Raw genomic sequence first — 115343 nt, 5'->3', positions numbered from 1 at the left:
AAATAATTATTAATGCAATAACGATTGCTTCTGTCCATTCATTGAGAAAAGCTGAAAAAATGCTAGCTCCAAGCAAAATTAAAATCATAGGATCAAATATTTGGTCCTTTAGCATTTGCCAAATAGTTTTTGGAGGAGCAGAGGCTAAGCTATTAGAGCCATATTTTTTAAGTCGGTTTTGACTTTCTTGAGTCGATAACCCTCTTTTAGTAGTCTTTAATCTTTGTAAAATTTCAGTACTGCTTGCCATATAGGCCGGAGGGCGTTTATTGTTTTCCATAGGTGAAATATCACTCCTTAGTTCTGTTTATTTTTTGTTATAAATAATATAACTTAATTAGTGACACGGTGTCAATAAATGGCAAATCAATTTAAAAAATCTTAAGCAAAAAACATGACTTTTCAATGAGAAAGGAATATAGTCAACTTAACAAATTATAATTAACTGACTTTAAAGAGGAATAATTATGAAAAAAGTAAAAAATATTATCATCGGTTTTGGTAAGGGTGGAAAAACCCTAGCTAAATTCTTGGCTCAAAAGGGTGAAGAAGTATTAGTTATTGAAAAGTCGAATAAGATGTATGGCGGAACCTGCATTAATATTGCATGTTTGCCATCAAAGCGTATGATTATTGAAGCTGCAAATGGCATTGATTTTGTTGATGCTGTAAAGGGCAAAAATGAAATGACTTCATTTTTACGTGATAAAAATTATCATATGCTTGCTGATGAAAAAACAGTTACTGTACTTGATGGTGTAGCAAAGTTTACTGGCAATCATACAATTGAAGTTACTTTGCCAAGTGGAGATAGTCAAGAATATCAGGGTGAGCGAATTTTTATCAATACTGGTTCAACACCGATAATGTTACCAATTCTAGGGCTTAAGGAAAGTAAGTTTTTGCTTGATTCTACTGCGGCTATGGAGCAAAAATCTTTGCCAAAAGAACTAGTCATTATTGGTGCAGGTTATATTGGACTTGAGTTTGCATCAATGTTTGCAAAATATGGTTCAAAAGTTACAGTTTTAGATCGTAATCATGACTTTATTAAGCGTGAAGATGATGATATTGCTCAAATGGTCAAAAAGGACATGGAAGACTTAGGAGTTAAGTTTGAATTAGGGGTTAATATCGAAAAAGTAGTTGACCATGAAGATTTTGCTGAAGTTATTTATAACAAAGATGGCAACGAATTAGTTGCAAAAGGTCAACGGATTTTAGCAGCCACTGGAAGAAAACCAAACATAGAAAGTTTAGGCTTGTCAAATACTGATATTGAATTAACGGATCGTGGAGCTATCAAGGTTGATAAATATCTTAAAACCAACGTTCCTAATGTTTGGGCAATTGGAGATGTGAAAGGCGGCTTACAGTTTACCTATATTTCTCTTGATGACTTTAGAATTATTAAGAGTCAGTTATTTGGTAATGGCCAATATACTTTAGAAAGTCGTAATATTGTACCATATAGCGTATTTCTTGACCCAGCACTCTCACAAGTAGGGTTGAATGAAAAGCAGGCAAAAACTAAAGGGATTGAATATAAACTATTTAAATTGCCTGTTGCAGCGATTCCTAAAGCTCGGGTAGCTAAAGATACGCGAGGACTATTTAAGGCATTAGTAAATCCAGAAAATGACCAAATTTTAGGTGCAACTCTTTATGGTATTGAATCATATGAATTAATTAATATGATTTCTTTAGCAATGAAAGCTAAATTGCCATATACAATTTTACGTGATCAAATTTATACTCATCCAACAATGAGTGAAAGTTTTAATGACTTATTTAAGTAATATATTAAAAAAGCGTTTTCGTTATGAAGACGCTTTTTTGTATAATAAACCTAGAAAGAAGGTTTTAAAATGAGGACAGGAGATCAATTTACTGATTGGGCTAGCGAACTTCAAAGCTTAGCTCAAGCTGGACTTCACTATGGGCATGATGTTTTTGATAAAGAAAGATATAAACGAGTTCGTGAAATTGCAATTGAGATGATGATTGCGAAGACTGGCTTGCCAAAAGAGCAGGTGAAGACTTTATTTGCAGGGGATGAAGGTTATCAAACACCAAAAATTGATACTCGGGCAGCGATTTTTAAAGATAATAAAATTTTAATGGTTAGAGAAAAGAAAACCCAGGAATGGTCTCTACCAGGAGGATGGAATGATTATGATCTCTCTCCAGCAGAAAATGTTGTTAAAGAAGCCCGCGAAGAATCTGGCAGAATCGTTAAACCAATAAGATTAATAGCTGTGCAAGATCGTAATAAGCATAATAAACCAATGTTAGCAACTAATATAATGAAATGCTTTTTCTTATGTAAGGAAATTGATGGAAAATTTGAGTCTAATGATGAAACAGATGCGTGTGATTATTTTGCAATAAATAATTTGCCAAAATTATCGCAAGGAAGAAATACTAAAGAGCAAATTAGTATGTGCTTTGAAGCTCTTAATGATTCCAATTGGAAAACTAAATTTGAATAAAGTAAAATTTTTGTGTTATTTATAGTTATTATAAGCAAATATATATTTATGGATTATTTTAAAAAATATGCTTGCTTTTACATTGAAAACGGTTTAATATAATAACAGGAAGAGGGGTCTCCTTTCTTCCTCTTCTTACAAACTCCAAGCACTTTCCTGTTTTATTTCTATCTCTACAGGAACAGTAGCATCATTTTATAACTCCAGAAAAAAACGCTGACTTTTCTAGTCGGCGTTTTTTGTGTGTTTTCCCCTTGTATCAAGGGATTGGGCGGTTTTTATTTTTGGAATTTAGTCCAATGCTTTCCGTTAATTTTTGTGTTTTTCCAAAATTTTTGTCCCCAAATTGTCCCCGATGAAGCAACTCAAAAGAGATATAATTTCTTAGTAGAAAATTATGACAAACGTGGTTTTCCTAAATCGTTTAAAGAATTTAAGAAAGTAATGTATAATAATGGTACAGAAAATAAAACGCTGAAAGCTTATATCAAAGCTAGAGAAAAAGGCACAGGTGAATCAGTTGTATCTTTTTACGATTATGTTGATGCTATGAAGCAACTTGATAAGGAAGTAATTGGTATAAATACAGTAGATAATCAAGATATTATTAGTTATTCAAATCACTTAATAGATAGAATTTTTGGCGTTAGAGAAGACCCTGATGGTCATAAACGTATAGGTGTTTCAATTGATGAAATCAAAGAAATGCTAAAACAGGGTAAAACCAAGTATTTAAAAATTTCAACAAAATATATAATTAATGAAGGCTATGTTGTCTTAAATAAGCAGGGTAATCTTGTTACTGTAGTACCTAGAAAGGAAACAAAAAGATGAGAAGTCTAGTTTTTTCTAACAAAGATTTTCAATTTATTGAAGAAAAATATAGTGATCTTTATAATATTTTGCTTCCTAAAATTTTGCATGAGAATGGAAAATTATTTTATCCAATGTATTCAAATCAAGATTACGATTATGTCTTTGATATTTTTGGAGATTATATTGGAGATTCTTTAGATTCAAAGGGGGAATTATCGTCTGATGGCTTGAAGCTAGAAAGAATATGGGATTATGCTGATGGAGCTGAAGAATGGCACTAGTAAACTAAGCTAGTGCTATTTTTATAAAAATAAGGAATCGAAGACCTTGAAGAAAATTCAAAAATGAACAAGGTAAATGAAATTATTAGTAAAGCACCTGATTGGATTGAATTATTAGCTCAATTTATGCACTAACAATCCAATCTTGACCCAAGTAAGTCGTAAAACTGCTTATTTTTTATACCCTTATTTGAAAGGCGAACTCGTAAGAACGTGTGAAAGGAATTGTAATAATAAAACGAAATCAATTAAAAGAGTTAGGTCTGACAAATGAACAGATTAATCAAAAAAATAATATGAACTCAGCCTTAATAAAAAATCTGAAGTTCATATTATTAATTTCTGATATAACTTTTTTGTGCCTATTGCACAAAAGTTGCACAACAAGTAAAATTTTACCTTTTAAAATTCATTAAACTGCTTGATTTACTTGCTACCAGGGCGCTTTTTCTTTTCAACTTTTTTACCCATAGTCATGTTGTCGTTATAGCCCCATACCCATACGGCGATGAAAGCTACAATAATTGATACTGCACTTGAAATAAGGAATGCGTAAAAACTATTTAATTGAGTCGGATGTTGTGGATTGAAGAAACTTGAGAATCCAATAAGACCACCAGTAAACCCATACATAGTTCCATGCATGAGCCCTGTTACAAGGCCACCAAAGGCGGAACCGATACAACCTGATGCAAATACTTTCTTAAATCTTAAGTTAATACCGTAAATAGCTGGTTCAGTAACTCCGCAAAAAGCACTAATTGCAGCTGCAATACCTAATTCTTTCATGTCAGCTTTCTTTGATTTGATAGCTACTGCCAAAACTGCCGCACCTTGGGCTACCATGGTTGAACAAACAATTGCGTTTAATGCACTTTGACCACTACCAGCAATTTGTTGAGCAATAAGTGGTACCACACCCCAGTGAAGACCAAAGATAACAAGAAGTTGGTAGAATGCACCAATAACAAGACCGCCAACCCAGCCAGATGAAGATACAAGCCAGTTAATAAAGACAGCAATTCCGTTAGCTGCACCTTGAATTACTGGACCTGTAATGACTAAAGTAATTGCAGAAACCGCTAAAATTGTAATAAGTGGTGTAAAAATCATTTGTAAATATGCTGGCAATACCTTTTTAAGCCATTGTTCACATTTTGCTGCAAGCCATGCTGCTAAAATCATAGGGAAAATAGAATAGCTATAGTTTAAAAATTGGAAATTCCAACTTCCAATACTGAACATATTCTTAGTAGCTTGTCCCCATGTGATAATTTGCGGATAAGTAAGGAACCCACCAATAACTGCTGCAATCATCGGATCACTATTGAGGCGTTTAGCAGCACTGAACCCTACTAAAACAGGCAGGAAGAAGAAGGCTGCATCAGCCATAGCGCTAACTGTAATATAAATTGGACTTTTAATATTTAATAAAGCACCAAGTTGTGGCAATGTTAATAAAGCTAATAGTCCTTTAATAATACCAGAAGCAGCAATTACTCCAATTACAGGACTCATAGAACCAGTAATGAAACCAATTAAATTACCAAAAGCTTTTGAAATAGGATTTCGATTATCATTTTCTGGTGCTGGAGCCGAATCTGGATCTAAATTTGGCAATTGTTTCATTACTGCATCAAAGACGTTAGTTACTTCATTACCAATTACAACTTGATATTGACCACCTGCATGCATTACATCTAAAATTCCACGTTGATTCTTTAAAGCTTCATCATTAGCCTTAGCTTCATCTTTTAAATAGAAGCGCAATCTAGTAATACAGTGAATTAAGTTGTTAATATTATCTTTACCGCCAACATTTTTAATAATAAAAGTTGCAAGTTCATCATAAGACAACTTTTTATCAGAAGTATCTTCTGTATCTTCACCCTTAAGATATGCATGAGCTACCACTTCACGAGCTTTAGTTACTCCTTCAGTTAAGTCAATTCCTGAAATTTTATCAAAAGAGTTAGTAATCAAAGTCATGATAGTTGTATCTAAGCCTTTATTTTTAATAAAGTCAATATCCATATTAGCAATATCTTGACCAGGTTTAATTGTTTGTCCGTTTTCTACTAAAACGCTGAATGGTTCACCTTTAAGACTAACTGTGTCAACACCCATATGAACTAAAACTTCAAGCCCATCTTCTGTGGTTATTCCAATTGCATGTTTAGTGTCTGCAATCATGGAAACTGTTCCACCAACTGGAGCTACCACTCTATTATTACTTGGTGTTAAGCCAAATCCTTCTCCCATAGCGCCTTTACTAAAAATAGGATCGCTAGTATTTTCTAAAGCAACTACAATCCCATCAGCTGGAGCAAGTAGTGCTACTTCTTTACTCTGCATATTTATTCCCTCTCTTCGTTAAGCGTTTTCATATAATTCATTTATTATAATAAACATGTCTAGACATGTTGTCAACAATTATTTTAAAAACGTTTACAATGCTGAATAAATAATAAAAATATTTTTCTTTACATATCCATACATGATGGATATAATAAATCTGAAATCAAGTTAGAAAGGAATAATTATGACTCAATCAAAATCTGATCTTATTGCACAAGATATTGCTTCTAAGATTCGCTTCAAGCAGTATTCTCCTGGTGAATATTTACCTAGTGAAAGTCAGCTGACTACTTTATATGGTTCATCTAGAGAAACCGTTAGGAAAGCATTAGAGCAGTTAACTTCTTTAGGTATGATTCAAAAAATAAAAGGAAAAGGCTCAATAGTTTTAGATTTGGAAAAATATTCTTTTCCTTTATCAGGAATTACGAGTTTTTCTGAACTTAATAAATCTTTAGCCATGAATGCGAAAACGCAAGTTCTTAAATTAGAAAAAATGAAAGATTTGCCAGTTTTATTTAAAAAGAAGTTTCCGACTCAAGAAAAGCAGTCTGGAATTTATGTAGAACGTTTGCGCCTGATTGATAATCAACCCCAAGTTTTGGATTGCGATTATTTATTTACGCCTCCAATTGAGAAGTTGCCAAAAGAAGCTGCAGAAAGTTCTATTTATGAATATTTAGAAAATAAATTAGGATTGGAGATTTCTTACGCAACTAAGGAAATCACTGTTGAAAAAGTTAATGCAGAATTGCAAGATAAGTTGAAGATTCCTGATGATGTTGCAGTGTTAGTGGCTAGTCATAATTTCTTAAATGATACAACATTGTTCCAATTAACTTTATCATTTCATAATCCAGCTAAATTTAAGTTTGTGGATTTTGCTAGAAGACAGAAAATTCAATTATAAGGAGAAAGAAAATGAATGATTTAGGCAAAAAAGTAATTTATCAAATTTACCCCAAGTCATTTTATGATTCAAATGGTGATGGAGTGGGAGATATTCCAGGAATCATTGAAAAAATAGACTACATCAAGAAGTTAAATGTTGATATGATATGGTTTAATCCGTTTTTTGTATCGCCACAAAAGGATAATGGATATGATATAGCTAATTACTATGAAATTGATCCGCGTTTTGGAACAATGGCTGATTTTGAATTATTAGTTAAAAAATTAAAAGAAATCAATGTTGGTGTGATGTTAGATATGGTGTTTAATCATTGTTCTACTGACAATATTTGGTTTAAAAAAGCATTAGCTGGCGATGAAAAATACCGTAAGTTTTTCTATTTAAGAAAGGCTAAACCAGATGGTAGTTTGCCAACTAATTGGCAAAGCAAGTTTGGTGGATCAGCATGGGCTAAGTTTGGTGATACAGATTATTATTACTTGCATTTGTATGATCCTAGTCAAGCTGACCTTGATTGGCATAATCCAGAAGTACGAAAAGAAGTCTTTAAAGTAGTCAATTTTTGGCGTAAAAAAGGAGTTAAAGGTTTTAGATTTGATGTTATTAACGTCACTGGTAAAGATGAGAAACTTATTGATTCAACTGACCCAGTGCAAGAAAAGAGCCTTTATACTGATACTCCAATTGTGCATCAATATTTAAAAGAAATGAATCAAGCAACTTTTGGTCAAGATCCTGATAGCGTGACAGTTGGTGAAATGTCTTCAACTACCATTCCTAACTCAATTGAGTATTCTAATCCGAAAGAACATGAATTATCTATGGTCTTTACTTTCCATCACTTAAAAGTTGATTATAAAGATGGAGAAAAATGGTCAAAAATGCCATTTGATTTTATGAAACTTAAAGAGTTATTTACTGAATGGCAAGAAAAGATGGATAAAGGTGGCGGCTGGAATGCATTATTTTGGAATAATCATGATCAGCCTTGGGCGCTAAATCGTTTTGGAAATACTGAGCAGTATCGTGAAAAATCGGCAGAAATGCTTGCAACTGCTACTCATTTAATGCGTGGTACTCCTTATATTTATATGGGTGAAGAAATTGGAATGATTGATCCTAATTATTCTTCAATTCATGACTATGTTGATATTGAAAGTAAAAATGCTTTTGAAGAATTAACTCATAAAGGGATGAGTGAGCAAGCAGCTTTTGAAATAATTAAAACTAAATCTCGTGATAATTCTAGAGTTCCAATGCATTGGAATAATAAATCAAATGCAGGCTTCAGCAGTGTAAAACCATGGCTTAAACCAACTGATGAAGAAAGAATCAATGTTGAAAAAGAATTAACAAGTGGAGAAATTTTTAATTATTATCAAAAGTTGATCAAGCTTCGTAAAAGTGAAAAACTGATTTCTGATGGACATATTAAGATGTTTTTGAAAGAAGATAAGCAAATATTTGCTTATGAAAGATATTTAGAAGATTCTAGTGAAAAAATATTAGTATTTACTAATTTTTATGGGGAAAATGCTACGGCAGAATTACCTGAGAATTATAGAAATAAGAGTTGTGAAACAATTTTAAGCAATTATGATCTTAAATTAAAATCATTATCAAACCAAATTTATCTTCGCCCATATGAAACTATAGTAATAAAAATAAAATAAAAAACAAAAAAAGTAGCATGATATAAATTAATATGAATTGAAAATTCATACTAAATGGCTTTATAATCATGCTACTTTTTTTATTTATAAGTTTAAAAAATGTAAATATAGTATACGATTTCTTACACAAGTATTGGTAATATGAGTGCTTTTGCTAATAGTTTGCGAATGAAAGTGGTACCATAAAAGTGTCGAACAAGATAATTATTGCTCCAAGGAATATAATAATAGGAGGGTGAAACATGGTTTCAAAAAATAATTATGCTAAAAGAATGGAAGAAACTTCTGATCGCCAATCACATTTTGGTATTCGTAAATTGACAATTGGAGCTGTTTCTGTTCTTTTAGGTACAACTTTATGGATGAGCACAAGTGCCAATGTTACCCATGCTGATACAAAGGATGAAAGTGATAAAGCTGTTGATGAAAATCACAGTCAAAAATTAGATTCAACTGTCCCTAAAAAGGCTGTTGTGGAAGTAAATAAAGAAGCAACTAATAACCAAACAAATAAGACTGAAGCTAATAATAAGACTGCTCAAAACATAACAACTCAAAGTAAACAAGATAATTCTAAACAAAATACTACTCAAAATCAAGTCAATCAAAAAGTAAGCAAAATATTCAAACTGCTCAAACTGCATCTAATACTGATTCTGCTACAAAAGTAGAAAATAATAAGACTACTCAAACTACTAAGTCTGCTTCTACTCAAAATACGCAAAAAACAAATACTGCTTTGCAAATTCAAAAGCAAAAAGCTGCTAAAGCAGAACAAAGTACTAATAATCAAACTAATTTGAATCAAACTTCTGATAACAAATTAGCTAAAAGTGCTGCTGTTGATGCTTTAAAAACTGCTAATAAACAACAAGTGGCAAATACTGATAAGACTCAATCAGCTAAAACTGATGCCAAATCTGAAACCGATATTTCTAAAACTGGTTTAAGCGGTGTAACAGAAAAAAATGACCTTACACCCGAGGAACTAACTAAGATTGAGGCTACTATTGCTAAAATTGATCAAGCAAATAAACAAACTGACTTATCTAAATATAGTGCTGCACAATTAAAGAAGCTGCTCAATGCATCATTTGTTGATAACAATTCAAGTAATACTAATAGTGCAAGCGATACGCCGGTAGATTTGGATACTTTTACACCGGATTTTACTTATACACAAGATTCAACTTATATATATAATGGACAACTAGTGTATGAAAAAACTCGTGATGCTCGTACAAATTCTAACTTTATATATACTACAGATATTGATGATCCTGGAAAGACACTATATTTTTATAGAAATGGTAAATTCGTAACTAAGTTAACTGAAGCTGATGCACATACACATAGGTATTACGCTATTTCTAGAGGAAATGTTTATCCTCATAGTGCTTTTGAAGGCGGACAATTTGATGAAACAAAAGCTTCAAAAACTGTTGATGGGTATGTCTATAATAGATATAGATTTACAGATAAAGTAAATAATAAAACTTATTATTCAGGTGAAGTAATTACAAACGGTCAAGTTGGTAAATTTGATACTTTTTTTGTTGATGGAGAAAATATTCCTATACCACTTCAGGCTGATAATAAACCAGGTGTAGCTGCCATAATTAAAACCATGACAAATCAAACAGTTACATATGTCAATGCTGATACTGGTGAAATTATGAAGCAATTTACTTCAAAGGATATTTATTCGAATTCTAAGTATGATTTAACCAATGCAGCACCAAATAAAGTCACTTTCGATGGTAAAACTTATGAGCGAGTAATTCCTAAAGATGTTAAAGCTACTGGTAAAGATTTATATAACCAGACATATACTTCATCTAACATCTCTGATGCGGCAATAAATAAAGTCATTATGACTAATAACGGTATAGAAATTAAAGCTGGAGATGTTTGGGATGAACCATTAACAGGTGTTGTTGCTAATGACCGTAAAGGTGATTTGACTTTCGCAGAAAATTCATATCAATTTCCACTAGTTTATATTTCTCAGCAAACTGATAATAAGGGTACTGTAGATATGAACTCTTATGTTTTATTAAGTGCTGATTCTTATACGGAAGATGGAGCTATTATACAAAGACCAATTTTAATGAAGGGAGGAACTGTACCCGGAGCAGCACCAAATATGGATGGTCTGAGCGGATTGGATTTGCCACCAAAAACATTCTTTGGTGGTGGATACGGAGTAGATAATGAACATCATACTGCAAGTGCTGTCGGAATCAATACATCTAAGAATGGGTATCGAGATTTTGTATTCTTCTATCGTACTAAGTCTACTCCTCCAACTCCAACTGATACTTATCATGCAGAAACTGAATCAAAAGTTATTCACCGTACTATTAACTATTATGATAAAGTTACTGGTCAACCAATTCCAGCTGATGTAATAAAGAAAGCCGGATCTAATGTTACTAATCCAACCTTAGGTGATGTAACTTTTACAAGAAGTAAAGTATATGATCAAGATAATAAGTTTGTAGGATATGGTACCGTTGTAGATGGAAAGTATGTTCCAACAACTACAACCTATGCTGATGGCTGGACTACACAATCTAATACTTTAAATGAAGTTATTTCACCAAACTTAACTTCTCAATACTACACTGCTCCAACTGGTGGTCTTAACGCTACTGCTTCAAGTACTGAAAATGGTTCTGAAGTCCCAGCATGGTCAGTTCAACCAACTGATAGCGACCGTGTTTACAATATTTATTATGGTCACCAAACTGAACCAATTAATAATACTGAAACTGTTAAGCGTATTTTCCACTATATCTTTACTGACTCAGATGTAGAAGGAAAGCCTGGCAATGGCAGTGATAAGACTTATTCTAAAGCTCCTCAAACTGTTACTTTTAAAGAAACTGGAACTAAGGATTTATTAACTGGACAAGAAAATGTAACTTGGACACCAGAAAGTGGTACTTTGGCTCAATTTATTCCTCAAGAAATTCCTGGTTATAAGCTTAAGTATGTTTATAACGATGGTGAATCATCCCCAGTTAAAGATGGGGCAGTCGAAATCACTGTAACACCAAATTCTCAAAATCACTCTGCAACCTTTATCTATGATCCAGATCCAACTATTCAAAAAGCACGTGTAACTATTGTAGATATGGATGAGCATAATAAAGAGCTTACTCACTTCACTAACTATAATGGAGAAGCTGGTGAGCCAATTAAATTTACTGTAAACAATTCTACTATTGATGGTTCACAACAAGCCCTTACTTCATACTTAAATTCTGGATATGTATTTGTAAAAGCGGTTGAAGGCAATGTAATTCAAGATGCAACAAGCGCAGATCAAATTACAGGGACAAGTATTTCAAGTGGTAGTGGTAAGGATGTCACAGTTTCTTACGGAGACTTCTGGGATAAGCCAGAAATTCAGTACTTCACTATTTATTTGAAGCATGGCACAAGTAAACATGTTGAAAAAGGTACTACCACCTCAACAGTTCACTACTTAGTTGAAGGAAATGCTGAAAACAAGCCAAAGGCACCCGAAGATAATGTTCAAACTGTCGATTGGACCAAGACAGATACAACTGACTTAGTAACTGGTGAAACTACTTATGGAGATTGGACAACTGACACTAAACAATATAAGGATGTTCCAACACCTGCTATTCCAGATTACACTCCATCACTTGACAATGTTCCTGGTGAAAAGACTGAATATGGTAAAAACCCATACACTATTGTAACTTATACACCAAATACTCCATCTGAAGTAACTGCTCAAAAGGCTACTATTGAGGTAATTGATAAAACTGAAAACAAGGTTTTAGGTACCTTTAATAATGACGATGGTGTTGCAGGGACTCAAATTACTTTCCAAGGATTAGATCCTACAGTTCAAGCTTACATTAATAGTGGATACGTATTTAATAGTGCCTTTAATGTTACAGATGGTGAACCAGGTACTTCTATTCAAGATGGTAAGGATAGTTGGAAGTTGCCAGACTTTGATGATATCAAAGACAATGTTCAAAAGTTTAAGATTTACTTAGTCCACGGTACAAAAGAAGAAAAAATTCCATCTACTGCTCAAGTTCACTATATTATGTCAGATGGTACTAAAGCTCCTGCCGATAGTCCTAAGCAAACCATTACCTTCACTAATACTGTTGATGCTGTAACTGGTGAAGTTAAGAGTTCTGTTCCTGATAAGACTAGTTTTACCCCAGTAAATTCTCCAAAAGTTTCTGGATATACTCCAAGCCAAGAAACAGTAACCTTCTCCGCACCAGTTGCTGGACAAGATCAATTAGTAAATGTTATTTATACTCCAGAATCTCAAGCACTCCAACATGCAAATTTGAAGATTGTTGATAAGACAGAAAACAAAGTTTTGGTTTCTGGTTTGACTGATCAAGGGGATGCAGGAACCCAAATTGTCTTTCCAAGTGAACAAAGTATTGTAGAAACTTTCCTTAATAATGGGTATAAGTTTGATAGTGCAATTGATGACAATGACAATACTTCTATTGGATCAAGTGCTGACAATATTAAGTTCCCAGTATTTGATAATGACGCAAGTAAAAGTCAAAATTTCACTATTTACTTAGTTCATGATACTGCACCAGTAAATCCAGATAATCCAGGTGCTGGTTATACTAAATCTGACCTTCAAAAGACAGTAACTCGGACCATTAATTATGTAGATGAAAATGGCACTAAGATTGCAGATTCAAATAATTCAACAGTAGTCTTTGTAGGGCAAGGAATTAGAGATAAAGTAACTAATAAACTTGTAAATGTAGATAAAGATGGCAATATTATTAATGAAGATGGTAAGTTAACTTGGACTTATACAATTGATGGTGGTTCAGCTAAGGATGGCAATAGTTATAGCTTCCCAGCTACTCAAAAGCGTCCAACCATTGAATATAACAATATTACTTATAACTACAATCATGTTGACAATGCAACGTATGATGGAGGAGACGGTAGTGTTAAAGCATATACTGTTACTGCACCAGATGATGTAAATAACTTGACTATTAATGTAGTTTATAATCCAGTGCAAGAAGGAACTACTTATCACTATAGTAAGAATCCTGAAGAAAAGACAGTAACTCGGACTATTAACTATTATGATAAAGTTACAGGAGAACGAATCCCTGCTAACTTAATTAAGGATAATCCAGTAATTCAAAATGCTACAATTACTCGCCAAATCGTATTAGATAATAAAGGTAATGTTGTTGGCTATGGTAGTATTTCTGAAGATGGGAAGACCTTTACTCCAAATGATAGTTGGACAACTGATGATAAGTCTTGGAGTGAAGTTGTTTCACCAGATTTGACAAAATATGGTTACACAGCTCCTGATATTAAAGATGTTGAGCATGTTACTGTTGATTCATCCACTAAGGATCAAACTATTAATGTTTACTATGGTCATGAAACAATCCCAGTAACACCAAATAATCCACAAAATCCAAATACTCCAATTAACCCAGATGATCCAGATGGCCCTAAGTATCCAGATGGTTTAACTAAACAAGACCTTGAAGAAACTGTTAGTCGTACAATTCATTATGTTGGAGTTAATAGCGATGGTACAACCACTCCAGTTGATGGTGCTCCTGATGGTAAGAGTGACTATGTCCAAACAGTAACCTTTACTAAACATGCAATTGTGGATAAAGTAACCGGTAAGATTTTAGGTTATGACACAAATGACGATGGTAAGGTTGATATTGAAGACTCAAGTCGTGCATGGATTCCATATAGCACTGAATTTAAAGCAGTTGATTCTAAAGCTCCATCCAGTGTTCTTGATAAGGAAGGCAAGCCATTTAACTCAGTCGATATACCAGTTGTTCCTGCAACTAGTGTATTGCCAACGAGCAAGTTTAATGACATTACAGTAACTTATCGTAATACTGGTACTACTCCTACAACAACTTATAAGGGAACTAAAGAAGAAAAAGAAGTAGTTCGTAATATTACTTATATGGATAGTGTAACTAATACTGCTATTCCAGAAAATTTGGCAAAACCACAAACCCAAACTGTAACTCTTACTAGATACAGAATCAATGATAGTAATGGTAACTTTATTGGATATGGAACTGTCTCTGAAAATGGTGAAACCTATACTATTGACCCTAATAATCCAGCTGGTTGGACTACAGGTAGCTGGTCAGAAGTAACCTCACCAGATTTGGAAAATTATGGTTACACAGCTCCTGATATTAAGGTTGTGCCAGAAGTGACTGTAACTGGAACAACTGAAAATAGTAAAGTAGTAGTTTACTATGGTCATCAAACTATTCCAGTTGAACCAAATGATCCGAAGACACCAAACGATCCAATTAATCCGCAAGATCCTGATGGACCAAAATATCCAGATGGCGTTGATAAGAATCAATTGAATAAGACTATTACACGTACCATCAATTACGTTAATACTGAAGGAGATAAGGTTAACGGGGCACCAGATGGTAAAGATACTTATAAGCAAGAAGCAACCTTTACTCGCACTGCAATTGTAGATAAAGTAACAGGAAAGTTACTTGGCTATGATACAAATAATGATGGCAAAGTTGATCTTGGTGTAAATGAAGGGGATCGCGCATGGAGTCCTGTTTCATCTACCTTTGATGCAGTAAAATCAAAAGATCCAAGTGAGATTGGTTATAGTTCAGTAAATATGCCTACAGTGGGTGCAGAAGTTGTAACTCCAGCAGATAGTAATAGTGTGGTAACTGTTGTATATTCAAAGGGTGAAACTCCTCCAACTCCAACTCAAGAAAACCAAGTAGCTCAATTTACGATTATTGATAGAAATGATCCAAAGAACTTAGTTACTTTGAATACCTATGATGCAAATGGTAAAGCAGATACTCCAATTACCTTTAGTGGTTCTGAAGCTTATGTAAACCAGTTGCTTACTATGGGATATAAGTTAGATGGATTTATTTCAGATAATGGTCAAGAAAGTAATCCAACCAATTATAATGAAATCAAATTTGGTAATTATGATAATGATAGTAAGGTTGAACAAAAGTTTATCTTATATGTAGTACATATTACAACAACTGTAACACCAGATAAGCCGGGACATCCAGGTGACCCAGTAAATCCAGATAATCCAGACGGGCCAAAATATCCAGCTGGAACTTCTGAAAGTGATGTAGTAGAAAATGCTACACAAACTATTACTTATCATTATAGTGATAATTCTAAGCCTGATACCACTAAAGTAATGACTAAAGACAAAGCCTTTACTAGAACAATTACTTTTGATAATGTAACAGGTAAAATCATTACTACAACTGATTGGACACCAACAAGCACAACGTTTGAAAAGGTACCAACTCCTGTAGTTCAAGGTTATCATGCAAATAAGAAGGAAGCTGGCGGATTAACTGCAACTCCTCAAGATCCAAATGTAAAAGATGAGGTTATTTACTATCCAAATGGTAAAATTGTTCCAGTAGATCCAGAAGGTAAACATATTCCAGGAACTGATACTCCAACCTTCCCAACTGATCCAAACGATCCAACTAAGGTAGATACCGGAATTGTACCTAACGTTCCTGATACTTGGACTCCAGAAAATCCAAATGAAAAACCTGGTGATTCGATTAATCCAAATCCAGAAGATCCATCTAAGAATGTAGAAGTTCCGTTCAAACCAGTAACTCCAACTCCTACAACAGATGAAGGTTCAATTACTGTTACTGTTTATGATGTAACTGACAATAAAGACTTGCCAGAATATGGAAAATCAAGCGGTAATGAAGAAGTAGGAACTAAGTTTACGTACGATAAGGCAGCTACGATTACTGATCTTGAAAATAAGGGTTATAGAGTAATTAACCCAACTATTACTATTCCGTCTGAAATAGTCAAAGGCAATCAAACTGTAACAATTTATGTAGAACATGAAACTGTTCCAGTAAATCCTACTAATCCAGGCAAACCAGGTGAGCCAATCAATCCAAATGACCCAGATGGACCAAAGTGGCCAGATAATACTGGTAAAGATAGTTTGACCAAGACTATTACTCGTACTATTGATTATGTTGATAATACTGGTAAGACAGTTGCAGCACCAGTTGTACAAACAGTTAAGTTTACTGAAAGTGGTGTCTTAGACAAAGTAACTGGTAAATGGATCACACCTTTGACTTGGGATAAGACTAGCGAAGAAGTTCCACTTCAAGTTTCACCAACTGTAAAGGGTTATCATGTCGTAAGTGTAAGCCAAGATGCGGATGGTAATAATGTTGGAGCAGCTACTATTAAAAATACTGATAGCAGTTATAAGGTAATTGTAACTTATGCACCAAATGGAACGACTATTGAAAATAAGCAAACTATTCCATCAAGTCAAATAGTTAAATTTGTTGATGAAAGTGGAAAAAAATTTATCAACAAAATAAACAGACTTCTACTTTCACTTATAGTGGTGATACAGTTGATGAAACTACAGGAGAAGTCATTTCACAAGGTAAGTGGAATGAACAAACCCATACTTATGATACAGTTGCTGTACCAGTAATTGATGGCTATGTAGCAGTTAGCGGCTATATTAATAATGATGGCAAGTTTGTAGCTGGTGGATTAACTGCAACTCATGAAAATCCAAATGTTGTAGCGACTGTTGTTTATGCTAAAATTGGTAAAATCGTCCCAGTAGATCCAAGCGGAAAAGAAATTCCTGATGCACCAACACCTAGCTACAAGAATGATCCAAATGATCCAACTAAGGTAGTTCCAAACGAGCCAGTTCCAACAATTCCAGGTTACACTCCAAAAGTACCAACAGTAACTCCAGATAATCCAACTAAAGATACTCCAGTTCCATATACTCCAAGTGTAAATGAACAAGGTCAAGTAATCGTTGTTGTACACGATAACACAACAAATACTGACATTCCAAAGTACGGTTATGATTCTGGTGAACAAAAAGTCGGCGATAAAGTCGATTATGATAAACCAAAAGTTATTACTGATCTTGAGAATCAAGGTTATAAGGTAATTAACCCAGATGTGACTATCCCGACTGAAATTAGCAAAGGTACACAGAAGATAACAATCTATGTAGAACATGATTTAGTACCAGTAACTCCAGAAAACCCAGGCAAACCAGGTGAACCAATTAATCCAAATGATCCAGATGGACCAAAGTGGCCAGATAATACTGGTAAAGATGCTTTGACTAAGACTGGTACTCAAATAATCCATTATGAAGGTGCCGGTAGTCAAACTCCTAAGGATAATGTAGAAACTACCGAGTTTACCCATGATATGATAATTGATAAGGTAACAGGTAAGATTATTAAAGACAATGGTTGGACTCCAAGTGATCATAAGTTTAATACAGTAACGACTCCAGTAATTGAAGGGTACCATGCAGATAAAGAAATTGCTGGTGGTATGACAGTAACTCCAGACAAGCTTAAGGTTGAAGAAACTGTAACTTACGAACCAAATGGACATATTGTTCCAGTTGATCCAGAAGGAAATAAGATTCCAAACGCACCAACTCCACAATATCCAACTAACCCAGACAATCCTACTAAGGTAACTCCAAATGAACCAGTTCCATCCATTCCAGGTTATACTCCAGAAGTGCCAACGGTAACACCAAAGGACCCTGGCAAAGATACTCCAGTTATCTACACTCCAATTCCAGCAGATAAGGGTCAAGTAATCGTTGTTGTTCACGACAATACAACAAATACTGATATTCCAAAGTACGGTTATGACTCTGGTGAACAAAAAGTCGGCGATAAAGTTGATTATGATAAGACTAAGGTTATTACTGATCTTGAGAACCAAGGTTATAAGGTAATCAATCCAGATGTTACTATCCCAGCTGAAATTAGCAAAGGTTCACAAAAGGTAACAATTTATGTAGAACATGACTTAGTCCCAGTGGATCCAGAGAACCCAGGCAAACCAGGTGAGCCAATTAATCCAAATGACCCAGATGGACCAAAGTGGCCGGAAGATACAAATGACAAAGATTTGAGTAAAGATGTTACTAGAACAATTACTTTCGTAAACAATGAAGGTAAAGAAGTTCATAGCCCAGTTGAACAAACTGTTCACTTTACCGCTCATGGTGTACTTGACAAGGTAACAGGTAAGTGGACTACTCCACTTACTTGGAGCCCAGCTCAAACTATTAACGCTCAGAGTGTACCAGTTGTTCAAAATTATCACGTAACTAATATTACTCAAGATGGTAGTGATGGTAATACTGAGGTAAAGTCTGTAACTCTTACTCATGATGATACAAGTTATAAAGTGGTAGTTACTTACGAACCAAATGGACACATTGTTCCAGTTGATCCAGAAGGAAATAAGATTCCAAACGCACCAACTCCACAATATCCAACTAACCCAGACAATCCTACTAAGGTAACTCCAAATGAACCAGTTCCATCCATTCCAGGTTATACTCCAGAAGTGCCAACGGTAACACCAAAGGACCCTGGCAAAGATACTCCAGTTATCTACACTCCAATTCCAGCAGATAAGGGTCAAGTAATCGTTGTTGTTCACGACAATACAACAAATACTGATATTCCAAAGTACGGTTATGACTCTGGTGAACAAAAAGTCGGCGATAAAGTTGATTATGATAAGACTAAGGTTATTACTGATCTTGAGAACCAAGGTTATAAGGTAATCAATCCAGATGTGACTATCCCACCTGAAATTAGCAAGGGTTCACAAAAGGTAACGATTTATGTAGAACATGACTTAGTCCCAGTGGATCCAGAGAACCCAGGCAAACCGGGTGAGCCAATTAATCCAAATGACCCAGATGGACCAAAATGGCCAGATAATACTGGTAAAGATGCTTTGACTAAGACCGGTACTCAAACAGTCACATATGAAGGTGCTGGTAATCAAACTCCTAAGCAAAGTGTAACCACTATTACATTTGATCATCATTTAGTAGTTGATAAGGTCACTGGCAAAGTAGTTAAAGATGATGGATGGACTCCAGCTTCTCAAACTTATCAGAAGATTACTTCTCCAACAGTTTCAGGATATACTCCAAACAAGAGTGTAGTAGGTGGAGACACAGTAACGGCTAGTGATTCTGATATCAATCGTCATTACACGGTTACTTACACTAAGAATGAAACTCCAGTAACTCCAGTTACACCAACTGATACTATAACTACGGTGGTTGGTAAACAAACAATTACATTTCTAGATGGTGACAATAATGATGCCCCATTAATGGATCCAAATGTTCAAACACATACATTCACTATTACTAATGGTGTACCTGATCAGAATAGCTACACCTTTGGTAAAATTACTGTTCCAGTAATTAAGGGTTATGTTGCAGAAATTAAAACTGCTGGCGGAAAGACAGTAACTCCACAAAACCCTGATGCAAATGTTGTAGTTGTTTATCATAAGATTGGTAAGATTGTGCCTGTAGATCCAGATCATAATCCAATTCCAGGTGCTGAAACTCCAGAATATAAGAATGATCCTAATGATCCAACTAAAGTTGAACCTGATGAAAATGTTCCAATCATTGACGGTTACACTCCAAGTCAAAATACAGTAACTCCAACTGATCCAACTAAGGATACTGAAGTTGTATACACTAAGAAGACTACGCCAGTGGAACCAGATGAACCTAGTGAGCCAGATGAGCCTAGTGAACCAACTAAGCCGAAGAAACATCATGAAAATAATAAGCCAAAGCCATCGAAACCAAAGAATAATTACAATTATAATAATGCACCTCATGGTCAAAATGGCTATTGGAACAATAACATTGGTCCGCATTCTCAAAACGGTTATTGGAATAATGGTGTTGCTCCACATGGTCAAACAGTAAATGGCTGGAGCAATAATATTGGACCACATGGTGAACATGTAGATGCAAATGGCAATATTGTTTCAGCAAATGGTACCGTTATTGGCTATGTCGATAAAAACGGCAATCCACATTACACTAAGCAACTTCCACAAACAGGTTCTAATAATAAGCAAAGTGAAGTAGATGCAGCTATTGGTGCAGCAGCTGCAGGACTTAGCATGATTGGACTTGCAGGTGTGAAGAAACGCAAAAAGAGATGAAGAGAAAAGTAAGAAATAAAATTATATAATTAATAAGAAGACAAGTTATCTAAAATCAATATAATTGATTAGTTGATGACTTGTCTTTTTTGTTTCACATTATTATTAATTTAATCACTATGTAAAGAAACTAGCATTTAATTGGTATGAATACTTTTATTGTTTCATGTTTTTTAATATGGTAAAGTGTTATGATTAAAGTATAAAAATTAAGGAAAATAGGATTTTGGAGGCTGAATATGGTTTCAAAAAATAATCATATTAAAAGAATGGAAGAAGCTGCAGAGCGTCAATCCCATTTTGGGATTAGAAAGCTTACAGTCGGAGCTGCTTCCGTTTTATTAGGAACATCTTTATGGATGGGTGCAAATTCTGCCACTGTTCATGCTGATACAAGTAACAATGAAGACAAAGATATTACTGATGAAAGTCATAGTCAAAAAGTAGATTCATCAGTAGATACTTCTGTTGCTAAAAAAGCAGTAGTTCAAGTTCAAAGCAGTAGTCAAGATGCTACTTTTGATGCTGCTAATGTAAATCAAAACATTGATGTTGGAGTAGATACTACAGAGAAAAATACTGATAATAAAAAAGTAAACGAAAAAAGTAATAGTGTTGAAGATAATAAAAATACTACAACATTAAATGATAGCCAAGAAAGTATTAATACAGATACTGAAAAAAGTAATAGGTCTGTATCAAAAAATACTGAAAACAATGAAGTAAATCAAAATACTCAAGCTGCACTTGAGATTCAAAAACAAAAAGCAAAAACTGTTGAACAACAAAACCAAAGTAATATACAAATTACTAAGGATGGAACTTCTACAACTAAAGCTGCATTACCAGAAGATGCTCTTTCATCTAAAGGCACAGCGGGTAATATAGCTAAAAAGAATATAAATTCAGATAAAAATATAGTAACAGATAAGCAGATAGATATTTCTAAAACTGGATTAGAAGGAAAAACTGAAAAAGCTAGTTTATCGACTGCTGAAACTAATTTGCTTAAAACTACTATAAATGATTTAAATGATAAAGATAATCAAATTGATGTTCAAAAGTTAAGTCAAAAGCAAGTTTCTCAATTACTTAAAGCATCATTAGCTGTTCAAACTAGTGCTAATGATGATAATCCAAGTATTACTTATACTGATCCAACTTATAAATATGCTGTTCCAAGTGGCGCTCCCGCTACTATTTCAGGGAAAAATGTAGCAAAAGATTTAATTACATTTGCTCAATTCCAAACTAAACACGGTGGAATTGTCACTTTTTGGACAGATCGTAATAATCCAGGGGACAATGTTTATTACTATGTTAAAGATAAAAACGCAGCTGGAGTAATACATGGTACTGGTGATGGCTATAAAGGAATGCTTGATAGTCACTTTATGGACGAAGGTACGATTGTTAATTATCGTATAACCGATCCTAATAGTGTCAATCAGAGTTCTGCTGGCTTAGTAGGTAATTTAGCTACTGAACTTTATGAAAAAGACTTATACTCAGATGATGGAGAGGGTGCAATTTGGGCTACTCATACTCCAATTAAAGTAACTCAGCATATTCGTTATCTTGATATAGATACTGGTGAGGAAGTTCACCCTGAATATAGTCAAACAGGTCTTTCTTCACAACACTATAATATTGAAAATGCTGTCCTTGATATTCCTGATTACACATATGTTTCTCCTGAAGAGGCATTGAGTAAATATGCTAACTCTTCAGTAGTGCAACAAAACAAAGATGAAATTAATACTCCATATTCTGGTAGATTAAGTAGTACAGTTGTTGGTAAATACCAAATTGGGGTATTGATGACTGATTATCTTTATGGAAAAACTATTACTACCGTAGAGCGTAAATATATTGATAAAAAAGGAAATCAATATGTAAAGGTTTATTATGGTACTCCAACTAATCCTAAACAAGAACTAGTAGGGCAAAAAACTTTAATGGTAGGTGAAGATTATCATGTAAATGATAAGAACCATACTGCCATTACTAACGGTAGTTCACCTGCAAATGATAATTTAGTTATTTTATATAAGAAGAATACGCCTAAACATGTTATTACCTCTCAAACAACTATGAAGACTGTTAATGAAACAGTTAACTACAAATATGAGGGAAATGATGGTAGCGGTCATACTCCAGGTGAAACTGCATCTCCAACTTACCGTACTAGCTTAACTTTTAATGGTACTGCTTACTTAGATGAGACTACTGGCAAGTACGTAACTGGTCCAGATAGTACAACTGAAGTTACTAATCAAAGTGACCCATATACTTGGGTTCTTAAAGGAACTAATAGCGATAATGGTACTTTTAATTCAGTGACTTCTCCCGCAATTGATAATTTTACAATTACCCGTGTTGAAGATTCTTCATACAATGATGGTAATGGGAATGTAAAAGAAGTACCAAATATAAATCATAATTCGAATGATGTAGAAGTAACTGTTTGGTATAAAACCACCAAACCAACCACTCCAACTTACAAGGCTACTACTGAAGAAAAATCAGTTACTCGTACTATTAACTACTACGACAAGGTAACTGGACAACGTATACCTCAAAGTGTAATTGATAAGAGTGATGTTCAGGTTTCTAATCCAGTGACTGAAACTGCTACCTTTACTCGTAGTACTATTACTGATAACAACGGTAAGTTTATTGGTTATGGTACTGTAAATTCTGATGGTACAAGCTACCGCCTTAACAACAACGGTGATATTGGTGAAGGATGGGTTGCTAAAGATGGAACTACTGGATTTTTAATCAAAAACTCTCCAGATCTAACTGCCCAACATTACACTGCTCCAACTGGTGGATTGAATGCGACAGCTGAAACCCCAGATAATGGTAGCCGAGTAGCGAGCTGGAACATTTCTCCAGAAGACCTTGGCACAAGTCGTGTATACAACATCTACTACGGTCACGAAACTCAACCGATCCACAAGACTGAAACAGTAGAACGTAATTTCCACTACATCTTTACTGATTCAGATGTAGAAGGCAAGCCGGGCAATGGTTCTACTCAGACTTACTCTAAAGCACCTCAAACTGTGACCTTCAAAGGTGATGGAACTAAGGATCTTTTGACTGGTGAAGAATCAATCACTTGGACTCCAGAAAGTGACACACTTGAACACTTTACACCAGAAGAGATCCCAGGCTACAAGCTCAAGTATGTATATAACGATGGTAAGTCATCTCCAGTAAGTGATGGCGCAGTTGAGATCAAGGTAGATCCAACTTCTAAGGATCACTCTGCAACCTTTATCTATGATCCTGACCAAAACCTTCAAAAGGCTAAGGTAACTATCGTAGATATTACAGATAAAGACAACCCACAACCAGCCAAGACTTTGACTTACTTTACTAACTACAATGGTGAAAGCGACAAGTCGATCATCTTTACTGTTAAGGGTGCGCCATCAGAAGACGCAGATGGTTCAAAGCAGGCATTGCAATCCTACCTTAACTCAGGATATGAATTTGTTAAGGCAGTAGAAGGTACTCCAATTCAAGACCTTAAGAATGTAAGTGACATCACCGGCACTGACATTGGAGGAGCCTCAAGTATTGACTATGGCAAGTTCAACACTGATACTAGCGATGTTCAAAACTTTACTATTTACTTAGCTCACAAGTTTGATACTAATACTGAAAAGGGTACCACAACTTCTACAGTTCACTACATCGTTGAAGGCAACAAGCCAGATAAGCCAGCGGCACCTAAAGATGATGTTCAAACCGTCAACTGGACTAAGACTGACAAGACTGACTTGGTAACTGGTACAGTTACACGCGGAGACTGGACAACAGAAACACCAAACTACAAAGATGTTCCAACTCCAGAACTTGCAGGCTATACTGAATCAACCAAGAACGTTCCAGGTGAAAAGACTGAATACGGCAAGAATCCATACACAGTTGTAACTTATTCACCAGTTGATACTCCAGTAACCCCACAAAAGGCTACAGTTGAAGTGATCGACAAGACCAACAACAAGGTACTTGGCAGCTTTGAAAATCCTCATGGAACAAGCGGTGCTAAGATCAGCTTTGATGGTTTGACCCCAACAGTTCAAGCCTACCTTAATAACGGTTACAAGTATGTCAACGCTGAAGATACTACTAATGGTACCAAGGAGATCACTTATAATCCTGCTGATGGCAGCGGCTTCCCAGAGTTTGATGATATTGACAACAATACTCAAAGCTTCAAGATCTATCTTGACCATAATGAAAAGACTGAAAAAGTTCCATCAACTGCTAAAGTCCACTACATTATGTCAGATGGTACTAAAGCTCCTGATGATAGCCCAACTCAAACTATCACCTTTACTAATGTATTTGATGCTGTAACTGGTGAAGTAAAGAGCTCAACTCCAGATAAGGATAGTTTCACTGATGTTAAATCACCAGATGTCAAAGGTTATACTCCAAATCAAACCAATGTAAGTTTTGCTAAGCCTGTTGCTGGTCAAAACCAAGTAATCAATGTTATCTACACTCCTCAAGCTCCAGATATACAACATGCAAGTTTGAAGATCGTTGATAAGACTGCTAACAAGACTTTGATCGATGGTTTGACAGCTGATGGCAACAGCGGCACCCAGATCTCCTTCCCAAGTGAGAAGAGTTTGGTAGATACCTTTATCAATGCTGGATATAAGTTTGATAGTGCTGTAAATGATGCCGACAATAGCTCAATCGGTGATTCTCAAGACAGCATCAAGTTCCCAGAATTTGATAATGATGCTTCAAAGAGCCAAGACTTCACTATTTACTTAGTTCATGATACAGCTCCAGTAGATCCTGAACACCCAGGTGCAGGATATGCCAAGAGCGACCTTGATAAGACAGTAACTAGAACGATCAACTACCTTGATGAACAAGGAAACAAGATCGCAGATTCTAAGACAGAAACTGTTGAGTTCAAGGGTAGCGGCATCGTTGACAAGGTAACTAACAAGTTTGTCAAGTCTGCAACTGATCTGACTCCGCTTGAAGATCAATCAAAGGGTATTACTTGGACTAAGACAGTTGATGGCAAGACTTCTGACGGCAACAGCTATGAATTCGCTTCAACTCAAGAGCGTCCAAACATTGAATTCAATAGTAATGACTACATCTTTAACCATGTAGATAAGAAGGAATATGATGGCGGCAGCGGAAGCGTTAAGAAATATGAAGTATCAGTTCCAGATAATGCAAATGATTTAACAGTTAATGTGATCTACAGCTTAAAGCCTGCAGATACTACTTACCACTACGCAGCTACTCCAGAAGAAAAGACTGTCACTAGAACGATCAACTACTATGACAAGCAAACTGGAGAAAAGATCCCAGCAGACTTGATCAAGGATAATCCAACTACCCAAACTGCGAAGATCACTCGTCAGGTAGTTTTAGACAATAATAACAAGATAGTTGGTCATGGAACTATTTCTGAAGATGGCAAGACATTTACTCCAAGTGATGATTGGACAACTGATGACAAGTCATGGGCAGAAGTTAAGTCACCAGACCTATCAAGTCACGGTTATACTGCTCCTGACAAGGAAAAGGTCGCTCATGAGACAGTTGATGGCAATACTAAGGATCAAACGATCAATGTTTACTATGATCATACTTATGTTCCAGTAACTCCAGATGATCCTAAAAAGCCAACTGATCCAGTCAATCCAGATGACCCACAAGGTCCTAAATATCCAGAAGGTTTGACTAAAGAAGACCTTGAAAAGACTGTAACTCGCAATATCCACTATGTAGGTGTAAATGATGATGGTACAACTACTGCAGTAAATGGTGCTCCAGATGGCAAGAGTGACTATACTCAAAGTGTAACTTTCACTAAGCATGCGATCGTTGATAAGGTAACTGGCAAGATCGTGGGTTATGATACTGATAACGATGGCAAGGCAGATACTCAAGATGCAACTCGTGCTTGGATGCCAAACAGCGCAAGCTTTGACCAAGTTGATTCACAAACTCCAGCCAGTGTTCAAGATAAGGATGGCAAGAAGTTTGACAGTGTAGATATACCAACAGTTTCATCAACTAGTGTCTTGCCAGACAGCAAGTTCCAAGATATTACTGTAACTTACCGTCATACTCCACAAACACCAGTAACTACTTACAAGGCAACTGACGAAACCAAGGATGTAACTCGGACCATCACTTACAAAGACAGTGTGACAGGTCAGGATATCCCAAGCAGTTTGGCTGAGCCACAGACACAAAAGGTAACTCTTCACCGTGATCGCATTACTGATAATAACGGCAACTTTGTAGGCTACGGAAAAGTCAGTGCAGACGGCAAGACTTACACTGTTGATTCTAAGAACCCAGAAGGCTGGAACACTGGTGATTGGGCTGAAGTTAAGTCTCCTGATTTATCAAGTCATGGCTACACTGCTCCAGATAAAGAAAAGGTCGATCATGTTACTGTAACTGGAGATACTCAAGATGCCAATGTAGTTGTTTACTACGGCCATCAAACTATCCCAGTTAAACCAGATGATCCTAAGAAGCCAACTGATCCAGTCAACCCAAGTGATCCAGACGGTCCTAAGTATCCAGACGGAGTTGATGAAACTAGTTTGAATAAGACTGTTACTAGAACTATCAACTATGTAGATGATGAGGGTAACAAGGTCAATGGTGCACCAGATGGTACAAGTCAAGAAGTAGAACATGTCAACTTCACTCGTACTGCAATCGTTGATAAGGTAACAGGAGACCTTCTTGGTTATGATACTAATGGCGATGGCAAGGCTGATACACAAGATGGTGATCGTGCTTGGAATCCAGTTTCAGGCAGCTTTAAAGAAGTAGCTTCTAAAGATCCTAAGGAAGTAGGCTACGATACAGTTGATAAGACCAGTGTTGCTGGACAAACTGTTGCTCCAAGTGATAAAGACATGACTGTCACGGTAGTTTACTCCAAGACCCCAGCTCCAACTCCTGCAGAAGATACAACAGGAAGCATCAAGTATATCGATGATACAACTGGTCAAACATTGAAGTCAGATAGCTTCAAGGGCAAAGTTGGAGAAAAGATCAGCTACACTAGCCAGGATAAGATCACCGATTATGAAAACATGGGTTATAAGCTTGTATCTAATAACTTTACTGATGGCAAAGAAGTTTATAACGAAGATGCTTCAAAGAATAACTTCGAAGTTCATCTGGTACATGATACGGTTCCAGTTAACCCAGATAACCCAGGAGAGCCAGACAAGCCGATCAACCCTAATGATCCAAGAGATCCAAAGGATCAGCCTAAGTATCCAAGCGGCAGTAGTGAAGATGACCTTCAAAAGACCATCACTCGTACTGTGCACTATGAAGGAGCAGATCAATACACTCCAAACGATGTCAAGCAGCCAGTCAACTTTACAGCTAAAGGCGTTCTTGACAAGGTAACTGGCAAGTGGACAACACCGCTTACTTGGTCAAGTGATCAAACAGTAGCTGCAGTTACAACACCGCAGATCCCAGGCTATCATGTTAAGAGTGTCGATAAGGATTCAACTGATGGCAAGAATGTTAATGCTTCAACTATCAAGCATGGCGATAATGACTACACAGTAACTGTAGTTTATGAAAAGGATCCAACCCCAACTGCAGAAACAACAACAGGTAAGGTTGTATATCATGATGATACAACTAACAAGGATCTTAGATCTGATGACTTAAGCGGCGAAGTTGGTACAAACATCACTTACACCAGCCAAGACAAGATCAATAACTTTGTCAACCAGGGTTACGTATTTGTCTCAAGTGATTATACTGATGGTACTGAAATCTTTGATAAAGATGCTTCAAAGAACAACTTCATTATCCACTTGAAGCATGGTACAACTCCGGTAGATCCTAATAATCCAGGAGAGCCAGACAAGCCGATCAACCCTAACGATCCAAGAGATCCAAAGGATCAGCCTAAGTATCCAAATGGTACTAGTGAAGATGACCTTCAAAAGACCATCACTCGTACTATTCACTACCAAGGCGCTGGTGAATACACACCAGAAGATGTCAAGCAGCCAGTCAACTTCACAGCTAAAGGCGTTCTTGATAAGGTAACTGGCAAGTGGACAACTCCGCTCACTTGGTCAGAAGATCAAGAATTTAGTTCAAAGAACAGTCCTAAGATTCCTGGCTACCATGTAGTAAGTGTTGATAAGGATTCAACTGACAACACTAATGTAGATTCAGCTAAAACTTCACATGATGGTTCAGACTACACCGTAAATGTAACTTATGCACCGGATGAAAAGGCAGAGCAAGGTTCATTGATCGTTAAGTTCCACGATGATACTGACGGTGTTGACATTCAAGGTGTGGGTACTAATACTGGTGATGTAGAAACTGGCACTAAGGTAACTTACAATTCAGATACTGATTTGCATAGCCTTGAAGAGCGTGGTTATGAATATGTATCAACAGATGGGACTATCCCAGCTGAGATCACAAAGGGCAATACAGTTGTCACGATCCACGTCAAGCACACAACTCGTCCAGTAACACCAGACAAGCCAGTTGACCCAGATCACCCAGTAGATCCAAATCATCCAGATAATCCATCTAACAAGAACCCTCAACCAGGACTTGCCAAGACTGATCTGGAAAAGACTCTTACTCGTAACATCAAGTACATCTTCACAGATGGCACTAAGCCAGATGCACATGGTCTAGCTGATCAAACACAAACAGTCAACTTCCATGGTGAAGGGACGATCGACCTTGTAACAGGAAACTTGGTAACTATTGATAAAGATGGCAACATCACTGGCAAGGGCTCAATTGTTTGGACAAGCGATAATGATAAGATGGCAGAAGTAGCAGCTCACAAGGTTGATGGCTACTACATCTCAGGTACTATCAATGCAAATGATGATGGTAGTGTAAATGGTTTAACTGTTAACCCAACTGATACAGTTCAAGATGCAACTATTATCTACACTCCTAATGCAAAGCCTGCTCCAACTGACCAATTAGCTCATCTGACTATTATTGATAGAAATGATGCCGCAAACCCTATCACTATGAATACTTACAATAATAGTGGTAAGGAAAATACTGCAATTTCATTCAACGGTTCACAAGATTATGTTCAAGATTTGATCAAGCGTGGATACATCCTTGATGGCTTTAAGGCAGGTAATGGTGCAGAAACTAAACTAAATTCATTTAACGATGTAACATTTGGTAATTTTGATAATGATCCTAATACTGACCAAGCCTTCACATTGTACTTAGTACACGGTACAACTACTGTAACTCCAGATAAGCCAGGTCACCCAGGGGATCCAGTAGATCCTACTAATCCAAGCGGACCTAAGTATCCATCAGGCACTGATGAACACAGTGTAAAGCGTGTTGGTACTCAAACTGTCCACTATGTAGGAGCTGGTGATAAGACTCCTGAGGATGCAGTTCAAACTACTACATTTACTAGAACTATTACATTTGATAATGTAACTGGCAAGATCGTTGAAGATTCTGGCTGGAATGAAAACAGTCACAAGTTTGATGAAGAAACTACTCCAGTCGTTCAAAACTACCATGCAGATAAGGCAACTGCCGGTGGAGTAACAGTAACTCCAGATGATTTGAACAAGACTGTAGTTGTAACTTACACACCAAATGGTCATATTGTTCCAGTAGATCCAGAAGGCAACCATATCCCAGGAACAGATACTCCAACCTTCCCAACAGATCCAAAAGATCCAACTAAGGTAGATACAGGTATCGTGCCAAATGTTCCAGATAACTGGACACCAACTAGCCATAAGCCAGGCGATAATATCAACCCAGATCCAAAGGATCCAGGCAAAGATGTCCCAGTACCATTCAATCCAGTGACACCAGCACCTGATCAAGGTTCAATCAATGTTATTGTTCATGATGTAACTGATAATGTAGACTTGCCAGATTATGGCAAGACTTCAGGTAGCCAAGACGTTGGAACTAAGTTTGATTACAATAAGCAAACTACAGTTAGCGACCTTGAAAACAAGGGCTACAAGGTGATCAACCCAGAAGTAACTATTCCAGGTGAAATTACTAAGGGCAATACCAATGTAACTATTTACGTAGAACACAATATTGTTCCGGTAAACCCAGATAATCCAGGCAAGCCAGGTGAGCCAATCAACCCTAACGATCCAGATGGACCTAAGTGGCCAAGTGACACTGATAAGGACAGTTTAACTAAGACTGGTACGCAAACAGTTCACTACACCGGTGCAGGTGAGGATACTCCAAAGGATAGTGTAACTACAGTTACATTTACTCACTCAATGACAATCGATAAGGTAACTGGAAAGACAACTGATAATGGCTGGACACCATCTACTCAAACTTACCAAAATATTGGTACACCAACTATTCCAGGCTACACTGCAGACCAGGTAAGTGCTGGCGGTGAGACAGTTAAGGCAACAGATGGCAAGATCGACCGTGAATACACAGTTCATTACACTAAGAACGCAGTAGTTGAAAATACTAAAGGTTCTGTAACTTACATTGATGATACTGATAATGGTAGAACAATGGAAACTGCAAACTTTGGTGGTCAAGTTGGCGACAAGATCGACTACACTACTAGTGACCGTGTAAGCTATTATGAAGGATTAGGCTACAAGCTAGTTGGCAATAATCCATTCAAAGATGGTGAGCAAACTTATGTTAAAGATCCAAATGGCAATACTTTCCAATTGCACTTTGTTCATGATACAACTCCGGTAAATCCAGATAATCCAGGTGCAGGCTACACTAAAGATGATTTGGATAAGACAATTACTAGAACTGTAACTTATGTTTACACAGACGGTACTGTTGCTCCGCAACCACAAGTACAAAAAGTCCACTTCACAGGAAGCGGTACTTATGACAAGGTAACCCATCAGTTGGTAACTGTTGATAAAGATGGCAAGATCACCCCAGGCGGTCAGATCACTTGGACTCCAGAAAACAGCAGTTTTGAAGAAGTTCCAGGTTTCAACTTGAATGGTTACTACATTTCAAGTGTTAAAGAAAATGGTACTAATGCCAATGTAAATATGGATAATGCTTCAGTAAGCGGTGAAGATGTAACGCATAATAGTACTGACAGTCATATCATTATTACTTTGACTAAGAAACCAGAAACTCCGGTTGCAGCTAATGGTTCAATCACTTACATTGATGACACTACAGGCAATGTTCTTGAAGGCGGCAACTTCAGCGGTGTAGTAGGACAAAACATTTCTTACACTACTAAGGATAGGATCACTCACTATGAATCAATGGGATACAAGCTGGTATCTAACAACTTTGATGATGGTAAAGAAGTATTTACTAATGGTGAAAACAAGTTTGAAGTTCATTTAGCTCACTTAACTACCCCAGTAACTCCAGATAAGCCGGGCAAACCAGGAGAGCCAGTAGATCCAAATAATCCAGATGGACCTAAGTATCCAGACAACTACCAGCCACAAAACTTAACTAAGACAGTGACTCGTGATGTAACATATGTTTACACAGATGGTTCACAAGCCCAAAGTCCAGTTCATCAAGAAGTTAAGTTTAACGGTAATGGTGTAGTAGACTTAGTAACTGGTCGCTTAGTAATAGTAGATAAAGATGGCAATGTAACTGGTAATGGAGATATCACTTGGACTCCAGAAGACAGCAGTTTTGAAGAAGTTCCAGGTATCGATACCACTAAGTACAACATTGTTGGTGTTAAGGAAACAAACACAAACGCCAATGTAGATAATACTGGTAAAATTGCGAGTGAAACTGTAACTCCAAAGAATAACAATAGCAGTATTGTTATTACTATGGATAAGAAGGCTCCAGTTGAAAATGCTCAAAAAGCAAGCTTGACGATCATTGATAGAAATGATCCTGCAAACCCAATTACAATGGGCAGCTACAGCGATTCTGGTATGCCAAATTCAGCTATTGCCTTTGATGGTTCTAAGAGTTTTGTAGATCAATTGCTCAAGAAGGGCTATGTAATTGATGGCTACAAGGCTGGCAATGGCGCAGAAAGCAAGGTAGATTTTGATACAGTAGAATTTGGCAAGTTTGATAATGATGATAATACTGATCAAACATTTACTCTTTACTTGAAGCACACAACTACCCCAGTAACTCCAGATAAGCCGGGCAAGCCAGGAGAGCCAGTAGATCCAAATAATCCAGATGGACCTAAGTATCCACAAGGCACCAGCAAGGATGATCTAACTAAGAGTGCAACTCAAACAGTTATCTACCACTACAGTGATGGTTCAAAAGCTGATGAAACCAAGACAGTAACAGTTCCAGATGCATTTACTAGAACGATCGTCTTTGATAATGTGACTGGTCAGTTTGTAAATACAGGTTCATGGACTGGAAGCCATAGCTTCAATGGTGTGAATACTCCGGTAGTTAACGGCTACCATGCAGATAAGAAGACTGCTGGAGAAGGTACTGCAACAGTTGATAATCCAACTATTACTGATGTAGTAACTTACACACCAAATGGTAAGATCGTTCCGGTAGATCCAGAAGGCAACCATATCCCAGGAACAGATACCCCAACCTTCCCAACAGATCCAAAAGATCCAACTAAGGTTGATACCGGTATCGTGCCAAATGTTCCAGATAACTGGACACCAAAGGATCCAAACAATAAGCCAGGAAGCAACATCACACCAGATCCAAAGGATCCAGGCAAGGATGTCCCAGTACCATTCAATCCAGTAACCCCAACTCCAGATAAGGGTTCAATTACTGTAATTGTTCATGACAACACAACTGGTAAGGACATTCCAGATTATGGTAAGACTTCAGGAAGTGTTGATGCTGGTACTAAGTTCACTTATGATAAGACGACCACAATCACTGACCTTGAAAACAAAGGCTACAAGGTAGTCAACCCAGAAGTAACTATTCCAGGTGAAGTAGCTAAGGGCAATACCAATGTAACTATTTATGTAGAACATGATACAGTTCCAGTTAACCCAACTAACCCAGGAAAACCTGGTGAACCAATCAATCCTAACGATCCATATGGACCTAAGTGGCCAAGTGAATCAGGCAATGTATCTAAGGATGTCACAAGAACTATTACTTTTGTTGATAATAACGGCAAGGAAGTTCATGCACCAGTAGAACAAACAGTTCACTTCACCGCTCAAGGAGTAATGGACAAGGTAACAGGTAAATGGACTACACCACTTACTTGGAGTTCAGACCAAACTGTAAACGGTCAAAACGTTCCATTTGTAGAAAATTACCACGTAACTTCTATCAGTAAAGACGGCGAAGGTACAAGTTCAATCAAGAGCGTAACTTTGAACCATGATTCTGACAGTTACAAAGTTGTAGTAAGCTACGAGCCAAATGGTCATATTGTTCCAGTAGATCCAAATGGCAATAAGATTCCAAACGTTGATAACCCAACTTACCCAACAGATCCAAATAACCCAGCTAAGGTAACACCAAATGAACCAGTACCAAGTATTCCAGGTTACACACCAGAAGTACCAACAGTAACACCAGATAATCCTGGTGAAGATACTCCAGTCATCTACACCCCAATCCCAGCAGATAAGGGACAAGTGATTGTGAAGGTCCATGACAATACAACTGGTAAAGATGTTCCAGATTACGGTTATAATTCAGGAGAACAAGAAGTAGGTCAAAAGGTCGACTACAACAAGAATGAAGTAATCACTAACTTGACCAACAAGGGTTACAAGGTGATCAACCCAGATGTAACTATTCCAAGTGACATCACTAAAGGTTCACAAGTGGTAACTATTTATGTAGAACATGATATAGTTCCAGTAAACCCAACTAACCCAGGAAAACCTGGTGAACCAATCAACCCTAACGATCCAAATGGACCTAAGTGGCCAAGTGACACTGATAAGGATAGTTTGACTAAGACTGGTACTCAAACAGTTCACTACACAGGTGCAGGAGACAACACACCAAAAGACAGCGTAACTACAGTTACATTTGAACACCACTTAGTAATTGATAAGGTAACTGGCAAGGTTGTTAAGGATGAAGGCTGGACTCCAAACAGTCAAACTTACAACAAGATCAATACACCGGTTATTGAAGGTTATACAGCTGATAAGAGTGTAGTTGGTGGAGACACAGTAACTAGTTCAGATAATAACATCAACCGTGAATACACTGTAACTTACACTGCTAAGACAACTCCAGTGACCCCAGTAACTCCAACACCAGAACCATCAGTAACTACAGTGGTAGGTAAGCAAACGATTACTTTTGTAGATGGAGACAATAACAACACTCCACTTAGAGATTCAGATGTACAAACACACACATTTACAATCACAGATGGAGTACCAAGTGAAAACAGCTACACATTTGGCACAGTTAATGTTCCAGTAATCAAGGGCTACGTCGCAGAGATCAAGACAGCAGGCGGTAAGACAGTAACGCCAAATGATCCAAATGCGGAAGTAGTTGTTGTTTACCACAAGATCGGCAAGATCGTTCCAGTGGATCCAGATCATAATCCAATCCCAGGAGCAGAAACACCACAATACAAGAACGATCCAGAGGATCCAACTAAGGTAGTGCCAGATGAAAATGTACCAATCATTGATGGCTATACCCCAAGTCAAAATACAGTGACACCAACTGATCCAACTGAGGATACTGAAGTTGTATACACTAAGAAGACAACACCGGTAGAACCAGATGAACCTGATACACCGGATGAGCCAGACAAGCCAACAAGACCAAAGAAGCATCGTGATAGCAACAAGCCAAAGCCTTCAACACCAAAGAAGACTAATAACTACAACTACAATAATGCACCACATGCCCAAAACGGCTATTGGAACAATAACGTTGCCCCACACGGCCAAACAGTAAATGGTTGGAGCAATAATATTGGACCACATGGAGAACATGTAGATGCAAATGGCAATATCGTTGCACCAAACGGTGAGATTATTGGTTACGTTGACAAGAACGGCAATCCACATTACACTAAGCAACTTCCACAAACAGGAGAAAAGCAGACGGATACTGCAGCAGCCCTTTTAGGAGGAGCAGCAGCAGGACTCAGTTTGATTGGACTTGCAGGTGTGAAGAAGCGTCGTAAGAAGGATTAAATCAAGTAAGTAAATTACTGATTGCAATAGAGCAAGATGTTAAAAAGGTAATATAGGCAGGATTCCTATATTACCTTTTTTGTAGTATAAAAATAATAGTTAGTTTTTCTGTAAAATTACAAATATTACTGAATTACTATGATTTATTACAAATATTGCAAAAAAACACTTTTTGAAATGTATCGTTAACTTCTCCGTGATATTTCTGTGATTGTTCTGCAACTTTTACCCGGTATTATATAAAACATCAACTGATACGGATGTTGATAATAAATTTGAGAATAAGATATTTAATTATTTAAGGAGAAAAAACTTTGAAAAAATCATTTTTAACTAAAACAATCGCAGTTGCAGCTTTATCAGTTACTGGTTTGGTCGCGGCCAACACCAATAATGATAATCAAAAAGCAGAAGCCGCCGTTATTCAAAATGATGCCGCAGTTTATACCACTACTACTGCTACTACTGTTTATAATAATTACGAAAATCCAGTAGCAACGGGGCAAGTTCTTCCAGCTAATACCGATTGGCAAATTATTCAAACTGCTTACGATTCTCAAGGTCAAAAATGGTATGACTTAGGTAAGAATCAATGGGTGCAAGCTAATGCAGTAAAAACTCAAACTGCATCAACTCAAACTAGCCAACAAACAGCTAGTCAGTATAACTACAATTCACAAGCTCAATACCAAGCTTCTCAACAAACTAGTACTCAAAATAATTACAATTCACAAGTTCAACCCCAACAAACTTACTCAGCTAACACACAAAATAGCCAAAATTACAATACTAGTTCCCAAACTGCTCAATCTTATAACGTAGCACCAAAGGCAACTACTCAAACTCAATCATCAAACTACACTTCAACTGCTACTGGCTCAGAAGCTAGTGCTAAGGCTTGGATTGCTAGTCGTGAATCAGGTGGTTCATACTCAGCAACTAACGGCCAATACATTGGTAAATACCAATTATCAGCTTCATACTTGAATGGTGACTATTCAGCAGCTAACCAAGAAAGAGTAGCTGACAACTATGTTAAGTCCCGTTATGGTTCATGGAGTGCTGCTAAGAGTTTCTGGCAAGCAAATGGTTGGTATTAATTTGTCAATTAAATAAGTAAAAAAATATCTAATTATTAGACTTTAGACTCAAAGATTAGTTTCTTTGAGTCTTTTTTTATTACAGAATGTAATATTATGACAAATTTTGACATATTATTTAACATTAAGGTAACGCTTTCATTACTGTTTTGACAATTATTAGTTGTAATATGAAAAATGTCAATTGAGATACGAGAGATAAAAACATAACATGATTTTACTTAAGGAGAAAATTTCATTGAAGAATAGTAAAGCAATTTTAGTTAAAACTTTAGCCACTGCAGCTTTTACTGCTGCTGGAATCGTAACAGTTAATAAAAAAGTAGAAGATTCTACTGTTCAAGCAGCTGTAGTTCAAAATGATGCGACTATTTATACAGTAAAGTCTTCTACTGCAGTATATAGTGATTACAATACACCTAAAAAAACTGGTCAAATTTTATCAGCTAATACGGATTGGAAAGTTATTAAGACTGCGTACGATTCAAAGGGCAATAAGTGGTATGATTTAGGTAAAAATCAATGGGTTAAGGTTGAAAATACCGCTAATAACGTAAAAGCAAAAACTAAAAAAACGACAGTAACTTCAACTAATAATATTTCTAAACCACAAACTCAAACCACTACTCAAACTACTTCAACTCTTACACGAACTCAATCACAAGTTTCAACTCAGTCATCTTCAACTTCAACTTCTACTTATACTTCTAGTGCAACTGGTTCAGAGGCTAGTGCCAAGGCTTGGATTGCTGGTCGTGAGTCAGGTGGTTCTTATTCAGCTAGAAATGGTCAGTATGTGGGTAAGTATCAATTATCTGCATCTTATTTAGGTGGTGATTATTCAGCAGCCAACCAAGAAAAAGCTGCTGATAACTATGTAAAATCTCATTATGGTTCATGGAGTGCGGCTAAAAGTTTTTGGCAATCAAACGGTTGGTACTAATTAGAATATAGATATATACTTGAAAAGTCTCGAAAATTTTTGGGACTTTTTATTTTGCTTTCATGAGCTTTACTTACTTTTTATCAGAGTTATAATATAAGGTATCTAAACTTTGAGAAGGATGATAAATTATGAATAGAATTTATCTTGATAATTCTGGTACTACTCCCATGGCACCAGAAGTTGTTAAGACAATGACAGAAATGATGACTAATGTCTTTGGTAATGCTTCAGCGACCAATTATTATGGACGTGAGGCTAAAAATATACTTGAAACTAGTCGTCACACTATTGCTAAAACTATTAATGCTAATGATAAGGAAATAATTTTTACAAGTGGCGGTACAGAAAGTGATAATACTGCTATTATGCAAACTGCGATGCTTCGTAAAAACGAAGGTAAGCATATTATTAGTACTAAGTTTGAACATGAAGCCGTACTTCGACCATTACAACGTCTAGAAGATGAAGGATTTGAAGTTACTTATTTAAATATTGATGAAAATGGTCAAATTGACTTAGATGAATTAAAAAATGCAATCCGTCCAGACACTATTCTTGTTACTATTATGATGATTAATAACGAAGTTGGTAGTTTGCTTCCAATTAAGAAAATTGGTGAAATTGTAAAGCCAACTAATGCATGGTTCCACACTGATGCAGTTCAAGCTTATGGCAGTGTCCCAATTGATGTTAAAGAAATGAATATTGATTTATTATCAACTTCTGCTCACAAGCTCAATGGACCCAAGTTACTTGGATTTTTATATGAGCGTGATGGGATTGACCTTCCATCCTTTATTCAAGGAGGAGATCAGGAATTAAAGCGTCGTGCAGGTACTGAAAATGTTCCAGCAATTGCTGGATTTGCTACAGCTGCTAAGCTTCATTATGGAGACAATCATCTTGAAGAAAATACTAAGAAATATGCTAGCTTTAAACATGCATTAGTTGATGGCTTGACAAAAAATGAAATCGAATTTGAAGTAAATGGTCAATTAGATTCACAAATGGCCCCACAAGTTATTAATATCTGGTTTAAAGGGATTAAAGCTGATGTCCTACTAACTAATCTTGATCTTGATGGAATCGTTGGAGCAGCTGGTTCTGCATGTACTGCAGGGTCTCTTGATCCATCTCATGTTTTAATTTCAATGTATGGAAAAGATAGTCCCCGCGTCTGGGAGTCATTGAGATTTAGTTTTGGAATTGAAAATACACTAGATGATATTAATCAATTAGTTGAAACTTTGACTAAGATTACTACACGTTTGAAAAATAGAAATAAATAAAAAGAAAACCCAGTATCCTGAATTTCAAGATGCTGGGTTTCTTAATTAAAAGTATAAGTGGGTAAAAATTAAAAACTATAGTAGTAAATAGAAAGTTTAGTAAAAATATACTAAGCTATAGTTTTAAAGTTATAATGTATAGAATGATAAAAATATATAAAAGAGTAATAAGGGATGGAAGGGATGCTAGTGTAGGAGTTGAACATCCCTCCACTTCAAAATTATAGCGCTAAATGAATGTGCTTTCAAACAAAAAGTGAAAATATTTCCAATTATTTTATTGTTTGTTTTAAAAAGCTGTTAGCAAGCCGTTTTTCTATAATTAAGTCAATGTAAGCGTTAAAATTAAATTGTAATTATGGTTTTAATGAAGAAGGCAAAATATGTTACCAAAAAATGATAAATATGACTTAGTTATTATTGGCAGTGGCTTATCTGGTCAAGCCGCTAGTGTAGAAGCTGCTAAAAAAGGATTAAAAACTTTAGTTGTTGAACAAGGAAGAACTACCGGTGGCAGTGGAAATTATGTTGAAGGCATTTTTGCAGTTGGCAGCAAAATGCAAGAAGAACAAGGAATTGATTTAACTCAGGATGATATTTTACAAAAAGAGTTAAGATTTTCACACTATGATGCAGATACTAGGATTTTAAAAGAATATATTGCTAATTCTGCTGCAAATATTGAATGGTTAAAAGAACTAGGCATTAAATTTAAAGCAGTAACTACTATTGGTGCTGGATTGAAAACTTGGCATTTATTTGATGGCCAAGGTCAAGCAGCTATTCATCAAGCAATGGAACCTTATTCCAAAAAGCATGGAGTAGAATTTATTACTTCTGCAGCTGTTACTAAGATTACGCAAGATATTGATGGTTTGGTTAATGGTGTAATAATTCAAAACTATGAAAATAAAGATATTAAGTTAGTTCAAACTTCTAATATTATTATTGCAAGTGGTGGTTATTTAAACAATCGTGAAATGCTAGTAGATTATTCAAACCAAAATGCTAATCGAATAGTTCCAGTTAACTCAGGTAAAAATGATGGCTCAGGTCTTAGAATGGCTTGGGAAGTTGGAGCTAAACGTTTTAAAATGGGGATTTCAATGTTATTTGGTGGACAATTAAACACTAAAACTGTTCCTTCCTATAAGCTTTGGAAAAATGATTTAGGAATAGCAACTTGTGAAATGGCTCCTTTATGGGTAAATGAAGTTGGAAAACGCTTTGTAAATGAAAGTATTTTTGATATTTGGTCATATGCTGGAAATGCATTGATTCAACAAGAAAAAGTTTATGCGATTTTAGATCAAGGCACAATTGATCATTTTAGTCATGAATTACCTCGAAATTTACAGCCTTTATCTGACAAAACAAGCTTAAATAATTTAAAGAATGAGATTAAAAACGCAAAAGATAAAAATATGAAATTTATCACTAAAGCTGATACAATTTATCAGCTAGCAACAAAATTGAACTTACCTCATTTGGATGAAACCATTAAAAGCTACAACAAAGAAGCTAATATTGGTGCTGATGAAGAATTTGAAAAAGAATCAAAATATCTTTATCCAATTGAAAAACCACCATATTACGCTTTTGAATTGGGTGTTGGAGCTTATAGTACATTAGGTGGTTTGAGGATTAATGAAAAATGTGAGGTCCTTGATAAGGATGGCCGTCCAATTCCTGGTTTATTTGCTATTGGTGCCGATGCATCAGGAATGATAGTAGGGGATACATATGGTGTAAATGTACCTGGTACAGAAGCTGGATTTTGTATTTATTCTGGAAGAAAAGCAGTTCAAACAATTGAAGCTTAGTTTAAGCTCATAATATACATTAAATAAGTGCTAATTGTTAAAATATTAGCACTTATTTATTTTTATGATTTTAACAAGATAGTCCTTGCAAGAAAACCGCTTTCATGGTAATATTATAGATGTAATAAGGTATATACCAAATTGAATACATGTCATAAATTTAAGAAAGGATTATAGATTATGAGCAATACAAAATCAGGCGGTTTGAATGCTTGGGTAAATGTTCATGTGATGCCAGTTGCTGCTAAAATCGGAAATTTTAAGCCATTAGTAGCAGTTCGTGATGGAATCGCTATGGCAATGCCTTTAATTATTGTAGGATCATTTGCAATGATTATTTCAGGTTTTCCAATACCCGGATGGAGTGATTTTTTAACTAAAACTACCGTTCATGATGTGAGTTTATTTCAAGTATTAGCTAAAATTAGTAATGGCTCCTTTGGTATCATGGGCTTAATTTCAGCCTTTGGTATAGCATGGAGTTATGCAAATCAGTGTAAAACAGATGGTGTTTCTGCGGGAATTATCTCTGCATCTACTTTCTTCATTTTAACGCCAAGTATTATGAGTGGAGATAAGGTTCCTGCAGAAGGCTTTCCTTATGCATATTTAGGTAGTCGGGGGCTTTTTGTAGCAATTATTTTTGGACTTGTGTCTGCATGGATTTTCCAATGGTTCATTAATCATAATATTCAAATTAAAATGCCAGCTACAGTTCCACCAGCAGTTGCTAAAAGTTTTTCAGCATTAATTCCTGGTGCAGTAGTGATTATGCTGGCAGGATGTGTTTACTGGCTCTTTGTATGGACAGGCTGGGGCAATATTCATGATGCAATTATGAATATTCTATCTAAACCATTAGGGCTTCTAGGAAACACACTTTTAGGAACTATTGTTTCAATTATTTTAGTAAGCTTGTTCTGGTTTGTTGGGATTCATGGAGGCAATGTTGTAAATACAGCTCTTCAACCAATTTGGCTGATGCAAACAGATGCTAACCGCGTTCTAAATCAAGCAGGAAATCTTGATTTAGAACATGGTGGTCACATTATTACCCAGCCATTTATTGACAACTTTGTATATATGGGCGGATCTGGTGCTACAATCGGTTTAGTCCTATGTATTGGTTATTTTGTTTGGAAAAAACGCGCAAGCAAACAAAATGAAGTTTTAGCTCCTTTAACAATTGTTCCAGGTTTATTCAATATTAACGAACCAACTATGTTTGGGCTGCCAGTTGTTTTAAACTTAATGCTAATCATTCCTTTTATTATTGCACCTATAGTTAATGCGATTATTACCTACTTCTCTATGAAACTTGGTCTTGTTCCTTTATGTAATGGGTCAGTAATTCCATGGACAACTCCACCAATTATTTCAGGATTTTTAGCAACAAATAGTATCTCTGGCTCAATTGTGCAAGTAATTAATATTATTTTAGATATTTTAATCTATCTTCCGTTTATTGGGGCAATTAATAAGCGTCAGGTATTAAATGAAAAGAAAACAGGAGAAAAATAATGGTTACAAGATTAATTAGTGCAAATGCTAGTGAAATTGTTAAAATGAATGGTGATGAATTAAAACAAAGTATCAAAGCCAGTGAAGGTAGAACTGTCTTAAGTGAAAATGTTGTTACTGAACCTGCTATTGATAATCTTACTACTTCAGAGATTGCGGCAGCCTTTGGTGCAGATTTGATTTTACTTAATTTATTTGATACTTTTAATCCAAAAGTAGAAGGTTTACATGTAGATGATCCAATAGATACGGTAGTACGCTTAAAGAAACTAACTGGTAGACCTATTGGGGTTAATTTAGAACCTGTTGATGAAGATGCAGAAATGGAGTCCACTAAGTTAACGATTTCTAAAGGACGAACTGCAACTGCAGAATCAATTAAAAAAGCTGAAGAACTAGGATTTAACTTTGTATGCTTTACTGGTAACCCTGGAACGGGTGTTACTAATAAAATGATTGAAAAAGCAATTAAGGTAGCTAAGAAAAATTTCTCAGGTTTAATAATAGCGGGAAAAATGCACGGAGCAGGTGTAGATGAACCAGTTGCTGATGAAATATCTGTTAGAAGCTTTATCGAAGCAGGTGCCGATGTGATTTTAGTGCCAGCAGTGGGGACCGTGCCTGGGTTTACCAGTGAAGAATTAGTTAAAATTGTAAAAATTGCTCATAAACATGGAGCTTTGGTAATGAGTACAATTGGAACTAGTCAAGAAAGTTCAGGTGCTCAAACAGTTCATGATATTGCACTTCAAAATAAGATTTGTGGAGTAGATATGCAACATATTGGGGATGCTGGATGGGGTGTAGTACCTCCAACTGATACCATTTTTGAACTAAGTAAAACCATTCGAGGAATGAATCATACAATTAGTCGAATGGCTCGATCAATTAATAGATAGAAAAATCCTACTAGCCGTAGTTTGGTTAGTAGGATTTTTTATTATTAATGAATAATCATATTAAATTAGTTACTTTAAATACTTTTCTGCATTTTGAGCTGCATTTCTACCCGAATAAAAAGCATATCCTGCACAAGTTCCTGGCATATTAGGACCATATGTATCTCCAGTTAGTCCTGCTGCATCATTACCGGTTGCATAAAGCCCAGGGATAACTTTACCATTATTATCTTCGACTTCTTTTTTAGTAGTAACTTTTAAACCACCCATTGTACAAAATGCACCTACATTAAGTTTAAAGCCATAATATGGACCTTCTTCAACAGGTATCATGTATTTAGCGTCTTTACCATATAAACTATCTTTGCCGTTTTTAGCATCTTTATTGTACTTAGCAATTGTTGCAGTAACATTTTCAACAGGTATATTCATTTTATCAGCTAATTCTTCAATTGTATTGGCTTTAAAAATAAATGGTTTCTTATCAGCAACTGCTTTATCAATTTCTTCTTGAAGTTTGTCCATTTTTTGTCCACGTTTGACATAGATACCTAAGCCCATAAAATTACCATCTTTAGTCATTTTTTTAATTACCCCAGTATCTAAAATACTGTAAACTTGGTTTTGAGTGTAAAGAGCATTGCCAGCCATACTAAAATTATAAATTACAGATTCATCTACAAATCTTTCACCGTTTTCATTTAACCATAAAAGAGGTTGTTGACCAGCTGCAGCATTCATTTGACTACCCATCATTTTAAAAGAAGGTTCATCAGGATCTTTTAAATAACCTCCAAAAAGCATTGCCATTCCTAAGCCATATTTTCGTGCACCAACTTTCCAGGCAAGTCTTAAAGTATCACCAGTACCTTTTCCAGAGGATACAGGGATAAGACGATTTAAATTATAGTCAGTATATTTTGCCATTAATTCAGAATTATTTAAATAACCTCCACCAGCTAAGATAACAACTTTAGCTGTAATATCTTCAACTTTACCGCTTACTTCATCTCGTAAAGTAATTACCTTAGTATTATCTATATTGATTTTTAAATCAATTGCAGAAGTAGAAGTTAACAATTCGCCTCCTAATTTCTTGAATTTAGGTTCAAGAGATTTGTGTATTACACCATCTCCAAATCCTTCATAGATATGCCATGTTGCTTCTCCTGCGCCCATAGCTTGTACGCCTTCATATTGAACACCTTCATTATGTAACCACATAACATTTTCACTACTTGCGTCAACATATTTTCTCCAAATACGAGAATCAGCTTTGTATTTTGAATATTCAACTTCTTCTTTTAAAACTTCAGTTCCAGATACATGGATTCCTTTTTCCTTTTGTAAATAAGAACCTACTGCAAAAAGTCCCTCACTATAATTAGCGCTTCCTCCAGTATGACGACCTTTTTCAAGCATTAATACAGAATTACCGTTTTCTTGGGCAGTAAGTGCAGCTGCTTGTCCTCCTGCACCCGAACCAATAACGACTACATCATAAGTTTTCTTTTTACTTAGATTCATAATACTTACTCCTTTAATTGTTTCTGTAAATATATGATATTATAAAGAAAGCGGTTTTATAAACTGACTAAATATTGCGAGAGCGGAAGTAAGGAGTTCGGGTATGGACCTAGATAGATTAAGATTATTTGAAACTGTAGTAGAAATAGGTAGTTTTCAAAAAGCAGCTGAAAAAAATTATATTTCTCAAAGAGCAGTATCTCAAAGCATGAGTAAACTAGAAAATGAATTAAATTTAAAGTTATTTATTAGGGAAAATAATAAAATAATTGTAACTGAAGTAGGGCAACAATTTTATTTAAAAGTTAAAGATATGCTTCATAATTTTGACATTAATATTAAAGCTTTACAAAATTATAAAGCCAATCCATTTCAAGAATTGAAAATAGGGTATTTTTCGCCCTTTGAAGGTAATTTGCTCATGAAAAAACTTATAAAAGTAAAAGAAAATGGTAGTAACATCAAATATACGGTTGTGGAAGAGAGCATTGAACATTTGATTTCAGATGTAAAGCTTAAAATTTTAGATTGTGCGTTAATCCTTGAATATGGTAATCATAATGAAATTGACTCCAGCTTAGAAAGTAAAGTAATTTATAAAAATCAAATGGTAATGGGAGTTAGTAAACTAAATAAGAATAGTAAATTAGTTGCTTTTCCAATAAAAGAACTAAATAAAAAACCAATCTTATATTATTCTCATGAAGAATCCCATTATTTGAAAAAAGAATTTATTTCTTCTTTACCATCTACAATAGACCATATTCATTTGGCTCGAATGTCTGCTTTAGAACAGATGCAAATGATTGTGTCCTTAAATCAAGCGATTGCATATTATCCTAATGGTTTAATTCAAGAAACAATGATCGATAGTGGATTAATTAATTATTTGCCTCTTGATATTAAAAATAATTCTCAGCAATATTCAATTACTTGTATTTATTTAAAAAACACTAGCAAGAGAAAAGAGATAAATAGTTTATTCTAAAACTAGAGATATTTACTGCCTTCTTTAATTGATAGGGATGCAAGATGGTCCTTATTTTGTTCAATAAAATTTTTCACCCAATTTGGATTAGTTTTAGAATAATCTCTCAAAGCCCAGCCAATTGCTTTATTAATAAAAAACTCGTTACTATCTAGATTATTTATCAAAATCTGCTTGAGAAGTTCACTATTCATCTTATCTTTTCGAAGAAGCTGATGCTCAATAGCAACTCGTCTGACCCATAAATCTGAATCCTGTGACCATTTAAGCATTAAGGTATTAACTTTCTCATCTCTTAGTCCGAGCTTACCAATCGGCTTAATTAGACTGTCAATGGTATCCCACCATTGCTTGGAACGAACAAATTGCTCTATTTTTGGCATATCGTCATAAGTAAGATATTTTTGCATAGCAATTAAATAATCACATACAAAATATTGCGATTCGCGATATTTATCTTGCCACGCTTCATTTAATAATTGCCAATCTATTTCTTTTTTTCGTTTTTCTTGTTTTAAAAAGTCATGATAGCAATTTCTTCTTATGGGTGAATGTAATCCATAAAATTCAAACTGCCCGCGCATATATTTTTTAAGCATGTAAGCTTGGTTAGGATCAGCCTTTTCTTTGAATTTTATTTTAATATTTTCGAACATTTTTATTTATTTAACTTTCTATTCAAAACCATGTTAATAGTATGAGACATTCGTTGACGATAATTTTCATTTTTCAAAAGTAGAGTAGTGATTAAATCAATGACATACATAATTGAAAACTGTGAATTTACAAATCTGGCATCATTCATGAAGTTAGTATTTCTTACTACAATAGGAATATCCACAATTTTAGCTAAAGTACTATCACTAAATCCAGTAATTCCGACAACAGTAGCACCCATTTTTTTACCAAGCTCTACAGAGGAATTGATTTCATCGGTATTACCAGAAGAAGAAATGGCAATAATTAAGTCATCACTATCCATAATGCTGCTGGACATGTACATACTAGAACTTTCAGTAATAGCAAAAGTTGAAATTCCCATTCTGAGAAGTCTTTGATTCATCTCTTGAGCAGTAAATCCAGAACTTCCAATTCCGAAGATATAAATTCTTTTAGAAATTTGAATTAGTTTAATGACCTTTTTTAGTTGTTCAATATTTATTTTTTGCCAGTTTTCTTTTAAAACTCGATTATAAAAGTCATATACTTCATAAAGAGTTTTATCCTTTGTATCAATGGATGAAGAATGAGGAGTATCTAGACTAGCTAAATTTAATTTTAATTCCGCAAAATTTTTACAATTTAATTTTCTTGTTAATCGGGTAATAGTTGCATTACTGACTTCAGCTGCTTTAGCCAGATCAGTGATATTCAATTTTTGTGCCTTTTTAGGTTCTTGAATAATAAATAAGGCAGCTTTTCTTTCTTGTTTGGGTAATGATGGAATGATATTTTCCAATTTTGTTATAAAATTCATATTTTTAACCTCAATTATTATAAAAAATATGGGTGAGTATAAACTCATCCATATATCTCATATATAGTATTTTAGCATAAAAACAATAATAAATTAATTTAGTGCTTCTACAAACTTAGTAGCAATTTGTTGTGGACGAGTAATGGCCCCTCCGACTACTACTGCGTGACATCCAAGCTCAATACACTTCTTTGCTTTTTGAGGTGTATCAATTTTGCCTTCTGCAATCACTCTGCCTTTAGCAATTTTAAGGACATCTTTAAGATATTCAAAGTCATTGTCGGCAATATTTAACCCTTGACTATCAGGAGTATAACCATGCATAGTAGTTCCAATAATATCAAAACCTAGATCACTTGCTTCTTTGACATTATCTAAAGTAGCAGTATCCGCCATTAAAAGAGTATCAGGAAATTCTTCACGCATTTGTTTGACAATATCAATCAACTTTTCATCATGAGGACGCTTTCGACCTGTAACATCACATGCTACAACTTGCACTCCAGTACTTGCAATCCTACGCATTTCTTTCATCGTTGGAGTAATGTAGATGTCCGAATCAGGATAATCAATCTTTAATAAACCAATAATAGGTAAATCAACTTTATCTTGAATTGCTTGAATATCAACTACCGAGTTAGCACGAATACCGCTTGCGCCAGCACGTTCAGCTGCCCAAGCCATTCTCTCCATGATAAAGGAGCTATATAGTGGTTCATCTTTCAAAGCTTGACAAGAAACTATTAGTTTCCCCTTTGTTTTTTTAAAAAAATCATTAATCAAAATAAACCCAGCTTTCTTTTAGGCAAAATATTTATTATAAATTTCATCTGCGCCTTTAATTACTTTTTCACTAGCATGTGCCATTGGTTCACGTGTAAAGCCAGCATGAACACCCATATGCTCTAAAACTAATTTAAGTGATGGATAAATACCATTATCAAGTAAATCAGTGATTAAATCATTGCTTTCATGCTGTAAATTGCGAGCCTTTTCCATGTCGCCTTCGTCAAAAGCTTTAATTTCTTCTCTAACTTTCTTAGCATTAATATTAAATGTTGAACCAATGCAACCATTAACTCCAAGAGCCAAAGCTGGTAAAAGCATTTCGTCAAATCCTGAAAGAATAAGCTTATCTGGAAAACGATCGCGAATTCTTTCTAATAAATAAAAGTCAGCGTTGGTATATTTTACACCGATAATTTTTGGATTTTCGAATAACTTAGCAAAATTATCAAGTGACAAGGAAACACCAGTTAAAGCTGGAATTGAGTAAATAATAAGATGAGCATCTACATCTTTAACAATTTCATCGTAGTAATGCTTAATTTCATCAAAAGAAAAGTTGTAATAAAATGGTGTAACTGCAGAAATAGTCTTAAAACCTAACTCAGTAGTTACATATTTAGCTAAATATTTAGCTTCATGAAGGTTAGGTGAACCAACTTGTGCTATTAAATCAACGCCGGAGTTTTTTGCCTCATCCCAAGCAATTCTAAAAATTTCTTTCTTTTCATCAGTTCCTAACATAAAGTTTTCTCCGGTACTGCCACCGACATAAAGACCGTCAACTTTTTCTTGATCAATATCATGACGAATAATTTCTCGAGTACCTTTTTCATCAATATTGCCATCTTCATCAAAAGCTGTCATCAAAGCTGCGTAAATCTTTTCCATGTTTAATTCCTCCGTCAAATTATTTGAAGTTAAGTTAGACTAATTTGTAATAGTTAGATAAAAATTCAACCGACACTGTCAGTATATTCTTTGAAAAAGATTTTTGCAAACGATTACAATCGAAAATATTTTTCTTTTTAGTCAAAATTGTTATTAATACTGAGTTTTACAAAATGAAAAATATTTTTTAATTAATAATTTGAGAAAAATATTTTCTAGTGATAACATGTAAGCGGTTAATAAATGTTTATATGTTATAAAGAAAGAAGCGTTACTATGATGGAATATTATTTAGCCTTTGATGTTGGCGGAACAACTATAAAATATGGTCTAGTTGATACTAAGCTTAAAATAATTGAAAAGAATAAGGTTGATACTTTGCATAATACGGACGGCCATATCCTTAAAATGTTAAAAAGAATCTCACATGAAATGATAAAAAAGTATCGAATTATAGGTATTGGAGTTTCAACTGCGGGAATTGTTGGTAAAGATGGTTCTATTAAATATGCCGGTCCCACCATTCCAAAGTATCAAGGTACTAAAATCAAAGAGGAGCTAGAAAAAGAAACTAATCTCCCCGTCAATGTAGTTAATGATGTTGATGCAGCCTTACTTGGAGAAAAATTAGCCGGCGCAGCTAGAAAATGCACTTCAGTTTACTGTGTAGCATTAGGGACAGGAATTGGCGGTGCTTATTTTGAAGACAATCATTTATTTCACGGCTTTCACGGAACAGGAAATTCATTAGGTTATACTTTATACGATATAAAAAGTAAGACAAATTATGAGCAAAGAGCTTCTACAATTAGTTTAGAAAAATCCATCAAGCCTTTGGGGATTGATGTAATTACTTTATTTGAAAATGCTAAAGCCGGCGATAAAGATGCAAATATTATAATTAACGATTGGGCATTATCTGTTGCTCAGGGACTAAGTAATATTTTGCTATTGCTTGATCCAGAAATTTTGATAATTGGAGGTGCAGTTTCTAAGCAAGGAGAATATCTTAAAAACATTTTACAAAAACAGCTTGGTTTATTATTACCAGCTAATTTATGTAAAACAAAATTAGCAACTGCTGAACTGGGAAATGATGCGCAATTATATGGTGGTTTGTATTCAATATTAAAATAGTTTATGTAAGCGCTTGCTTTAATAAAAAATAAGATGTATAGTAACTAATGTAATAGTTACAAAAAAATTCAACCGTACTAAGAAATCTGATATTTTATCAGAGATTTTGGCACGGTTTTTTATTTTAAATTTATTAAAGAAAGAAGGTACGTACATGAAAGCTTCAGTAAATACAGCAATTTTTGTTGATCGCTTAAATAATGGCGAAAGTCAACTTGCATGTTTAAAAGATTTAGAAAAGCTTCAAGACTTAATTGATAATATTCAAGTTCGCGGTGAATTTTTTGATGCAGCAACAAAGAATGATGAATTAGAAAGAATCCAAGAGCTTTGTCAGCAAAATAATTGGGGTTTGTATTATTCAGTTCCAGAAGAATTATTTAAAAATCAAAAAATCAACTTAAGCTTTAAAGAAAATCTTGAGTTAGCTAAGAAACATGGGATTAAACATTTGAAATATTTTATTGGAGATGTAACTAATGTTTCATTGAAAGATATTCAAGAAATAGATGACTTATTAGGAAACAGTGGTGTTGACCTAACTCTTGAAAATTTATCAAATAAAACTGGCGATTTAACCCACGTAAAAAAAGCTTTAAATATTATTAAAAACACCAATAATATTGGTTTTACCTTTGATGCTGGAAATTGGTACTGGGTTAATGAAGATCCAAGTGAAGCATTTAAGGAATTAGAATCGCAAATTACTAATTTTCATTTAAAAGATATTAAAAATAAAGATACGACAATGTTAGGAGAAGGAACGACAGATTGGGTTTGGATGATTAAAGAATTGAGCGATAATATTCCAATTTTCTTAGAATATGGCATCCCTAATGATAAAATTGTCGACCAAATTCAACTTGTTAATTCTGTCATTGACAAGCGGTAGGTGAAGTATAAATGACGTACCTAGTTCAGCTGTTTTTGATACTTTTTTTGACTAAGATTGCAGCCCACTTTTCTGTAAAGTTAAATATGCCAAGCGTTATTGGTGAATTGCTTGTTGGTATTTTAATTGGTCCTGCAATATTTAACTGGATTGAACCAAATACATTTATTAATTATTTTTCAGAGCTTGGCGTCATTGTTTTGATGTTTATTGCTGGACTTGAAGGCGATTTAAAACTCCTTATTAAATATTGGGCTCCAGCACTAACTGTTGCAACATTAGGGGTTATTGTTCCGACTGGAACTGCATTCTTGTTGTGTCACAATATGTTTAATTTTTCAATTAAAGCTTCAGTCTTTATGGGATTAGTCCTTAGTGCAACTTCAGTAAGTATTACTATTCAGGTTTTGAAAGAAATGAATAAACTAAACACTCCCGAAGGCGCTATTATCTGCGGAGCAGCTGTTGCTGACGATATTATTTGTGTGATTCTTTTAGGAATTTGTACAAATATATTTGGAAATAAGGAAAATAATACATCCATTATTAAAATGATTATTCCAATGATTTTGTTTTTTGTGATTGTTGTTTTAATCGGAAAATATATAGTACCTAAATTTTTATCAATCTTCGATGATTTAAATGCCTCCGAAAGTGATACATCTGGTGCAATGATTCTTTGCTTTGGCACTGCTGCTTTAGCTACTGCTATGGGAATGAGTGATGTATTAGGAGCATATTTTGCTGGTCTTGCAATTTCTGAAACTAAGTACAAAGATCGTTTAGCTTCTAAAATTGAACCGATTGGTTATGCGGTCTTTATTCCGGTATTTTTCGTAAGTATCGGTTTAGATATCAGTTTTAAAGGAATGGACAAAGATCTTTTATTTATTATTCTTTTAATTCTTACTGCTATTCTTGGTAAGCAAATAGGTTGCGGAATTGGAGCTAAATTTTTCAATCTTAATTGGACTCAAGCAAATATTGTTGGTGCTGGAATGGTATCAAGAGGAGAGATGGCCCTAGTTGTAGCCAATGTAGCGCTAAGTTCGAAATTGATAGACCAAAATCACTATACTGCCATGATAGTAGTAACTGTAATTACAACTTTAATTGCTCCTCTTATTCTAAAAGTATTTATAACAAAAGCAGATTCAAAATCAAAAAAACAGAGTTTAAAACAGGATAAAGTTTCATCTATGTTAGAGAAATAAAGTAAAAAGGAGGAAAAACTGATGACGAAAACTGGTTTTGGTATGTGGAATTGGATAGTTCTATGTGCTTATTTATTAGCAATGTTGGGAGTTGGTGCTTACTTTACTAAAAGAGCAAGTAAAAGTACTGATTCTTTCTTTAAAGCTGATGGCAGAATTCCTGCTTGGGCTGCCGGGTTTAGTATTTGGGCTACAACGTTGAGTGCAATTACTTTTATGTCAACGCCTGAACAGTCTTTTTTAACTGACTGGGGATATGCAATTGGGAGTTTAACAATTTTTGTAATTGTTCCAATATTAATTGCATATTATGTACCGTTTTTTAGAAAGTTGAAAGTAACTACTGCTTATGAATATCTTGAAAAAAGATTTGGTCCTGTTATGAGAGCCCTAGGTAGTGGATTATTTATGTTATATCATATTGGTCGCGTAGCGATTGTTATCTATTTACCAATTTTAGCCATTACTTCAGTTTCAAATATTAATCCAATATTGATTGCTGTAGGCGTTGGCGGTTTGTGTATCATTTACGCCTTTCTTGGTGGTATTGAAGGGGTTATTTGGACAGATGTAATACAAGGCTTTTTATTACTTGGAAGTGCATTATTAATTTGTATTATGGCTATTATTCATACTGGAGGATTAGGACATGTTGCAGATATTGCTGTGGCTAACCATAAATTCTTTTCAGCTGCTGATTGGAATCCAAGCGATTTAGCAAAATTTATTCCTTTAATTTTTGCAGGCCAATTCTTTAATAGTATGTATCAATATACAGCTAGTCAAGATGTTGTTCAAAGATACCAGACCACACCAAGTTTAAAAGCAACTGCTAAGTCATTATGGACTAATGGGGTATTAGCTTTGATTACTATTCCATTATTCTTTGGAATGGGAACTTTGCTTTATTGTTTCTATCATACGAATGGAACTTTGCCTAAAGGTTTTAATACTAGTGCCGTTGTACCTTATTTTGTAATTAAAGAAATTCCTGCAGGACTAGCTGGTTTAATTATCGCAGGTATTTTTGCGGCAGCACAATCTACGATTGCTTCAAGTTTAAATGCGATTTCTTCTTGTGCTATTACTGACTTTAAGCAGAGATTTTTCAATAATAAGTTTAAAAATATCAGTGATGTTGCTTTAGCTCGTTGGATAATTATTATTGCTGGTGTAATCAGTTTATCAATTGCAATTTACTTGTTAATGGGGGATGCATCACAAACTTGGAATTTGTTCTTAACCGTTACTGGTTTATTTGGTGTTCCAATTGCAGGTATTTTTGCTGCTGGGATATTTACCCAATCAGCTAATAGATTTAGTGTAGTGGTTGCTGTTATTTTAAGTGCTGCAATTACTTACTGGATTCAAACCTTAAATGTTTCAACCTTTGTGACTCCATGTGTATCATTTGTTTTATCGTATTTAATTAGCTGGATAGTTGGCTTGATGACTCCGCAATACAACCATGATATTACTGGTTTAACTGCAAGAACAATCAAAGATAAGGTTAGCGCTCAGGAGGAATTAGAATAATGAAGGATACGATGACAGTTAAAGAAATGTGTAACTATTTAGGCAGAATGGAAGCTCCTGATGATTTTGATAAGTTCTGGGATAAGCAACTAGCTAATATTGAAAATGTGCCTTACAAAATAGTAACGCATAAATTTGGGTTAAAAGAGTTAGAATTTTTCGATTTATACTTTAAAGGTTCTAATAATGGAACTGTATATGCAAAATGTATTTTTCCTAAATGCAAAAAACCAGTACCCGTTGTGTTTTATTTTCATGGTTATATGGGACAATCTCCAGATTGGGCTACTTTATTACAGTTTGCGCCAACTGGAGTAGCAGTTGTAGCAATGGATGTTAGAGGACAACAAGGAAAGTCAATTGATAATTCAACTTTTAATGGAAATACTGTCAAGGGACATATAATTCGTGGAGCCGTTCAAGGTAAGGAACATCTCTTTTATAAGGATATTTATCTAGATGTTTATACTTTGATTGAAATTGTTTCTGACTTTGATGATAATTTAGTTGATACTAGCCATCTTTATAGTTATGGAGGTTCCCAAGGAGGGGCTTTAGCATTAATTGCGGCTGCCTTAAATCCTAAAATCAGTAAAGTAGTAAGTCAATATCCATTTTTATCAGATTTCAAGAGAGTGCTTGAACTAGGCAATCAAAGTGATGCCTATGATGAATTGTTTAGATATTTTAAATTTTATGATCCTTATCATGATACTGAAAATGAACTACTTAATACTTTATCTTATATAGATGTTAAGAATTTCGCTCATAGAATTAAATGTCCAGTATTAATGGTAACTGGACTTGAAGATAATGTATGTTTTCCTTCGACTCAGTATGCAATATTCAATCGAATAAAAAGTAAAAAGGTACATAAAATTATGCCAGAATATGGTCATGAAGACATGCATGTAGAATTTGATAATTTAGCATTTAACTGGTTATTTGGCACTAGTTTTCCAACACATCCTTAAAATTATCTTTATATAAAAACAAGTTCATTAAACTGTCGATTAAAAATAAGACAGAAATGAACTTGTTTTTTTGTGAAATTTTCAATAAAAAAGCTTTTTTATTGAAAATTAATAGCTTGTTACTAAATTTTAATAAATAAAAAACTCATCTCCCCCAGGAGATGAGTTTTTCTATCTTAATTTAAAATACCCATTGTTTCATCAACAATCTGCTTAACTTCCAAATGATTTCGTCTATATATTAAAGCTGTAGGCACATTATCGGTATATTCACGTTTAGCACCATAATTTTTGACCATCATTTTACTTGGGCCATAGAAACTAGCAATTTTTTGACCCAAACCTCCATCAATAGCATTATCTTCAAGTGTGATAACCAATTCATGATTTTTCTTTAGACTTTCAAGAGTAGAAATATCTAATTCTGAAGCTGATTTTGGATTAATTAAACTAGCATCAATTCCTCGTTCATTTAAACCTGCGCGAACTTTTTGACCTAACTCATAAAAGTCTCCTAAACCAATAATTGCAACCTTTGAGCCACCTTCAACATCATAATGAATTTGACTATAATCCTCATTTACAATACTGCCCTCAGGGACTGATTTAACAGGCCATTTAATTGCAACAGGCTGATTTCTTTGTTTGATTGCCCATTCAAGCATTGACTTAAGTTCATTAAGAGTAGTAGGGGCCAGATACTGCCAATTAGGTAGGTTAGAAATCATAGTATTATCAAAAATTCCAAGATGAGTTTTTGATTGCGAACTAATTCCTCCACCGGCTACAATCATTACTACTGGCAAGTTATTAGCTGCAACATCATGAGAAAGTTGGTCATATGCACGTTGTAAAAAAGTAGAATTTTCAAATAAAACAGGTGTAATTCCTTCTTTAACAGCGCCCGCTGCAAAGGCAACAGATTCTTGTTCTGCAATTCCGACATCTTTATAATTATCAGGATAATTCTTTTTAATTTCATCTAAACCAAAAACTCCAGGAATAGCAGCATTAATTGCTAAAATGTCCTCTTTATTCTCAATATGCTTTTTTAACACGTCCAAGGTTACAGATGATACATTAGGAATTTTAGGAGCTGGAACAGTTGTTTTATCAGTTTTTAAATCAAATGGTAATACCCAATGATGAGCTTCTTTATGATCAATAGCTGGTTGATAACCTTTACCCTTTAAAGTATTAATATGCAATACAAGAGGGTGGTCAATTCCTTTAACCGCTTCAAAAGCTTCAATCATTGCCTTAATGCTATTTCCATCTGCCACATATTTATAATCTAATCCCATAGCAGTAAATGGATTATCTTTTGTTTTACCGTTGGAATCGCGAAGTTTCTTAAGGGCAGTTACAACACCACCAACATTATCATCAATTGACATTTGATTATCATTAACAATCATTAAAAGTTGATGTTTTTCATCAGCAGCATTATTAAAACCTTCAAAAGCAAGTCCTCCAGTTAAGGAACCATCCCCAATAAGAGCGCCAATATTTTCATGTCCTCCTTGCATATCACGTGCACGTGCCATCCCCGTAGCTAAAGCAACAGAAGTGGAAGTGTGACCTATTGCATAATAGTCATAAGGGCTTTCATCGGGGTTAGTATATGGAGTAACGTCTTTATAATGCTTTGAATCAAGCCATGCAAGTGCTCGTCCTGTAAGCATCTTATGAGGATAAGTTTGATGACTAACATCCCAAACAATTTTATCTTTAGGTGCATTAAATACATAGTGGTAAGCAATTGTAGCTTCTACAATCCCTAAGTCAGGACCTAAATGACCACCTTCTGCAGCATCTTTTTCAAGAATTAAATTTCTAATTTCTTTAGCAAGTTTCTTTAAATCATTATGAGCCAAATTTTTTAAATCTTTTGGTGAATGAATTTTATTTAATAAGTAATCTGCATGAGTATTCATATAATTAGCTTCTTTCTATTTTCACTCTGTTACTTACTAAGTGTAATTTCGATAAATAATTTTTTCAAATATTTATACCTTATTAAAATCTATAATAAAAAAGCATTGCTTAATGCAATGCAAATTTAAATATTAATATTTTTTCTACCGCTTAAAGCTAATTTAGAAAGATATGCACTATTAACAATAACTACTAAACAAGTGGTAATAGTAATAACTTCAAAACTAGAATTATAGATACAAATTCCATATCCAAATAGAACGGTGAGTAAAAATATTAAAACTGTTTTCAATTTTAGTGGATATATTTTTTTATTATAGTGACTTGCAATTAACAAACCTAAGTAAGTCAATAACATCCCACAATATAAACAGCTTACAGCAAAAATAGAATTGGCTTCTTCTTCATGAATAAATTTTAAGCTTACAGTCAATAAACTAATTCCAAAAATTATGAAATAATGTAAGTATATTAGTAAATTTCCGGTATCATCTTTTTGATCTTCGTTAATTAACCAATCAAATTGTAATACGTACGCCAAGAACAAGCCAGCTACAATTATAAAAATAAAAATAGAATAGATTGATAAAGTTTGTGGTCGAAAATAATCCGCTGTTCCAATAATAGTTTCACCGAAAATGATAATAATTAGCAAATTTAGTCTTTCTAAAAAGTGAGAAAAGATAATTGGATGTTTTAGGGTATAATTTTTCATTAAACTTGGCATAATCCAGCTTAAGAGCAATCCTGCAATTGCAACTAAAAATCCTACCATATTATCCAAAGTTCCACCAATAAATAAGCAAATTGCTCTTATTATTAGAAATTTAAAATAAGTAATAGTAATTTTTTTATCTATTTTGTTTTTTACTTGGAAGTAAGTAATTAGATAATGAGTAGCTAATGTTAAAGATAATAATCCTGCAGAAACAAATAAAACGCGCATCTCTTTTAAATTATTACTATCAAATGAATTAGACATAAATAATAAAATCATCATATCTAAAAAATAAAAGAAAATATCACTCCAACTAGACTTTCCATAACGATTGGTAAATATTGTTTGGACAATCCAAGAACTAATGAATATTAAAACAATAATTGCAAATAATCCAAAAGTAACTGGTGAAACCATTCCATGGTGAATATGGTGAATAATTTCTGTAGTTTTAGAAATCATATAAACAAAAACTAAATCATAAAATAATGCAATTTTTGAAACATGTTTTTCTTTAAGTGCTTGAATCAATTTTTTGAACGCTTTCTATAAATAATTAAACTCGTTTTTCACTCATTTTAATTTTACCTTCTTTTATTAAAACTTTAAATCATCCCTATAATAACTTTTAACAATTAAGTGTCAATTTATCACATGAAATAATATATAATAATACATTTTCTTTGAATTCTAACGCATAATGACCAACAATAAGAATGAAGCATATGAAAAAACTTTTGTTTCTATATTGAAAGAGGGTTATTAAAATGTTCTCATTTGTATTTTGGGTTCTATTAATTTGGTTTGTTGTAAACGTTATTTGGATGTGGTTTGTACTTAACAAGCAAATTTATCAACGTACATTTGCTTGGATCAACGTAGCCTGCATTATTATTGGCTTTTGGGTATTTTATGGCGTAAGTCACGATGCAAATACTCTTGCAAATTGCTTTATTTGGTTGAATTGGATTAACGTGGTTCTTGCATGTGTCCAGTTTTACTTCGGTTATCGTAAAATTTCATCATCTAATTAATCCTGAAAAAGCTTCAATTAGATTTATAGTTTTGAACTGCTTCAAAAAGCTTTGCATTAGGTTTTAACTTATTGCAAAGTTTTTATTTTGGATAAATTATTGGCAACGTCCTTATAAATATGCTTAAATGTATAGTGTATTTTATAAATTGTTTGTAGGAAGAGGTTGCTAATGACTTTACCATTTAAGGCTGTAGCTGTAGATATGGATGGAACATTTTTAGATGATAAGCGAGAATATAATCATCAAGAATTTGACAAGATTTTAACAGAATTAGAAAATAAAAATATTAGTTTTATAGTTTCATCGGGCAGACCATATGCAAGACTTAAAAAGGATTTTGCTGATTTTTATAAACGAATGGACTTTGTAACTACTAATGGAGCTAGAATCTTAGTTAATGACAAAGAAGCTCAAGTTACTGAAATGAAAAAAAGTGATGTTCTTAAACTAATCGATTTTGTTTATCAAAAATATGGCAAGTTGCCAACAGTAGTTTTTGAACGTAATACTGCTTTCATCAATAGTGATGCCCCTGAAGAAACCAAAAAGTTTTTAGCTTACTTTGCTGGAAATTTGCAAGAACTTAATGATTGGAATGATTTGCCAGATGATGGAATTATTCAAATGACTTTCCACTATAAGAGTAAATTTGCTAAAGAAATTGAGCACGACTTTAGTGCTAAATACGGCAATATTTTTTCATTCTTTGCTTCTTCAGAATGGGCAATTGATGTTAATGCATATGGCGTAAGTAAGGGCAATGGCTTAAAAGAACTTTTAGCTGATCTTGATTTAACTGGAGATGACTTAATTGCCTTTGGTGATAGTGGAAATGACATTTCAATGCTTGATTTAGCTAAGTATTCCTATGCAATGGATAATGGGATGGATGAAGTTAAAAAACATGCTAAGTTTATTGCACCAGCAAATACTGAGGATGGAGTTTTCCAAACTTTGAGAGAGTATTTAACTAATGAAAAATAAAAAATTCTGGAAAATAAAGTATTTTGACCTAAAACATTTTTTGTTTGGTAATAAAACAACTATTTTTTAATATATGCTGACAGCGCAATTCTAAGGTCAAGTTCATTTAAATTGACTAATAAGTGATTGTTTTGATTCATAGAATGCAAATTTAAGAATTAAGAACTATTTTAGTCTTAATTCTTTTATTTTTATCAAATTTAGGGAGTTATTTCTATATTATAACGCCCTATAAATTTTATAAAAACCTTGATATTACAAGGGATTAACTAGATTGTAATTTATTAGGATGATATAATTTTAATATAAAAAATTATAACTCTCTATAATAAGAAAATAAAAAGGAACGATTTAAGAATATGAAGCAAGAAGTTAAACCAATTAAAGATTCATGGGTTTTGAAATCTGTTCAACAAGAACTTTTAAATAATGAAGGTACAGGGAAAAGGGATTACACAATTTTTCAAGTAGGTAAAGCTACTCTCCTTAGAGTAAGTGATGTCTTAAGTCTTAAGAAAAGCGATGTGTTTGATGAGCGCGGACGTGTTAAAAGAAACGCTTATACAATCGATAAAAAGACTAAAAAACGTAACATATTATACTTAAAGCCTGTTCAAGAAGACTTAGAAGAATATTTTGATTGGCTTGAAAGCTTTCAAAATAAGACACGCAGTATACCGCGTTATAAGCATCCCTCATTTAATGGAAATGTTTTTACTAGTCCGTGGCTTTTTCCTAGTGTTTATCATGCAGAAAAACATATTGACGGTCGTCAATACTGGAAAATAATGGACAAAGTTGGTAAAAACTTAAACATTGATTACCTTGGTACTCACACTATGCGAAAAACTGGAGCATATCGCGTCTATCAGCAAACAAATCATAATATTGCATTAGTTATGAAGCTTCTCAATCATAGCTCTGAACAAATGACTTTGGCATATTTGGGACTTGATCAAGAAGAACGAGAAAATATTTTAGATATGATTGATTTTGGATAATAGTAATTAATTGTTCAAAACAATTAGACCAATCTTTATATTTTTAAAATAATAATTTATATACGTTTGTTAATTTTTGATAAATAATCCCGATAATAAAAATTATGTAAAAAAACAATTTGCAAATCATAATTTTTATAGAAATTAATCTATAACAAGTCTATTTAATTGACTTAATTCTTTGTCTCGACTATGTTGGACATGTAAGGTTAAATACAACGAGGCGAAAATTATGAAAGCAGTACAATTACTTAAATATAATAAGAGATACCCTAAGATGAAGCTTGAAGATATTACACTTCCAGACTTAGGATTAAATGACGTGTTAGTAGAAATTACCGCAGCTGGTGTTAATCCAGTTGACAATATGATTGCTCGTGGTGATTTAAAGTTTTTATTACCATATAAGCTTCCTCAAACAATGGGGAATGAATTTGTAGGTGTCATCAAGAAAATTGGCGCAAACGTTACAGAGTTTTCAGTCGGAGACCGTGTATTTGCAAGAATGCCAATTAAGAAGATTGGTTCTTTTGCGCAACAAGCAGTTATTAATAAACATGCTTTAGCTAAAGTCCCTGACTATCTTACTGATGAAGAAGCCGCAGCTGTGCCACTAGATGCTTTAACCGCAGTACAAGCTTTAAACAAGCTTCATGGTAAGCCAGGTGATACCTTATTTATTTCAGCAGGAACCGGTGGCTTTGGTCAAATGGCTATTCCACTCGCTGTTCATCGCGGATATAAAGTTATTGTAAGTGGGAACCCTGCTCATGAACAACAAGTTAAAGATTTAGGTGCAACAACCTTTATTGACTATAAGACTGAAAAGGTTAGTGATGTTGTTTCCCAAGTTGATTACATTATTGACGGCTTAGGCGGCAAAGCTTTGAAGGATGAAATGAGGCTTTTGAAGCCAGGTGGCACTATTGTTTCTCTTAAAGGTGTGCCTGATAAGAAATATGCTGAAAGAGTAGGGCTAGCTCATGGTCAAACTATTGTCTTTAGCATTTTAGGTGCCAGAATCGATCACTTAGCTAAACAAAAGCATCAACATTATTACTTTATCTTTGTCAACTCTTGTGGTAGTGAACTTGCTCAAGCTGCTAAAGTTTTAACAGAAATGAAAATTCATCCTGCAATCGGTGATATTTATTCACTTGACGAATATGGTGAAGCTTTGTATAGAATTGCCCAAGGCCATACTGATGGTAAAGTTATTATCAAAATGTAATTATATATGAAATATAAAAAAGGATTGTATCAATGATATGACACAATCCTTTTTTTGATGTTTAATGACTATTTTCTTATGTGATAAATAATGATTCCTAAAACAAAACCAATACAAGCAAAACTAAGCCAGCCAAGCCCTAAATTAAAGAATGGGAAATATTGTTGAGCAAAACTTACCATGTGCTGAACAAAACTCATCTGATGAATTGCTTCTGGAGTAGCATTCATCATATCAAAAACAGCTGGAACAATCGTAAAGATAGTAGTTATACGATAAACAATTGGACTTGATTTAAATAATGGAGAAGCAATTGCTACTAATATTAAAGTTATTGCAAGAGGATAAAGAAGCATTAATATAGGCTTTGACCAAGTAATAATAGTATCAAGCCCCATATTAGCTACTAAAAACGATAAACCACAATTAAGTGCAAGCCAAGTTTTATAAGATAATTTGGGAAAACGCTGATTAAAGTCTTGGGCAAATGATACCGCAAGTCCCATAGCAGTAGTTAAACAGGTAATAGTTGTCAAGGTTGCTAATAATGCATTACCAGCAATACCCATATAATAATAAGAGATTTGCCCTAAAGTAGTACCCCCATTAGCTGCCAATTTAAACTGATGAAGACTAGTTGCTCCCATCCATACTAAACATAGGTAAAGAATTGCAATAGCAAAAATGCCCCAAAAACCACTTTTAATAGTTGCTAAAGAAATATCTTTTTGCTTGGTAATTCCTAGTTCTTTAATTGAGGTAATAATTGTAATTCCAAATATTAATGCTGCTAAACAATCCATTGTGTTATAACCTTGCAAAAAACCATTTGCAAAAGCACCATTACTATATGCTGCAGTGGCAATAGATGATTGAGCATTTCCCATCGGCTTAATAAATGCTAATGCGAAAATTACGAATAGCATTACTAAAAAAATTGGATTCAAAATTTTTCCAATAAGATCTGTAATTTTAGCTTCAGTTGCGGATAAAGCATATACAACAATAAAAAATATAGCCGTAAAAATTATTAGACCAATTTTATTAGCGCTAGCAGAAAAATGTTGAGCAAAGCCAATCTCATAAGGGACAGTAGCAGTTCTGGGTGTTGCACAAAAAGGTCCCATTGTAGCATGAACACAAATTAAAAAGATTGAGGCATATTTAATTCCAATCGGTCTAGCTAATTCATAGATACCATCTGAACGTGTAACACTAATGGCTAGCAATGCTAACAGTGGTAATAGTACTCCTGAAGTAATAAATCCTCCGCTAGCAGCTAACCACTTATTACCTGCAAGCTGTCCTAAATGCACCGGAAAGATTAGGTTCCCTGCACCAAACAGCATCCCAAAGATCAAAGATGCAATAATCAGCATCTTTTTAACTGTTAGTTTTGAATCAGACATATTCAACTTCCTTTTTTATAAATAATTCATTTAAAAAACGCCTCTAGACTAGAGACGTTTTTATTATTTTTAGAATACAGAATCTAATAAGCTTAGTCAATTGTTTTTAGCTTAGAAGTAGGAGTTACATGAAGACTTTCGCTAGTAAAATCATATCTAATATCAAAAAGCCCCATTTTCTTAAGTTGCCAAAACAAATTCATCAAATCGAATATCTCAATTCCCATACTTAAAGCTAAAGTTAGAGAATCTTCTTTATTTTCACTTAATAAGTTTATCAAGTCTTGATTATTCTTAACAAACTCTTGATCTACTGGAGAATTTGCTTCAGTTAGATTTATATATTCAAGCATTAATTCTAAGCTCAACTCATCATGAGGTAATTGGATATTATTAGCTGTATGAGAATTTTGATATTTATATTTAACTAAGTAAAGTGTCGCAAATTCAACAGGAGAGAGATTATTTAAGTCTATTGTATCAGCATATGCCAAAATTCGATAAAAATTATCAACTTTTTCAATTTCCATAATTTTGCTCTTTTCTAATTTTAGATATGAATTATTATAGTTGAGCAGATTGCTTTGAGCAACAATATTTAAGGTTTCTATGCAAGATTAAAGTACAAATTTTTTAAAAAATTTATTTGTGTTTTTGTTAGATTTACCGTAAAATAAAAAACGCATTTTGATTTTAACCACAATATCTTGTGGTTGTATGAAATAAAAATCAAGAACTTGTTATTCATTTGAGGAGGATTTATTTAATGCGTTTTGGTAAAAAAACTATTGTTGCAGCAATTGCAGGTTTAGCTTTAGTAGGAACTGCTGCTTGTTCTAAGGGTGGAAGCAGTTCTGAATCTACTAAGATTCCAGCAAAAATCACTAAAAAGACTAATGTGGTATTTTGGCATGGGATGCATGGCGGACAATTAGCTACTTTACAAAAGTTGACTAAAGAGTTTGAAAAAGAAAACCCAAAAATCAATATTAAGTTAGAAAATCAAGGCTCTTATATTGACCTTCAAGCAAAAATCAACTCAACCTTGCAATCTCCAAATAATTTACCAACTATTACTCAAGCATATCCAGGTTGGTTATACAATGCATCTAAGAACAAGATGCTTGTTGATTTGACTCCATATATCAATAACAAAAATGTAGGTTGGGGAAGCGCTGAAAAATCAGATATTCGCCAAGAATTGCTTGATGGTGCTAAAATCAATAATACTCAATACGGCATTCCTTTTAACAAATCAATTGAAACTTTAACTTATAACAAGGATATGTTTAAAAAATATGGCATTAAAAAAGCTCCAACTACTCTGAAGGAGCTTGCAGAAGTATCTAAGACTATTTATGAAAAGAGTAATCATAAAGTTGTCGGTGCTGGTTTTGATTCCCTTGCCAATTACTACGTTCTTAGTATGAAAGATAAGGGAATCAACTTCTCAAATAAAGTCGACTTTGCTGGCAATACTTCTAAAGAAGTAATCAATTATTATGCTGATGGTATTAAGAAGGGGTACTTTAGAGTTGCAGGCTCTGCACATTACTTATCAGGTCCTTTTGCTAACGAAAAAGTAGCAATGTATATTGGTACTTCTGCTGGTGAAGGATATGTTAAGCAAAGTGTTGGCGATAAATTTACTTATGATGTAGCTGCTCGTCCAGGTAAATATACCATGCAACAAGGTACAGATATCTACATGTTTAATCATGCAAGTGCTGACCAAAAAGCTGCCGCATTTAAGTACATGAAGTTCTTAGTATCTAAATCAAGTCAGCTTAAATGGGCAAATGCTACTGGCTATATCCCAGTTAATAATGCAGCAATTAAATCAAGTGAATACAAGTCCAATAAGAATATCAAGCTTCCTGCTAAGCTTGAAAGTGCAATGAAGCATTTATACAGTGTTCCGGTAGAAAAGAATTCAAATGCTGCTTACTCACAATTAGATAGTATTTTACAAAACATTTTCTCAGTTGCTCAAAAAGGACAAAATGTTAATAACGCAATTAACACTGGTAAATCTAAGTTTGATGCTGCTTGGAAGCAATAATTATAATTAAAAATCCTAGTCTCTATAGTGATGAGACTAGGATTTTTGTTATAAATTATTTTAAATTCCAATCAAGTATACCATTTTGATAATTTCCATCTATAAGTAAATCAGACAATTTAAAGTTATCAAGCTCTGCATAAAACTTATCAAAAGCTTTATCTATAACAGAGTATAACTTATCTTCGCTTTCCTTAACATGCTTTTTATCAGGAAAAACATGATAGGAGAGATGGTTAAAATCATAAGGATCTTTATTCAAATCTAATGCGAAAAACACATCTTTAAGACTAATTTCATCAATGGGACGAGCTAATTGATAACCACCATTTTTACTTGAAATGGCTGTAATAAGACCCTTATTTTTCATTTTCATCAAAATTTTTTTAAGATAAGAATCCGAAACTTGAAGTTTTTCACTAAGAATACGACTTTTGAGGGGAGTATGATTTTGTTGCAAAGCAAGCATCAATAATACATAAGTAGCTTGTTCAACGCTTTTATTTACTTTCATTGTTTTTCCAACTTTCTTTTAGCTGCTGTCATTATTGTAGCATAAAGTGTTTTAGCTATTTGACCAGCAATATTTGCTAAAAATTGAGTAGGCATTCCGATTTCAATAGTCCAAATTACCTTCGTAGTATTGTGGATAGGAAGAAATTTAATTTCAGTAAAGTCTTGTTTTACATTGGGAAAAGACTTTTGAACTCGATAATGAATAAAATTATCTTTTTTGATTGCAGTAATTTTTTCATGATACCAGCCTGCCAGCATTATTATCTCGCGCTCACTATTCTTGTCCCATTTTCCTTCAACCCAATTAGATTTAAAGACAATAGGAGAAGTAATAAAATTTTCAGAATGATAAAACCATTCAAAAACTTTCGAAATAGGTCTATTAATAATTTGACTAATTTGTACTTTTTTAGTTACCATAACGCATTTTATTTACTAATTCTTTAGCTACAGTATTAACATTAACTGGTTTAAACTTTTTAGAAAACAATCCCATAAATTTAAGAAATGGTACCATTTTACTTAAGGTGTCTTTTCTACCATTACCATAAACTAGAGTAGGAGAAACAACTTCTAATCTAATACCGCTTTGTCTGAGCATTTGTTCAATTTTCTTTTTACCTTGAACAAATGCCTTATCACCTAAAACTCCGCCAATAAAACCCATAGCCTTAACATGATGTTCTTTAGCAATTCTTAGCATAACTTCAGCAGGTAAATCATTGATTTGCTTAAATTTTTCTGGATTCTTTTCAGGAGCACCAATAAAGTCAATAATATAATCAATTTTTTGAGGAAGTTTTTTATTAACTTCTTCAAAGTTAGTTACATCAGCTTTGATATTAGTAATTTGTGGATATAAAAGTTGATTTTTTCCCGAACGAGAAACTATATATAAATTAGCCTCGGATTCTTGTGAAATCCATTCTTGAGATACATTTCTACCGATATATCCATTTCCACCTAATAATACAATATTTGTCATACTATAATTCTCCTTTAAAGCATTTTAAGCCATTATATATCCTAAGATAATAAAAAGCAACGAATATATTATTATAAATCATAAATAGCACACAAGGTATGTTACACTATAGTAAGTGTCGCAATACTCCTATTATGCGACACTTTGTAAATCGGTATTTTATGCCCTATTTTCAATAATTAAGGTGAAATTTATGCAAATTAAAGAAATGAGTCAAAAACAAATTACTAAGCGTTTATCGGAACTTCCTGACTTTGTTAGAAACTTTTATGATACTCATAAAATAGATACTCAACCAACTACTAATGCAATGTATTTATTAGAAATCAACAGCTTTTTTACATGGCTGCGCACACATACTAATCCTGATTATACTGAACCGTTATCTGCAGCATTATCTAATAAAGATATTACTATTGATACTTTAACTAAATTAGACACTATGGATATAAACAATTACATTTATTCATTAAGCACTACCGAAACCTTTTATGGTACATTACCAACCACAGGAACCATAAATCACACTATCAGCGCCCTAAAATCTTTCTTTAGGTATCTTTGTGAGGAATCCGAAGTTGGTCCATCACGCAAGCCATATTTAGCATATAATCCCATGGCAAAAATAAAGATGAAGAAAGATACTGCTACTCTTAACTATCGCCATAAAAAAATTGAATCCCAGTTATTTGTTGGCCGAGAACAAGATCTGTTAGCTTTTATAGATGAATATTACGAAAAAATAATAAAAACTCCACAAGCTAAAAGTAAATTCAAACGTGATAAAGAACGAGATTTAGCAATAATTGCCCTTCTTTTAGCATCAGGATTGAGAGTTTCAGAATTAGTTAGTTTAAATTTAAAAGACTTAAAATTAACTGATACTCACGGTCAAGTATCAATGATCAGAAAAGGAAATCATGCAGACACTGTTGGCATTGTCCCTTGGTCTATTCCCTACCTTGAGCAATATTTAAGTATCAGGAGCAAGCGCTATAATGCTTCTGATGATGAAAAAGCCCTATTTGTAACTCCAATTAAAGGAAAAGCAACTAGACTTACTACAAGGTCTATTCAGCGTATGGTAAAGAAATACACTCAAGCTTACGGTCGTCCTTCTACTCCTCACAAGTTCCGCCATACTTTGGGAACTGAACTTTATGAACAAAATAAGGACATTGTTGCAGTTTCCGAGCAATTAGGTCAAACTAGTACTTCTGCTACTGACTTATATACTCACTTAGGTGAAGATAAGCTTCATAATGATTTAAGCCATATCGGTGAAAAACAAGTTCATGTTAAGTATTTGAAGAACAAATGAAAATTACAAAAGCCAATCAACAAAAGTTGATTGGCTTTCTTGGATAGCTAATTCATGCTATAATTAATTTGCCTAAAGATAATTATTATCGATAGTTAGGTTGAGAAATTAGCTTTAGTGCTACTATCCCAGTGCGTGCGAGGCACTGCCAACCAGCACATAAACAAAAAGTTTCCGTAATTGGTCACCTATTTGTTCAAATTAGGAAGGCGAAATTTCTGACCTGCACTATCATTATTATATCAAATAAAGCAGCTTTAAATCTTACTATTGTTGATTTAAAGTTGCTTTTTCATTTACTCATTTTTAAAACCTGTTAATTATTGCCTTTTCTTAGATTATTTATTTCATCCTTAGTTAAGTTAGTTTGCTTTTTTGCATCAGCAATATTCTTTTCATTTAATTGAAGAATGCTGACACGCTTTTCTAACGTTTCTTCACTGTATTTGCAACAAGCTCTTCAAATCTAGATGGGTCATTGTTCTTTTGACCATCTAAAAGAATATTTAGATAATCATCTCTTGATTCTTTGTCTGGCTTAATGTTTATAACTGGATAGCCTTTTTCTGCTAACGCAAAATTCATTAATAATCTAGCAGTCCTACCGTTTCCATCTCTAAATGGATGTATCGTTACAAACTTAAAATGCAAGTCTGCAGCATATTTGACAGGATGCAAAGTATCCTTAGCAGTTCTAGACCAGTCTATTAAGTCATTCATCTTTGGTTCAATATCAAATGGTTCAGCATAAGGGCTAAATTTAACTCCAGCAGGATGAACTTCAACTTCTCTATATATACCGCCCCACTCTGGATTAGACTTGGTTAGGACTATTTTATTTATGTCTCGTATGATGATTTGAGTTAAAGAGGCATCTCTATTAGCTAAATCAAGCGTGTAGTCGTAAGCTTGAGCTAAATCTAATGCAGCTAAAATATCTCTAATAGATTCTCCACCACTAGTTACACCCCTATTAATTATTTCTTCTATTTCGAATCTGCCTAGTTTGCTGCCTTCAATTGCATTAGACGACCAAACATGCTCAATACGAATATCCTGATTTAACAAATCTGATTGTTGTTTATCTAAAGAGCGATATTTATCAATCTCCTTACGTAAATTTGACAGTTTATCTTCATTATTAATCATATCTTTCCCCTGTACTTCTTTATTACTATCTAACTTTATAATACTCAACTTTTATATAGAAAGCAGCCCTGAAGGTAACGTATTAAGTACAATTTAGGTGGAAAAAAGCCCTAACGATAATTATTGCATTTACATAAGCACCTAAATACAATAAAATCATTAGGTGCTTATATAAATATATTTATCCTAATCAGTCCTAACAGTATTTTCAATTATATAGACTGGTTTAAAGGTTTAAAATTATTTGTCAGCTTTTCGCTTACACCGAATAAGTGAGATATATAACTAAATTATCACTAAGGCTTTGTAAAGGCGTGATACATATGAAAGGAAAAATCGACATGAGTAAAATTGATCAATATATTACTAAACGTAAGAAGCAAAGTATTGTTTTTGCTAAGAAATACAAAGAAGAAAATCAACAATTACAAATAGCAGTTAAGGTGCGTAACCTTCGAGATAAACTTGGTATGACACAGCATGAATTTGCTAAACTAGTAGATAAGCCATAATCAACAATTGCAAGAATTGAAAGTGAAAAAATGAATGTATCAATCAGTGTTTTGAATAAAATTTATGTTGATAAAATTTTAAGAATCACTAAAGTGATATTTCAAAAAGATAATTAGTTTTTTAATTAAGTTCTTTTTAAAATACTCATTAAGCGATTAAATATTTCAATTAAAATTATTGCTACGTATGTATATACAAGAAAGAAGGATAAAAAATGGAAACTCTTCTGCAAGTCGTTTAAATAAAAATATTAAGGTACAAAAATGGGAGAATTTGTACTAGACGTTACAAACTCTCCCGATTCTGAACATGTAATGATTAAGGTTACTGAATTTCTAAAAAAGAATTCAACTAAACTATAAATGTAATAGTTCGCATTAAAGTGCTGATATGAACCCTAAAATTAGAACATATTATAAATAGACTACCTTAAAACTATATTTCGAAATTCTATCGGAATATGGTTTTTATTATTTCAAATTCTTATAAAAATCTTCATCAACAGGCTCATACCATACATTTTCTTGTCCTTCTCCAGGAACCATAAATGCTAAGTGTGAGAACCATGAATCAGGAGCAGCTCCATGCCAGTGCTTAGTATTGGCTGGAACAAAGAAACTATCGCCTGGAAGAAGCTCTACTGGATCTTGTCCTTCAAGTTGGACATAACCGCGTCCGCCCACTGCAATAAGCATCTGACCGCCGCCTTTAGTAGCTTTATGTTCATGCCAATGATTAATTACACCAGGTTCAAAAGTAACATTATGAATTGGAAATGGAGCTTTAGTTACTTCTGCCAAATAGCTTTTTCCAGTAAAGTACTTGGCAAAAGCATCATTTGATTCGCCAATTGGAAAAATCATGCTGTTAGCATAAGCAGATTTTTCATCTTCTGCACTTTCATTTTCATTCCAAACTTCTTTTGGCAATCTAAATGCACCCCATGCAACTGGCCAGCCTGCATAAAAAGCAGCATGAGTGATAATTGCAGCAATTTCTTTACGAGTAATGCCGTTCTTTTTACCAATTTCAAGGTGAGCCTTTAGTGATGAATCGACTAATCCTCTACCAATGAATACTGAAATAGTAATAATTGAGCGAGTTTTTTGGCTAATATCATCATTTGCCCAATTTTCTCCAAATAAAATATCATCATTAAAGTGGGCAAATTCCGGAGCAAATTTACCTAAATTATCTCGTCCTGCAGTTTGATGAATTTCTGTCATAAATTTTACCTTCTTTTTTATCAGATTTTTATTTGTTTTTCTTTTATAGACTTAGTGTATATCCTTTTAATAATAATTAAAAATACTAATAATTAATACTGCAGTATAATTATTACTTATAGTTGACAACAAAAATATAGGGCTAATCACTATTTGATTATCCCTACTAAAAATTCAGTTCAAACTATTTTCTTCAATCCAACTATCAACCTGATTATCATTATTAAAAACTATTCCTTTTTTAATATCAACATTTTGATAATTGTTTTCCTTTACTGTTCTTTCGATATTTGATTGCGACCAGTCATAACTTGAACCTCCTGAAGTTGCAAACATAGCTAAAGTCTTGCCATTTAAGTCAAGTTCATCAATAATTTTAGCAATGAGACGTGGCGGAATTCCCCACCAGATTGGATGAGCTAAAATAATTGTGTCGTAATCTTGAGTACTTGGTAAATCTTCAACAATATCTACTCGCCCATCGTGCATTTGCTTTTGTTCAACTGTGGCACGTGTTGTGGGAATAGTCCAATTCAAGTCTTCTACTGTATAATGAATCTTAGCTTTGATTTCATGCACATCTGCGTTTAGTTTTTGTGCTACTAAGTCAACATAATGTTTAGTATGATTTTGCGGTGAAAAGTACAAAAGTAATGTTTTGCTCATAAGTTACCTCCTAATTAGTATAATCGTTGTATTTACTTACATTTTATAAGCAAAATTTGAAATAATCAAATATCATTTTCTTCTGATTAACTATGATTAATAATTATATTGGGGGAAAAACTCCTTTCTTTAGCAAAAAATTAATTCTCCTAAAGAATTTTTACTGAAAATATACTAGAGAAAGCTCGGGATTTCAATCCCGAGATGAATCCAGCAATCTAAGTGACAAGTTTTGTTTTAAAAAATCTACAATTTTAAGCTTTTGTTCGCTTTTTCCTCCTATTCTGTTTTGGTATAATTTAAGAATAATATCAAGAAAGGAGGCACAAAAATGCTTGCTGGAATCAAGTTAAGACTATATCCAAATAAAAAACAACAATGACAATTATTTCAAATGTTTGGTAATGACCGTTTTATTTGGAACCAGATGCTTGCCATGATGAATGAGCGTTACAAGAATAATCATCATTTGCCATTTTTAGGTAAATATAAGCTAGATATTTTGTTAAAACCTTTAAAACATCAATATAGCTTTCTAAAAAACAGTGATTCTTCTAGTCTTCAAATAGTTAATGCTAATTTGAATCAGGCTTGGAAAAATTTCTTTGACAAGTCAATCCGTGCAAGAAAGCCAAAATTTCATTCAAGAAAGTCAACTAAGAACTCTTATACTGGCAAGTCAACTGTTCGTGTTATTGGCAGGCGATATTTGAAATTGCCTAAACTTGGCTATATTAAGACTAGCAAAACTGGACTTTTGAAAGATGCCAAGATCAAGCGATATACAGTAAGCTTAGAACCAACTGGAAAGTACTACATTTCTTTTCAAGTAGAAGTTGAAAAGAAAGAGCTACCTAAGACTAACAAAGAAGTTGGGATTGATATTGGATTGGCTGATTTAGCCATTCTTTCAAATGGTATCAAGTATGATACTTTTGATGGTTCTTATTTTGATAAGAAGGCTATTGAATGGCAAAGGAAATTCTCAAGAAGACGCTATTTAGCTCAAAGACTAGTCTTGCAAGATAAGAACAAAAAAATACCCAATCCAAGAAGCTTAGAAAGCTTCAAGAATTGGGAAAAAGCACGGGTCTTAAAGGCAAGATACCAAGATAAAGTCAAAAATCAAAGAAAAGACTATCCCCATAAAGTTACAACTGAACTAGTCAAAAACTATGATGTGATTGCAATCGAAGATTTGAAAGCCAAAAATCTTCAAAAGAATCACCATTTGGCTAAATCTATTAGTAATGCAAGTTGGAGAATGTTTAGAATGATACTTGAATATAAGTGTGAATGGTACGGCAAAAAGTTAATCATTGTCAATCCAGAAAACACTTCAAGGATCTGTTCAAATTGCGGATTCAATAGTGGTGAGAAGCCACTGAATATTCGTGAGTGGAGTTGCTCAAAATGCAAGGCTCATCATGATCGAGATATTAATGCGGCAGTTAATCTCCTAAATAAAGCAAAGCTAACTGGCTAAGGACTAGCCAAGGTAAATAGGCAGGTTCTGTGAGTTAGGTATGAGACCTTCTGGACATCAGAAGCTAATTCTCTGTAAGAACCTAAACACTACCTGCTGTTCCCAGAAACTCAGGAATTCATTCCCGATGTAGTTCATTGTATAATTAGAAAAGAAAAGGAGCTAATTATAACTACTCATGAAAATAAAAAAACTACTTACTTTATCTACTATGTTAGTATTAGGAATTTCTCCAGCTTTCATTAATAATCAAATTCAGGTTAATGCTGAAACAATAAAATCAAAAAATACATTTACTTTAGAAATCCCTGCTTACATTTATAAAAAAGATGGAAAACAAACACATGTTGATGAAATAACTGATGCAAACGGCAACTCAGTTAAATTAAAACAAACTGGGGATGTTACTTTAATTCCTAAAGGAACTAAACTGCAATACTTCGGTAAGCCTGTATCGCTAAAAACCTATATTAATACTTCCCAACAAACAAGCAACGGTGACTTAAAAATGTACTTTAATATTGGTCACGGCTACTACATTAATGCTAAAAACGTCGGTATAACAAATGGACCTACTAACATCACTCTAGATCATAATTCTTATATTTATAATTCTAATGGTAAACGTAATAAACACGCAAAAACCATTAAGAAGAATACTACATTAATTGTCCCTGGGAAGTTTCAAAAAATTACTAAGCCAACAAAGTATTACTCAGAATACCTGTCTTCATCAGGAATAAAATTTGTTGACTGGCAAAAAAGACATCGCTTTTTCTTAAAATATACAACTATTAACGGTAAGCAATTTTATCAAATTGGTAAAAATCGCTACATCAAGGCCAATAATATAATTTATCTTGATGGAAAACCTATGTACACAAATGCTAAGGAAACTACAATTGTACTAAAAAGCGGTCAGCAAATTGTTAATATGAATTCCAATTCAGAAAGTGGTCACTATTATCATAAAGGACAAAAACTTAAAGTTGATAAATACGTTTCTACCTTTAGAGGCTATCCAAATGACTTTTGGTTTAAAACCGGAATTGAAGATGGTGTTTTCTATCATGTAAAAGGAACTAAGGATAATTGGGTATGGGGTCGCGTATCTGAAGTAAATGTTAAACGTAATATTGAACCTATAAATCTGCCTAATACTAAAAATACTTTCATGCAGTTTAAACCTGGGATTCCTAAAGGAATTATTTACAACAAAAATGGTGAACCAAAATATTCTAATAAATTCTATAATGCGGAAAGCACTAATTATTATAAATTTGGTTATTATCCATTAGCGGTAAAAGAATTAAAATATATTTACGTAGCCAAAGATAAAAAAGCGGAACTCTTTTATCATGTGCAATTAACTGGGGATGATTTATATCTTTCTCTAGTTAACAAAGATGGGAATCAAATTTCTACAGATCCATCAATTAATGATTTTTATTTAAAAGCTGACAATCTTCAGTACGTTGCTGGCATTAAGTTAAAGCCTATCAATACACCTCAAGCTAAAAATTAAGACAAAAGTATTTCTATGACATCATGGAAATACTTTTTTAGTGCTTCTGAAGTTCATTCTCCACATCCTTATTCTCCATCTCTACTCCATTCTCCAATTTTTCTCCAATGCTTTATACTGGTGAAAAGAAGCATAAATGGTTAGACTATCTTTCCAATCGGTATGAAAGTACACTAGGTAATTGAGCTAAGTTTTAATAAAGAAAGAGATCTAGCCATTATAGCCTTATTATTAGCTTCTGGGGTACGTGTATCTGAACTAACACGATTAAACATAAAAAAATTAAATTTACGTGAGCGTAGCATTTTGGTGGTAAGGAAAGGGAATAAAAAAGATGCTCCATTAATTGCTGATTGGGCTATCCTTTATATTCAAAACTACTTGAATATTAGAACTCAAAGATATGCTCCAGACAAAAGTGAAAAAGCTTTATTTTTAACTAAATATGCAGGTAAGGCTAAACGGATAGCTACTAATACAATTGAGCGATTCGTCAGCATGTATTCAGAAGTCAGAAGCATTTCCAGACAGTAATAGAACTACACCTCAAAAATTACGTCACTCATTAGCACAAAATTATACGAGGAATCAAAAGATGTAATGGTGGTAGCTACTCAATAGGACATACAGGAATTTCAGCAACAGACCAATATATTCAGCAGACTAGAATTGACAAACAACGCAGTGAATTGAATAAAACTAAGTAACAAAAAAAGCTTTATGCACACTTGTTGTATTATACAAATACGTAAGTAGATAGGAAAGACAAGTATTAAACTTGTAATGCTACTATAAACACTAATACTTAGTAAATATTGAATTTGGCTTTCATAGATTTAAATTATGTAAATAATGTTTTGATACCCAAGCTAGTACTAAATATATTTTTGTACCAACGCACATGTTGTAAATCAGATATATTAATTAAAGTCCGGATAATCATAGCAAACTTATAAAGTACAATTTACGAATATGTTACATAAGTAGAAATACATCAGATTAGCATATTTTTATTACTTTATCTATAATTTCACTTTTATATTTGGATAAAAGAGTAATTTTAATCAAACATGTTTATTAGATGATTTAATCCTCTCTTTAGCAAACAACAATTAAAAACGGTTCGAAAATTTAACAATTTCATATATTGTTAAATCTTCGAACCATACTTTTACCATTTGCCTTTTTGAAAATAGCAAAATAAAGAATACAGATTTCCTGAGAACTCAATTTTATTGTCTTCAAAAAACTACTTAAATAAATGCATAATTAAACTTATAATTTGGCCCCCAAGATCCTTTAGCAATTTCAAATTGTATTTGAGCTAAGTCCTCAAATACAGCTTTATGACTCTTTGCAAAAGCTTTATTTAATTTTATGTTTTTTGAATGCGCCTTTGCCTGTTTAGGAGTTCTATGTTTATAATTCCAAGCTGCATGTGCTTTTTGAGGAGTTCGATAGCCATACCTTGAGAATCATCTAATACTTTCTGAGATTCAGCATCTACGACAACATAACGTTTATAGGTATTATCCATTGGAATTACTTTAACTTTTTTAGCCATTAATTATCCTTCTTTCTCTAACTGCCTAAAGTATAACAAAGCTAATAAGCTAAAAATGAAAATTCACAACTTTTTAAACTTCATACAACCAAAAAAGTCTGTTGATATTTATACCAACAGACTAATATTTAAATATCTTTAATCGTGGATTAGGTTTCTCTGGATATGGACTATCAAATAAGTTACTTCTTCATCAGTTATCTTTATACGATACTTTTTCTCAAGAAACTCCATAATTTTAATTGCTACTTTAGTTGCTCTCGGATAAGAATTAACGACCATCTGATACATTGCATCATCATCTGAATCTAATTGCTGGCCACGTAAGATTCTTTGAGCAAAGAACTTAATATGCGTTAACAATCGCTGATAATTTATTGAACTAGGATCTAGGCGTCCCTCATTATGCAAATTTATAATACTCATTAAGCTACTAATAATCTTAGTAACTTCCATGCTGTCTGCATCATTAGATTTAGATTCTGCATTAATTATATGGAACGCAATACTGGCAGCTTCTTCTCTAGGCAATTCAACGTTAAGTTCTTGGTTAATTAACGAGACAGCCCATTCACCTATTTTAAACTCTTCCGGATAATAGCTTTGGACGTCCCAATAGAGTTTATTCTTAAAAGTTATGCCCTCTTTTAACCTATCAAGGGAGAAGTTGATGTGATCCATCAGTGAAAACGATAAAGACTTGTTTAATGAGTTATCAAAAACTTTAGTTGCTTTTTGTACAATTTTTCTAGTTACTTCTACAATTTCTGGAGAGACATTAGTTAACATTTCTTCCATTTGTTGTATTTCAGGACTAGTAACTGGTACAAAGACTTGATTGACATCATCGGAATCAATTTTAGCGCCTGCTTTTTTACCATATCCTATGCCTTTTCCAAGAACAATTAGTTCTTGTTGATCATCGTTAACGCAAAGAACAACACTGGTATTCAATACTTTTTTAATAACTAGCCCCATATAATATTCTCCCCTATAAGTTAATTCATTAATAATCTTATAGTTTTTCGCCGTTGGTAGCAATTACATTCTTGTACCATTCAAAAGAATCTTTCTTAAGGCGTTTGCCTGTTCCATTGCCCTCATCATCTAAATCTACATAAATAAAGCCATAACGTTTACTCATTTGTGAGGTACCTGCACTAACTAAATCGATAGGTGCCCAACTAGTATAGCCTAAAAGATCAACACCATCATCAACTGCTTTCTTCATTTCTGAAATATGCTCTTTAAAGTAAGAAATTCTATAGCCATCATGAACTTTGCCATCTTCAACTTTATCAGTTGCACCCATACCATTTTCTACTACAAATAATGGCTTTTGATAGCGATCATAAAGCTGGACTAGAGAAGTTCTTAAACCGACAGAATCAATTGACCAACCCCAAGCTGTAGTCTTCAAATATGGGTTTTTCCCACCAACGACTGTATTTCCTGCAGTCATTTCTAAAGTTGACTCGTCTCCTGCTTCTAGCATCGACATGTAGTAGCTAAATGAAATGAAGTCTACAGTATTTTCTTTTAAAATATGTTTCTCTTCTTTAGTTATATCAAGATTAATATTGTTTCTTTCAAAGAAGCGTAACACTAATTTAGGGTATTCGCCTTTTGCTTGTACATCGGCTGGGTAGTAGTTCATCAGGTTTTTATTTTCAGCTGCCAGAACGTCTTCAGGTTTCGCAGTAGCTGGGTATGTAGTTAACTTAGTCAACATACATCCAACTTGAGAGCCTGGAATGATTTCATGAGCTAGTTTGGTAACCATAGCTGATGCTATAAATTGATTGTGTAAAGCTTGATATTCGTCTTGAAGTAGATTATCTGACTTATCTGGAATAATACCAGCTGAAGTAAACGGATGGCGAGTTACACTATCAATTTCATTAAAGGTTAGCCAATACTTAACATCTGAATAATTATCAAAGCAAACTTTAGCAAATTTAACGAAATAATCGATAATCTTCTTATCGGCCCAGCCGTTATATTTAACTGCTAAATGGAGTGGCATTTCATAGTGAGAAAGTGTAACTAAAGGTTCAATATTGTATTTTCTTAATTCAGCAATTACATTTTTGTAGTACTCAATACCACGTTGATTAGGTGTATCTTCATCACCATTAGGGAAAATTCTAGTCCATGCAATTGAGAATCTTAAAGTTTTAAATCCTAATTCCGCAAATAGCTTGATGTCTTCTTTATAGTGGTGATAGCCGTCAATACCTCTACGTTTAGGGTAAATGTCTGTCGAGAAGTCTTTCATTGCTTTAGCAATATCTTCCGAACTAACAGTAACATTCTTCTTATAGTCTTTGACATCAACGTTAGGTTTATATGTAGCTACATCAGCTACTGACATTCCTTTTCCGTCTTCATTCCATGCACCTTCTACTTGGCTGGCAGCAACAGCTCCACCCCAAAGGAAGTCTTTTCTAAATCCCATAATCTACCTCCGTTATTAGTTATGCATTAGCTAATGAGCCAGTCATATTTTCTGATTGTTCCGCTACTTCAGGAAATGTAAGTTTTTCATCGTGATATTCGGTAACAATCATCATTGTAGTTGGATCAAAGCCCTCTTTTTTAATGTTATCAAGGTCAAATTCAATTAATGTGTCACCTTGTTTTACATGATCGCCTTGTTTTACTTTAACGTCGAAGTAATTGCCATTTAACTTAACAGTATCTAAACCAATATGGAATAAGATTTCAGCTCCGCCATTAAGTTTCATGCCTAATGCGTGACCAGTTTCATAAACCATTAAAATCTCACCATCGGCTGGAGCAGTTAATTTACCCTCGCTTGGCTTTACAGCAATACCTTCACCTAAAAGACCTTGTGAGAACACATCATCATTTACTTCACTCAATGGAATAACTTCACCTTTAACAGGAGCAACTAAAGTATCTGTCTTAGTTTCATTTTTTGCTTCAACTGGATCTTTCCATGCAAAGATACCAATAATGAATGAAAGAACAATTGAAACAGCAAACATAATAATAGCTTTAATCAAGTTTGATGGATCTGATTTATCAACATACATTGGTAAACTTGCAAGACCTGGGCCTACTAAAGCAAAAGCCTTAATACCGAGTAATCCAATAGCACCACCGCCGATAAAGCTAGATGCCATAACTGTAGCCATTGCACGTTTATGTTGAAGAGTAATACCGTAAATAGCTGGTTCAGTAATACCAAATAATGCTGAAATACCTGCTGAAATAGCAGTTGAACGTAATTTAGAATCTTTGGTCTTAATTGCTACAGCAAAAGCCATACCACATTCTGACATGTTGTGTGCTAATGAAGCTGGAAGATAAAGCAATTCTTTGCCAGTTTCACTCATTGAAGCAACTGCATAAGGAATCAAAGCTTTGTGCATACCCATTGAAACCATGATTGGAAGTAATGCTGCCAAAAGTGCAGTAGCCACAAATCCAAAGTGAGTAAACAAGAACATAATTACTGCAGTTAAGCCAACACCGATGTAGTAGCCGATAGGTCCTAAAACGATTAAAGTAGCAATTACAGTAATCGACATACTTAAAAGTGGTACAAAGAAGATTCTAATTGGTTTAGGACACCATTTAGTAATCCACTTTTCTAAGAATGCGTAGAAGAATATTGCTAAGATTGCTGGGAATACCTGTGATGAATAAGTAATGTTGGTAATATGAATACCAAACAGGTTTATCCCCTTGCCTAGAGCTGCAACCATATCTGGTAGAACTAAAGCACTAACAGACGATACAGCAACTAGTTCATTGACCTTTAACTTCTTTGCTGTCGTAAAAGCAACCAAAATAGGCAAGAATGTTAATGGAGCTGAACCAATAAAGTTCAAGACTTGATAAAGTGCACCTTTTTCATTCATCCATCCTAGCATACCGAAAAGCATTACTAAAGCTTTCAATACACCACCACCAGCAATTGCTGGTACTAATGGCTGGAAGATAGCTATCATGTAGTCTAGAGCTACTTGATACCATTTTTGCTTTGGAGCATTACCTGCTGCAGCTTTATTACTATTTAAATTACCTAGAATTTTATTAGCTGCATCAAACATTTCAACAACATTATTACCAATAATTACTTGGCATTGTCCTGAAGCATTAACAGCTCCTAAAACTTCATCAACTTTTTTAAGAGCATCTAAATCGGCCTTATCATAGTCTAGCAATGAAAATCTTAATCTAGTTGAGCAATGAATCAAATTAGCAATGTTGTCTTTACCGCCAACGTACTTGATTATCTGCTCTGCACTTGCATTATAATCAACCATTTATTTTTCCTCCCTTTTTAAGAAAAAACAAAAGGATCCAAAAACAATGCATCCAAAAAAGTATTTCTTGGATAGCATCATTCTCAGATCCTGCCTAATTCAATAGTTACATGTCTTTAAATGATTAATGTTAACTTTTTTAACTTACATTATATATTGTAACCGCTTACTTAATATTTAGCAAGGGCTTTTTAGCATTTTTGTCTATAAATAATTCTGAGTTAAAAAATCGGCTTTAGAGGGGATGTTACAAAAGCAAAAAATATCCAGGGCAAAACCCCAGGTCTTTTTTAGTATCATATTTGACATAAACATCAATTCTTAAAATATTATTTTTATTAATTATACAAGCACTTATAGGTAAAACCCAATTGCATATTTTCACATTTTATTTTTTGCCAAATTTATTAGGATACTGTTACAGCAAATTTCACCTGCTCTTTTGTCCAGCCTCTAATTGCTTTTCGTTTAAAATTATATCGAGTATGGCTATTTTTTACTGACAAAATAGAAGATATTTTTCTATTGTCCCAATTTGATGGACTGAGTTTGAAATGATTCATAATCATCGTCTTAGTTAGTAAATCATCTGCAGTAATGTTAGGATTCTTAATCAAATCCTTGATAGTATCCAGTGTCAAACTATATCGTTTTCCTTGATTGTCCCTAAAGGAATATCTTCCACCAGATGGAGTAAGCTCTTTAATTATGCTTTGGCTACGACATTTTGAATAGATTTTATTAGTTTACTCATCTTAATAATAATTATCATTTTCAAATGGAACCAGTTTAAAGGATGGTTTATTAACTATGCTTAAACGATCTTTGATATGTTTTACCACACTAGGCTTAAATGCATGTTTTGACAATACTTCAGTGTTCTTTGTATCCAATGTCCTTTCAGACGCAGAGTAGTTTACTTCTACTATGTCTGATGCCAAAACACCCATATTATTCTTTTGTTTTGCAAGCATTCTGGTGATTTGGTCACGAATTTTTATGGCCTGTATCCCAGTTTGTGGTGCTACTTGAGCAGAAGTAAGGTATCCATGTTTATTTACGATTTTCTGAATATTACTAATATCAGATTGCTTAACACTTGCTAACACAGTTTTTTTATCTTTTATAACGGCTCTGGTCTTTATTTCTTGTGGATCACGTATATTTTTCTTCCAAAGATCTAAAGCTTTTCGATAATTTAAATTGTAATTTCGGCAAAATTCAATGAGAGATAAGAACTGAGTTCTGTTATAAGTTAACTTGTGAAAACCTTTAAATTTAAAGGGAATTTTTCTGCTATGTAGTAATTTTTCCGGATTACGATGGCCTCGAAACCATCGATCTTTTACCGTTTTCGAGTCTATTCCATTATCTTTTCCAAAGTCTTCAAGATAGTAATAAGTCTTGCCTTTGTAATTAGTTTTAACTTTGTTACCCATAGGATCACTTCTATAGTAAGAATTAGTCTTGGCTCAAATTTATACTATTTCAGCGTAGTAACGATTAATTTAGTTCATTGCTGAATTAAAATCATTGTAATCAGATTCGGGTCTTTCTTCAGAAAAAACCACTTTTAAGACGTGAGCAAACTTATCAAAACTATAGATTTGCTCAAATTCTTCGTGCTCAACAGTAAATTTAATAGTATCAGCTTTTGCTTTAAGCTATAACTCTTGAACGTTTAAATCAATTTCTTGCGTATGATTGTTAGGATGTGTTTCCTGGAAGTGCTGTGATGGAGTTAGTGCAATGATATTTTCACGATAACCAGCAAGTTCAATAAAACTATGTTGAGGGAAAATATGGTGCATTTGAGTAGCTTTTCCGCTTAAAATCTTTAGGTACATTCATCATACGCATTAATTCTCTAACTGAGAACACACGGTCATCAACAGGATGAACTGTATTTTGACTAGCAAGAATAATATTTCTAGTATGAATAACATTTCTTCTTGCGCTCTTGCTCCTACTAAATAACCTCCACCGGGATTCTTAAAATCAGCAAAGCTTAATGCTGCAATCTTTTTATCCGGAAATTGCTCACGTGCATTAACCATTGCTTGAGGCGTACCAATCGATTGATAAATAATCTCTGTATCTGGATTATTAAATTTATCCTTGTCACTTTCTTGGTAAACAATACTATTAGCAATTGATTCGTTTATCTCTTTTTCCCACTTTTGTTCCATATCTTTATTATGCTTCAAAGCCTGTAATGCATATTTATCAAAAAATCCCATGTTTACTTCTCTTTCCTTAAATAGTTAATTCTTTAACTACTTTATTATAGTTAAATTGTAGAATACTTTATAGATTAATATTTTTGCATACAAAAAATCTAAAACTTTACGTTTTAGATTTTATCTATTATTTTATTACATACATTAAACCAAATATCTCAACCAAAGTGAGCCATCATCAAACTTTTGTACCGTTTCAAGCTTCAATTTTATAGGTTTTTCATTTTCAGCTCGTCCATCAAATAAACTAGGCTGATTAATTCTACCATCAATTGCAGGTCCTATTACTAAACTAACTTCATCAATTAAGCCAGCTTGTAAAAATCCTCCATTAATTTTTCCGCCACCTACAATAGCTACTCTTTCGACATTAAATTCATCTGCTAAGATTTTCATCGCACGAGTTAAATCAATTTTGTCTTTTCCAGTTGCAATCCAAGATATTCCCTGTTTATTCAAGTAGGACGCATATTCTTGACTTGCTTGTTCACTCATCAAAATTAAATGTGGCTTAATTGCGTCGTGATCATCCCTCCACAACAAAGTACCATGAGTATCTGTAACAATTTCGAATTTGTTTGAGTTACTATTTTTCTTAAAAGCTTCATGTCCAATTGGAGTAGCATCTTGTGCCTTAAACAAATCCCCATCAGTTAATTCAGTAGCTGCAGTAACTTTTCCGCTGATTCTTGTTGGGGCATTAATTTCATCTAAGGCTTCATAATAAGTATTGTTACCTGGAATTTGGGCAGTCATTCCGCAATCAATTCGCCCATCAATTGACATCATCATATGACAAATAATATAAGGTTTATTCATAATTTCAATCTCTTTCTATTAATGTTGAGTTTATTATAAAGAATATTTTTACTAATGATAAATACTTATTGATTCTGTTGAGCAATAGCTTTTAGTTATGCTAAAACAATACTTATGCTAAACAACTCCTATTAACAGAATATTCTAATACCAATTTTATATTTTAAATATAAATTGTATTAATAATATTTATTAAATTATTGATATTATTTATTATTCAAAAAATCTTCCCATCAGTTATAACTTAGCTGAAAAAATAGCGGAACAGTAAGTTCCGCTATAATATAGTCTTAATTTATATTAAAAATAAAGATAATGCATGATGCTAGTAAAGAGTTTATATAAATTTTTAAGCCACATTAACTCCAACATTACTATTAATTTCGTCAATTGCTGTTCTTATCTTTTTCCAAGTTGTTATATCAGCTCCAAAAAGTTCCGAAATTGTACCATAATTTATAAATGGAGACTCTTGGAGCACATGCATATCAGTCAATGTACCATTTTTAACGATATACTCAATAATCTCATTTATGAAGTATATTTGTTGTTTATTTAATTGAACTTTATCCAAATACTTACTAAATGCTTTTTTAGCAGCATTCATATTCAATCCAACTATACTACGTATAAATTGTCCTGGAGTTTTATTGCCATATTCTTTTTGATATTCTTCCTTAGTACCTAATTCTTTCCATAGAATTTTTTCTAATCGAACCAAGTCTTGAGTACTTAAAGGTGCGTTATCTTTAACTTTAAGAATTAATTCTTCACCTTGATGCTGCTTAATATAGAATTCAACCTTGGCTCTATAATTCTCCAAAGAGTTATTTTCAAGATTAGCTTCATGAATAGAAGTATCCAAAATACTATCAGCAAAATCAGTATGATAAATTATACTCTTTTTTGGTAAATATTGTATTAACTCCCTAATATTCTTTCTAATATATTCTAAATCTTTTATATTTGCCTGTTTTAGATAATCATCTTCCAATATGTACTCTATTAATTCAAATTTTTCTTTAACTTGTGGAATACTCGATAATTTCTTTAATTGAGAAACCTTATTACACAAGTCTGTTTTCAATCGACCATATGATTTTTCAGATATTTTAGCTAATTCCATCTTGTAAATTAAAGCATCGAATCGTAATGCATTAACTTCATCATCATCAGGTAAAATTAAAGGTGCCAATTCTTTTTTTATCCCTAAAATATCTTCATATGTTAGATTGTTATAATTTTCAATATTAGAAAATTTATCGACATATGCAAGATGTTGTTTAACAGCAAAATTTTGTCTATTTAATTCCTTAACTTTTTTAACTAAGCAATTAACTAGATTTTGTCTATATTTATCAAATTCCTTAATTTGATATGACTTTTCTTGTAGTTGTCGAACCAATTCTAACTTCAAGTTAAATAACGCACTTTGCAATGTTTCTTGAATTCCTGGTTCATTTCCTTTTTTCATACGAAAAAATTTAAAATTATCACAAAAATCAAAAATATAAAATTCCTGCTTATCTTTTCCATCCATTAAAAGAGGGCATATACGAGTCCCTCGACCAATCATTTGAAAAAACTTAGCTCTACTCATTACCTTTTTGAAAAATACTAAGTTCAAACATTCAGGAATATCAATTCCTGTGTCTAACATATCAACTGAAATAGCAATTTGAGGTAATTTTTTAGGATCTGAAAACTCATCAATTGCACTTTGGGAATAATTAGTATAATTATCAATTACCATTGCGTATGGCTGACCATTACTTTTTTTATAATACTGAGGATATTCTTCTTCAAAAACTTTCAAAATTTCTTCAGCATGTTGATGATTTTTAGCAAAAATAATGGTTTTACCTATTTTTTCTCCATAATTAACTTTTAATCCTTGTTCCATTACTTTATTTAAAACTTGACAAATTGTATCTCTATTAAATAACCATTTGTTTAGTTTACCGGAATCAATTTTTTTAGGTAATTTACCGTTTTCAGTGGTAAAAGTTTCTTCGTATTCTTCTTTTTCTTGCGATGTTAATTCGTCATAACTAATTCCATTTTCCATAAAGTTCAATTGAGTTTCAATAGACTTATATGGAACCAAATATCCATCTTTTACTGCTTGAGCAAGATTATATCCATAAGTCGGCACACCATCCTCTAAATTAAAAATAGAATAGGTATTTTTATCAATATCATCCTTTGGCGTAGCTGTTAATCCAACTAAAAGTGAATCAAAATAAGTAAATATATTTTTATACTTATTATAAATTGAACGGTGAGCTTCATCGACAATTATTAAATCAAAATGTCCAGCAGTATAGAGCTTTTTATTTTCATCATCTGTAGCACTATCAATTACATTCATCATTGTTGCATATGTTGAAAATACACAACGGGCATTATAGTTTTTCTTATCTTTTACTAAGTTTGTTGTTGATAAGCTAGGCAACAAATTAGTAAAACTTCTCTTTGCTTGAGTTACTAGTGCATCTCTATCTGCTAAAAATAAAACATGTTTAATCCAACCTGCATTTAGTAAAACTTTCACTAGTCCTACAGCAGTTCTAGTTTTACCTGATCCAGTGGCCATAACTAATAAAGCTTTACGTCTATTTTCATCAGAAAAACTTTCACATGTAGCTTGAATAGCTGCTTTTTGATAATAACGGCCTGCAATATTATTATCTACTTTAATATCGGCTAATGGTCGGCGAACCTTTTGTAAATTAAATAGCTTTTCTAAGTCACGTTTAGAATAAATAGATGACACTCGTCTTTCAGGATATTTATTATCAATAATTCGAGTTTCAAATCCATTGCTTAAAAATACAATTGGTCTTCGCCCATATTGTTTTTCTATTAAATCTGCATATAGCTTGGCTTGTTGACGACCAACAGCAACATCTTTACAAGTTCTTTTAGCTTCAATAACTGCAAGTGGTTGATACGCATCATCATATAATACATAATCAGCAAAACCCTTACCAGATTTATTTGGCATACCTTTAAGTTCTACTTCATTTACCCAATTCTCTCCTTCAACCCAACCAGCTTCTGCTAACATCGCATCTATATAAATCTTTCTAGTTTTATATTCTGAAATTCCAAATGGTTTGGGATTGTAAGTGTCTCTTTGGGCCTTTCTTTGAGCAGTCATTGACTTTTGCAAAGGTTTATTCTTATTAGTAAGAGTTTCCAAAGAAATTGTTGCCTCTTTAGCTATGTCAGGAATAAATTCTAATTGATATTTTCCAATAATTGATTTATCAAAGTCCTTTTTTTGATAATTGCTTCCATAACAATAATCAAGCATATCAAAAAAACTATGTAATGCTTTTAAACATAGAACTGCTTCATCAGATGTAACTTTTTTATTAGTATGTACTGCAACGTTTCCTAGACGACGAATTAGTTCTAATCCTTGCCAAGTAGTTTCATCAACAATATCTTTAAAATCTATTGTATTCATCAAAGTTACTAACTTATCTTGATATGGGGTTGTCAAATCTGCATCTACTGAATACATCCACTTTATTGCTAGTTCCATTGAACGTCGACAATTAATTATTGAACTTGCTGGTTCAATAGTAGCCATTTTCTCTGCCATTATTGCTATTTTTACAAAGTCTTTAAATTGTGACTCATTTAACAAATAATCAAAATTAGTCATACTTACTATCTCCCAATTTTATTTATAATTTTACTTAAAAGTTTTTTATTTAAGTATACTATATTTTCAAATTTTGATTTGTCGACTTGTTGGACGAAGTCAGCGAATTCATTTTGGAGTTCTAAAGGTGTCCTAATAATTTTTTGTTTATGTACATCGTTTCTATTCAGTGTAGGAACTCCAGCACCATTATAAAACCGCTCTAAGCGAAACATTTGTAATAAATACTGTAAATACACAATATTATTACCATGTGTGTCTACAGAAAATAAAGATGTATTTAATGGCCAATATTTACCATCTTCTCTATAAACATTGCCAATAGTTCCTGATCTACCTGTAATTATGCCATGCTTAGCTTTAAATTCAGTATGATATCCTAAAACTCCATTTGAACCAAAAACCGGAATATCACCATTTGAATTTCTTTTTTTAACAGGTAAATCATATCCTCTTTGTAATTTCACCACATTTATAAAAAAGTCTACTGGTTTATTTAATGAATTACAAATTGGATCTCCAAACATCTCGACAAATCGGGCTTTGATCAGTTCATCAAGTTTATTTAATTCTTGTAATTTTAAACTAAGTGATTTATTCACCATATTTAAAACAAATGCCATTTTTTTCTGTTCACTTAATGAAGGATAAGGAATTGTTACGTTTTCAAAATCCTTTTTTGTCACATGCTTCATTGTTGCACCATGTGTTAACTGCTTCATTTTACTTAAATTATATTTAACAGCGTATACAAAATAGTCTCTATTTATTTCTTTTTTATTAAATTCAACTTTAAAAATATGTTGATTTAATAAAGCTTTTCCACCATTCCAAACATATATTCCGAGACTTGCAGACCAAGAAATTAACACATTACCATTATTTATCTCAATATTAGCTGGATACTTTCCATTATAGTAACCTTTATCCTCTACACTTCCCGTCAGATCCTGGATACGAATAATTGGTAATCCCTTACTGCCACGGTCTTTAGGTTTAAATGCATAACCATTAGTATATGTTGCAATATCTCCTAATTTAGTATAAGTTCTATTCAATTCTTCCCCTACAAACCTGAATTTGCTAGGATATATATTTTCTATGAGCAGCTTTTACATTATTTTGATTAACAATTGCATATTGCATTGTAGTATCTATTTGTGAATGACCTAAAATCTTCTGAACTTGTTCAATAGGCATTCCTTTATCAATAGCTCGTGTAGCCATACTTCGTCTAAATTTATGAGGATGAATTCTATGTAAATGTAATTTTCTTCCAAGTTGACGGAGTCTAATTTCTACTCCGCTAATCTTTAAACGATTATATGGTTTATCTAATGATACAAATAAAGCTGGATTATTATCTTTTCTGGTCTTCAAATAATTAATGAGATGAATTTTGGACTTAGCATCAAAATATACTCGTCTCTCTTTATTTCCCTTTCCAAATACAATACATTCACGTTCAGAGAAATTAATATCATTTTTATTTAAACCTACCAATTCTCCAACTCGTATACCTGTAGAATATAATAAATCAATCATAGCTATATCTCGTAAACAAGAACAACCATCTCTTAATTTTTCAATATCTTCATCTGTAATTACATTTTTCACAAGTTTTTCTGAACGAATTTTGTGAATTCTTCTCATTGGGCTTTTTAATATATAATCTTCCTCTTCAAGCCAAGAAAAGAAACTGGATATATTACGTCGAATATTATCAATTGTAGTTTTACCACAATTATTTATTTTTTGATAATTTACTAAATACTCCCGCATTTCTTCGGTAGTAATTCTTCGTATTGGTCGAATGATTTTACTTAATAATTGTTCAATAGTAACTTTATAATATTTGATAGTTCTATCTGTACAGCCTTCCATTTTTTTAGCTTCAAGAAATTTTTCTAAATATTCTTTATTACTAATTTTTCTTTTCCTTGTTTTTCTTTCAACCAGATGTTTAAGCATTACTTCCTGAAGTCGTTTTAACTGTGCTGCATTAAGCACTTCAGCCATTTCGTTTATTATTTCGACAAATTTTTCATTCATAGTGAATCTCCTAGTTATAGAGTCTTTTCACTATTAAACCATTTTTTAGCCAAAATATTCTTGCATTAAGCTATCAAAAAGTTTTTGAGTTTCATCAAGTGACTTTTGAACTGCAACTTTTGATTTGTCGACTTGTTGGACGAAGTCAGCGAATTCATTTTGAAGGGAAAGCGGGGGTAAAATAATTTTCAATTTTTCTAATTGTTGTTTGGTAATAGCTTGTCTAGTAGCACCACCTGAAGAACCAATAGATAATAACGTATTCTTGAATGAATAATTAAGAAATAATTTATTTATAAAAATAGGATTCAATATATCAGTTTTACATCTAACGATAGAAACATGCTGGTTTACTCGTGCAGGTAATATATGATTAGGAACTACACATGATCTTGCAACTGAAGCTCCCGTTATATTTATAAGTACATCAAGTGATTCTATTTCAACATTTGAAAGTTGATTTGCTTGTTTCGTATCAATATATGCCAAATCTTTATATTCAAAGTATCCGTCATGTACATTCATACTTCTTATAAATGAAACCCCAGATTTTTTGTAGCTTTCTTTTCCACCTTTTGGGGTAGCTCCTGATCCAATTTTATTAGTCAATTCTTTTAAATTTCGTACTTTCCAATTTTTATCATTATTAACTGGATCCCCAAACATCTCGACAAATCGGGCTTTGATCAGTTCATCTAATTTATTTAATTCTTTATTTTTAGCTTCAATAATAGAATTCAGGTTATCTAAAATAGTAACGATATCTTTTTGTTTAACTTTATCAGGATAGTTTATTTTTACCTCTTTAAGCCACTTAAAATGTCGATTATATCCGGTATTAGGAATGTGGGCATTTTTAAGGGCATAGTATAAATACTTGTAGTTTACATCAGTTTCTTTACCCTTTAATACTTTTACTCCATCAGCCCCTAAAAAAAATGGTTTATCAACATACTTCACTATTCTAGTATGGTCACCGAAAACTATTACAGGTACATCTTTAAATAAACCTTTTGTTCGATTAGTATATCCTGCAATTATATCTTGTCCTTGATCTATTACTATATTTTTCCCATGAGTTAAATAATCTTCTTTTGGAATTTTAGTTCCATATCTCGTTACATCTTTAAAAAGAGTTACAAAACTTTTAATCAAATCTCACCCTACAAACCTGAATTTGTTTTTCCTTTCTAATCTTTTAAAAGAGCTTTCAACTCTTGTAATGCGTCATTTGCTTCTTTATCTAACTTTTCAATTTCAGCAATAATCTCCTCTGTTGGTGGATATTCAACTGGTTTATACTCAATTTCCTTATAACGGTTAATTGAAAGATCATAATCATTATCAACGATATCTTTTTTGCCTACCATAAATGACTTTTCAGTCTTTTTACGATCAATTTCTTTGTCTAAATGCTTAAATCTTTCAATAATATCAGGAATATCGTTTTCTTTCACTTGAGTTCTCTTATCATCAAGTGAAAAACCATCAGCCGTCATATCATAGAACCAAACTTTATCAGTTCCACCAGTACCTGTCTTAGTAAAAATTAAAATTGCAGTTGAAACGCCAGCATAAGGCTTAAATACACCGGACGGCATTGAAATTACTGCTTCTAAATTATTATTTTCAACTAATTCTTTTCTAATTGCTTTATGCGCCTTAGATGAACCAAATAAAACACCATCGGGAACAATACAAGCACATCTACCACCTACTCTTAACATCTTTAGGAATAAAGTTAAAAATAGTAATTCAGTTTTCTTTGTCTTAGCGACTTTAAGCAAATCATCAGAAACAGTATCATAGTCTAAGCTACCTTTAAAAGGAGGATTAGCCATAATCAAAGAGTATTCATCCCTATCAGTATTCTGATCAGATAAACTATCTTGATAATCAATATTGGGATTTTCTACTCTGTGTGTCAACATATTCATTGCACTGATACGAAGCATAGTTTGATCTGTATCATATCCTGTAAACATTTCATTATTGAAATAATATTTATTCTCTTTATTATAGAAAATTTTATCCTTTTTATTATCTTGTTGAAGATATTCAGCTGCTTCTACTAGAAATCCTGCAGTTCCTGCAGCAGGATCACAGATTTTATCATCTGCTTGTGGATTCATTAATTCAACTATCATTTTAATAATATGACGTGGAGTTCTAAACTGACCATTTCGACCAGCTGTAGCTAATTTACCTAACAGATATTCATAAACATCTCCTCTAATATCAGCTCTTTTAGCCACATCACTATCCATTAAACGATATATTTCATCTAATGATTCAACTACTTTAGATAATAATCCAGGTGTAGGAATTAAAAAAGTAGCATCTTTCATATGTCTAGCAAAAGAACTATCTTCCCCATTTTTCAAATTTTTAATAAACGGAAAAACTTCATTTTGAACAATATTAAACATTCTATTTGGATCAAAATCTTTAAATGTTGACCATCTTAGTTCATCCCCATTTACACTAAAATCATCATCTATTTGTATTTCGCCATCAAAAATAGATTTGTAATCATTTAGTCCTAATAACAAATTATCTTTCTTCTTGTTATTATCTAAATCATCTAAATCTTTAATAAACATTAGATATGTAATTTGTTCAATAACATTTAAAGGATTGGTTAAACCTCCAGCTGCAAATGTATCCCACAAACTATCTATTTTACTTTTCAATTCACCATTAATCATTTATTTAAACTCCTAAAAACTAGTTTTACATTACAATGTCATATTTTACCTTTAATCAATGTTTTGTAACAAGTTTATTTTTTACTCTATTTTTCTACATACTGCAAGTATAACGTCTAAGTTCTAATAAACTCATCTTCATTAATTCCATGTAAAGATTCTTGCAATGTTTTCATTTTTAAATTTCCTAATATTTTTTATACATTCTATTATTCAAAATAAAAAATATATCTAGGAAAAACTAAATTCCCAGACATATCTATTTTATATTATTAAGCATTAATAAAAATTGGTCTTATCTCTGCTCAGCAAAATCGCTAGTTTTCATCATAATTATTTCTCAGTAGCAAAATCTGCAATGTCAATTTTTTCTCTTTTAGCACCGCTATATTTGTATAAGAAAAATACACTCTTTTCATTATTATCCCATGCACTAGTTGGATAGTAGCCATTTTTATGGGCATATTTATGATAAAGACCAACCATTGGATAGTATCCCGGTCCATCAGAATAGCTTTGCGCCATTAAGCTAAAGATTTGCTGACCTTCTTGAGGAGTTATGTGATTAATATCTTTAACTTTAATCTTAGCTCCTTTTAGATTCTTTTTAGCGAAATCAACTTGCCATTGTGCTTGCTCGACTAAAGCCATAGTAGGGGTCTTTTTATTTAAAACATCTTGAGCATTCTTAATGGCATTATCATAAGTTGTACGATTAGCCCAAGTTTCTAAGCGATATTTATCACTCTTCTTTATACTATTTTCGTCAGCAATTGAGTCTTTTAATTTAGTTAATTGACTTTCACTTGCAACAGTATTAGCTGACTTTTCAGCACTAGATGCAGTGTTTATCGGTTTTAATTTAAGGCCCCTAATGTCAACATCACTAGCTTTAACATAAACATCATTGATGGCAGTATCAATTCCTGTATCCTCTGCTCCCCATTGTATGAAGATAGACTTTTCTAAATGGTAATAAAGGTCAGTTTGCTTAGTTTTAGAATTATAGATATATACAGCTTCATTAGCAGCTAAGTCATCCCCGTCATCAACTTTTAGAGTAGTTTTATCACCATTAAAATTATAGTAAACAGGATCTACACCTTTTTTAAAGCTGATTAAGCTATAATGTAAATCATTGTAACTTACATCTTCCAAATATTGCTTAGAGAGAACTGAGCCACCCGACCAATCATATGGACCTGTAGTAGAATTAGGGTATTCAGTAGCTAAGTCACTATCAAGGTAATCCTTGGTTCCAGCTACATGGTAATAAACCATAGTGTAATCACTTACGCCTTGCCTAATTGCTTGATCTACTTTAAGAGTTTTACCAGCCTTAACTAATTTATTTGTAGCTTGGAATTTATCATTTAAGTAATAAGTGTCTCTTGTAACAGTTACTTCAATAGGTCCTTTGGTAAAAAGTGCCTTTCCATTTATAGTATTAATGTTATTTGCTTTGATATATTTATTTTTTGCAATTTTGAAAAACCACTTTTTACCAATTTTATAGTTTGGAATATGTCTAAGTTTAGTTTCTCCTACATTAGCATAGTAATAATATTGGCTTTTACCATCTTTAACTGAACCATAGTAATTAATTAAAGTACCGGTCTTCAAAGTAACTTTATTTGCGCGTTTTCCTTTATTGTTGTAGATGTAAGCATTATGCGAAATAAACATTACACCTTTACCATCTAATTTTGAAACATCAGAATTTTTAATATATTTCCCATTGCCAACGTTATAGTAAGTATATGGGGTTTTATAATATTTACTTTTAACTGTTAGTTTTATAGTAGTACCAGCAGGGAAATAGGCCTTTTTATTACGAAAACTCTTCAATCGTTTTCCATTTTTATCGTAAATATAGGAATTACGACTAACCTTAACAGATTTTTCTCCGATACCTTGAGTGTTGCTTGTCTTGATATAGCCACCATCACCTAAATAATAGAAGCTAGTATTTCCAATTATTACTTCATCTCCATAACCAGTATAGGGAATCTTTTCAGAATCATCATAAATGCTACTTTTAACTTTAAAAGTTTTATTTGCTGAAACTTTACTATTATAATCTTGAGAAAACTTACCATTTTTTCTAGTGTAGTAATTAGCTGCAGCATAATCAGGAGCTGATTTTATTGTAATAGTTTGACTTTTTGCTTCAACCTGTTTTGAATTTATTGTAGCAGTAGGTACTAAAAATAAAGCTGCTATTGAAGTGAAAAGAAACTTTTTATTAATTTTCATTATATTTCCCCTTTCATTTATTTAAGTTTCTACTAAAATAATTATATCTTATTTTTTCTGTGTTTTCTTATTTTGTACCCCTACTAAAAGTAGGTATGATTAAAGATAGGAGATGACAAAAATGAAAATGTACGTTGTTGATGCTTTTACTAAAGAACTATTTAAAGGCAATCCAGCTGCGGTTTGTATTGTAAATGAATGGCCTAATACTGAGTTAATGCGCAAGATTGCGATGGAAAATCGTTTTTCTGAGACTGCGTTCACAATTAAAATAGATAATACTCATTATAAGTTACGTTGGTTTACACCCGGTGGTGAAATTGACCTATGCGGGCACGCAACACTAGCAACTGCTTTTGTTGTATTTAACAAGATTGGGGTTAAAGGGGATGCTCATAAGATAGTTTTTTTTACAAAAAGTGGTGATTTAATAGTTACTAAAAATGATGACCGCTATGAAATGAGTTTCCCATCTTATAATTTAAAGAAAATTCCAGTTACGAATGAGATGACCGATGCTTTTGGCAAAACTCCAATTGAAGCATATTTAGGTAGAGACTTGCTTTGCATTTTTGACGATGAAAATTTTGTCAAAAATATGAATCCTAATCAAGAAAAACTTGCTCACCTTCCTGGCTTATTGCAACATGCCACTGCTAAAGGAACAAAATTTGATTGTGTTTCAAGATCTTTTGCCCCAAAATTATCAGTTCCAGAAGATCCCGTTTGCGGAAGTGGTCATTGCCACATTATTCCATATTGGGCTAAACAGCTTAATAAAAATGATTTGGTTGCCTTTCAAGCATCCCCTCGCAGCGGAATCCTTTATTGCACTTATCTTGGAAAAGATACAATTCTTGCGGGAAACGCTGTTCTTTACTCAGAAGGAAAATTAAACATATAAAATATAAAGCATATCAATGATTTTATATATATCACTGATATGCTTTATTAATTATTCAAAAAAATCTTCATCAATATCAAAAACATCATAAGTTTGTGCAACTTGTACTCCTATGTGATATTGAATCATTAGATTAGTTAACATCTCCCCATCAACTAAAGCAATATTTAGCTGTTTGGCCGCAACTTGAGCATCCTTACTAAAGCTTGAAGTTGTAATAAATACACCACGATTGGCGTGCATTCTAGTTAATGCACCATAAAAGCCATTAATCTCTGGACTTCCTACCGTATTATTTTCACCATAGCGTTTTACTTGCACATATACTGTTTCTAGCCCAAGTGGATCTTTATTAATAATTCTATCAATTCCGCCATCATTTGACTTTTGGGTAACAAGTTCTTCTCCATCAGTTCCTTTATAACCCATCTCTGCTAATAAGTGGGTCATCATTTTTTCAAATTTATATGGATTTACTTTTCTAAGTCGAGCTAATAAATTATCCGCAAAATCAATTTTTTGCTTGCTAAACCAATCATCTACTTGTTTAATATTTAGTTCAAAAGCTTCTATAGTTTCATCATCAGATGATTCATCTATTATATTCTTGTTATTATCACTTTGCTTTTGTCTATGGTCTTGATATGCTTTTTGACTATGAACAAATTCTCTATCAATATTCATTCCATATTTTTGATAAACTTCTTTACCTAGATTGCTAATTTTATATTTTCCACGATTAGGAGTATTGAGTAGACCTGCAATTTTTAAATCGCTTAGAGCCCAGTCAATTCTATTGTTTAAAATTAAATCATGATACTTCGATGTATATCTGAGGTTTCTCAATTCTTCCGGGATATCAGAATTATCAACAACTGCTTGTACTAACTCTTTTCTACTCCAAATATTCTTTTTTAATGAAATAGAAAGAATTGGACCTAAAAATGCATCCCAAGTAGGCATTCCATTTGAACTTTGTTTTAACTCTTCATATTTAATCATTATTAAACCTCCTACTATTTTAGTATACTATTAACCATTTGATTTTAAAATTAAACATATAAAATATAAAGCATATCAATGATTTATTAAATATCACTGATATGCTTTATTAATTATATATAAATTAAATCTAGCTTATCTTATTTTATAAGTTTTTTCTTGCTCATCATATTCAAACTTCCATTCTTTATCAGCCGATTGAACTATAATTGTCTGATAATTTGGCTTGTAACCATGCTTAGTCAAATTAATACTTACTTCATTATCATTAACTTCAACAACATATAAATTGTACTCACCATGTTGATAATTGAAGTCTAATCCATTGTCTTGATAATGTTCATATTTACCATAATCACCAAATAATCTAAAGGTCATTGTTTTATCAGGCTCATCTGAAATATGACTGACAACTTTTCCCCATGGCAAGATGGTATCTTTCTTAATAAACATTGGTAGTTTATCAAGCGGAGCACCTACCAAGATAGTATTTTGACCAGCATATTCAACCCCACTCCAAAAGTCAATCCATTCTCCCTTTGGTAAGTAAACTTGGCGAGTAGTCATTCCTTGATAAACAACTGGGGCTACCAAAACTTTATCTGAAATCATAAACTCGTCATTAATATCATAAACTTTTTCATCATCTTGATAATTAAGTATAAGCGGTCTCATAATTGGCAAGCCGTCTTTAGTTTCTTGATGATATAAATCATATAAGTAAGGAATAAAGTGGTAGCGTAAACGTAAATATTTACGATAAATTGATAAAGTAGGTTCACCAAATACCCAAGGCTCTTGTGAGCGAGTACCAAGTGCAGCATGGTTTCTAAATAATGGACTAAAGACAGCTCCTTCAATCCAGCGGGTTAGAAGTTCTGGCGTAGTATCAGCACCAAAGCCCCCAATATCAGTTCCAGCAAAGTTAAAACCACTCATTCCTAAGTTACATAATTGCGGAATCATCATTTGCAAGTGTGGCCATAAACTTTGGTTATCTCCTGTCCAAACTGTAGAATATTTTTGCGTGCCGGCATATGCAGCTCGCGTAATTACATAAGGACGCTTACCAGATGCCTTTTTAATTCCTTCATAAGTAGCTTTTGCCATATTATGACCATATACATTATGCATTTTTTTATGAGTAGATTTATTATCTTCATCACTAAAGACAATATTCTCTGGAACTGGTCCGTCAAAAGAAGCCGGTTCATTCATATCGTCCCAAATTCCAGCAACCCCCATATCAACTAAGTATTTACAGTGCTTACTCCACCAATCGCGTACTTCCTTGCGTCCAAAATCAGGATATACGGCTTCTCCTGGCCATACTTTATTAATATAAATGCTGCCATCAGGATTAGTAACAAAGTAGCCTTTTTCTACACCTTCTTGATAAATATTATATTTATCATCTTTTTTGACTCCCGGATCAAGAATTGGCATTAATCTAAAGCCCTTTTGACGCATTTTCTTAACAAAGTCAGCAGGCTTTTCATAAGAGTCATTCCTCCAAGTAAACACACGATAGCTATCCATATAGTCAATATCCAAATGTATCACATCACAAGGTAAATCATACTTGCGTAAATTATCTGCAATTTCTTCTACTTTTTCTTGACTTACACTATAGCCCCAACGTGATTGCTGATAACCAAGCATCCATTTTTGCGGGATTGGAACGCGACCAGTTAAATAAGTGTAATTAGTTACTACTTCTGCTAAAGTATTACCGCCAATAATGTAGTAATCAATATTACCCTCTTCTGCAGAGTAATAGTAATAATTATTACTTTCTTTACCTAAATCAATGTGGCTTCTATAAGTATTATCAAAAAACAATCCATAGGGATGGCCGTTTTTAAGTCCAAATAAAACAGGAATTGACTTATAAAGTTGCTCAAAACTTTCAACATGTGGAGCAGGATTATCAGTATTCCAATTAGTGTAAGCATAATGACGCTTATCTAAGTAGCCAGTTTTATCTCCTAATCCATAAAAGTGTTCGTCTGTAGCTAACGACTTCACAAGCTCATAATAACCACTTCCATCATCACTTTTGCCTGCCATTTCATGACCTTCAGAAGAGGCCAATTTTTTATGTGCTTCATCCATTACTTGACGGTCAATTGGTACACGCTTAGCCATATAGTCCAAAATTAATGGATTTCCATTTTCATCATAAACATCAAGTTTGCAATTATCATATGCTTTGACAGTTAACTTTGCAGTTTTAATTTCTAAATGATCACCACAATCCCTAATATTAAAATCTGTAGCAATGGTTTTATCTCCCTCAATAGCATATGAGTTAGTTGAATATCCTCTATCTTCAAATATTCTAATAATTTCTGGCGTAATAATGAAGATTGAGATTGGTTTTTCTTCATAATTTAAAATTACTTCTTGCTCATTTTGCGTAAAGTCCATTAACTTATTGTTCATTCTTAATTACCTCTATCAACTTAATCTGCATTTTTCTACGCTTATACATTATCACTAATTGCAAACGTTTACAATATTTACACATCAATGAGTTAAACGTTTACATTTCAAGTGGTATGTTTTATGCTAAATATATAAATAAGGAGGCAAATCAAATGAACGCAACTATTAAAGACGTCGCTCGTGAGTCGGGGTTTTCAATTGCTACAGTATCACGAGTACTTAATAATGCTAATGCTTCATATAGTTCAAAAACTGCCAAAAAAATAAAAAAAGTAGCTCAAAGTTTGGGCTATCACAAAAATAATATCGCTGCTAATTTAGTTAAAAGAACAAGCACTACAATTGCAGTCATTATTAATAGCGTAAAAACCAATTTTTCATTTGAGATACTAAGCGGTATTCAAGAAGAAGCCAATAAAAATCACTACAGCGTAATTATTTTATATGCAGGTAATCGAAGTGATAATTTAACTAAACAAGCTATTGAAACTGCAATCGATAGATCTGTTAGTGGAATTTTACTAGTAGCAATGCAACTTAACCAAGAAAATACTGAGATGCTTAGGGATGCTAATATTCCTTATCTTTTTGTTTCTACTCATCCTAATAATCCTTTAGAAAAGTTTGTTAGTTCTGATAATCATTTAATTACCCAAACCGCAGTTAATTATTTAATCAAAATGGGGCATAAAAAAATTGGCCTTGTAGGAATAGACCAACATACTACAGGTAAAGAGAGACTTGCTGGATATAAAAAACAAATGCTTGCCAATAATCTGTCAATTAATAACGAATTTGTTCAATATGGTGACTACAGTTATGAAAGTGGTCAAAAAATCATAGAAAAGATTGGTCCATTAATAAAAAATGGTGATTTAACAGCTGTTATTGCAGCCAGCGATATGATTGGAGCAGGTTTAATAAAAGGTGCCAAAAAAGAAAAAATTAAGGTTCCTGATGATCTTTCCATTGTATCTATTGATGGAACTTATATTTGTGAAATTACATCATCCGAATTAAGCAGTATTACACAAGATTTTAGGCAAATCGGTTCATTAAGTGTCGAAACGCTATTAAAAAAGAAGAATTCAAAATTTGTTCCAATTAAACTTATTAAAAGAAAAAGTGTTAAGAACCTAATGTAAAAAGCATTAGTACCATAAGATAATGCTTTGCCAAGTTTGTCAGGATCAGCTAAATTAGCTCCATAAACAATCTTTTTAGAGTCAACCCCAGGCTTGCCATCATCTTTAACGGTTTCATGCGTGAACTTGATTTTGACCCATGCTTGGTCGTCGCCATCGTCTCCGCCATGGTCATTTATAAGAGCTTTATTATGAATCATGGTCCAGCCACTAGTGTAACTGCCATGAGCTGGTTGCGCACCTTTTTTTAATTTAACGGGAATGATTAAATGATAATCCTTCCACCAAGCGTCAGATTTGGCTTTTGCGGCATCAGGTTTTAATACTGCATCAACTACAGTTTGACCTTTACTGTTCTTACCGTATAGAATCAGGATACTTTTCTTGGTATTTCAATAATTATAGTATAAAATGTAATTACATAATGAAAGGAAGTAATAACATGGCAGAAAATACATTAGAAAAAACAAAAATGTTTAAAGCTGGAAATTCCTATGCTTTAAGACTTACTAAAGAAGACCGAAAATTATTACATGCTGATAATAATACTGTCTTTGAAAAAAAGGTTAGTGCAGATGGTAATACTATTACATTTTCGAAGTTAGAAGCTGTTCACCCTGAATTAGATAATTTTATTGACAATTTTTATGCTAAAAATAGTGAGTTAATGAAAGATTTAGAAACTAAATAATGAAGTATCTCACTAAAACAGACTTAATCCATATTAATCAAAATGTAATTAAGCATTCAGCTTCTGATAATTTTGGTATTCAATATTCTGAAGGACTAGATATTGTATCTAAGCAGCCTATGCAATTTCTTTTTGGACGTGAACTTTATCCTACCATTTGGCTTAAAGCTGCATTTATCCTGCAAAAGATTACTAAAAAGCATATATTTAACGATGGCAACAAAAGAACAGCTTTAATTTCAACAGCATTCTTTTTAAAAATTAATGGTTATGAACTAAATTTGCCAAGAAAAGAAAGCTTAGATTTCATTTTAACGGTAACTAATAATCCAGATGATGATAAAACTATGAAGTTTGTTGCTGATTGGTTGCAAGTTCATAGTCAGCAAAAATAGTTGTATACCACTAGTCAAGTAGACTAAGGAAACTTATGATTATCAAAGATTTGTTCCCAGTAAAGAAATTAAAAACAGTAAACGAGTAGAATATTTAGCTTGGCGAAAGTTGAATTACCATGAAAGCTTACCTTTAGTTGAAGTTAGAAAACTAGGCGTTAAGCTGAAAATAGTTGGTGATATGGATAGTTATTATGCAGCTGTAATGACGAAGTCACCTGTTTATTATTATGAAACATTTACAGATAAGATGAGTGTGCATAGACAAAACTTGCAGTTATCAAAAGAGGAAATTGCAAAGATGGTTTCGACTATGAACTTATATGAAGCACTATTAGAAGAAGAAAGCTAAGTTCACCGACTAAAGCAAATACTTAGCTTTCAAAATTGTTTACAAGAAAAAGATACTACAAAATGAAATACATCGGGAATTCATTCTCGATGTATTTTATCTATAGTCATTTCGTTACCGCCATCGTCTCCGCCGTGGTCATTTATAAGAGCTTTATTATGAATCAGAGTCCAGCCACCACTATAACTGCCATGAGCTGGTTGCGCACCCTTTTTTAATTTAACGGGAATAATTAAATGATAATCCTTCCACCAAGCGTCAGATTTGGCTTTTGCGGCATCAGGTTTTAATACTGCATCAACTACAGTTCGACCATGTTTGTCTTTGGCATGATGAACGTAGAAGTATTTGCTGGCATCACGTCTTTTACCTTTAAGAGTTGTATCATTCCAATTTTCAGCATAAACGATTTTAGGGTCGCCTGCTAATTCAAGACTTGGGTCAAGTGAATCTTTTAACACTAAGCGCTGTTTATTTTTACCAGCATCAGTAAGTCCAGCTTTACCAAGGTTTGGGTCACTTTTATCTTTTAAAGCATCTTTAAGCGGTAATCCATTATAATTTTCATCACTATTATCTTCTTTAACATATGCACTAGATGGACCTTGGAGCTGTGTATGAATGTCAAAGTAAATCTTTTGGTTATCTTTAACAGTTAAAGGACTACTTTGTTTAACTTTTTTAAAGTGATTATCTTTAGTATTAACCAGTTTATTTACTGGAACATTATAAGTACTGTTTGTTTTCCCTTTGTCAAATTCAAAACCGAAGTAGTCAGCTTGCCCACCTGAAAGTTGTTGCGTAGTCTGATAATATTTTTTCGTATCATAATCAACAGGTAATGTCTGTAATTTGTCTGGATCATAGCCTGTTGATGTACCACTAGGACTAGCAAATCTATGACTTTGATAATTCAATGGAATAGATTCATAACTGTGAACAAATGTTACATTAAACGAATTAGTCGGATTTCTAGGTACATAAGAAATCTGTCCTTGTTTTTGTTCAGGATAAACAGTACCTTGTTTACCGTGGTGTGTACCTTGATCACCAAAAACTTTTATTTTACCAGGAACATTAGTATTCCAAGACTCAATATATCCAGCGTTTAATGCAGTGGATTTGTCATAAATTAAATATTGTGGTGGATCAAAAATCAAACCTTGTTTATAGTCAATATCCGTTTGCATAATTTGCGTTTTGATTGCTTTAAACGGTTTACCGTTATGATAAAGTTTCAACGTAAAATTAGCTGCACCTTGATAAGGTTCCTTGATTGAAATGTTTCTAGTGCTAAAGTGTAAACTATTATGTGCACCTATTCCATTAGGACGATAAGATCCATTCCAAAATAATCGAGCGTCTAAAGTAAGGCGTCTGCCTTTTTTACTATTTGGATAATAGAATAAAGCGTCTTTATAATACATTCCGACTTTACCAGCTTCGGACTCTTTTGGATACATATAAACTACCCAAGGAATCCTGTGACCTTTGTCACCTTCCATACTAACTTTAAATTTAGACTTAGTTGGTCCAAATGGTCGACCATGGATTACTTTGTTAGTTCGTACTAAAAAGCCTGATAATTTATGTTTGTGAATGTAATTAGCATTAGCAGTACCATGACCATGTTCATTATAACGTAATACAACTCCCATTTTGCCTGATGACCTATTAAGACCACCTTTGCCAGTCTTAGCATCAGGTGCAATACCGTATGTACTTGTTATACCAGGTCGTCTAGCAACATCATTCATACTAGCATGAACATGTTGTGATTGGCTTGCTAATGGTGCGACCATTAAAAGTGCAGTTGCACAAAACATCCATTTTTGAAAGTGTTTTTTACTTTTCACATGAATTACAACCTTTCTATAATATCAAATTTGATAGGATTGTAATTAGTATACTTACATTATTTGAAAATGATTTTTGAAATAAAAAAAAAAGACTATTAAAGAAATTAATCTTAAATAGTCTTTTAAAGTATGAGTTTACTTATCAATTTAATGTTATATATTCGATAGTTCACGTAAAAATACTAATATTTTATTAAGTTTACTTTTTTCGTATTTGATGTCTGATTTAAATTCATCATTTATGTAAATTTGGTAAAGACTAACAGTTACTAAAAATAATATTTTCAATGAATCTAATAATGTTAAGTCGATGTCATCTTCATCAAATTCTCGTTTGATATCAAATGTTTTGAGAAAAAATACAATTATACAACTAATTAATAGAATCAACAAATTTAACATATTATTTATCTGTTTTTGGGTAAATATACATTTTTAGCGTCATTTTCAAAATTTAACTTATTTTAAAATACCATCGATGTCAATAGTAACTTATCCCAATAAAGTTCTATTATCCCAAAATACATTGCTACCATTCCATGGATGCGCATAAATCCAATCAACATGGTCTAAATCCGATTGGGTTACTTTATATGTATAGTATCCTGATGAATTATCATCATTGACAATCTCATCGTTGTCATGAATTGGATTAACGTCTCCGCCAGCACCAATAATTTTACCTAAAGTTTCAGTGGCATTACCAAGTTGTTGTTTTTGACTTAATCCTCTAGTTCCAGTTCCTACAGTAATATAATGATTCCATGAATGTTTTTTAGCATCAGAAGTAGAAGGAATCCACATTCCAACTTGAGCTGCATTACCATGTTGCGGCATTAACGCACCAGGCTTTCCAGCAATAAGCTTCTTATTGTTAGCTTTCCATTTATCATAGTTAACGATTTTACCCATAGCATAGGCACCATACCAACTCATTTTACGCATAGATGGAAAATCCTTAAGCATTTGTTTAAGATTTTTCATTGAACCAGCATAAAGTGGTAATTTATTAACACTTACAAAATTTCCCTTACGACCACCATCTTTCAATATAATGACATTAGCATATTTAGAAGAATTGAAATTAGCATGCTTAGGTGAATTTACAAATTTAAATTTAAAAACAGGTGCCCAAGCTTTAGCAGCTTTTTGATAAATTTTCTTTAGCTTTTTATCTTTAACATATAGATTAGCACTTCTATGCTTGAAGTTACGGAAATAAGAACCTTCTTCATCACTATACTCATTATCAGTATCAGCCGATTCACCTGGAAAATACTTAGATGCGGTGTAAGTAGCTGCACTTGCATGTTGCGCTGTCATTGATAGCGGTGCTGCGGTTGCAAAAGTTAGCATCGCTACTGTTGCGGTTTTCTTTAACATTTTAGTAATCGTTTTATTGTTCATTTTCTTTGATTCCTTTCAATTGAATAAAGTTAACTTAGCTTGAGAAACATCAAGCTTAGTTTGTGGTTTGCCGTGTTCTTATAGGTAGCTCAGTTTCTAATTAATTTAGTTATCCAATTTTTCCATTTCACTCCCACTTAAATAAAATTCAGCTACTACCTATTTGCTCATGTTTATACTAAAAGCTTAATTATATCTTGTCGTTGAATTACTACTTATTTGCACAAATATTTTTGATGCACTTGTATTTTCATTTTTAATCTAATTATCGTTTCTAAGTTTGATCTGTAATGAGACACTATACATAAAATATAAATTGAATATAATTACATGACCTTGTAGCAATTACAAAGCATATGAAAACTAAAAAAAGCAAGAATTCCATATTTAGAAATCTTGCTTCAAAAAATAATTTTTTCTACTGACCTTCTATACTAAGATATTTAGTATACTTCTTAACGACGCTTAACTGTTACTTTTAAAATATCAAACCTGCTATATACTTTGTCTCCACATTGTTCATTATAAGCATACTCATATTTAATATGTGAGTCCTTTATGTCTTTAAATCTTTCAGTTAAACTATTATTTTCTTCATTATTATCTTCTAACATATCTGTATACTTTTCTTCAGCCTTACACCCATCACAACTCTTAACCCATTTACCAAAATCAAATTCATTGAATTTTTCATTTTTGCTCTTAGCCTCTCTTACATAATTCCACGCACTTACAACTTGATTTAAAGTTCTCAATTTTTTAAGTGGTACTTTAAATCTGAGGCTGCGATATTCATTAGATGTATTTTTTGCACTATTTAAAATATAATATTTTCCTTTGTTATGAATATATTTTAAACAAATCCAGTGTACATTTGTTCCTACATTATAAGGAATTATAAAAAAAGTATTTTCATCTTTTATATTATGATATGCATCTCTAAATTTCTTCTCATTCTCAATAGCTTTTATTGTATAGTCTTCTATTGAAGCGTCTACAGAATGTAATTCTTTTAAAATATTCAAATGATTTTTATCAAAGTTTCTATCTTGATTGTTGCTTTCATTTTCACGATAATCAAAAAAGTCCTCAATAGCATTGGAAGCAAAAAATTCTCCTACTAATGAAAAAGACAAGTCACTTTTTGCTATCATTTCTTTATCTTTTAACTTAATTTCTTTATCTAATGACAGCCACCATATTTTATCTACTACTTTATCAATCTGTTCTTCTTTTTGTGATATATCTTCTTGTGAAAATACCCCATTTAAAAATGCATATAATCCACAAAGTGGCTTACCATTTTGTTTTAGACGTTGATTTTGATGCTCTATTTTTTCCGTTAATCTCAAACGACGAATCTCCCAATAATCAGTCCAGCCAATCATAAATGCACATAACACAATCAAAAATATCACACCTATTGGATTTAATTGACAAATTGTATTTGATTTAGGTTTATAAGTTATTATAGTAAATACAAGCGTCACTAGAAGCGTTTTAGTCTCATCCTTAATTAATTTTACCCATAACCCTTGTTCTTCTAAACTTATATCTTGTTTATGTGCCTTAGGACCAACCCATACCATAATTCCAAACATTATTAACACAATAGTCCAAATTCCACACCACAAAGCATTCATAAATATCACTCTCTTCTAAAAAATAATCATACATATCATCCCTCACCCCACTCATCCTGTCGCTAAAACCAAACACATTTGCACAACTTTTTAGCATTTTAATTTTTCATCGTTATTCACATCAAAAAAAGAGCAGGTCGCCCTGCTCTACATTTCTAAATAATTCAAATATCCACATTCCGTAACTAGATTTTTCACGAACTCAGCACATTCATCTTGTCCATTTCTCTTATAGGTGAAATACTGTCCAACTAACTTCTGTAAGAACACATCCCCAAAGCTAGGCACACTCTCTAGCACTTGTACAGCATGATTAAATTCAACACCATCTTCATCTTCCTGACTACAAATCTTCAAATAACTTACACAAATACTTGCCATTAACTCATATGTCCGTCTATCTAAGTTTGCAGCTTTCCTATATCTACTAAAGATGACTGCCATCAAAGATTCTAATTCATCAAACTCATACAAATTCATACACACTAAGAGTAACCACAAGATATTCTTGTTCAAATCTTTCATCTCAAGAAAGACACGCTTCATCTTACGCTTAAAATCCGGCGCGAATTTGTCATCCTGATCTTTTAGCTTAGCAATTAATATTGCAACAGCAAACTTCTCATGCGGATTATTTAGTTCTTTGCTATCTTTCAACTTTTTTAACTTCATTATATCACGCTCAAAGTAAGCATTTATCACCTGATCTTGACGCTGTTCATGTACATTAACTTGTTCTCCATCCTCCAAGAATTTTACTATAGATACATCATGAAGCTTTAATAAGTTCAGCACTTCATCAGCTCTAACAGAGTTTCTTTCATTTTCAAGTCGTGAATAGCGTTCCCTTTTCATCACTTCAGCTATCATGTTCTTTTGAGTTAGACCTAATTCTTTCCGCAACTGCTTAAATTTCTTACCTATCTTCATTTATTTACCCTCGAAAACTTAGAATATTTTATTGATTTTAATAAACACGCAATTTTGTTAGAATGTGAATTTTTATCAATTAAGTCAGAGTAATAAATCGCCAAGACCTTGTATAACATCAAGGTTGACTTAGTAGGCAATTCTTTAATAATTTTGATGATTTTTTTAGCTTCAGTAAAGTTTCCTTCACTATATAAACGACCAGTGTAAGCAACTAGTACCGCAGCAAAAAGTTCAATTGTTAAATTATCCCAAGTCTCTCGCTTTAAGACAGATGCTATCAAAGTTGCTACTTCTTCTTGGTCAAAGAGTGGCATCGTAATTAGTAGCTCCCATAAATTATCGTAATTCCACTCATCGGCACTCAATAGCTCACTACGAATGTGCTTTTGCAGGCATATAGGTAAGGCATTTACCCCCCAAAATTTCTGCTTTAACTAGCTTCAACTGTAGAGTTTGTAATTCATTAGCTTTAATTTCGTCAAGTTTCAATAAGTCATCAATTTCAATTTTATCTTTAGTCAAGCACGCCATTTGAAGTCGATTTTTAAGGCGATATTGCTTTACTGCCTTTTTATCGAATACACTAAAGAATTCATAGATAGAAATACCATTTCGCTTAAGTATTTCAAGTAAGTCTTTAATACTAATTTGGCGGTCTCCTCGCTCAATTATGCCATAGTATGTCGGCTTCAAAACGCCAGCACTCATTTTACGTTGAGTTAAGCCGTAGGTTATTCTAATTTTTTTCAGTTCTTTTCCAATTGTTGTCATAATTTACTTTCCAATGCACCTTACCTTATTAGGAAACTATTATACAAACAATCTTACACAAAAAATTAAAATCTGCCAATCTGCAAATATTCTTTAGCCGAATTCTATATATTCGGTAATTGATTAGACTCTTTTTATTTGAGTTTTGATACATCTAGAATCAGGATACTTTTCAATGAAGCATCTCACTAAAACAGATTTAATCAATATTAATCAAAATGTAATTAAGCATTCAGCTTCTGATAGGTAGCTCAGTTTTTAATTATCCAATTTTTCCATTTCACTCCCACTTGAATAAAGCTCAACTACTACATATTTGCTCATATTCATACTAAATACTTAGTCCTCTCCTGTCGTTGAATTACTACTTATTTGCTTTTTTCAATTAGATGTCTTAAGACACTTAAATTTGTGTAGAAAAAAGCAAGAAATCCATATCTAGAAATCTTGCTTCAAAAATAATTTTTCTAACATTGGCTTGAACAGAATAATACTATAATTCATCTTCTACTTCTGAACCAGCAAAGTATTCTTTTAAATCATCTACAAATGAAAAAGCTAAAAGAAATAATACAACCTTAATCCAAGAATGCGTCCACTGATAAGCAAAATAGATTGCTCCAATAACTATAGCCAGAATAAATGCTAAGCCCAATAATGTCATCAAAGTTCCAAATTCTTTAGTTATATCTTTAAAACTTTCAACTTCATTATCTTCTTTTTTTAATTTTCGATAGCTTTTACTGCTTCTAATGAAAAACGCTATTGCAAAAATAATTGTACCTAATATAAATATACTAATTCCTATCCCTACAATTAATTTAGAAATAATTATAGAATTAAGTGCAATCACTGCTCCAATTAGTTGCAATCCTTCTCCCACAATATACAACTGCACTAACCTTTTACGAGCATCTGTATATTCTAAATTTTTAAAATCCATAAATTTCTACTCCTTAAGCTTTTGACAACATTATAACAAAAACACTGCGGTTATAATCACAGTGTTTTTTAATTATTTATATTTAATAATCACCTTTGTACCATAAGGAACATGCTTTTGAAGCCATTTTGCATCACTAACTGATAATCTAATACAACCATGACTGCTTGGCTTACGTCCTAATTTACGTGCTTCAGAAAGAATATATGGCTTCTTCCAAGGTTTAGTAGGTACAGTATGGAAAAGATACAATTGACCAATCCATCCTACGGGATAATAAGCTTCTGAAAAACGATAAGGGTGATAATTATTGGTATAATAAGTTCCAGTTGGCGTTAAACTTTTACCATTAATAATGCTACCAGCAGAAGAATACATGGTGTAAACCACCTTTTTACCAGAACGAATATAGGTTCTATTTCCATAAATAGATACTCGCAAATTTAAGTTTTTTATCTTCTTAAGATTAGGATATTTAGTCTTCGTTTCGCTGGATTTTCTCCAATAATTTCCACTCATCTTGCGCATATCACTTGGATCTGCATAAGGCTGATATTTAGTTTTCTTAATCACTTTTACTGAGTCAGAGGTTGATGCAAAGACTTGCTTACCATATGGCTCAATGAAAATAAAAATTAAAAAAGTAAATAATGCAATAACAAACTTTCTCATAATCAAGTACCTCAAAATTATATTTATGATTTAATTTTAACATCTTTAAAGCAAAAAAATACATGATTTCTATTGAGAAATCATGTATTTCATACTTAGAGATTAAGATCTCTTACGCTTCTTCACACCTGCAAGTCCAATCATTCCGATTCCTGCGGCAGCTGCTCCTAAGATTGCTGCAGAAGCTTCTTCATTATTGTCCTCACCGGTTTGTGGAAGAGTGGTCTTTGAATTATTTACAGTAGCAGTAGTTACAGCCGACTTATTATTTTGAGCTACTGTAGTTGAAGTCTTAGTTACTTTAGCGCTATGTGGCTTAACAGTATTGGTCTTTTCACTTTGTGAGTGAGGACGAACTGTTTCTGATTTGTTTTCTTTTTCACCATGAGGCTTGACAGTTTCTGGTTTTTCCTCGTTATCTTGTTCATGAGGCTTAACTGTCTCATCAGTCTTTGGTTGTAAGTCATCATCAGTACTTGGAGTAACAGGTGTGGTTGGTGTTTCAGGTTCTTGTGGTTCATCCGGAGTTACTTGTGGATGAGGTTGTGGACTTGGAACATCGTTGTTATCGTCTGGTGTAGTTGGGGTTACTGGAGTTGTATTCTTAGTATAAGTTACAGTGTATTCACGGTTGATGTTGTCATCAGTTACCTTAACTGTATCACCACCTACAGAAGTCTTATCAACAGTGTATCCATTAATCACTGGAGTGTTAACCTTGTTGTAAGTTTGTGAATCTGGTGTCCAGCCTTCATCCTTAACAACCTTGCCAGTTACCTTATCAATTACTAAGTGGTGTTCAAATGTAACTGTAGTTACGCTGTCTTTTGGTGTGTTGTCTCCAGCTCCTGTGTAGTGAACTGTTTGAATACCAGTCTTAGTTAAACTGTCCTTATCAGTATCACTTGGCCACTTAGGTCCATTTGGATCGTTAGGGTTGATTGGTTCATCAGGTTTTCCTGGGTTAGTTGGGTTAACTGGAACTGTATTATGCTCTACGTGGATCACAATATTTTGACTGCCCTTAGCTACTTCACCCGGAATAGTTACATCTGGGTTGACTACCTTATAGCCCTTGTTAGTTAATTCAGTAATTACACTATTCTTATCATAATTTACCTTAGTACCTGCATCTACATTACCAGTTGTGTATCCGTATTGATCAAGATTTTCACCAGTAGTGTTGTCATGAACATAAACATTTACAACACCTTTATCAGCATCTGGCTTAGTGTAAACCACTTCAGTATCTTTACCTGGATCATTTGGTGTTACTGTTGGAGTTTCTGGAGTATAACCTGGAATATTTGGTACTGGTTCGTTTGGTACAACCTTAGTTGGATCACTTGGATCTGTTGGGTAAGTTGGGTTGTCGACATTTGGAATCTTGTTTCCTTCTGGATCAACTGGAACAATCTTACCGTTTTCAGCATAAGTTACAGTTTCTTCTACTTCTGGATTATCAACAGTAACAGTCTTACCGCCTGCAGTCTTCTTGTCTGCGTGGTAACCGTCAACTACTGGAGTATCAACTGTACCGAATTCATGACTTGAAACATTCCAAGAACCGCTGTCGATAATTTCACCAGTTACATTGTCAAAAGTAATATTCTTAGTGAAATCGAAACTTTGAACATTATCCTTTGGAGTCTTATTATTAGCTCCTGTGTAGTGGATTGTTTGAGTTCCTGTCTTCTTTAAATCATCAAGACTTGTTCCATCTGGATACTTAGGACCATCTGGATTATTTGGATCAATTGGATCACCTGGGTGACCTGGATTGTCTGGAGTTACTGTAGTAATTCCATGCTTGAAAGTGATGTAGAATACTTGATCTTCCTTATCATCATTGTCAAAAATTCTATTTTCACCAAAACCATCAGAAAGCAATACATATCCTTGCTTGGTTAAGTTAGCAATTACACTTTCTGGAGAATAATTAATTTTATCTCCTGCTTTACCAGTTAAGTCCTTGTCAACATGAAGAGTGACTACATTTCTAGGATCATTAATATCTTGATAAATTACACTAGCATGTTGAATATGATCAGGATTTTTAGTATAAGTTACAGTTACATTAATGTTTGCAGAATTATGAGTAATATCAGTAATCTTCTTTACATTATTATTACCATCATTATATTCATTTGGAACACTTGCAGTGTAACCATCAATAGTCTTAGTTGGAACTAAATCAAAACTTCCATTATCACTGTTTCCATTTTCAATAGTCCAAGTTAATGGATTAGTTTGGTCTACTTCTTTACCATCTTTATCAACAAATTTACCTGTTACCTTATCAAAGTAGCTGTGAGCGGTAAAAGTTAAAGTATCTTTAACTGCTTCAGGTGTAGACTCTCCTGCACCAACATAAGTTACTGTTCTAGTTACAGTCTTGGTCAAATCATTTTCATTTGCACCGCTTGGATATTTTGGACTAGTTGGATCTTCAGGATTTACTGGCTTAGTTGGATCAAGTGGATTGGTTGGATTTACCGGAATAATTGTATGCTTAATATGAACTACATAGTTTTTAGCATCTTTACTTATAATAGTTGGAATATCAGAAATATTATTGTAGCTAACGTTTCCATTGCCAGTTACATTTACAAATTCATAACCGCTATTAGTTAATGTAATCAAATCGCTTTGAGTTTTTGGCAACAGCTTTTCATCTTGTGTGCCAACATTTTCTTCACCAGAAACATAACCATAACCAGTTAAATCTTGACCAGTTGTATCATCATGGAAGACAACTGTAATTGTATTTTGAGTTGTAAATACAACATTAACATCTTTAGATGGATCTGTTGGATCTGGATTAATTGGTGTACCTGGCTTATTTTCTGGGTTAAGTGGAACATAACCATTTGGAACATTTGGAATTTCAACAGTTACTACTTTAGTTGGATCACTTGGATCTGTTGGGAAAGTTGGTGTATCAACATTAGGAATTTTATTTCCTTCTGGGTCAACTGGAACTACATGACCATTTGGTGCATAAGTAACAGTTACGTCCTTAACTAAATCATCTGGAGTTACTACTAAACTACCCGCTGTCTTTTTATCAGCATGATAATTTTCTACAACTGGAGTATTCACATTATCAAAGGTATGACTACTTTCATTCCAATCACCAGTTGTAATAATCTTTCCTGTTACATTATCAAATGTAATTTCTCTAGTGAAAGTAAAGGTTTGAGTATCATCTTTTGGAGTTTTATCGCCTGCACCAACATAGTGAACGGTTTGAGTAGAAACTCTCTTAACATCTTGTTCACTTGTACCACTTGGGTATTTAGGACCTGTTGGATTTGATGGATCAACAGGATCACCTGGATGGCCAGGATTATCTGGAGTCACAGTAGTAGTACCATGCTTTACGTGAACAATTACTTGATCTAAACCAGCTGCAATCTTAGATGGAATTTCACCATCAGTTGCTACATAGACATATCCCTTCTTAATTAAATCTTGTAAGTCGTTATCAGTATTGTAGTTAACAGCTGTATCAACAACTTGGTCACCACTATCAAAACCAATATTAGAAATATCAATATTATCGGTATCATCATGATACTTAACAACTAAGCGACCAACTTCTGGTGCTTTTTCTTCATTGTAATAAACATTTACTGTAAGGTTAGCTGGATTTAAAGCATTAACTTCATAACTCTTAACAGCACCATTTCCAGCTGCGTAATCAGCATTATCAGTAGTTGCGAAGTTATAAGTTTTACCGTCTTTATTGATTGATGGTTGAGCTTGGGTTTGAGCAAAAGTAAAGCTAGTACCATTTCCAGTCTTACCAGTTGAAGTTAGGTAGGTCCAAGTAAGTTCACCATTTTGATTCTTAATAGTGCCATCATCATTTAAGTTCACTAAGTTTCCAGTAACTTTATCAATCACACCAGATGCAGCAAAGGTTACTGTGTCAGTCACTGGATCAAGCAACACATTATTATGATCTGCGGAATCCAGATAATTTACTGTTCGAGTAATGACTTTTTCAAGTGCGTCTTTTGATAAATCAGGATTATTAGTATCAGGATGGTTAGGGTCTACTGGAGTAGTACCATGACGGAAATCAACATAGAATACTTGAGAGACTTTTCCATCTTCATCTTTAACTTTATCAAAGGCAGCATCTTTATTAAAACCATCATTTACTAAGACATATCCTTTATCAGTTAAAGTCTTAATTTCATCAGCAGTTGAGTAATTAATTTTGCTACCAGTAGTTCCTGATACTTCAGCTTGATTTAGAACTTGATTATTATTGTCTAAATCACGATAAATAATATCAGCTTTTTGATTACCATAATAAGTTACAGTTACAGTTGAATTACCATTAACTGGTGAAACGATTTGCTTTTCAACAACTGGCTTATCAACTGATGCATAACCAAGCTTAGTAGGATCGGCTGATTTTACTTCTGAAAATTCACCTGAAATTGGAGTCCATGCACGATCAGCATCCTTAGTGTTTACCACACCATCATTATCAGTATCATAACCAAGAAGCTCACCAGTTACCTTATCCACAATTGCTGTGCGAGTAAAGCTAAGAGTTTGAGTTTCTTGACTCTTGCCTTCAGGGCTACCATTAACTGAATTACCGTATTCGTCTCCATAGTTGATAACTCTTGTAATGACTTTATTTAGATCATCTTTAGAAACACCAGTTGGATATTTAGGATTGTTTGGATTATTTGGATCAATGGGATCAGTCGGTGTTTTTGGATCATCTGGAGTTACTGGAATAGTACCATGCTTTAAATGAACTTCAAACACATTTTTTGCAGCATCTTCGTTAAACTTTTGACCATCTGCATTAGTAAAATTATCACTTACAAAAATGTAACCTTGCTTTTCATAATCAGCAATCTTATCCTTAGTTGAATAATCGATTGCAAGACCAACACCGCCATCAACTGTGTCACTAGTTAAAGTCTTGTTTTCAGTATCATCAATGTAATTAATCTTAGCAGTAGCTGCTTTAGTGTAAACGTAAGTAGTAGTGTAATCAAAACTAGTAAACTTACCACTTTCTGCCCCTAAAACTTTATCCAAAACATAACCATCAAATGATTTTCTTTCAGTTTGCCATTCGCCTTCTGGATACCAGTGATCCTTGGGATTAATTCCTTGATTAGTTTGATCTGGATTATTTTTATTGAAACCTAAAACAACAGATTCATCTAACTTATTACCATCTTCATCAACATAGTTAACAGTTACATATTTGTTAGGAAGGAAGTGAACAGCTGTAGCAATTTCCATTCTGTTCATTTTATCAGTGTTCTTGTGGTCGTTTAAGATACCTAAGAAGGTGTAACCCTGCTTCGTATATCTATCTTCCATCTTTTTAACACTGCCTTCAAAGTCATTAGTTCCGCTACCATAGGTATCATATACTAAGTCGATATTTACTCCACCTGGTAAACTGCTCCAATCACTACCATAGTCATGACCAGTAACATTGGCACCACCGCCATCTGGAAGACCTTCTTGAGCATACTTTGCAATCTTTTTATAAGTAAAAGTAATGACCATTGGATTAGGGTCATCTTTTGATTTATAAGTTTGATTGATTGGCATTTCAATTGATGTAGGTGAGCCTTCAGTTAATTCATAACCTGGAATTTCAATTGCATTTGCTAAAAACTTGGAGTCTAAAACATTATCTGTATCACTATAGGCACTCTTGGAAGTTGACCACTTAGAAGAATCACTATAAGTAGTTAAAAGGTTACCATCAGTATCTACAAACTTAACCACTGTAGGAGATAACTTAGCAAAATGCAAAGTCATATTAATATCATGCTCAGGAACAACTAAATAGCCAGCTCCACCACCTAGGGAAGTAAGGTTTAAACTTTGAAGTTCTTCCGGATTCATTAACTTGTAGCCTTGGAAGTTGTATACAATTTGTTCTTTATGGCTACCAGCAACCCCTTTATAATTATTGCTTCTTAAAACTTCTCCAGTAGTATCATCTA

Annotated in this window: 79 protein-coding genes and 1 pseudogene (2 of these 80 cut by a window edge); 37 read left to right on the top strand and 43 right to left on the bottom strand. The window is 33.4% G+C overall.

What is annotated here, in order from left to right; translation table 11 throughout:
- Positions 1–280 carry the 5' portion of a cation-translocating P-type ATPase gene (locus FOD82_RS09625; RefSeq protein WP_144356253.1) on the bottom strand. It extends 2369 nt beyond the left edge of the window, so 280 of the gene's 2649 nt are visible here — the first part of the coding sequence; the start codon lies at positions 278–280; its stop codon lies off the left edge, out of view.
- A 187-nt stretch (positions 281–467) separates the two neighbouring features.
- Between FOD82_RS09625 and FOD82_RS09620 the strand changes: the two genes are divergently transcribed.
- From FOD82_RS09620 to FOD82_RS09605, 4 genes are all read left to right on the top strand, one after another.
- Positions 468–1799 (top strand): FAD-containing oxidoreductase, encoded by a 1332-nt coding sequence (locus FOD82_RS09620; protein WP_144356252.1) that lies wholly within the window; start codon positions 468–470, stop codon positions 1797–1799.
- 69 nt (positions 1800–1868) lie between these two features.
- A complete protein-coding gene (locus tag FOD82_RS09615) occupies positions 1869–2492 on the top strand; it encodes an NUDIX hydrolase (protein ID WP_144356251.1) in 624 nt (207 codons plus the stop codon).
- A 267-nt stretch (positions 2493–2759) separates the two neighbouring features.
- Entirely contained in the window at positions 2760–3326 is a 567-nt protein-coding gene (locus FOD82_RS09610) for a hypothetical protein (RefSeq protein ID WP_144356250.1), read from the top strand.
- Entirely contained in the window at positions 3323–3589 is a 267-nt protein-coding gene (locus FOD82_RS09605; RefSeq protein ID WP_144356249.1) for a hypothetical protein, read from the top strand. The genes FOD82_RS09610 and FOD82_RS09605 overlap by 4 nt, the downstream gene beginning before the upstream one ends.
- 426 nt (positions 3590–4015) lie before the next feature.
- Here FOD82_RS09605 and FOD82_RS09600 read toward each other — a convergent pair whose 3' ends face one another.
- A complete protein-coding gene (locus FOD82_RS09600) occupies positions 4016–5944 on the bottom strand; it encodes a PTS glucose transporter subunit IIABC (protein ID WP_144356248.1) in 1929 nt (642 codons plus the stop codon).
- Between the two features lie 187 nt (positions 5945–6131).
- Between FOD82_RS09600 and treR the strand changes: the two genes are divergently transcribed.
- The 12 genes from treR (at position 6132) to FOD82_RS09540 (ending at position 43374) form a co-directional block, all read left to right on the top strand.
- Complete coding sequence (gene treR, locus FOD82_RS09595; RefSeq protein ID WP_144356247.1) at positions 6132–6857, top strand: trehalose operon repressor; 726 nt, start codon at positions 6132–6134, stop codon at positions 6855–6857.
- Between the two features lie 11 nt (positions 6858–6868).
- Positions 6869–8533: an alpha,alpha-phosphotrehalase gene (gene treC, locus FOD82_RS09590; protein WP_144356246.1), complete on the top strand. Its 1665-nt coding sequence runs from the start codon at positions 6869–6871 to the stop codon at positions 8531–8533.
- A gap of 242 nt (positions 8534–8775) precedes the next feature.
- Positions 8776–9204 carry a YSIRK-type signal peptide-containing protein gene (locus tag FOD82_RS09585; RefSeq protein ID WP_144356245.1) on the top strand — a complete coding sequence of 143 codons (429 nt, stop codon included), beginning with the start codon at positions 8776–8778 and terminating at the stop codon, positions 9202–9204.
- 68 nt (positions 9205–9272) lie between these two features.
- Complete coding sequence (locus FOD82_RS09580) at positions 9273–17081, top strand: hypothetical protein (RefSeq protein ID WP_144356244.1); 7809 nt, start codon at positions 9273–9275, stop codon at positions 17079–17081.
- Positions 17082–17572: 491 nt separating this feature from the next.
- Complete coding sequence (locus FOD82_RS09575) at positions 17573–20641, top strand: hypothetical protein (protein ID WP_144356243.1); 3069 nt, start codon at positions 17573–17575, stop codon at positions 20639–20641.
- A gap of 239 nt (positions 20642–20880) precedes the next feature.
- Positions 20881–35796 (top strand): YSIRK-type signal peptide-containing protein, encoded by a 14916-nt coding sequence (locus tag FOD82_RS09570; protein ID WP_144356289.1) that lies wholly within the window; start codon positions 20881–20883, stop codon positions 35794–35796.
- A 314-nt stretch (positions 35797–36110) separates the two neighbouring features.
- On the top strand, positions 36111–36896 hold the full coding sequence (locus FOD82_RS09565; RefSeq protein WP_144356242.1) for a hypothetical protein: 786 nt from the start codon (positions 36111–36113) through the stop codon (positions 36894–36896).
- A gap of 238 nt (positions 36897–37134) precedes the next feature.
- Positions 37135–37839, top strand: a complete 705-nt coding sequence (locus tag FOD82_RS09560) for a hypothetical protein (RefSeq protein ID WP_242450229.1) — start codon at positions 37135–37137, stop codon at positions 37837–37839.
- A gap of 131 nt (positions 37840–37970) precedes the next feature.
- Complete coding sequence (locus FOD82_RS09555) at positions 37971–39131, top strand: cysteine desulfurase family protein (protein WP_186277752.1); 1161 nt, start codon at positions 37971–37973, stop codon at positions 39129–39131.
- Between the two features lie 383 nt (positions 39132–39514).
- A complete protein-coding gene (locus tag FOD82_RS09550) occupies positions 39515–40954 on the top strand; it encodes an FAD-dependent oxidoreductase (protein WP_144356239.1) in 1440 nt (479 codons plus the stop codon).
- A gap of 180 nt (positions 40955–41134) precedes the next feature.
- Complete coding sequence (locus tag FOD82_RS09545; RefSeq protein ID WP_144356238.1) at positions 41135–42475, top strand: PTS sugar transporter subunit IIC; 1341 nt, start codon at positions 41135–41137, stop codon at positions 42473–42475.
- Positions 42475–43374, top strand: coding sequence for a haloacid dehalogenase-like hydrolase (locus FOD82_RS09540; protein WP_144356237.1), 900 nt, complete (start codon positions 42475–42477; stop codon positions 43372–43374). Before FOD82_RS09545 ends, FOD82_RS09540 begins: the two co-directional genes overlap by 1 nt.
- A 69-nt stretch (positions 43375–43443) precedes the next feature.
- Here FOD82_RS09540 and FOD82_RS09535 read toward each other — a convergent pair whose 3' ends face one another.
- Complete coding sequence (locus FOD82_RS09535; protein WP_144356236.1) at positions 43444–44901, bottom strand: FAD-binding protein; 1458 nt, start codon at positions 44899–44901, stop codon at positions 43444–43446.
- 103 nt (positions 44902–45004) lie between these two features.
- Between FOD82_RS09535 and FOD82_RS09530 the strand changes: the two genes are divergently transcribed.
- Positions 45005–45889: a LysR family transcriptional regulator gene (locus FOD82_RS09530; RefSeq protein ID WP_144356235.1), complete on the top strand. Its 885-nt coding sequence runs from the start codon at positions 45005–45007 to the stop codon at positions 45887–45889.
- Positions 45890–45891: 2 nt separating this feature from the next.
- On the opposite strand, the gene FOD82_RS09525 is transcribed toward FOD82_RS09530, so the two are convergent.
- From FOD82_RS09525 to FOD82_RS09510, 4 genes are all read right to left on the bottom strand, one after another.
- Positions 45892–46545: a DNA alkylation repair protein gene (locus tag FOD82_RS09525; protein ID WP_144356234.1), complete on the bottom strand. Its 654-nt coding sequence runs from the start codon at positions 46543–46545 to the stop codon at positions 45892–45894.
- A 2-nt stretch (positions 46546–46547) separates the two neighbouring features.
- Positions 46548–47366: a MurR/RpiR family transcriptional regulator gene (locus FOD82_RS09520; RefSeq protein WP_144356233.1), complete on the bottom strand. Its 819-nt coding sequence runs from the start codon at positions 47364–47366 to the stop codon at positions 46548–46550.
- 93 nt (positions 47367–47459) lie between these two features.
- A complete protein-coding gene (locus FOD82_RS09515) occupies positions 47460–48149 on the bottom strand; it encodes an N-acetylmannosamine-6-phosphate 2-epimerase (protein ID WP_144356232.1) in 690 nt (229 codons plus the stop codon).
- 18 nt (positions 48150–48167) lie between these two features.
- Positions 48168–49043, bottom strand: a complete 876-nt coding sequence (locus tag FOD82_RS09510; RefSeq protein ID WP_144356231.1) for an N-acetylneuraminate lyase — start codon at positions 49041–49043, stop codon at positions 48168–48170.
- A 276-nt stretch (positions 49044–49319) separates the two neighbouring features.
- On the opposite strand from FOD82_RS09510, the gene FOD82_RS09505 reads away from it, so the two are divergent.
- The 5 genes from FOD82_RS09505 (at position 49320) to FOD82_RS09485 (ending at position 54796) form a co-directional block, all read left to right on the top strand.
- Positions 49320–50180, top strand: coding sequence for an ROK family protein (locus tag FOD82_RS09505; RefSeq protein WP_144356230.1), 861 nt, complete (start codon positions 49320–49322; stop codon positions 50178–50180).
- A 154-nt stretch (positions 50181–50334) separates the two neighbouring features.
- The gene (locus FOD82_RS09500; RefSeq protein WP_144356229.1) at positions 50335–51072 is read left to right on the top strand and encodes a sugar phosphate isomerase/epimerase; all 738 of its coding nucleotides are present in this window, start codon (positions 50335–50337) and stop codon (positions 51070–51072) included.
- Positions 51073–51083: 11 nt separating this feature from the next.
- Positions 51084–52286, top strand: coding sequence for a cation:proton antiporter (locus FOD82_RS09495; protein ID WP_144356228.1), 1203 nt, complete (start codon positions 51084–51086; stop codon positions 52284–52286).
- Between the two features lie 21 nt (positions 52287–52307).
- Positions 52308–53822 carry a sodium:solute symporter gene (locus FOD82_RS09490; RefSeq protein WP_144356227.1) on the top strand — a complete coding sequence of 505 codons (1515 nt, stop codon included), beginning with the start codon at positions 52308–52310 and terminating at the stop codon, positions 53820–53822.
- Positions 53822–54796 (top strand): alpha/beta fold hydrolase, encoded by a 975-nt coding sequence (locus FOD82_RS09485; protein WP_144356226.1) that lies wholly within the window; start codon positions 53822–53824, stop codon positions 54794–54796. The genes FOD82_RS09490 and FOD82_RS09485 overlap by 1 nt, the downstream gene beginning before the upstream one ends.
- Positions 54797–54972: 176 nt before the next feature.
- Here the strand turns inward: FOD82_RS09485 and FOD82_RS09480 are convergent, their stop codons facing one another.
- Positions 54973–56733: a 1-deoxy-D-xylulose-5-phosphate synthase gene (locus FOD82_RS09480; RefSeq protein WP_144356225.1), complete on the bottom strand. Its 1761-nt coding sequence runs from the start codon at positions 56731–56733 to the stop codon at positions 54973–54975.
- A gap of 125 nt (positions 56734–56858) precedes the next feature.
- Positions 56859–57983: a low temperature requirement protein A gene (locus FOD82_RS09475; protein ID WP_242450228.1), complete on the bottom strand. Its 1125-nt coding sequence runs from the start codon at positions 57981–57983 to the stop codon at positions 56859–56861.
- Positions 57984–58219: 236 nt separating this feature from the next.
- Here FOD82_RS09475 and FOD82_RS09470 point away from each other — a divergent pair, with 236 nt between their 5' ends.
- The 4 genes from FOD82_RS09470 to FOD82_RS09455 all read left to right on the top strand — a co-directional run bounded on the left by FOD82_RS09470 (position 58220) and on the right by FOD82_RS09455 (position 61705).
- On the top strand, positions 58220–58486 hold the full coding sequence (locus tag FOD82_RS09470) for a hypothetical protein (protein ID WP_144356224.1): 267 nt from the start codon (positions 58220–58222) through the stop codon (positions 58484–58486).
- A gap of 171 nt (positions 58487–58657) precedes the next feature.
- Positions 58658–59473: a Cof-type HAD-IIB family hydrolase gene (locus FOD82_RS09465; protein ID WP_144356223.1), complete on the top strand. Its 816-nt coding sequence runs from the start codon at positions 58658–58660 to the stop codon at positions 59471–59473.
- Between the two features lie 359 nt (positions 59474–59832).
- A complete protein-coding gene (locus tag FOD82_RS09460) occupies positions 59833–60474 on the top strand; it encodes a tyrosine-type recombinase/integrase (RefSeq protein WP_144356222.1) in 642 nt (213 codons plus the stop codon).
- Positions 60475–60706: 232 nt separating this feature from the next.
- Positions 60707–61705, top strand: a complete 999-nt coding sequence (locus tag FOD82_RS09455; protein ID WP_144356221.1) for an NADP-dependent oxidoreductase — start codon at positions 60707–60709, stop codon at positions 61703–61705.
- A 68-nt stretch (positions 61706–61773) separates the two neighbouring features.
- Here FOD82_RS09455 and brnQ read toward each other — a convergent pair whose 3' ends face one another.
- Both brnQ and FOD82_RS09445 read right to left on the bottom strand, forming a co-directional pair.
- Positions 61774–63114, bottom strand: coding sequence for a branched-chain amino acid transport system II carrier protein (gene brnQ, locus FOD82_RS09450; protein ID WP_144356220.1), 1341 nt, complete (start codon positions 63112–63114; stop codon positions 61774–61776).
- A gap of 92 nt (positions 63115–63206) precedes the next feature.
- Positions 63207–63644, bottom strand: a complete 438-nt coding sequence (locus FOD82_RS09445; RefSeq protein WP_144356219.1) for a hypothetical protein — start codon at positions 63642–63644, stop codon at positions 63207–63209.
- 236 nt (positions 63645–63880) lie between these two features.
- Between FOD82_RS09445 and FOD82_RS09440 the strand changes: the two genes are divergently transcribed.
- Positions 63881–65176, top strand: a complete 1296-nt coding sequence (locus FOD82_RS09440) for an extracellular solute-binding protein (protein ID WP_144356218.1) — start codon at positions 63881–63883, stop codon at positions 65174–65176.
- A gap of 55 nt (positions 65177–65231) precedes the next feature.
- On the opposite strand, the gene FOD82_RS09435 is transcribed toward FOD82_RS09440, so the two are convergent.
- Genes FOD82_RS09435 through FOD82_RS09425 form a run of 3 tightly spaced genes read right to left on the bottom strand, consistent with a single transcriptional unit; the run spans position 65232 to position 66677 of the window.
- Positions 65232–65690 carry an Rrf2 family transcriptional regulator gene (locus FOD82_RS09435; protein ID WP_144356217.1) on the bottom strand — a complete coding sequence of 153 codons (459 nt, stop codon included), beginning with the start codon at positions 65688–65690 and terminating at the stop codon, positions 65232–65234.
- Positions 65687–66112, bottom strand: a complete 426-nt coding sequence (locus FOD82_RS09430) for an SRPBCC family protein (protein ID WP_144356216.1) — start codon at positions 66110–66112, stop codon at positions 65687–65689. The genes FOD82_RS09435 and FOD82_RS09430 overlap by 4 nt, the downstream gene beginning before the upstream one ends.
- Entirely contained in the window at positions 66102–66677 is a 576-nt protein-coding gene (locus FOD82_RS09425; RefSeq protein WP_144356215.1) for an NAD-dependent epimerase/dehydratase family protein, read from the bottom strand. The genes FOD82_RS09430 and FOD82_RS09425 overlap by 11 nt, the downstream gene beginning before the upstream one ends.
- 193 nt (positions 66678–66870) lie before the next feature.
- Here FOD82_RS09425 and xerS point away from each other — a divergent pair, with 193 nt between their 5' ends.
- Positions 66871–67998: a tyrosine recombinase XerS gene (xerS, locus tag FOD82_RS09420; protein WP_144356214.1), complete on the top strand. Its 1128-nt coding sequence runs from the start codon at positions 66871–66873 to the stop codon at positions 67996–67998.
- 426 nt (positions 67999–68424) lie between these two features.
- Here the strand turns inward: xerS and FOD82_RS09415 are convergent, their stop codons facing one another.
- On the bottom strand, positions 68425–69147 hold the full coding sequence (locus tag FOD82_RS09415; RefSeq protein ID WP_242450227.1) for a Fic family protein: 723 nt from the start codon (positions 69145–69147) through the stop codon (positions 68425–68427).
- Between the two features lie 341 nt (positions 69148–69488).
- Here FOD82_RS09415 and FOD82_RS09410 point away from each other — a divergent pair.
- Positions 69489–69776: pseudogene (locus FOD82_RS09410) on the top strand (helix-turn-helix transcriptional regulator).
- Positions 69777–70130: 354 nt separating this feature from the next.
- Here FOD82_RS09410 and FOD82_RS09405 read toward each other — a convergent pair.
- Entirely contained in the window at positions 70131–70886 is a 756-nt protein-coding gene (locus tag FOD82_RS09405; protein WP_144356213.1) for a carboxymuconolactone decarboxylase family protein, read from the bottom strand.
- A 174-nt stretch (positions 70887–71060) separates the two neighbouring features.
- Positions 71061–71552 carry a flavodoxin gene (locus FOD82_RS09400; protein WP_144356212.1) on the bottom strand — a complete coding sequence of 164 codons (492 nt, stop codon included), beginning with the start codon at positions 71550–71552 and terminating at the stop codon, positions 71061–71063.
- 394 nt (positions 71553–71946) lie between these two features.
- Here FOD82_RS09400 and FOD82_RS09395 point away from each other — a divergent pair, with 394 nt between their 5' ends.
- The 3 genes from FOD82_RS09395 to FOD82_RS09910 all read left to right on the top strand — a co-directional run bounded on the left by FOD82_RS09395 (position 71947) and on the right by FOD82_RS09910 (position 75097).
- Positions 71947–73038 carry a transposase gene (locus tag FOD82_RS09395; protein ID WP_242450226.1) on the top strand — a complete coding sequence of 364 codons (1092 nt, stop codon included), beginning with the start codon at positions 71947–71949 and terminating at the stop codon, positions 73036–73038.
- Between the two features lie 178 nt (positions 73039–73216).
- Positions 73217–74563, top strand: a complete 1347-nt coding sequence (locus tag FOD82_RS09390; RefSeq protein WP_144356211.1) for an SLAP domain-containing protein — start codon at positions 73217–73219, stop codon at positions 74561–74563.
- Positions 74564–74743: 180 nt separating this feature from the next.
- Positions 74744–75097, top strand: coding sequence for a tyrosine-type recombinase/integrase (locus FOD82_RS09910; RefSeq protein WP_347337951.1), 354 nt, complete (start codon positions 74744–74746; stop codon positions 75095–75097).
- Positions 75098–75938: 841 nt separating this feature from the next.
- Here the strand turns inward: FOD82_RS09910 and FOD82_RS09380 are convergent.
- The 15 genes from FOD82_RS09380 to FOD82_RS09310 form a co-directional block, all read right to left on the bottom strand.
- The gene (locus FOD82_RS09380; protein WP_144356210.1) at positions 75939–76127 is read right to left on the bottom strand and encodes a hypothetical protein; all 189 of its coding nucleotides are present in this window, start codon (positions 76125–76127) and stop codon (positions 75939–75941) included.
- 138 nt (positions 76128–76265) lie between these two features.
- A complete protein-coding gene (locus FOD82_RS09375; RefSeq protein ID WP_144356209.1) occupies positions 76266–77105 on the bottom strand; it encodes a PRD domain-containing protein in 840 nt (279 codons plus the stop codon).
- Between the two features lie 37 nt (positions 77106–77142).
- Entirely contained in the window at positions 77143–78585 is a 1443-nt protein-coding gene (locus FOD82_RS09370) for a glycoside hydrolase family 1 protein (RefSeq protein ID WP_144356208.1), read from the bottom strand.
- Positions 78586–78604: 19 nt separating this feature from the next.
- Positions 78605–80425 (bottom strand): beta-glucoside-specific PTS transporter subunit IIABC, encoded by a 1821-nt coding sequence (locus FOD82_RS09365; RefSeq protein WP_144356207.1) that lies wholly within the window; start codon positions 80423–80425, stop codon positions 78605–78607.
- Between the two features lie 407 nt (positions 80426–80832).
- Entirely contained in the window at positions 80833–81066 is a 234-nt protein-coding gene (locus FOD82_RS09360; protein WP_144356206.1) for a hypothetical protein, read from the bottom strand.
- 114 nt (positions 81067–81180) lie between these two features.
- Positions 81181–81864, bottom strand: a complete 684-nt coding sequence (locus tag FOD82_RS09355) for a hypothetical protein (protein WP_144356205.1) — start codon at positions 81862–81864, stop codon at positions 81181–81183.
- Between the two features lie 225 nt (positions 81865–82089).
- Positions 82090–82272, bottom strand: coding sequence for a hypothetical protein (locus tag FOD82_RS09350; RefSeq protein ID WP_144356204.1), 183 nt, complete (start codon positions 82270–82272; stop codon positions 82090–82092).
- Positions 82273–82284: 12 nt separating this feature from the next.
- The gene (locus FOD82_RS09345; protein ID WP_144356203.1) at positions 82285–82665 is read right to left on the bottom strand and encodes a poly(ADP-ribose) glycohydrolase domain-containing protein; all 381 of its coding nucleotides are present in this window, start codon (positions 82663–82665) and stop codon (positions 82285–82287) included.
- A gap of 144 nt (positions 82666–82809) precedes the next feature.
- The gene (locus FOD82_RS09340) at positions 82810–83484 is read right to left on the bottom strand and encodes a dihydrofolate reductase family protein (protein ID WP_144356202.1); all 675 of its coding nucleotides are present in this window, start codon (positions 83482–83484) and stop codon (positions 82810–82812) included.
- A gap of 349 nt (positions 83485–83833) precedes the next feature.
- Positions 83834–87169 carry a DEAD/DEAH box helicase family protein gene (locus tag FOD82_RS09335; protein ID WP_144356201.1) on the bottom strand — a complete coding sequence of 1112 codons (3336 nt, stop codon included), beginning with the start codon at positions 87167–87169 and terminating at the stop codon, positions 83834–83836.
- Positions 87166–88218, bottom strand: a complete 1053-nt coding sequence (locus FOD82_RS09330) for a restriction endonuclease subunit S (RefSeq protein ID WP_144356200.1) — start codon at positions 88216–88218, stop codon at positions 87166–87168. Before FOD82_RS09330 ends, FOD82_RS09335 begins: the two co-directional genes overlap by 4 nt.
- A 25-nt stretch (positions 88219–88243) precedes the next feature.
- Positions 88244–89212: a site-specific tyrosine recombinase/integron integrase gene (xerA, locus tag FOD82_RS09325; protein WP_144356199.1), complete on the bottom strand. Its 969-nt coding sequence runs from the start codon at positions 89210–89212 to the stop codon at positions 88244–88246.
- A 45-nt stretch (positions 89213–89257) separates the two neighbouring features.
- The gene (locus FOD82_RS09320; RefSeq protein ID WP_144356198.1) at positions 89258–90367 is read right to left on the bottom strand and encodes a restriction endonuclease subunit S; all 1110 of its coding nucleotides are present in this window, start codon (positions 90365–90367) and stop codon (positions 89258–89260) included.
- 35 nt (positions 90368–90402) lie between these two features.
- Positions 90403–91920, bottom strand: a complete 1518-nt coding sequence (locus FOD82_RS09315; RefSeq protein ID WP_144356197.1) for a class I SAM-dependent DNA methyltransferase — start codon at positions 91918–91920, stop codon at positions 90403–90405.
- Positions 91921–92253: 333 nt separating this feature from the next.
- Positions 92254–94176, bottom strand: a complete 1923-nt coding sequence (locus FOD82_RS09310) for an SLAP domain-containing protein (protein WP_144356196.1) — start codon at positions 94174–94176, stop codon at positions 92254–92256.
- Between the two features lie 121 nt (positions 94177–94297).
- On the opposite strand from FOD82_RS09310, the gene FOD82_RS09305 reads away from it, so the two are divergent.
- The gene (locus tag FOD82_RS09305; RefSeq protein ID WP_144356195.1) at positions 94298–95080 is read left to right on the top strand and encodes a PhzF family phenazine biosynthesis protein; all 783 of its coding nucleotides are present in this window, start codon (positions 94298–94300) and stop codon (positions 95078–95080) included.
- A gap of 51 nt (positions 95081–95131) precedes the next feature.
- Here the strand turns inward: FOD82_RS09305 and FOD82_RS09300 are convergent, their stop codons facing one another.
- Together FOD82_RS09300 and FOD82_RS09295 are read right to left on the bottom strand one after the other, a co-directional pair.
- Entirely contained in the window at positions 95132–96082 is a 951-nt protein-coding gene (locus FOD82_RS09300) for a restriction endonuclease (RefSeq protein ID WP_144356194.1), read from the bottom strand.
- 135 nt (positions 96083–96217) lie between these two features.
- On the bottom strand, positions 96218–98527 hold the full coding sequence (locus tag FOD82_RS09295; RefSeq protein WP_144356193.1) for a glycoside hydrolase family 31 protein: 2310 nt from the start codon (positions 98525–98527) through the stop codon (positions 96218–96220).
- 155 nt (positions 98528–98682) lie between these two features.
- Here FOD82_RS09295 and FOD82_RS09290 point away from each other — a divergent pair, with 155 nt between their 5' ends.
- The 4 genes from FOD82_RS09290 to FOD82_RS09275 all read left to right on the top strand — a co-directional run bounded on the left by FOD82_RS09290 (position 98683) and on the right by FOD82_RS09275 (position 101113).
- Positions 98683–99675 (top strand): LacI family DNA-binding transcriptional regulator, encoded by a 993-nt coding sequence (locus FOD82_RS09290; protein ID WP_144356192.1) that lies wholly within the window; start codon positions 98683–98685, stop codon positions 99673–99675.
- A gap of 442 nt (positions 99676–100117) precedes the next feature.
- Positions 100118–100366: an AbrB family transcriptional regulator gene (locus tag FOD82_RS09285; protein ID WP_144356191.1), complete on the top strand. Its 249-nt coding sequence runs from the start codon at positions 100118–100120 to the stop codon at positions 100364–100366.
- The gene (locus tag FOD82_RS09280) at positions 100366–100761 is read left to right on the top strand and encodes a type II toxin-antitoxin system death-on-curing family toxin (RefSeq protein WP_144356190.1); all 396 of its coding nucleotides are present in this window, start codon (positions 100366–100368) and stop codon (positions 100759–100761) included. Before FOD82_RS09285 ends, FOD82_RS09280 begins: the two co-directional genes overlap by 1 nt.
- A gap of 109 nt (positions 100762–100870) precedes the next feature.
- A complete protein-coding gene (locus FOD82_RS09275) occupies positions 100871–101113 on the top strand; it encodes a hypothetical protein (RefSeq protein WP_144356189.1) in 243 nt (80 codons plus the stop codon).
- 80 nt (positions 101114–101193) lie between these two features.
- Here the strand turns inward: FOD82_RS09275 and FOD82_RS09270 are convergent, their stop codons facing one another.
- The 9 genes from FOD82_RS09270 to FOD82_RS09230 all read right to left on the bottom strand — a co-directional run.
- Positions 101194–102969: a hypothetical protein gene (locus FOD82_RS09270; protein WP_144356188.1), complete on the bottom strand. Its 1776-nt coding sequence runs from the start codon at positions 102967–102969 to the stop codon at positions 101194–101196.
- A gap of 495 nt (positions 102970–103464) precedes the next feature.
- The gene (locus FOD82_RS09265; protein WP_144356187.1) at positions 103465–104379 is read right to left on the bottom strand and encodes a hypothetical protein; all 915 of its coding nucleotides are present in this window, start codon (positions 104377–104379) and stop codon (positions 103465–103467) included.
- Positions 104380–104834: 455 nt separating this feature from the next.
- On the bottom strand, positions 104835–106022 hold the full coding sequence (locus FOD82_RS09260) for a hypothetical protein (RefSeq protein ID WP_144356186.1): 1188 nt from the start codon (positions 106020–106022) through the stop codon (positions 104835–104837).
- Between the two features lie 147 nt (positions 106023–106169).
- Positions 106170–106952 carry a helix-turn-helix transcriptional regulator gene (locus tag FOD82_RS09255; RefSeq protein ID WP_144356185.1) on the bottom strand — a complete coding sequence of 261 codons (783 nt, stop codon included), beginning with the start codon at positions 106950–106952 and terminating at the stop codon, positions 106170–106172.
- Complete coding sequence (locus FOD82_RS09250; protein WP_144356184.1) at positions 106949–107269, bottom strand: hypothetical protein; 321 nt, start codon at positions 107267–107269, stop codon at positions 106949–106951. Before FOD82_RS09250 ends, FOD82_RS09255 begins: the two co-directional genes overlap by 4 nt.
- A 58-nt stretch (positions 107270–107327) precedes the next feature.
- Positions 107328–107726: a helix-turn-helix transcriptional regulator gene (locus FOD82_RS09245; RefSeq protein ID WP_144356183.1), complete on the bottom strand. Its 399-nt coding sequence runs from the start codon at positions 107724–107726 to the stop codon at positions 107328–107330.
- 493 nt (positions 107727–108219) lie between these two features.
- On the bottom strand, positions 108220–108669 hold the full coding sequence (locus FOD82_RS09240) for a hypothetical protein (protein ID WP_144356182.1): 450 nt from the start codon (positions 108667–108669) through the stop codon (positions 108220–108222).
- A gap of 72 nt (positions 108670–108741) precedes the next feature.
- Complete coding sequence (locus FOD82_RS09235; RefSeq protein ID WP_144356181.1) at positions 108742–109341, bottom strand: L,D-transpeptidase family protein; 600 nt, start codon at positions 109339–109341, stop codon at positions 108742–108744.
- A 102-nt stretch (positions 109342–109443) separates the two neighbouring features.
- A protein-coding gene (locus tag FOD82_RS09230; protein ID WP_144356180.1) for a MucBP domain-containing protein crosses the window boundary here: on the bottom strand, positions 109444–115343 show its 3' portion. Its footprint extends 829 nt past the window's final position; the window shows 5900 of its 6729 coding nt (coding positions 830–6729); its start codon lies off the right edge, out of view — the gene reads right to left on this strand; the stop codon is at positions 109444–109446.

It is taken from the genome of Lactobacillus sp. LL6, from assembly GCF_007570935.1.
Taxonomy (GTDB): Bacteria; Bacillota; Bacilli; order Lactobacillales; family Lactobacillaceae; genus Lactobacillus.
This window is presented reverse-complemented; position numbering and strand designations above follow the sequence as displayed.

Coding starts and splice junctions, on each gene's coding strand:
- FOD82_RS09620 (WP_144356252.1), top strand. CDS start 468: ATGAAAAAAGTAAAAAATATTATCATCGGTTTTGGTAAGGGTGGAAAA.
- FOD82_RS09615 (WP_144356251.1), top strand. CDS start 1,869: ATGAGGACAGGAGATCAATTTACTGATTGGGCTAGCGAACTTCAAAGC.
- FOD82_RS09605 (WP_144356249.1), top strand. CDS start 3,323: ATGAGAAGTCTAGTTTTTTCTAACAAAGATTTTCAATTTATTGAAGAA.
- FOD82_RS09600 (WP_144356248.1), bottom strand. CDS start 5,944: ATGCAGAGTAAAGAAGTAGCACTACTTGCTCCAGCTGATGGGATTGTA.
- treR (WP_144356247.1), top strand. CDS start 6,132: ATGACTCAATCAAAATCTGATCTTATTGCACAAGATATTGCTTCTAAG.
- treC (WP_144356246.1), top strand. CDS start 6,869: ATGAATGATTTAGGCAAAAAAGTAATTTATCAAATTTACCCCAAGTCA.
- FOD82_RS09585 (WP_144356245.1), top strand. CDS start 8,776: ATGGTTTCAAAAAATAATTATGCTAAAAGAATGGAAGAAACTTCTGAT.
- FOD82_RS09570 (WP_144356289.1), top strand. CDS start 20,881: ATGGTTTCAAAAAATAATCATATTAAAAGAATGGAAGAAGCTGCAGAG.
- FOD82_RS09555 (WP_186277752.1), top strand. CDS start 37,971: ATGAATAGAATTTATCTTGATAATTCTGGTACTACTCCCATGGCACCA.
- FOD82_RS09550 (WP_144356239.1), top strand. CDS start 39,515: ATGTTACCAAAAAATGATAAATATGACTTAGTTATTATTGGCAGTGGC.
- FOD82_RS09545 (WP_144356238.1), top strand. CDS start 41,135: ATGAGCAATACAAAATCAGGCGGTTTGAATGCTTGGGTAAATGTTCAT.
- FOD82_RS09540 (WP_144356237.1), top strand. CDS start 42,475: ATGGTTACAAGATTAATTAGTGCAAATGCTAGTGAAATTGTTAAAATG.
- FOD82_RS09535 (WP_144356236.1), bottom strand. CDS start 44,901: ATGAATCTAAGTAAAAAGAAAACTTATGATGTAGTCGTTATTGGTTCG.
- FOD82_RS09530 (WP_144356235.1), top strand. CDS start 45,005: ATGGACCTAGATAGATTAAGATTATTTGAAACTGTAGTAGAAATAGGT.
- FOD82_RS09525 (WP_144356234.1), bottom strand. CDS start 46,545: ATGTTCGAAAATATTAAAATAAAATTCAAAGAAAAGGCTGATCCTAAC.
- FOD82_RS09520 (WP_144356233.1), bottom strand. CDS start 47,366: ATGAATTTTATAACAAAATTGGAAAATATCATTCCATCATTACCCAAA.
- FOD82_RS09510 (WP_144356231.1), bottom strand. CDS start 49,043: ATGGAAAAGATTTACGCAGCTTTGATGACAGCTTTTGATGAAGATGGC.
- FOD82_RS09505 (WP_144356230.1), top strand. CDS start 49,320: ATGATGGAATATTATTTAGCCTTTGATGTTGGCGGAACAACTATAAAA.
- FOD82_RS09500 (WP_144356229.1), top strand. CDS start 50,335: ATGAAAGCTTCAGTAAATACAGCAATTTTTGTTGATCGCTTAAATAAT.
- FOD82_RS09495 (WP_144356228.1), top strand. CDS start 51,084: ATGACGTACCTAGTTCAGCTGTTTTTGATACTTTTTTTGACTAAGATT.
- FOD82_RS09490 (WP_144356227.1), top strand. CDS start 52,308: ATGACGAAAACTGGTTTTGGTATGTGGAATTGGATAGTTCTATGTGCT.
- FOD82_RS09485 (WP_144356226.1), top strand. CDS start 53,822: ATGAAGGATACGATGACAGTTAAAGAAATGTGTAACTATTTAGGCAGA.
- FOD82_RS09480 (WP_144356225.1), bottom strand. CDS start 56,733: ATGAATACTCATGCAGATTACTTATTAAATAAAATTCATTCACCAAAA.
- FOD82_RS09470 (WP_144356224.1), top strand. CDS start 58,220: ATGTTCTCATTTGTATTTTGGGTTCTATTAATTTGGTTTGTTGTAAAC.
- FOD82_RS09465 (WP_144356223.1), top strand. CDS start 58,658: ATGACTTTACCATTTAAGGCTGTAGCTGTAGATATGGATGGAACATTT.
- FOD82_RS09460 (WP_144356222.1), top strand. CDS start 59,833: ATGAAGCAAGAAGTTAAACCAATTAAAGATTCATGGGTTTTGAAATCT.
- FOD82_RS09455 (WP_144356221.1), top strand. CDS start 60,707: ATGAAAGCAGTACAATTACTTAAATATAATAAGAGATACCCTAAGATG.
- brnQ (WP_144356220.1), bottom strand. CDS start 63,114: ATGTCTGATTCAAAACTAACAGTTAAAAAGATGCTGATTATTGCATCT.
- FOD82_RS09445 (WP_144356219.1), bottom strand. CDS start 63,644: ATGGAAATTGAAAAAGTTGATAATTTTTATCGAATTTTGGCATATGCT.
- FOD82_RS09440 (WP_144356218.1), top strand. CDS start 63,881: ATGCGTTTTGGTAAAAAAACTATTGTTGCAGCAATTGCAGGTTTAGCT.
- FOD82_RS09435 (WP_144356217.1), bottom strand. CDS start 65,690: ATGAAAGTAAATAAAAGCGTTGAACAAGCTACTTATGTATTATTGATG.
- FOD82_RS09430 (WP_144356216.1), bottom strand. CDS start 66,112: ATGGTAACTAAAAAAGTACAAATTAGTCAAATTATTAATAGACCTATT.
- FOD82_RS09425 (WP_144356215.1), bottom strand. CDS start 66,677: ATGACAAATATTGTATTATTAGGTGGAAATGGATATATCGGTAGAAAT.
- xerS (WP_144356214.1), top strand. CDS start 66,871: ATGCAAATTAAAGAAATGAGTCAAAAACAAATTACTAAGCGTTTATCG.
- FOD82_RS09415 (WP_242450227.1), bottom strand. CDS start 69,147: ATGATTAATAATGAAGATAAACTGTCAAATTTACGTAAGGAGATTGAT.
- FOD82_RS09405 (WP_144356213.1), bottom strand. CDS start 70,886: ATGACAGAAATTCATCAAACTGCAGGACGAGATAATTTAGGTAAATTT.
- FOD82_RS09400 (WP_144356212.1), bottom strand. CDS start 71,552: ATGAGCAAAACATTACTTTTGTACTTTTCACCGCAAAATCATACTAAA.
- FOD82_RS09395 (WP_242450226.1), top strand. CDS start 71,947: ATGTTTGGTAATGACCGTTTTATTTGGAACCAGATGCTTGCCATGATG.
- FOD82_RS09390 (WP_144356211.1), top strand. CDS start 73,217: ATGAAAATAAAAAAACTACTTACTTTATCTACTATGTTAGTATTAGGA.
- FOD82_RS09380 (WP_144356210.1), bottom strand. CDS start 76,127: ATGGCTAAAAAAGTTAAAGTAATTCCAATGGATAATACCTATAAACGT.
- FOD82_RS09375 (WP_144356209.1), bottom strand. CDS start 77,105: ATGGGGCTAGTTATTAAAAAAGTATTGAATACCAGTGTTGTTCTTTGC.
- FOD82_RS09370 (WP_144356208.1), bottom strand. CDS start 78,585: ATGGGATTTAGAAAAGACTTCCTTTGGGGTGGAGCTGTTGCTGCCAGC.
- FOD82_RS09365 (WP_144356207.1), bottom strand. CDS start 80,425: ATGGTTGATTATAATGCAAGTGCAGAGCAGATAATCAAGTACGTTGGC.
- FOD82_RS09355 (WP_144356205.1), bottom strand. CDS start 81,864: ATGGGTAACAAAGTTAAAACTAATTACAAAGGCAAGACTTATTACTAT.
- FOD82_RS09350 (WP_144356204.1), bottom strand. CDS start 82,272: ATGTACCTAAAGATTTTAAGCGGAAAAGCTACTCAAATGCACCATATT.
- FOD82_RS09345 (WP_144356203.1), bottom strand. CDS start 82,665: ATGGGATTTTTTGATAAATATGCATTACAGGCTTTGAAGCATAATAAA.
- FOD82_RS09340 (WP_144356202.1), bottom strand. CDS start 83,484: ATGAATAAACCTTATATTATTTGTCATATGATGATGTCAATTGATGGG.
- xerA (WP_144356199.1), bottom strand. CDS start 89,212: ATGAATGAAAAATTTGTCGAAATAATAAACGAAATGGCTGAAGTGCTT.
- FOD82_RS09315 (WP_144356197.1), bottom strand. CDS start 91,920: ATGATTAATGGTGAATTGAAAAGTAAAATAGATAGTTTGTGGGATACA.
- FOD82_RS09310 (WP_144356196.1), bottom strand. CDS start 94,176: ATGAAAATTAATAAAAAGTTTCTTTTCACTTCAATAGCAGCTTTATTT.
- FOD82_RS09305 (WP_144356195.1), top strand. CDS start 94,298: ATGAAAATGTACGTTGTTGATGCTTTTACTAAAGAACTATTTAAAGGC.
- FOD82_RS09300 (WP_144356194.1), bottom strand. CDS start 96,082: ATGATTAAATATGAAGAGTTAAAACAAAGTTCAAATGGAATGCCTACT.
- FOD82_RS09295 (WP_144356193.1), bottom strand. CDS start 98,527: ATGAACAATAAGTTAATGGACTTTACGCAAAATGAGCAAGAAGTAATT.
- FOD82_RS09290 (WP_144356192.1), top strand. CDS start 98,683: ATGAACGCAACTATTAAAGACGTCGCTCGTGAGTCGGGGTTTTCAATT.
- FOD82_RS09285 (WP_144356191.1), top strand. CDS start 100,118: ATGGCAGAAAATACATTAGAAAAAACAAAAATGTTTAAAGCTGGAAAT.
- FOD82_RS09280 (WP_144356190.1), top strand. CDS start 100,366: ATGAAGTATCTCACTAAAACAGACTTAATCCATATTAATCAAAATGTA.
- FOD82_RS09265 (WP_144356187.1), bottom strand. CDS start 104,379: ATGAACAATAAAACGATTACTAAAATGTTAAAGAAAACCGCAACAGTA.
- FOD82_RS09260 (WP_144356186.1), bottom strand. CDS start 106,022: ATGAATGCTTTGTGGTGTGGAATTTGGACTATTGTGTTAATAATGTTT.
- FOD82_RS09255 (WP_144356185.1), bottom strand. CDS start 106,952: ATGAAGATAGGTAAGAAATTTAAGCAGTTGCGGAAAGAATTAGGTCTA.
- FOD82_RS09250 (WP_144356184.1), bottom strand. CDS start 107,269: ATGCCACTCTTTGACCAAGAAGAAGTAGCAACTTTGATAGCATCTGTC.
- FOD82_RS09245 (WP_144356183.1), bottom strand. CDS start 107,726: ATGACAACAATTGGAAAAGAACTGAAAAAAATTAGAATAACCTACGGC.
- FOD82_RS09240 (WP_144356182.1), bottom strand. CDS start 108,669: ATGGATTTTAAAAATTTAGAATATACAGATGCTCGTAAAAGGTTAGTG.
- FOD82_RS09235 (WP_144356181.1), bottom strand. CDS start 109,341: ATGAGAAAGTTTGTTATTGCATTATTTACTTTTTTAATTTTTATTTTC.